A 107,733-nucleotide genomic window follows, 5' to 3' on the forward strand; every position below is an offset into this window, starting at 1 on the left:
GCGCCCTCATGAGCAATTTGGCTCAGCGCGGCCTCATCAACACCAGACTGGCAGGTTAATGATGACCAAGAAATATATTGCTGGTGAATAATGTGTCGCAAACCCATACTTGAGACGTAAAGGGTGAGCTGCATGCGCGCGGAGTTTATGCAGCGAGCAGGTGAAATTGCTCGGCGAGTGACGGCTCCGGTTTTTGGGCGTAGTTCGCCTGCTGTTTGCGCATCATGTGCACCATTTCAATTCCGCTTAAGATGGCGCGAGCGCTGTTCATGGAGGTGAACCCGAGCACCGGCCGAATCCGCCGCTTGATGGCTCGATGAGGTTCTGTCGCAAACTCGAAGTATAGGCGATTTCAGCGCGATTTTGGTCTTATGGCAGCGGCGCTAAGCCGTTGATTCCACATAGCCCAGCCACAGCGATTCTGCCAGTATAGGTAAGTGAAAGTCGAGTTTACGACAGAACCGAACCATGCGGACTGGGTCAAATCGGCCTGCCTTGCGCAGCTGGTGAACGCCATCGCGCCGGTCATGACCGAGACCGGCGGGCCTGCCTGGCGTCAAACCATTTTCTATCCATTCAAGGACATGAGCAATCTCGGTCGCGGAACGGTACTGCAAACGAAGGTGAACTCGCCGACCTACGAGGCCAATTATTACGATCCGCGCGGTACCTCTGAGCTGCGGTTCCCGCTTTCGGCCGTGCCCTATCTGAAGCTGTCGGTGGTTCACAACCATGACGAGGATTGCGTCACCATCTTCGCGCTCAACCGCAGTCTTGACGAGAGCCTGTCGATGGATGTGCTCGTGCGCGGCTTCGAGGGGCTCACGGTCGAGGAGGCTCACCAACTGTGCAACGATGATCTTATGGCCATCAACACGAAGGATGCACCAGATACGATCAAGCCCGCTCCTCTGAACGGTGTCGAGATCTGGGGAGAGCAGGTGCGGGTCAAGCTCACACGGGCCTCGTGGAACGTCATCCGGCTTGGGGGTTCAGAAGCAGTAAGCGCCTGAACTAGGCTGCCGCAGAAGGGCTGCCTGCAATCTAGCTGCCAGGAAGGATCTTACCCTTCCTGGCGCTTTGCTTTTTTCGAGTCATGGCATGACCGAAGGGAAAGGTTTGTTGCTGGCACTTCTCAGACATTGCGCCTTGGTCAGCTTGCGAGCGCTAAGCGGACGTTCAAGAAGTGCAGGAAGCTCAGGGTCTAACCCCCTAGGCGACATTGGCGTCCGTTTAGCGGAAGTCTCGCGTTGTGACTATGATCGCTGGTGCCTGGGAGCTCTCAGATGTGCTGAACGCCGGTCGTTCGGGGACATCGTGTGAACCCATACGCAACATCTCTCGCGTTCCTATTTTCGCTTTGTCTCCGCGTCCGCTTCGCAGACGAAGGTCGCCGTCACGATCCGCGACCGAGCGCAAAAGATCCGACAGATCGATGAAATGCTCGGCGATCAGGTGGGTGACGCCGCCTTCGCGCTGGAGCCGGCCCCGGCAGCCGATCATGCCTGAGGACAGGATCAGCCGCCGGTGCTTCTCGAACACCGCGGACCAGATCACGAGATTGGCGACGTCGGTCTCGTCCTCAATGGTCATGAACGTCACGCCCTTGGCCGATCCCGGCTTTTGGCGAACCAGCACGAGGCCTGCCACCGTGATCCGCTGTCCGTCTCGAACATGATGAAGATCCCCACACGAACTGATCCGGCGCTCGGTCAGTTCCTGCCTCAGGAAGGAGACGGGATGCCGGCGCAGCGTCAGTCCTTTCGAGCGGTAATCTTCCACGACCTCGCGGCCCTCGGTCATGGAGACGAGATCGACCTCAGGCTCGACGAGTTCGGGCCTGATGGTGCGGTCGCGTTCGTCGGTGGCCGCGAACAGCGGCATGACCTCGTCGGACAGGCCTTCGATCGTCCAGAGCGCTTTGCGGCGATCAAGGCCGATGGAGCCGTAGGCATCGGCCTCGGCGAGGTGCCTGAGGGCCTTCACCGGTATGCCAGCGCGTCGCCACAGATCCTCGATGGACACGTAAGGCTGCTCGGCGCGGATGATCGGGATCATCGCGCCATCCGTATTGGACAGGCCATGCACCATCCGGAAGCCGAGACGGACGGCGAAGCGCCTTGGGCTCGGGGTCGGCTCCAGGATGCAGTCCCAGCGCGAGTGGTTGATGTCGATGGGACGCACCTCGACACCATGCGCCTGCGCATCCCGCACCAGCTGGGCCGGCGCGTAAAAGCCCATCGGCTGCGCGTTGAGGATGGCACAGCAGAACACGTCGGGATGGTGGCACTTCAGCCAGGACGACGCATAGGCGATCTTGGCGAAGCTCGCCGCATGGCTCTCCGGAAAGCCGTAGGAGCCGAAGCCTTCGAGCTGCCTGAAGGTGCGCTCGGCAAAGGCCGCGTCGTAGCTGCGAGCGACCATGCCGGTGATCAGCTTGTCGCGGAACTTCGACACGCCGGCGGTGAACTTGAAGGTGGCCATGGCGCGCCGGAGCTGATCGGCTTCCGATGGCGTGAAGCCCGCGCATTCGATGGCCACCCGCATCGCCTGCTCCTGGAAGAGCGGCACGCCGAGGGTCTTCTCCAGCACGCGCCTGAGTTCCGGGCGCGGGTATTCGACCGCTTCACGCTTCTCGCGCCGACGCAGATACGGATGCACCATGTCGCCCTGGATCGGGCCGGGGCGGACGATCGCGACCTGGATGACGATGTCGTAGAACGTGCGTGGCTGCAGGCGCGGCAGCATCGCCATCTGGGCCCGGCTCTCGATCTGGAAGGTGCCCACCGTGTCGGCCTTGCGGATCATGGCGTAGGTCGCCTCGTCCTCGCCCGGAATCGTGGCGATGTCGTAGTTTTTGCCCTTGTGCTCGCGCAGGAGATCGAAGGCGCGGCGCATGCAGCCCAGCATGCCAAGGCCCAGCACGTCGACCTTCATGAACTTGAGGGAGTCGATGTCGTTCTTGTCCCACTCGATGACCTGACGGTTCTCCATGGCGGCGGGCTCGATCGGCACGAGATCATCAAGCCGGTCTTGGGTCAGCACGAAGCCGCCCGGATGCTGCGAGAGATGGCGCGGAGCGCCGATGAGCTCGCCAGCGAGCTCCAAGGTCATGCGCAGGCGCGGATCGTCGAGGTTGAGATTGAGCTCCTTCGCCTCCTTGTCCGACACGCCATCGTTGCCCCAGCCCCAGACGAGACCGGCCAATCCCGCCGTCACGTCCTCGGGCACGCCGAGGGCCTTGCCGACCTCGCGCACGGCGCCCTTGGCGCGGTAACAGCTCACGACGGCAGTCAGCGCCGCGCGATGGCGTCCGTAGGTGTCGTAGATCCACTGGATCACCTCCTCACGGCGTTCGTGCTCGAAATCCACATCGATGTCCGGCGGTTCGCGCCGTTCCTGGGAGACGAAGCGCTCGAACAGCAGATCGTGCTCGGTCGGATTGATGGAGGTGATGCCGAGCACGAAGCAGATGGCGGAGTTCGCCGCCGAACCGCGGCCCTGGCACAGGATGCCACGTGATTTGGCGAAGGACACGATGGCGTGCACGGTGAGGAAATAGGGCGCATAGCCGAGTTCCTCGATCAGCTGCAGCTCACGACGGCAGGTTGCGGCGACCACGTCGGGAATGCCGTCCGGATAGCGCTGCCTTGCACCTTCCCACGTGAGCCGTTCCAGCTTCTCCTGGGCCGTCTCGCCGGGATCGGTCTCGGACGGATATTGGTAGCGCAACTCGTCGAGCGAGAAGGTGCAGCGCTCGAAGACTTCACGCACACGCCGGAAGGCCTCCGGGTGGCGCTCGAAGAGGCGCTCCATCTCGACCGGATCCTTGAGATAGCGGTCGGCATGGCGTTCGAGACGGTAGCCGGCCTCGTCGATGGTGCAACCTTCCCGGATGCAGGAGACCACATCCTGCAGGCGGCGACGGTCCGGGTGGTGATAGAGCACGTCGCCCATGGCAATGGTCGGCACGCCGGCTGCCTGGGCCGCCTGCTCGATGGTGTAGAGGCGCAGGTGCTCGTTGGGCGCGAAGCGCCGGATCAGCGCCATGTAGGCGCGGTTGCCGAACGTCTGTTTGAGACGGGCGAGGTCGGCCTTGAGCCTGTCGTCAGCATGGTTGCCCAGCAGAACGGCGAGCAGCCCCTCGTTCCAGGCGACCACATCATCCCAGGCAAGATGGCACTGCCCCTTGCCGCCGCGGCTCTTGCCGAGGCTGAGCAGCCGGCACAGGCGGGAATAGGCGGCCCGGTCCGTGGGATAGACGAGGAGCGACGTGCCGTCGGTGAGATCGAGCCGGCAACCGACGACGAGCCGCACGCCCGTATCCCGCGCGGCCTCGTAGGCGCGCACGATTCCGGCAAGCGAGTTGCGGTCGGTGATCCCGAGCGCCGAGATGCCGAGGAGCTTCGCCTGCTCGAACAGCTCCTGCGGGCTCGACGCGCCGCGCAGAAACGAGAAGTGGGTCGTGACCTGAAGCTCGGCGTAGACGGGGTCTGCAGGGCGCTCGCTCATGCGAAAAGGCTTTCGGTCACGCGAAGAACCCGTGCATCCACCAGCGCCCGCCCTCGGCGGTGGGCGCATCGCGGAAGATCCAGAAGCGGCCGCCTTGCTCGGTCTCAACGCGGTAATAGTCCCGGGCGGCCAAGCCCTTGTCGCCGTTCCACCATTCCGACGTGATGCGCTCGGGACCGTCGGCCTTGGCGACCATGTGACGGACCTTGCGCCAGACGAAAAAACGCGGCGGGTAATCCGGGAGCAGGGCCGTTGCGACCACAGGCTCCGGTGGATCAAGCAAGCGCGCAGGCCGCGGCAGGTTCTCGGGCCAGACCGATCCTGTCGGCGGTGCGAGCGCCGGAATCCGGCGTGCCATGCGTTCGGGAACGAGGCTCTGGACGGGCGCGAGACGATAAACGTGTCTCATGCCGATGCGCGCGCCGAGACGATCGACGAGCTGCCCCATGTCCGCCTCGCTCGCCTCATCGCCAAGGCCCTGCGCCTGGATCTGCTTCTCCGTCAATGGCTCGACCTTGCTCGCGACCAGCACGATCTCCTCGATGCCGAACCCGGGATCGATGGTTTGCAGCCGCTCGTCAAAGAGCTTCGCGAGATGCACCGCATCTCTGTTGGCTTTTGCGGTTCCGACGCGCAGGCAGGCGCTCTTCTGATCGACACGCTGGCAGAGGAGATCGAGCCGGCGGGCGCCCTCTCCACGCTGCTCCAACTGTCGGCATAGGTCCTTGGCGAGGCGCAGTACGACGGACTTGAGATCCTCAAGCCGACCGATCGGCTCCGCGAACGCGATAGCGGCAGTCGGGGTCTCCTTGGGAATGAGGGGAGTGATGGGCTCGAACGAATGGCCCATGGCCTGATCGAGCCGCAGCGCGACATCGCGGCCGAAGCGACGGACCAGCGGCGCACGCGGCATGGCGGCCAACTGGCCAATCCGCTCGATGCCGAGACGATGCAGGGTGCCGAGCTTGTCGACAGGGATCCTTAAGGCGCGGATCGACAGGGGCGCGACAGCATCCACGGCCCGGCCCGTTGGCACGACACCGCCGGCTCCATAGCGGGCCACCGCCCAGGCCGCACCCGGGGCATCGGCGACCGCCGCTTTCGCCGCGATACCCTGCCGAGTCAGACGGCTGGTGAGATCCGTGAGCAGTTCCTCCTCACTGCCGAACAGATGCGCCACGCCGGCAATGTCGATCCAGAGACCGTCGGGAGGATCGGATGCGACGACAGGTGAATAGTTGATTGCCCAGCGTGCGAGTTCCCGTAAGGAGGCGTCGTCCTCCTCGGGAGTGGCCTCCGCCACATGCAGATTGGGAACAAGCGCCTGGGCCTGAGCCAGCGCCATGCCGGAATGGAGACCAAGCTCTTGCGCAGCGGTGCAGGCTGCACGCACCACGCGGCGCGATCCAACCGTATGCATGGTCACAAGCGGCTCATGGCGCGGCGGCGCGCCGGTCCGCCGCCTGATCCGATCGGTCGGCCAGGTCGGTAGGTAGAGCGAGACGACCCTTCGCATCGCAGGCCTCCAAAATCCAGGTACGGGGTTCGGCGCCACGGCAGCGCAGGAGTTCGACCTGCCAGCGCTCCCGCCCGAGGCCGGGAGCCGGCATGAGTTCGGACGGCGCAGGGGCAATGCGCCAGCGGGTGACGGCGGCAGTCGGAAGATGGACCAGGTCCTTCTCGGCCACCGTCCACCAGCGCCGGATGACGAGCGCCGTCACGCCTGTCGCTTCCGCTGCCAATTGCAGGCGGCGCGAGGCGGTTAGCCCCAGACGCGTGATCTCGCCGACAACAGCGGCCAGTCCCTTCTCGCGCAGACCTTCCTCAATGAGCGGCAGGATCTCCCGCTCGCGCTCGGCTTCGGCATAGATCACGCGATCAGGATGGAGCCCCGCGCGCAAAAGACCGGGGGCGAACAGGTCGCGACGCGTGAGGCACCAGAGCACAGGCCCCTTGAGACGAGCGGCAATCCCAGCCGTGAAGAGCGTGGTGCAGCCCGCAAACTCGGAGGCAAGCCCCGCCTCAATCATCTCGTGCAGGGCACCTCGGGCCAGACCGCCGCCGGGCAGATGACCGTCGATCTCGCGGAGACCGAAGGGCAGGGGCTTGGTCCTGCGGGAGCCGCCTTCGAGCCGGGCAATCCGGAGCCGTAAATCGGCAAGCCTGTCCTGTTGCCCGGCATGCATGATCCCGTGCCCGTTCAAGTTCGTGTTGAGGATGTTCCTATTATGTTCTCGTTACGTCATGAGTCAAATACACGCAGGAGTAGCTGTGAATTTTGGGGAGAAGGGTGTTGCGCAGACGGTCTGCCCCGAATTGCAAATAGCTATGTACCAGAAGCCTTAAGTTATGGCTCTCTCTTCTGACGCCGTGCCCTTCTCGACACCTGCTCTGCATTCGCTCGATTGTTCTCTGACAGCTCGAGGAGAGTAGCTGGTTCTCGTTGTGAGCCTACTCTCATTCACCGTCTCATTGAGCGGCTTCATCTGGAACATCTGGTCGAAGTTCATCTACCCAAAGCCGCGGGTTCAGGTGAACTTTGGCATATTCGAAGCTTGGGGTGACGCCGGCGTAACAGACACTGCGCTTCCTCTCTCAGCTGTGAACCATGGGACGATCGAAGTGACGCTTATTCGCCGATCGTGTACTTGCGAGGATTGCGGCGGTCGCCGGCAGGCCGGTACTGTACGAGGAAGACCTTGCGCCCTGCTGGAGTAATCTTCAGGCCAAAACCCTTCAGGTCTTCATCCCACCAGATCTCATCGCGATTGGCAGGGGCGGGCAGGGTATCGATGATGCGCTTGGTGAGCTTGCAAGTGGGCATGACGGGTGGGCTCGTGCGTGGCTACCTGGATGACAAATAGGTAGCCAGAAATTTGCAAGCGGAGCCATTGCCGGGAATAATCAACCCACAGAAATTCAGAGATATCAGTTATTTATGTTCAATGGTCTATCATCATCAACTGTCAGGAACGTGCTGCTACCTGACTTTTAATCAGAGGGTCCTGGGTTCGAGTCCCAGCGCGCTCACCACCTAAACCCTGATACCGGCACAGGGTTTTGTGATTTCAATGAAGTGAGAGTCCGTCCCGAAACCGATCTCGGGGTAACGCTGAGGGTAACAACGGATGCTCGCTAGGCGTCCTTGAGCGATCGTTGCGACGTGACACGGGTCCGGAGAAATTGACTTTTGTGTCTCATCAAAACAGGTCCGAGTAGTCCGAAGCAGACTTGAGCATACAGCACGAGACCATGCTCGTGCTTCACAGCCCATGCTTTGGCACCCCTCGTCCCAGGCCATAACCGCGTCCACAATCGATCACAGCCCGAGAGCGCCGTCCCAGCTTAACGATCGCTAGAGTGATCTGCGGTAAAAGGCGACGCAGGTCTGGAGAGATCTCTAGTCTGCCGATCATCGTTCTGGGGGTGTTCATGGCCAATCCATCAAAACTGCTGACCGCTTATGAACTGATGGTGGCTGCGGAGGAAGAGAAGCACCGCCTGATGCCGGAGCGGCTCGTGACGCTCGTTGCGGACAAGCCTTGGATCAAGGCCGTGAGCCAACACTCCCAAGCCCGCCAAGCCTTCCTGGAAGCAGCGATCGACTTCTGTCGATCCGAGAAAGCCGGAGCCCCGAAGAGCTCCCGCAAGGCGAATGCAAAGCCGGCGATAAAGAAAAGCGGCCGGGAAGTGCACGTACCGTGAGAACGGGATCCAACTTCCCTCACCATCTGCAAAGGTACTGCAGTAAGGCCCAGTTCAAGGCGGATATGGGCCAATTTCTGCCGTGGCAGCAAGAGCGAAACCTCAGCGGCTCTCGCCCTATGTCGCTGTTTGACCCGTTGCGGACCTTGGATGTCGTGCCTCCACTCCCGTTGAAGGAAAAGAGGTAGGTAGAGCACGCCGACCGTTCCGGTCAGTACGAGCACGGTAGCAATGGCGGCTCCGAGTGAGCCTTGGTCATTGTTGCGGTCCATAGCCTTCGTCGCAGTATTCCAGCCGTTGCGGCAGGATCCCGAGCCTTTCGCCGAGAGGATCGGGAGAAGGGCGGATGGTTTGGGAATCTCTCTCCGAACCCTTCTCCCAGGTTAGGCAATGGCCTGCGTGCCCGTCCATTACGCCGCGGCAGCGAGAGCCGTCCCAGTTAGGCGTCCGATCTCCGCCTTCGCGCCGCCGATGGCCTGGTCGCGGATCTCCGGCCCGAAGGCCAGGCGTTCGGCGCGGACGAAGGAGACGTCCGTGATGCCGATGAAGCCGAGCATCGTACGGAGGTGGGGTTCCTGCGAGTCCATCGCCTGGGCCGGACCCTCGCTGTAGAGGCCGCCACGGCTCTCCACCACGATAGCGCGCTTGCCCGTCACGAGCCCCTCAGGGCCGGCTTCGGTGTAACGGAAAGTCAGGCCAGCACGGAGCACATAGTCGAACCAAGCCTTAAGGGTCGACGGGATGCCGAAGTTGTACATCGGCGCGCCGATCACGATGACGTCGGCGGCCTTAAGCTCGCTGATGAGTTCATTCGACAGTGCCTGTGCGGCGGCCTGCTCCAGGTTAACCGGGTCAGCACCGCGCAGGGCAGCCGCGGACTCCAAAGTCAGGTGCGGGATCGGATCGGTGCCAAGATCGCGTGTTACCACGCGCAGGTTGGAATCCTGGGCCCGCAGGTCAGCCACAGCCTGCTCGACCAGCTGGCGAGACACGGACGCGGCGCCGCTGGCGCTGCTGTTGAGGACGAGAACGGTGGACATGAAATCCCTCCAGGGGTGGTTCGCATTGCTGATGGAGGGAAAGTAATGGTTCGGAAGTCGAGCATAATCACTTGGATTTGGAACACACTGTTCAAAAATAGGAAACATTGACGGTCGGCTCCGTGTCCTAAGTCGGCCTCTGGAATAGGCTGAATCGGGGCGCCAAACAGCGGCTCATGGATGAGGACCGCCCTGTATCGGCAGACATTCGTTACTGACAGTGTTTAGGAGCAAGCGACTTGGGCGTCTCAGGTGCCCCCGCCTCAAGTGTGAACCCGGCCTTGAGAATAACCTGATAATGGTGGACTTCGCCGTTCTCAATATGGCCACGGGTCTGGACCACCTCAAACCAGCGTAGCTTCCTAAGCGTCTGGTCCGCGCGCTTGATGGCGTCTGGATGGCATCCTCAATGTGGGCCATAGCGTTCATGCCCGAGGTCACGGCAAGCGCCGGGGCTGACTAAGCGTAAGGTCGGCGTCGTAGATGACGACCTCCGGCAGCACCTTCAGTATCGGTTGCGTCGTCTTCACCGTCCTTTGTCTCGCCGAGGATCGGCGTCATCTCCGAGCCGGCATAGGTGGTCGGCAGTACGATCTGGGGCAGATCGGTGCGCAGCGCAATGGCTTTGCCGAGCCCGGTCGTCGAGCCGCCGCCAACCGCTAGGACCGCATCGGCCCCAAGTTCCTTGACCACCTGCAGCGCCTTCTGAGTGGCCTCGACGGACGTGTGCATGATCGCCCCGTCATGGGTGCCGACAGACAAATCGCCCAGCAATGTGGCAATCTCGCGGGCCTGCGCCTCACCCCGACCCGGCGTGGAGAGAACGAGAACCCGGCGCACGCCCAGGCGCTCGGGCTCGAACTTCACCTGAGAAATGGTGCCTGAGCCGAATACCACACGTATCGGAAGGGCTTCATAGACGAAGGGCTTCATGGCTCACACCTCATAAGGTTGATCACCCGGCCTCAGGCTGCGGTGGGGCTGGCCCGGAACCGCTCCAGCGGCAGATCCCGGTCCCAGTAGGGATCCCGACCGAGCGACTTCGACAGATGGTCGAGGAACGCCCGCACCTTGAGTACGTTGTTGCGCCCCGGCGGCATCACGGCGAAGAAGGCCGGCTCGACCACCGACCAGTCGCAGAGCACGGGTTTCAGCGTGCCGGCCCGCAGCGCCTCGTGGGCAATGAACGTAGGCGACAAGGTGATGCCATGCCCGTCGACGGCAGCCTGCATCAGCACCTCGCCGTTGTTGCCCCACAACCGGCCGTCGACACGGACATCCTCGCGCACTCCGTCTCGTTCGAAGCTCCAGGTGCCATGCCGGGCGAGATAATCGTAGACGAGGCAGTCATGGTGCTCGAGGTCATGCGGGTGCTTCGGCTCACCCCGGCGCTCCAGGTAGGCCGGTGACGCGCAGACCACCATGCGAGCGGGCGCCAGGTGCTTCGCGATCAGCGACGAGTCGTCGAGGCGGCGGATGCGGATCGCGATATCGTAGCCTTCCTCGACCACGTTCACGACGCGGTCGTCGAGTGTCAGCTCGACCTCCACGTCCGGGCACTGCTTAAGGAAGTCGCTGACAATGCATCCGAGGTGGAGGACGCCAAACGACATCGGCGCGTTCACCCGCAGTGTGCCGCGAGGGGTGGCGGTCGAGGCCCGGATGTCCTGCTCCGCCGTTTCGAGTAGGCCGAACAGGGTAGTTGCGGTCGCATTCAACGTATGGCCCGCTTCGGTCAGGCTGAGCTGGCGGGTGGTGCGGTTGAGCAGCTTGACCCCGAGTTCCGCCTCCAGGTCAGCAATGTGCTTGCTCGCCATGCCACGCGAGATCCCGATCTTGTCGGCGGCCCGCGCGAAGCTCCCGAGGGTGGCGATGGTGGCGAACGTCTTTAGGGCAATGAGGTCACGGATCACGAAACCCTCCGGTCGATAGGGACACACCCCTATATGGCATGCCAATTATTCAACGGGAGTGTATAGACAATTTAAAAAAAGCTCAATTGTTTGCGAATGAGAAATCGCGGATCTCTGACGACGAAGAGGCGCACACCAGCGACCAGCCTCTGAAGGAGACAAAAACATGCGTTTCTCAAGCGTTCTCAAGGCCCTTGCCGTTCTGCTGCCGATGGGTCTCGGCATCGCCGCCCCGGCCGAGGCCGCCCCGCCGGCCAAGAGCCTGCTCACCCCCGACAACCACGTCCTCGTGCTCATCGACCACCAGCCGCAGATGGCCTTCGCCACCCGCTCCATCGACATCGCCGAGCTGCGGAACAACGTGACCGGTCTCGCCAAGTCGGCGAAGGCCTTCAACGTGCCGACGATCCTGACTACCGTCGCCGAGAAGTCGTTCAGCGGCCCGATCTTCCCCGAGATCCAAGCTGTCTTCCCGGACCAGAAGCCCATCGACCGCACCACGATGAACACCTGGGAAGACCAGCGTGTGGTCGACGTCGTGCAGAAGACCGGCAAGAAGAAGATCGTGCTGGCCGCCCTGTGGACTGAGGTCTGCGGCGTCCTTCCGGTGCTCTCGGCGCTGGAGCAAGGCTATGAGGTCTATTTCGTGACCGACGCCTCCGGCGGCGTGTCCAAGGAAGCCCACGACATGGCCGTGCAGCGCATGGTCCAGGCGGGCGCTAAGCCGATCACCTGGGTGCAGTACCTGCTCGAGCTGCAGCGCGATTGGGCCCGCGGCGCGACCTATGCGGCTGTGACGAATATCGCAAAGGAGCACGCCGGCGGCTATGGCCTCGGTATCTTCTATGCCGGCTCGATGTTCAACGGCAAGGAAGGACACTAACCGGCAAACGTGGCGGCCACGTCCCGAGTGGCCGCCACTCCCTTATCCGCCCGTCACACGTGCCGTTTGGCGTCTTGTCGTTTCCATCAGGCGAAGACCAATGCCTCATCTCATTCTCACGCTTGCGGCCCTGGCCGCGACCTCCCTACCGGCCATGGCCGAACCGCGCTCCGGCAGCCAGCTTTATCAGGACTATTGTGCCGCCTGTCATCACCCGTCGAACGTGATGGTAAGCTCGCCGAAGGCTGGATCGGAGCGCGACTGGGCACCTCGGCTTCAAAAGGGCCTGCCTGCACTGACGCAGTCGGCGGTCCAGGGTGTCGAGGCGATGCCGCCGAAGGGCAACTGCGGGGATTGCACCCCGGCCGAGATCGAGGCCGCCATCCGCTTCATGGCGAACATCAGGAATCCCTGACCCATGACGCCGCGCTTCCAGACGGGTATCGCCTCTCCGAACTACACGAAGGCTTTCCCATCATTTCGTCCCATCTAATCCGCCTCATCCTGTTAATTGCCTTGTGCTCCGCGGCTGCCGGATGCCACAGGACATCGTTCGGCAACGCGATTGGCTATCCGGCACCGTCCCCGAAGAGTGATCTCTGGTCCGACCAGATATCCGGCACAGCATTCGCGACAGGGAACTAAGAGCCGTCAGGCTCTCCGGCCGTCGCTCCTGATGCCGGATGCAGCGCATAGGCGATCGTCACGATGAGCACTATGGCACCGGTGACGACAAGCGGTACGACCAGCCCGCTCGTGCGCACGAGTACCGCACCAATCACGGCGCCCACGAAGATCGCCACCACCGCCGCGATGCGTCGGCGCCAATTCTTGTTTTCGCCGCCGGACAGGGAGGAGTCTGCCGCAAGGCCGGTCAGTGTCAGCGTCAGGACAGTCGTCGTCAGGTCCGGCATCTTCAGCCGGCGAACGGTCGCATTGCGCAGTCCCATTGCGAGGGCGGACAGGCCGATCAGCGTGAAGAGCCGTGACGCGGGCGATAGATTTTCGACGTCATATTCGAGCGCCACGACGGCCGCCGCCCAGAACAGGATCGCTTCGACGGCCGCGACGGTGAGCAGCCACCGTCGACGGGTCGAGTGGACAAAAGCGTTGGCGATCCAGCCGCCGGCCAGCGCACCGACGAGGAATGTCAGCAGCGCCATGACATAACGCGGGACTTCAAACCCCGGCGTCCCGCCGACGGCGAAGCCGAGAAATACCGTGTTGCCGGTCATGTTCGCCACGAAGACCTGTCCCAGCCCCAGCACGCTGACCGCGTCGACCAAGCCCGTGACCGCAGAGAGGACGATGAGAACCAGCGGAAGGGGATCCTCCGGACCGGCGACGGGTGACGCTGCCATTTTGCGACTCCTCGCTTACTCAAGATGAACAGGTTCAATCGGGTGGGTCGGCACAATTGCCTCACGTCTCCTTGACACGCGACGGTTCGTTGCTGCGGCGGTAGACAGGCGTTCTCGGCGGCAGGAGATAGAGGAGCGTCAGGCCCGTGCACATCGCCAAGCCCCACCTGTGATCGAGCACGGAGACCGCGACGGCGAGGGCATAGACGGCGACCGTTCCGAGAAATTGGAGGGTTAGCTTGTGCACGAAGCCGTGATCCAGTTGAGGCATGACCAATCTGCGGTTGTGGCTCGCGTAGAGCCAAACGAGAAGCCATGCGACGGCCGGAAGCAGCAGGCCGAGCGCATAGAACGTGACTGCCGCCGGGCGGCTTGCCTCCTCCGGCCAGTGAGTTCCGAGAACATGGGTCGGGAATGGCAGGAACGCGATGAACATGAGGAGCAGGAGATTGAGCAGGTTCAGGCCGTGATCGGTTTTGGCGAAGAGCTTGAACAGGTAGTGATGATTGGCCCAGTAGATGCCGATCATCGTGAAGCTGAGCCCGTAGGCAAAGTAGGACGGCCAAAGCCCGAGAATGGCATTCAGCAGGGTGCCGGAGTCCGATCCTTCCCCGGCGGGGATCCTGAGATCCAGGACCAGCAGCGTGATCGCGATGGCGAACACGCCGTCGCTGAAGGCTTCGATCCGCTGTGTGCTCCGCTCCGTGCCGTCTACGTTTGGGCCCGCCATATCACTCTCTTGCCTGAGAAACCGTGACCTGCCTGGCGACTTCGGCACGGGCTCTGCTCTCATCAATCCGAACCCCTGCATGGAATTTTGCTATTCTTCCCTGGGCTTGCCGTCCGCCTCTTCCTCGAACGAGACGGCGACATCGGCGTTGGCCGACAATCTCACCTTGTCCCCCTCGACCTCGGCGACGAGGGCTATCGAAACGTAGTGGTGATGACCTGCGTGGGAGCCCTGGCCACTGTCCTGCTTGGTCAGCTTGATCCGGTCTCCTTCCAGGCGATCAACGGTGCCGACGTGAATGCCGTCGGCTCCGATCACTTCCATGTGCTCTCTGATCGCGCTTGCATCTGACATGTGTCTTCTCCTCCTGTTAAAGGGCTAGGGCGGGAGCTGCCGGCGGGCTTGACTGCCAAGCCCGTCCCGACGCCCCCATCTGTTCGCCGACGCGAAAGAGTTCTCCCATGTATTCGCGGTCGAATTCCGACCGGGGCTCTTTCATGAATCCCGCAGGAATCGAGGTGAACAAGACGCGCATTGTTTTCACGGGCGATCCGATCCAGTCTCCGCAGGTCCGACAAGCCTTGGTACTTTGTCAGCGTCGTGATGGATCGGACCGCAAGCGGAAAGGCCGCTTGATCGGTGGGCTTGTAATCAGGCGTGAGCTTGCCGTTGCGGATCACATAGAGGGTTCTCTGCCTTGCTGCGCCAAAGGCAGTTTGCTCGAAACGGGAGAAGCGGGTCCGCGGCGGTGCGAAGAAGATCTGGGCCGAGACACCACCATCAACGTGGAGCTCGTCGTAGGCGCGTCCATTGACGTTCACGCGTATTCGTTGAGGAGGGAAGATGGCGGGGATCGCGCTCGATGCGAGCAGAACTTGAACGATGAGGTCGCGACGATCTGATTGCTGGCTCGCGGCGATGGCCGAGAGATCCCAAATGACTGGACGCTGAGCATCGATGTTGGTGGTCTGGACGAGCAAACGACGTCCCTTGGAATACTCCCGCGCAATCGCATCCAACACGTCGTCCGTCATGTATTGCTCGATCAGTCGCTTGAGCGGAGCCGTGTCGTACCGCGAGGACCCCAGAAACCCGAGAATACCGCGATCGACGAGAAGGTCGCTGTCGCCGTACTTCGTGTACATATCCTTCAGCACGCCGTCATATGAGGGGCCAAGGAAGGCGAACGGGGCCGCAAGGGCTCCCGTCGAGACGCCTGTCACCACCTCGAAGCGCGGGCGCTGGCCGCTCCGGGCCCATCCGGTGAGAAAGCCAGCCGCATAGGCGCCATCGCCGCCGCCTCCCGAGATGGCCAGAAAATCGGCCTTCCTGGTGCTGGCTCCTGGTTCGCCGGCAAGAGCTGCATCCTTCACTTGGCGGTATTGCCGGCTGATGACCGCCTCAATCGTCGGCGTCACCTCGTCGCCCCAGAAGCGGATATCGCCGTAGCCGCCGACACGAGCAGCTTCGAGCTCCGGTCCTGGCACGGCCACGCGATCATTCGTTGCGAGGCACCCGCTCATGGCGGCCGCAAGGACCATGACGAGAGCTGCGCGGGTTGAAAGGCTCCATGGCACGGCTCGAACTCTCCACCAAACTGCATTCAGAATTTCAGGACCGTCTCGAACCCCGCGAAGTGGGCCGTCTTGGACGGGCCCGTGTCCTTGATGAACTGCCCCGGCACGAATACCGAGTAAGCCAGTTCCGCGCTGAACCAGCGGGTGGGCTCCCATCCGAGAACCACGTCCGCCTGGGTTCCGATGTAGCGGGCCCGGCTGTCATCGGACGGGCGCACGAGGCCACCACCGTTGTCGTAGATGCCGTCGCCGAGGCTCTCCCGCCAGTAGAACACCGCGGCTCCCGAAAGCGTCCACTGATCGTTGAGATGCAGCGTCAGGTTCGGATGGACATTGATCAGGTTGGACGGTCCGACCAGACCGATCTCGCCAAAGTATTTTCCTTTCGGGAACAGAGCGTTGAAAGTCTGCAGATCCGGATTGTTCGGGTTGCGGTCACCGCTGATGATGTTCGCCCGCAGGCCGACGCGCGGGCTGAAGGTGACGTCCTCGAAGGTGTAGCCAGTGTCGGAGGCAACCGACCAGGCGCGGATATTGCCGCCGTCGAAGCTGCCGAACTGGACCATGCCCTCGAAATTCCAGTCCCAGCCCTGCGCCTTGCCGAAGAAGCGGCTGCCGAGCGTGTGCCGGACCTCGTCTCCGGAGCCCTGGTTGAATTCCGCGTGGGTGTTGCGATAACCGATGTAATAGAGGTCCAGACCGGATTCTGGGCCAATCGCATCCAGTTTGCGGGTGGCATAGACCGACCACACCGACCTATCGTCGTCAAAGTGGTCGTTGAAGCTGTCGACCCTATTGCGCACTGGCCGGGCATAGAAGGCATCAACGCGCCATGGATCCGCTTCGACAGATACCAAACCTGCGTCGAACGACCGGAGCACGTTGGGACCGTACCGCAGGCTGATCAGGCGCTCCGTTCCATACGACAGCAGCTGCCGTCCCCCACGCAAAGTCAGGTCGGCCCCTTCGCTCAGGGGCAGCTTGAATTCGGCGAAGCCCTGCAGGAGTTCGAACCCGGTCTGGTCGACGCCGGTCACCGGCGTCTCCTTGCCGGTGACCCAGGCCCCGATCATCTGGCCGAACAGGCGCACGTTGGGCCCGAGATGCAAGTCGGCATAGGGCAACACGCGGTACCATTGGTAATTGTCGACCGGGATCTCGCCCCAGTTGAAGTTCCAGTAGGCCTCCTCCCTGAACCGCAGCTCAGCTCCGAGGGTCAGATAACTGGTCCCGGAAGCATCGAGTGGGATGAACTTGAAAGGCTCCCACCAGGCTCCTGTGCGCTTGGACGGATCCCGCAGGTACGAATAATCCTCAGTGTAGCGGAGATTGGTCAGCTCGGGCGGCGATGGTGGACTCTCGGCTGCGCTCTGTTCCCCGGACGGATCACCTTGACCGGACGATTGGGCAACTGCTTCCGGGATGGCTGCCAGAGCGAGCGCCAGGAACGCGGCCTTGCTGGCGTATGACAGAATGGATCGGAGCCAGGGGCAAGTCCTTGGATCTTCCGAACTCCCTGGGTTGGAGCTGTCGTCCATCCTACGAAACATGCCTCGCTCCCTTGCCGTCTTGTCGTTGAATCTGGGACGATCGCTTCCGAAGAGTACCGGTGCAATGGGTCTATCCCTGCCGGCGTTGGAAGCCGGTGATCGTGACGCGCTCCCAGATGCCGGCATCGTGGAAGGGATCCGCCCGATTGAACCGCTCAACGGCCGCACGGTCGGCCGCTTCGACCACGAACAGGCTCCCAATCATCGTTGCCCCGTCATCCGTGGTCAGGGGACCCGACATGACAATGCGGACACCATACGGACTCGGATCGGCCAGGAACGCCTTGTGCGCTTCATAGCGAGCGAGACGGACGTCCAAGGCTCCCGACTTGTCCAGTGCGTGGATGACGAACAGCATCGCGACGACTTCACTTCGGGGATCCGACCGGGCTTGGAGGTTTGATCATGTCGCGGGCGTAGCTCAGACCAATCCCATATCCTCCTCCATAGGTCTCCACGATGGAGCGTGCGCCGTCATAGGTCTCGTGGCGGGTCCAATCGCGCTGCAGTTCGAGCAGGACCTGGATCCAGGACGTCATGCGTGCTCCGGCGGCTTCCATCCGGCGGAGAGCAAGATCATGGCTTGTGGGAGTCAGACCTCCGCACGCGTCTGCGACGACATAGACGTCATACCCCTCCGCCAATGCCGAGAGCACAGCGAATGAGACGCAGGCCTCCGTCAGGAGGCCTGAGACCAGCAGGCGCTTCCGGCCCGACGACGTGACAGCCGCGCGAGCCGGCTCGTCCTCCCAGACGTTCATGCTCTTCCGGTCGATCGCCTGCACATCCGGAATGATCTTCTGGATCGCAGGCATCAGAGGCCCGCTGTAGACCTTCGTCGCCGATGTCGAGGCGATGATGGGAAGGCCGAAGACGACGGCTGTTCGAGTCAGGGCCGCGGTGTTGTTGAGCAGCGTCTGACGATCGATCGACTCCACCGCGAAAGCCAGTCCCGCCTGATGATCGATAAGCAGCAGGGCACAATCGGACGGAGTGAGAAGGGATGGGATGTCTGCCATGGATCGGATCTTCCTCGTGGACGTTAACGGCCGACGATACGACCGTCCGTCATGTTCCAGCCAAGCCTCAATTGCCCCACGTCTCATCACTCACAAACGTCGCGGCTGTCGGCCTCACTGCATTCCAAGAATGCGTCCTGTGAGGAGGAAGCCTGCGGTCATGGAGACGACCAAGAGTGCGCCAACAATCTTTGGCGGGGCCGGCGACGGAATATCGACCCAGCGGCAGAAGGCGCCGATCCCAAATGCTATTATGAGGCCTAACGCGATCTGAAGCATGGCTCACCCCACCTTCTGGCGGGAAACATCGCGGGCCATCCCAATATGCCCGTCCGGTCCGCCGCAGTTCTCACGCTGCGTGGCTGGCCGGTGGGACGCGAGGCGGTCGACGATCTCGTAGCCAGCGGACATCGCCAACACGAGAAGCGCCCCGGTGAGCGCCAGCGGCGCGGGCAAGGGCAATTCGACGAGGCGACACACTACGCCGACGCCAAGCGCCAACAGCAGTCCGAGAACAATCTTCATGACGAGATCTCCTCCGTGGTGGGCGCTCTTTCCCGATTCGGTTCGAGCGCGAGGAAATGCTGAACGACCGGGTCTTCTGGTCCCTGATGGAAGCGGCGTGCCTCTGCCTGAATGTCGGCATCCGCTTTCGAGACCCGACGGTGCTGACGCAGGTGCTCGGCCCAGGATTCGACGAAGAACCACTCGACAATATGTTCCGGATCGGCCGCATCCTCGGAAACGCCCCAGGCGTAGGCTCCGTCGCGCCGGCGTTCCTCGGAAAGGCGCTCAAGGGACGTGAGGAAGGCAGCCCGATCCGCCTGCGGGATGCGGTAGGTGACCATGACCATGACAGGCCCTCGGTCGTGCGCGACCGGCTCGGCCATCGCCGGCTCGGGCCAATGCATCGAGGGAGTGAGATCGCCTTCGCCGCTGGGCAGGGGGGCTCTATAGGCGAGTGTCGCGGTCGCAGCCAGAGCGATGCCGGCGACGATCAGGGTGGCATCCGTGCCGATCTCCTGCGCCAGGAAGCCCCAGCCGAGGCTGCCGGCCGCCATGGCGCCATTGAAGGCCGTCAGATAGATTGCTAGACCACGGCCCCTGATCCAGTTCGGCAGGATGGCCTGCATGGTGCTGTTGAGCGTAGTCAGCATCGCAATCCAGGCGATCCCGAGTACGAAGGTCGCGATGATTGCCACAATCTCCGAGTTCGTCACCGCCAGCAACGCGGTCGAGCCTGCCGTGACGAGGGACATTGCGAGCACCAAGCGATCCTGGCCAAGCCCGGCGCGGACCCGCGGAAGCAGAATGGCGCCCACAATTGCGCCTGCCCCAACGCTGCCGAGCAACAGGCCGTAGAAGCTCGGTCCTCCGCCGATCTCCTGGCGTGCCACTATCGGCAACAGCGCCCAGACGGCGCTGGCGAAGGCGAAGAACAGCACGGCCCGCCACAGGATCCGATGGAGGTCATGGCTGGCACGGGCATAACGCAGTCCCGCCCGCAGCGCCCCGCCGAACTGCTCCCGCAGGCCATCATCCGCGTCGGGGGGCCGCTGCCACCACAACAGGGCGGATGCGACCACCACATAGGTGAGGACATCGAGCCCGTAGACCGCTGCGGCACCCAGGGCGGCGAGGAGGAATCCTCCCAGGGCCGGGCCAATGGATCGGGCGATGTTGATCCCGAGCGAGTTGAGTGCCACCGCACCCTTGATATCCGACCGGGGAACGAGTTCAGGCACAATGGACTGCCAGGCCGGTGTCGCCAATGCCGCGCCAACACCGCCGAGGAACGTGAGGGCAACGAGGCTCACGACCGAGACCGCGCCAGACCAGGCCAGGAAGGCGAGGGCGGTGCTCACGAGCCCCAGGCCGATCTGAATGCCGATCAGGAAGCGACGGCGGTCAAGGATATCAGATAGAACACCGGCCGGAATCGCGAGCAGGAAGATCGGCAGGGTGCCGGCGGCCTGAATCATCGCGACGGCAGCCGGCGACGCAGAGATGTCGGTGACGAGCCAGGCGGAGGCGACATCGCGCATGAAGGTGCCGATGTTGCCGAGCACGGTGGCGGTCCAGATCACCGCGAAGAGGCGGTGGTGGAGAGGCGCAAAGGTGCCGGGCGGCGGAGGTGGCGCCGTGTGTTCAGCGACCGCGTCGCGGGATCCGGTCATGGCTGTTTGCTCCGTCCATTGACGGACAAGACCGCCATGGCGAAGCCGCCGACGATGACAACATGCTCGAAGAAGGTGGCGGTCTGGCGCCCGCGATCCGGCCCTTCGAAGGCCCAGAACGGGTGCGCCAGCAGGGTGGCCACAATCGTGAAGCCCGCCAAGATGCCCGCGCCGAGCCAGCAGTAACGGCGGGTGAGGAACAGGAGCGATCCGCCGATCTGGGTGATGATGACGGCTAATGCGAACGGCCCCGCCGGCCCCAGCCCCATCCCTGCAACCTCGGTCATGGCACCCTCGAAATCGAGGAGCTTCATGACGCCGCTGATCAGGAAGGGCGACGCAAGGGCGAGCCGAGCCAGGAGATCGAAGCCGGGGAGGGCCAGGATCTGGCTGATCGGGCGAGGGGCGACAGCGTCAGCCATGGCGTCCACCGTCAGAAAGCCCAGCACGAGCAGCCGAGTGCGCCCCAGAACGAGCGGGCGTCGGAGGTCGGCAGATTGGCGCCCCACGCGCTGGCATGGGCATGGCTATGCACGCCGCAGCTGTTGGCGCAGGCGCAGGCGGCAGCCGCGAAGGCGTACTTGCGCTCGTTTTGAGCATCGGCGCGCTTCTGGTAACCGCCATATGTTTTCACCGGCGACCAATCCGGCATCGCGGGCGGCAGCGGCGGGGCGAGATCCTTGAAGTCGGCGTCGCCATAAACCGGGTTCCCGCCGAGAACCGTCAGGACGGAAGTGATGTCCTGAATCCCGTCCTCGGGAACGGAGAAGTAGTCGTCCGACAGCACCGCCAGATCCGCGAACTGGCCCTCCTTGATCTGCCCCTTCTTGCCGGCCTCGTTCGAGAACCAGGTATTGGCCTCGGTCCACAGCCGCAGGGCGCTCTCGCGGTCAAGCCGGTTGGCCGAGGGATAAAGCGTCAGGCCCGCCAGCGTCTTGCCCGTCACCAGCCAGGACAGTGAGACCCAGGGATTGTAGGAGGCGACGCGGGTCGCGTCCGTCCCCGCACCGACCGGCACGCCGGCGTCCATCATGCGCCGAATTGGCGGCGTGTGTTCGGCCGCCTTGGCGCCATAGCGCTCGACGAAGTACTCGCCCTGGTAGGCCATCCGGTGCTGGACTGCGATGCCGCCGCCCAGCGCGGCGATACGGTCGATGTTGCGGTCGTCGATAGTCTCGGCGTGATCGAAGAACCAGTGCAGGCCGTTGAACGGAATGTCCTTGTTGACCTTCTCGAACACGTCGAGGGCCCGGCCGATCGTCTCGTTGTAGGTGGCGTGCAGCCGCCACGGCCAGCGGTTCTCGGCCAGCAGACGGATGACCGGCTCGAGATCGCTCTCCATGTTCGGCGGCATGTCGGGCCGCTCCACGCGAAAGTCCTCGAAATCGGCGGCGGAATAGACCAGCATCTCGCCGGCGCCGTTGTGGCGGTAGAGGTCGTCGCCTTGGCCCATCTTCACCTGGTTGGCCCAGCTTCGGAAGTCGTTGAGTTCCTCCTTCGGCTTCTGGGTAAACAGGTTGTAGGCGAGACGCACCGTCAAGTGGCCCTCGCGGTGCAACTCCTCGATGATGGAATAATCTTCCGGGTAGTTCTGATAGCCGCCGCCGGCGTCGATCACGCCGGTCACACCGAGCCGGTTGACCTCGCGCATGAAGTGGCGCGAGGAGTTCTTCTGGTATTCGGGCGGGAGCTTCGGCCCCTTGGCGAGGGTCGCATAGAGAATGGTCGCGTTCGGTTTGGCGAGGAGGAGGCCGGTGGGATTGCCCTGTGCATCCTTCTGGATCTCGCCGCCGGGGGGATTGGGAGTGTCCTTCGTGTATCCCACTGCCCGCAGGGCGGCCCCGTTCAGCAGCGCACGGTCGTAGAGGTGCAGGAGCATCACCGGCGTATCCGGCGCGAGGGCGTTGATCTCGTCGAGCGTCGGCAGACGTTTCTCTGCGAATTGGTGCTCGGTGAAGCCGCCGATGACCCGCACCCATTGTGGCGCGGGCGTGCGGTCCACCTGCTCCTTCAACATTTGCATGGCTTGAGCCAGGGAACGGACGCCGTCCCAGCGCAGCTCCATGTTGTAATTGAGCCCGCCACGGATGATATGCATATGGCTGTCGATCAGCCCGGGAATGACGCGTCTCCCTTTCAGGTCGATGCGCCTAGTGTTCGGCCCGGCGAGCGCCATGACCTCCCGCTCGTCCCCGACGGCGACGAAGCGACCGTCGCGCATCGCAACAGCGTCAGCTTGCGGGTTCTGCCGGTCGAGAGTGGTGATCTTACCGTTGAACAGAATAAGGTCGGCGGTGGTGTTCATGGGCTGTGCCTCCGCGCGTTCCGGGCGAAGCCCGAACCCGGCCGCCAATGTGCCGAGCCCTGCGACGACCGTGCGCCGATTGGGATTGGGGATCATGGTTGAACTCCCTTGACGTGAAGGCCCTGTCGGGAGGACACCCGGACCTCTCCTGGCCTGTTTGAGGGAGGATAATGACTCGCGGTCGGGCCATCATTGCCCTTGCCGCGAACACACTGTTTGACATCGATGAACATCGCCAATGGCTGTGGTGGAGCGGGCTCGGGTCCGATCATCAGGCGCCTCGCGCGTCCGGCGGGCTTTGCATGATCTGAAGATTGCAGCCCGCCGGGTGATCGGACGCCGGGCCTCACCTGGCCGCGGCTTCCGTGGCCATTCCGACGCCGGTCGCATGAGCATCTTCGCGGCCACCGAACATGGTCTTGGCGTAGATGATGCCGAGGCCATAGGCACCGCCATACTTCTTGGCAATTCCAGTGGTCGTGTCATAGGTTTCGGTGCGCGCCCAATCGCGCTGCAGCTCAAGCAGGTACTGCAGGGACGTCATGGGCCGTGAGCCAGCCTGTATCATGCGCTCGATGGCGCGCTCATGAGCTTCCGTCGAGACGTCACCACATGCATCGGTTACGATATAGACCTCATATCCTTGGTCCAACGCTGACAAGGCTGGCCCGACGATGCAGACGGATGTCCAAAGGCCGGCCAACACGACCCGTTTTTTACCGATCTCATTGACGCGCTGAATGACGGCCGCATCCTCCCAGGTATTCATGGAGGTACGGTCAAGCAGCTTCTCCCCTGGGAAGGCGTCCGTGATCTCGTTGAACATCGGGCCGGAGAAACTTTTCTCCGCTACCGTTGTCAGAATGGTCGGCACCTTGAACTCTGCTGCAGCATGGGAAATCAGAGCTGCGTTATTCCGTAGAGACACAGCGTCGATGGACTTGGTCGCAAAGGACATCTGTGACTGGAAATCGATCATGATCAAAATGTGGTCATTGGGCGAAAGCAGGAGCTTGCCAGGAGTGGGTGTAGCATTGGCCATGGATGCTTTCCTTTCTGTGCAGGTGTGCTGAGTTAATCGAAACCCCTTGTCCACCTCGCCCGGGTGGAGCTTTCCATTGTTCCTCTTGCCGTATCGATCAGGTTCTTACGAAGGCGAAGCGATCGTGGGTAAACCTTTTCCATTCAGAATGTCGAATGCCTGAATACACGCACGAGGCGCTGTTGAAACTTTTCGGACAGGAACGCTTCGATAAAACTAGCACTAGTACCGTAGGCGAGGATGGCAGAAGTCATGCTTCAGGGCGTGCTCAGGATTGCTGACAGGTTCATGATCCTGCGCAAAAAAACACATTGAGTAAATCTGTTGTAAGTCCGAGTGCCTTTGCGCGCGACAAATGCCTCTCGCCGAGGCGGCGCAAATCAAAACCTTCGGTGCTGGTCTGGTGGTGAAACCATGGCTCCCATCCATTGGGACCCGCACCGATTGCCTCAATGCAGGGACATGTCCTAGTCGCGAGAATTGCCACATGAAAATTTTATCGCAGGTATAAGGCAGTCACAAGCTCAAATGTCGCGACCACGCATTGCTGTCCTGCCTCCAAAACCTGCTCTCCTCAGCATGTGGCACCACACGATGCACCAGCAGAACGAGACGCGAGCTGGTCTAACCTGGTTCATCCCTATCGGCAGTAAGGTTCTGTTCTCGGCGGCGATTGTTCGTGCCGGAGGGGTGTCGGCCGCTTGCTCACGAGAGCATCGCAGTCGGGTTCGTTGCCATCCGGTAAGAATCTTCGCCGGAAGGGCCCGTTAGTCTTCTCCATCCGCGACCCTTTCGCTCTTTCCGATGTCGCTGGTGACGAAGTGGGGCTGGCTGGTTAAACAATTTGACGCGTCGTCGACCATCTCCGTTCAAAGCCGTGACTGTCGCCTGTACTCTGTGGGGGTCGTGCTGACCGAATATCGGAACACGGTCGCCATGTGTTGGGATGAAGCGAACCCACAGGTATGCGCGATTTCAGTGATGGAGAAATCGGTGCTCGCCAGAAGCTCTTTTGCACGTTCGATGCGAAGCATCATTTGGTACCGGTGTGGCGGAACTCCCATGCTGGCCTTGAAAGCGCGCGCAAAGTGGTAGGGCGACAGATCAACGAGGCCAGCAAGATTGGCGAGCGACAGGTCATCCGCGATGTGGCTGTGAATGTAATCGATGAGCAGCCTCAACTCTCTCGGCTTAAGGCCGCCTCTACGCGAGCCGTCCTCGAAGCGAGGCTTGTGCGCTCGCACGAGCAGTGTAGCAAATGCTATGCCGAGACTGTCAGTCTCCAGCCGTGCCAATGGCTGTGTGCTCAGCTCCCACAACCGCTCGGCGAAGTGGATCGGCAGCATGTCAGAATGCGCACCAAAGTGGAGCGGTCCAAGATCACGGGAACACGATGCGCAATCCTGAAACATCTCGCTGGGGAACTCCACGACGAGCAGGTCGATATCCGCCGAAAGTTCGTAGGTGCAAGAATGGTTCGGAGGAGCGATCACGTAGTTGGGTGTAGAGAGCTTGGCCTCGAAGCGGCCTGCCCCGAGATCAATTCGGGACGTACCTAACCTAGGTCTGCGGCTGATTTGGAGCGAGATGCCATAGGAGGATTCCATGTAATTGCCAGCTGCATGACGTGGCGAGCGAAATAGATTTAATCTGCCAGCGGACCGGTGTTCCTGTTCAAAGGCATAGGTCGAGCGATAGTAATCTGCATAACTCCTCCTTAAATCGGCACTGAATTGAGCGCTGTTCATATGGGCTGTTCCTTGCCTTCAGGTTATGGTTTGCGCCAGTTCTTGGAGGTTTATCTGCATGAGCTTCGGAGAAACTGCAGCGATAGAGTTATCGTTGTTGCAGAAAGCTAATCACTGCTTGTGACCAGTCCTTCGATGAACTTGCGTTTTTTCGCAATTTCCTCGGCGAGGAAGTCGAGAAACACCCGGACGCGTGGGGAATGGCGCAGATCAGGATGTGTCAGGAGCCAGAGGTCGGCGGAAAACTCGGGATCGGGTGGACTAAGGCGGACAAGCCCCGGTCGAGCATCGCCGATGAAGCAGGGGAGGTGACCAATGCCAAGGCCTTGCTCGACCGCCTCGGCCAAGCCAAGAACCGTGTTGACCTTGTAGCCGATCCGCTCCGGCGGTACGTGCTCGTGGACGAACTTCACCGCCTTAAGCGTCGCGAGATTGTCGCCAAGTGACACCCAATCGCGTTCGAACAGGCTCTCTTGGTCAATAGCTTCGGGCACGGGGAAATCGCTGGTGCGGCCATACAACGCCCACGCGATGGTTGCGGCTCGACGGCCGACGAGGTTCTCGGGTGGATTGTCGGTGGCGCGGATCGCCACGTCGGCATCGCGCTTCGATAGGTTCAGCTCCTGGTTGGCCAGAACCACGTCGAGGCGCACGTCGTGGCACTTCTTCCGGAACTTGACGAACAGGGGTGTCAGCAAGTGGACCAGGAGCGAGTCATTGGTGGTCACCCGCAGCTCGCCTGCCGGTGCCAGTTCGCGTCCAGCCATCTTGCGGGTGAAGGCAGTGATGTCCTCGTCCACCCTCTGCGCCAGTGCGACCATTTCCTCGCCGACGGTGGTGAGGGTGTAACCGCTGCGGTGGCGCTCGAAGAGCTTGGCCCCGAGCGCGTCCTCGATCTGACCGAGGCGGCGGAACACGGTGGAGTGGTTTATCCCGAGAAGCGCTGCGGCCGCCGGCAGGCTTCGCACGTCAGCGATAGCCTTGATCAGCCGGAAGTCGTCCCAAGACAAGTTCTTGTACGGTTCAACCATGGTAAGCCACCGTGCAGATGAGCGGCGGCGCAGGGGCGCGCCGGCCGCCAATGTCGAGTTGTTGTCCCTTAGCTGATGCGAGGGCGCAGCGTAGCTGTAGAGCCACCCGTAAAGGTAACGGGCTTCACGGCAAAGACACCATCGCCAATCAGGATATGTGCGACAGCAGCAAGAGCAAGGAACGCAGGGTACTCCCAGCCGCCGTTCGGGGCATTGAACACCCAGCCGTTCGGAGCATGGACGAGAAGTGCGCCGAGCAGGACCGGGAGCAGCACGACCGAGACCGCGCGGGCATAGAAGCCGGTGAGGATGGCAAGGCCGCCGATCAGTTCAGCCAGGATGATCGGCCAGGCGAGAAAGCTCGGGAAGCCGACCTGTCCGAGGAAGCCGGCGAAGCCCGGCACCGTGAATACGGCGATCTTCAAGTAGGCGTGGGCGATGAACATGATACCGAGGCCGGCACGCAGGGCGAAGGCGCCGTAAGGGGCGAAGCGATTATCGATCATGGGGCTGTCTCCTGGACCGGAAGTGGTCCCTTGGGGGCGAAAGTGATCATTTCATGAATGCAATGCAATTGACCAGAAGGCAATTTTTATATTGCGTGTATGCAATAAAAACCGCGTGGTGATCGGACCGAACCTGCTTATCTCTGGAGCAGCACCGGGGCGTTGATTGCCCCATGAAAGGACACGACAATGCTCCAGAACGGCATTCACCACGTGACAGCCATCGCAGGTCCGGCCCAGCGGAATCTCGATTTCTACACCCGGGTCCTGGGGCTTCGCCTCGTGAAGAAGACGGTCAATTTCGATGATCCTGGCACCTACCATTTCTACTACGGCGACGAGTCCGGCCAGCCCGGCACCATTCTGACGTTCTTTCCCTGGGAGCATGCCGCTCCGGGCCGGCTCGGCGCTGGCGAGACTCAGGAGACCGTGTTCCGGGTGCCCGAAGGTTCCATCGGCTACTGGACCCACCGCCTCGTCGAGAAGGGCGTGGTGCTTGAGGCGCCGCAGCAGCGCTTCGGCGAGACCGTGCTGGCGTTCAAGGACCCGGACGGCATGCGCCTGGCGCTCGGTGCCGTGCCCGGCACCGAGCACGAGCCCGCCTGGACAGCAGACGAGATTCCGGCCGAGCATGCGATCCGCGGCTTTCATAGCGCCAGCCTGCTGGTGACGAGGGCGGCTCCGACCGGGGCGATCCTGACCGACATCTTCGGCTTCACGGAGATCGCCCGCGAAGGCTCGCTGGTGCGCTACAAGGCGGGCGATACGGTGCTCGGCGGCATCATCGATCTGCGGGAGGCCGGAGAGTTTCCGCGGGGCCGTTCCGGGGCCGGCACGGTCCACCACATTGCCTTCCGGGCGACCACCGACGCGGTGCAAGCGGAGATGGTCAAGAAGCTCGCCGAGAACCACGGCATCCGCACGACCGAGCAGAAGGACCGCGACTACTTCCGCGCCGTCTACTTCCGTGAGCCGAACGGAATCCTGTTCGAGATCGCCACGGACGATCCGGGATTTGCGGTCGATGAGCCAGCCGAAACCCTCGGCCAGGCCCTGAAGCTGCCGCGCTTCCTGGAGCCGAAGCGCGCCAGAATCGAGGCTGTGCTGCCGAAGGTCGTCTGACTGACTTCACTCCCCTGCCGCCTGAGCGAGTCAGGAGGCAGGGATCCGTTCCTCAACCAAATTGCCGGGGCCTATCAGCCCTGATCGAGGTTGCCATGACCACCACGCTTGAACTCTCGTTCATCCACCGCTTCAAGCCGGCCTCCGAGCCGGGCCGCCCACCGCTCCTGCTGCTGCACGGCACCGGCGGCAACGAGGACGATCTGCTGTCGCTTGGGCAGATGCTCTCGCCGGGCTCCGCTCAGCTTTCCCCGCGCGGCAAGGTGCTGGAGGGCGGGATGCCCCGCTTCTTCCGCCGCCTGCGTGAGGGCATCTTCGACGAGGAGGACGTGCGCCGCCGCGCCAACGAACTGGCCGATTTCATCGCTGAGGCGCGGGAATCCTACGGTCTGGCCGCTCCGATTGCGGTTGGCTTCTCGAACGGCGCCAACATCGCCGCGGCCGTGCTTCAGCTCCGGCCCGAAGCCCTCGCCGGGGCCGCCCTGCTGCGGGCCATGGTGCCCTTGGTCGATCCGCCGGCCGCTGATCTCGCCGGAAAGCCCGTGCTGATCATCTCGGGGGCATCGGATCCCATCGTGCCGGCGGACAACGCCAAGCGGCTGGCTACGCTGCTGACGGGCGCCGGCGCCAATGTCGAGCACCGCGTGCTCCCGACGGGCCACGGGCTGTCCCAGACCGACGTGGCCCTCACCAAGGCTTGGATCGATCAACTTTAACCATTGCGGCAGGTGGGCCAGCCGGCCCGCCTTGCCCGACAAGGACACCAACCATGCAACTGACCGGCATTCATCACCTCACCGCCGTGACCGCCGACGCGTCCGGCAATCACGCTTTCTACACTCAAGCACTCGGCATGCGGCTCGTGAAGAAGACCGTGAACCAGGACGACGTGAGCGCCTACCACCTGTTCTACGCCGACGGGCGCGGCTCGCCCGGCACGGACATCACCTTCTTCGACTGGCCCGTGGAGCGCGAGCAGCGCGGCACGCACAGCATCTCGCGGACCGGCCTGCGTGTGAATGGCGAGAAGGCGCTGCACTGGTGGAAGGACCGCCTCAGTTCCCTCAACATCGCGCATCAGCCGATCACCGAGCGCGACGGGCGGCTCATGCTCGACTTCGAGGATTTCGAGGGCCAGCGCCTGAGCCTCGTCGACGATGGCGGGAAGGGCGAAGCGCATCCGTGGGAGCGCAGCCCCGTGCCGGCGGAATATCAGATCCGTGGCCTCGGGCCGATCACCATCAGCGTGCCTGATCTTCACTATACTGAACTCGTGCTCACGAAGATCATGGGCATGGCGCGCGTTCGCGACTACGCCACGCCGGGCAACGAGGAAACCCGCACCTACGTTTACCAGATGGGAGCGGGTGGGCCGGCGGCGGAGCTCCATGTGTCCGTCGAGCCCAACCTTCCGATCGCCCAGCCCGGGGCAGGGGGCGTCCACCATGTGGCGTTCCGCATCCCCGATGCCGATTACAAGGCCTGGGCGGAGCGGCTCAACCACGTACGCATGCCGTCGAGCGGTCCGGTGGATCGGTTCTGGTTCCGCAGCCTCTACTTCCGCGAGCCGAACGGGATCCTGTTCGAGATTGCCACCGATGGGCCGGGCTTCGCCACAGACGAGTCGATGGAGCATCTCGGCGAGACGCTCTCGCTGCCGCCGTTCCTGGAAGGCCGGCGCCAGCAGATCGAGGCAGATCTGCGGCCGTTGGCGTGACGCGATCCCGATCGACCTGTCGCACGTCTGAAGGGCGCCTCAGGGCCTAACATCTGATAAGGTGTCGTCTGGCGCTGTCAGAATGCGACCGAACTGAGGAGATGACCATGGAGTTCATCCTGCGGCTTCAGTGCGACGACATCCTTGGGGCCAGAATCGAGCGGGAGACACCGACGGGCTTGGTCACGATAGCGACTGCCGCGCCGCAGGGTGGGAGCCTGGAGGTGCATCTCCTCGATCCACCTGCAAACGCGGGTTTGGAGTTTCTCGATGGGCTCCGGGCACAGGATTGCAGCGATCTGAGACGGCAGCTGGCACGGCCGAACGTCATGGTCGTCATGCCGGACGTTTGATGCGCCGGCATCCATGGGATGTGCTGATCGAATACACATCCGGTGTGAAGGGCGCTTGCCGAGCTTAAATTGGAGGCATCATGACACCCGATGAACTATGGTTCGCTGACAACCCATCGCGGCGCTACCGGCTCCGGGACGCGACCCGGCCCGAAGCGGATGCAGCACGCGCCGAGATGGGTCACAAGGAGCGGAGTGCTGCGCTGCATTTCTGGCGAATTGTCGGGCGGGACGGAACGGGCACCACATTCGGGTCGACAGCCTGGAGTGGGCCCTCTGTTCCGGCCGATACGGATGACGCGCTTGAGGAACATCTGAGGGCCTGGGAGTCGAGCGAACGACGGGAGGGGGCATGATCTCCGCCTGTTGTTTTCTCGAAAGGCCGGCTGAAGACAGCGGCGAAACAACCGCACTCTGTGCAGGGAAGGAGACGATCTGATGAGCTGGAATCCCGCTGAAGACCCGCAGCCCGGCGACAAGCTCGCCTGTGACGCCATCGAGACCGTGATCGTGCCACGCGCCCGCGATCTCGGCAGCTTCGAGGTGCGTCGCGCGCTTCCTTCCGCGCAGCGGCAGATGGTCGGCCCCTTCATCTTCTTCGACCAGATGGGGCCGTCCGAGTTCCTGCTCGGATCCGGCATGGACGTGCGGCCCCATCCCCATATCGGCCTCTCCACCGTCACCTATCTCTTCGACGGCGAGATCATGCACCGCGACTCGCTCGGGAGCGAATTGCCAATCCGCCCCGGCGAACTCAACTGGATGACGGCCGGGCGCGGCATCGTCCATTCCGAGCGGACCTCGCAGGAGCTGCGCACGACGGGCTCGAAGCTCTTCGGCATCCAGAGCTGGGTGGCGCTGTCGGCCAAGGACGAGGAGGCCACGCCTGACTTCGTGCATTACGACGCGGGCGACATGCCGGTGCTCGATGGCGACGGCAAGACGGTGAGGATCATCGCCGGTTCGATCCTCGGAGCGACCTCGCCGGTGAAGACCTCCAGTCCGATGTTCTATGCCGATGTGGCGCTGCGGTCGGGAGCCGCCGTTCCGCTCGATCCGGACTACGACGAGCGGGCGATCTACACCGTCTCGGGCGAGGTCGAAATCGCTGGCGACGTATTCCCGCCAGGACAGCTCCTGGTGTTTCGTCCGGGCGACCGCATTACGATCCGGGCGCGCAGCGATGCCCGCTTCATGATGCTGGGTGGCGAGCCGATGGATGGCCCACGCTTCATCTGGTGGAACTTCGTCTCGTCGCGGCAGGACCGCATTGAGCAGGCGAAGGCCGACTGGAAGGCGGCCAGGTTCGACACGGTGCCGGGGGACGAGGCCGAGTTCATCCCGCTGCCGGAGCCTCCGCCCCCGCCGGTGCGCTATCCTTAGCACAATCTGAGCGCCAGGGGCTCGGTGCGCTGGGATGAACAGCGACGTTTAAAGCAGCCGGAATGCTTTTGCCTTCATGAAGGGGCTATAGCTGCGCGCGCAGGTCACGCAATTCCATGAGCGACTGACGCCGTGGAATCGCGTTCGATGAGGCGGCAAGCGAGCTCTGTCCGACGCACGACGCGTTGACCCTGTGTCGAGAGTTCGATCAGCATCTCGACGGCCGTCTCGCCCAGTTCGCGGGCCGGGATGTGCATGGTGGTCAGGCGCGGGGTGAGAAGATCCGAAATCGGCAGATTGTCGATTCCCATCACCGATATCTCTTCCGGGCATGCGATCTGACGTGCTTTCAACGCAGAGAGGGCTCCCAGCGCGAGACTGTCGGCGGCGCAGAGCAATGCGGTCACATCGAGCTGGCCTTTGTCGAGGCGCTCACCGATGGCACGCTCAGCGCATTCCGGCGTCCAATCCTCTACGCTGATCACGTTTTCATCCGAGCAGGGCAGGCCGTGTTCCAACAGGGCGTCGCGCCAGCCTTCAAGACGGCGTCGGATGGTCGGGCGACCGGGCCGCATGACAAAGCCAATGCGCTCATGACCCAAGCCGATGAGGTAATCGCAAGCCATGCGCGTTGCGGACCGATTGCATGGGCTGACACTCGAGATCCGCATGAGCGGATCGTCGCTGTTGATGAGAACCGCAGCTTTGCCGCTCTCTTGAATCCGAGACATCACCTGCATGTCGTCGACCGTGAGCAGGAGAACGCCGAGAATATCTTCGCTGATGAGGGCATCCGTCAGCGGGGCCTGACCCTCCTCCGGATCGGGTAGCGGTATCAGGGATATTTCGATCTCTCGTGCCGCAGCGGCCGATTTCAATCCTTCCAGGACGTGCCAGGTGAACTGCGTGCGGCTGTAATCCGTCATGGCGGCCTTGCTGGCAAAGACCGCAATCCGTGCCCCCTGCACCATGTTGGGAAGGGGATATTGCGCGTTCCTTGCCGCCTCGAAGATCCGTTGGCGGACATCCTCCCGGACCCCTTTCTGCCCCGCCAAAGCACGCGACACGCTGCTGATGGAGACATCACAGGCAAGAGCAATGTCGCGCAGCCGGCTGCGCGCAAGGTTTTTCGAGGAGAGAGCGGGCTTCTTGGACATGGTGGAGATATTGCAAAAAATTTTCATGTTGCGCAATCTTTTCATCTGATGAAAAATCATCTCAACAACAACAGATGCCCGGGAGGCAGCGCAAATGAGGGAGAGTGGGCGTCTTACGCGCCAGCTCGATCGTCTCGTCGCAGGCATGGTGGCTTTGCGCCATGACGGGACATTCGATGAGCCAAATCTTGACGGGACTCCCGGCGATTACATCAGCTTCGACGGCTGGGAATGGCCCCAGGGCGTAGGCCTATATGGTCTGGTCCGGTACTGGGAGTTCACCGGCAACGACGAGCATCGCTGCTTGATCGAGGCTTGGTACGAGCGTCAACTCGGGAAAGGCCTGCCGGCGCTCAACGTGAATACCACCGCGCCCATGCTCGGCCTGTCCATGCTCTGGGACAAGACGCGGGAGGAGCGCTGGCGCGCACCTCTCGACCACTGGGCGGATCTCGCGATGAACAGCCTTCCCCGCACGGAGGAAGGCGGCTTCCAGCATATCGTGTCCGATGGCGTCAATCCCGCGGAACTGTGGGACGATACGCTCTTCATGGTATGCCTCTTCCTGGCGAATTACGGCCGGGCCTCAGGCCGCGACGATCTCGTTCAGGAATCGGTGAGACAGTTCCTGCTGCACGCGCATTACCTGACCGATACGAAAACCGGCCTGTGGTTTCATGGCTGGACCTTCGAAGGGCGGCACAATTTTGCGCGTGCGCGCTGGGCGCGGGGCAATGCCTGGATTACGGCGGGGCTTCTCGATTTCATCGAACTCGGCGGCATCGAGGGCGGCGTAAAGGAATATCTCCTCAGCTGCCTGCGGACGCAGGCCAAGTCTCTCCTGCACCATCAGGACCGCAGCGGCGCTTGGCATACGCTGATCGACGATTCGTCTTCCTATCTTGAGGCCTCTGCGACGGCCGGTTTCGGCTACGGCCTTCTGAAAGCTGCGCGTCTTGGAGTCCTGGGGGAGGATGCGCGGCAGGCAGGACTTCGCGCCTTGGACTACGTGCTCGACAACATCGACGAGAACGGCACGCTGCAGAATGTTTCCTACGGCACCCGCATGGGACGTGATCTGCAATTCTACCACGATATCCCCATCCAGCCGACGGCTTACGGTCAGGCTCTCGCCATTCTGCTTCTGGCGGAGGCCGTCCGCCATATGAACGATGCTCAACAGGAGACCGCTGCATGATCGAGGTTCGCTATGGAGCGGGGCCTGAAACGATTGGTTCCTTGTCGACGGAAGACCTGCGCTCGACCTTTCTCATCGATCAGCTGTTCCCGAAGGACGATGTTCGTCTCGTCTACACCCATATCGACCGCATGATCCTCGGCGGCTCCGTGCCCGTGGGAAAAAGCGTCACCTTCGGCGAGGGCGCTCCCATCGGCACGCCGCACCTGCTGTCTTATCGTGAGATGGGCATTGCCAATCTCGGCGGACGAGGCCGCATCGCGGTGGACGGGAAGAGTTTCGACCTCGACAACCGGGACATCCTCTATGTGGGGCGCGGCGCGCAGCGCCTGACCTTATCGAGCGCGGATGCCGGCAATCCTGCTCGCTTCTACATGACCTCCGTTCCCTCGCAGGTGGATTATCCGCATCGGCTGATCACGAGAGCCGAGGCGAAGCCGCTGGAGCTGGGCGAGGAGAAGCGCTCGAACAGGCGCTCGCTGCGCATGTACATCCATCCGGAAGTCGCGCCCTCCGGGCTTCTCCTCATGGGCATCACCGATCTCGCCCATGGCAGCGTGTGGAACACCATGCCGCCGCATCTGCATGAGCGGCGCATGGAGGCGTATGTCTATTTCGACATGGCGCCCGAGGACCGCGTCATTCACCTGATGGGACGCCCGGAAGAGACGCGCCACCTCGTTGTGGCGAATGGCGATGCGATCCTGTCGCCGGCATGGTCGATCCATATGGGAGCCGGCACAGGGCCCTATGCCTTCGTCTGGAGCATGACTGGCGAGAACCAGGAATACACTGATGTCGATCCGGTGCCGGTGAGCAGGCTGCGGTGAGAATGGCGATGGCGAACACGATGTATCTGACACATTCCCTGAAACCCGGCCAGGCGGTCGGCCATTGGCAGCTCGGCGACGTGCACGAGGAGCGCTACGACGTTCCGGACCGCACCATGGAAGGGAAGATGGATGCCTTCTTCTTCCTGACGAAGGACCGCAACTTCATCCCGCACCAATATGCCTGCCGCACGGATTTCATCGAAGAGTACCGCGGCAAAACTCCTCAGCCCGTGACGAGCTTCGAGCCGACACGCGTCTGGTTGCCCTTCGGCTCTCCGCGCGTCGATCTGTCGGGCTTCTGGTTCCGGGCCACGCGCGTTGAGTGCTGGGCGCAAACGACCATCGACAGCCCGCGCGATCAGGTGGCACGTTTCAGCTTCGCCACGTGTGGCGGCGCCTTCCTTGAGGTTAATGGTAGCCGCGTCGCGGAACTCACCCGTTATCAGCGCAATTTCGAAGAGCGCGCTGAGATCGAGATGCCGTTGAAGGCGGGCAGGAACGAGCTGCGGGTCTGGTTCGCCGATCTTTGCGAGCGCGATGCACGCTATTACTTCAGTCTTGAGTTGATCGCGGGCGAAGGACTGTCGGTTGGCATGCCGAGCGCCATCGACGGAACGCGCGCGGTCGCAGTGGAGAATATGCTCGAGGGCATGCGCTTCGAGAAGCCGTCCTATGGGCGCGGCGAAGTCGCCATCGTCTTCGATAATCCGGCGACGAGCCCGCTCTACGTCCACGTGGAGGTTCGCGGCGATTTCATGTCCACGGAAGAGACGCTGGAATTCTCCAAGACGCTCCCTGCGGGAGCCACGCGTGTCGCCATCGCCGACACGAGCGAGCTCCCCGCCGATTTCCGGCATTTCGACATCACCTTGAGAGACGATGACTTCGTGGCGACGCGCGTGCTGGGCGTCGAGATCTGCCACCTCGACAGGCAGCCTCCTGCTTCCGCCGATATCCAGGCACGGGCGCAGGCCGTGCTCGATCATGTGGCCGAGCGCGGCGAGCGCGACATGGTCGCCGTGCTGGCGCGCCTTGCATTTAATCGCGGCGGACCGGAGACGGATCGAATCATCGAATCCTGCCTGCCGATCATCGGCGATTGTCACGATTGCGCGGATTTCCTGCTCGTGCCGCTCCTCTGGTCGCGCATTTCCTGGCCGGAGCGGATCGCGCCCGAGACGCTGGCGCGCATGGACGATGTCATCCTGCGCTTCCGCTACTGGATGGACGAGCCCGGCAACGATGTGATGTGGTACTTCAGCGAGAACCACGCGCTGCTGTTCCACACGGCCTGCCATCTCGCCGGCACGCTCTTTCCTGACGCGACCTTCAAACGTTCCGGCCGCAAGGGTCGCGAGCAGGCCGAGATTGGTCGGCAGCGTCTCCTCGAATGGCTGACCCATTTCGAGGCCTGCGAGATGGCCGAATGGAACTCGGCGCCATATTTCCCGATCGACTTGAAAGGTCTCTGCGCGCTCTACGCGCTCTCGCCCGATGCCGGCATTCGCGAACGCTCCGGTGCCGCCATCCGACGTCTTCTCGAAATCATGGCCCTGTCGAGCCATCACGGCATGATGACGGCCTCGCAGGGGCGCAGCTACGAACATACGCTCCGTCCGGGGCGCACGCTCGAACTGTCGGGCATGTCCTATCTCGCCTTCGGCAAGGGATCTCTCGGCCGCCGCTTCCATGCGCTGCCGCAGCTCGCCCTGTGCTTTGCCGAGCACGGCCTGACCATCGATCCGAGTCTCGCCGCCATTGCCGATCATAAGGGCACCGGAGCCTATGAATGGCGCTACAAGCAGGGCGAGAACGGCATCGCCTCGCTCTATCACTTCAAGTCGAAGGATTATGCCCTGGGCAGTATCGCGGCCTATCGCTGGGGTGAATGGGGTTATCAGGAAACCGTTCTGCATCTGCGCCTTGGCGACAAGCCGGAATCGCAGATCTGGATCAATCATCCGGGCGAGGTGATCCACAGCGGCTATGGCCGTCCGTCCTATTGGGGCGGCTGCGGAACGGTGCCGCGCGTTCACCAGTACCGTTCCCTGGCGGTGGTGGATTTCAAAGCCCATCCGACGCAGCCGGACTTCACCCATGCCTGGCTGCCGGAGGCCGAGATGGATGAAGTGGTCCATGAGGGCAACCGGATCCTCCTGCGGTCTGGCGAGGGGCTATGCCTGCTCGTCGCGAGCGGCCCACTTGAAAAGGTGACGAAAGGCCCGACCGCCGGGTGCGAGGTTCGTCTGCCCGGGCATGCCGGCCGTTGGCTCGTGCGCCTCTCCGATGTCGCCACTGAAGGCAGTCTGGCCGCCTTCGGCCGGCGCTTCGCAGGCCTCTCGGCAGAGGAACGTAACGATGGCGTTATCGTGGTTCAGGATCCTGATTTCGGAGCCGTCGCCTGTAGTTCCGATGCAGTGGTGCGCACAGAGAAGGAAACCATCGATCCGAAGAATTGGACTTTGTCAGGAGAACTGACAGCCTTCCCGGAGGGAGCGCGTGTGACGCTGCCTTCCCAACACAAAAGACAAGAGCAACTCAAGATTGCCTGATTCAAAAATTCATCATGGGAGGAAAGTGATGAAGGGACTGAAAAAACTGATTGGCGGGGCGCTGGCCCTGGCATTGAGCGCATCCGTCGCCCAGGCGGCCACCGAAGTGCGCATCATGTGGTACTCCGACGGCAACGAGGGCGAGGTTCTGCAGGATCTCGTCAAGCGTTTCGAGGCCCAGAACCCCGACATCAAGGTCGTGGTCGACAATGTCGCCTTCGGCGTCATCAAGGATCAGCTGCCTGTGCAGTTGGAGGCTGGTCGCGGCCCCGACATCGTGCGTGTGGTTGAGCTGAAGTCGCAGGCCAAGCATTGGCTCGATCTGCGTCCGCACCTGAAGGATGCGGCGACATTCGAAAAGAACTTCAGCAACACTCTCGACTGGATGCGAGAGGACGGCAGCAATGCATTGCCGGGCTTCATGACGCAGCTCACCATCACCGGCCCGCTCGTGAATACCACGTTGTTCGAGCAGGCAGGCGTGCCGGTCCCCGGCGCGAAGGCGACCTGGGATGAATGGGCTGCGGCGGCCAAGAAGGTGGCCGACAGCCAGAAGATTCCGATTGCGCTCGCCTTCGACCGCTCCGGCCACCGCTTCATGGGGCCTGCGATCTCGATGGGCGCGAAGGTGATTGGCCCTGACGGCAAGCCTGCCGTCGTGGACGAAGGCTTCAAGGCCATGGCCCAGCGCATCGCCGACTGGCACAAGAACGGCATCATGCCCCGCGAGATTTGGGGCGGCGTTGCCGGGACGACCTATAAAGGTGCGAACGAAGAATTCGTGAACGGCCAGGTCGCCGTCTATTTCTCGGGATCCTGGCAGGTCGCTCAATTCTCACAGAAGATCAAGGACAACTTCGATTGGTCGGCGGGTACCGAGCCATGTGGACCAGCCGCTTGCACCGGAATGCCGGGCGGCGCCGGTCTCGTTGCGGTGAAATACACCAAGAACCCGAAGGAAGTGGCCCGCGTGGTGGAATATCTCGCAAGCGAGCCTGTCGTGCGTGAGTTCTCCGAGCGCACCCTGTTCCTGCCGGCTCATCAGGGCGTTGCGGCGAAGGGTGTCGACTTCAAGTCGAGCGATCCGAACGTGAAGAAGTCACTCGAGATCTTTCTGAAGGCCACGCAGACGGCCGATCCGCTCGCTCTGAAGATGCAGAGCTACAAGTGGTCGGGCACGATCTACGCCGCCGTCATCAGCCGCCTGGGTCAGGTGGTGGCCGGCGAGGCGCAGCTTTCGGATGCCTATGCCCGCATCGAGGACGACATCAAGCAGAAGGTCACCGAGGCCTCCCGCTGAGCCAAGGGCACGCGCGATGAGCATCATCACCGAAGTGCGGGGAGGGCAGGCATCCAACCTGTCCTCCATGCTGGCCCTGCCTTTCCGCTTTCTCATGGGCGTGCTCAACGCTCCCATGAGCTTCGTTCAGCGCCGGTTCGGCATCGGCGGCATGGGCGCCGTCTTCCTGGCTCCTAACATGCTGATCTTCAGCGTGTTCGTGCTCATTCCTGTTGCCATCAACTTTGCCTATTCCCTGACAGGCGGAACGGCGATCTTCTTCGACGATCGCCACTTCGTCGGTCTGGACCAGTATCAGACGCTGCTCACCTGCGGCGATTACACCACGCCGTCCACCTGCCTCCAGGACGCCTTCTGGCAGAGCGTGCACAACACCGCCTTCTTCGTCATTGCGCAGGTGACGGTGCTCGTGCTCGTGTCCCTGGGAACCGCGCTCGTTTTGAACCGCGAGATGCGCGCCCGGGGCTTCTGGCGCGGGGTCTTCTTCTTTCCCGTTCTGCTTTCGCCGGTCGTGGTCGGGCTGATCTGGAAATGGATTCTGCAGCGTGATGGGCTGCTTAACGCGATCCTCATGGATTTCGGCTTCGAGCGGACCTTGTGGTTGGCCGAGCGCAACTGGGCCATGTTCTGGGCCATCTTCGTCTCGGTCTGGGCCCATCTCGGTTTCTACGCCCTTATCCTGCTTGCGGGCCTCCAGGCCATTCCGCGGGATCTCTACGAGGCCGCCGAGATGGACGGCACGGGGCGAATGCGAACCTTCTGGCGCATCACTCTGCCGCTTCTATGGCCCAATCTGCTCGTCGTCATCATCCTCGCACTCATCAAGGCCGTGCAGATCTTTGACGAGGCCTTCGTGCTGACGGGTGGTGGCCCGGGCACCAGCACCATGTTCATCACGCAGTACATCTATGAGACGGGCTTTGCCCATGTCCTGCGCAATCTGGGACTCGCGTCCGCAGCCTCGATCCTGATGGGGATCGTCTTGGTTGGTCTGACAGCCTTGCAGCTCGTCGTGTCGAACAGGCGGGCTCGAAAGGAGGCGGCATGAGCGCACTCTCCACCTTCCTTCTGCGCCGCCGCGGCGGCGCGGGCTGGCACTGGACGGATGTGCTGTCCTATATCTGGCTGGCTTTTGGCCTCTTCCTGATGTTCGGGCCGGTCCTGTGGCTTGTCGTGTCATCCTTCAAGACGCCTGCCAATCTCGCCGAATTCCCGCCGACCCTCATGCCGCTTGATGCGCAAGTCGCGCGAGTTCAAGGCTATGAGCAGCCGCTGCCGCTCTTCCGCGTGACGCTTGAGGACGGCAGCGAGAAGATCCTGGCTCAGGTGCGCCGTGTCGGGATCATGGCGCAGATGGTCGATCCGCAGAATCCGGGCGCCGCCATCCGCGTGCCGATCGACAAGCGCACGCCTGTGCGTGAGGTCAACCTCGCGACCGAGAACTACGCTGAGCCGCTGCAGCAATTCGACTTCCTGCGCTATTTTCAGAACTCGATCTTCGTCACGGTCATGGCCACCCTCATCACGCTCGTGGTGAACTCCATGGCGGCTTTCGCTCTGTCGAAATACGAGTTCAAGGGCCGCACGGCGGTGCTCGGCATCATTCTGGCAACGTTGATGGTGCCTCTGTCCGTCATCGTCGTTCCGCTCTATCTGGTGGTGAATTCGCTGAACCTCTTCGATACGCTCTGGGGTGTGATCCTGCCCACCGTCGCCACACCGACCGGCGTCTTCCTTCTGCGGCAATATATGCTCACCATTCCCGACGAGCTGATCGATGCCGCCCGCATGGACAAGGCGTCCGAATGGCAGATCTATTGGCGCATCGTGCTGCCGCTTGCGGCACCGGCGCTGGCGGTTCTGGCGATCTTCTCCGTCATGTGGCGCTGGAACGACTTCTTGTGGCCGCTGGTCGTTCTGTCGCGGAAGGAGCACTACACCCTGCAGGTCGGGCTCAACGCCTTCTCGGGTGAGTTGAACGTGCAATGGCATTTCGTGCTCGCCATGACCGTGCTGTCCATCGTGCCGGTCGCCCTCATCTTCCTTTTCCTCCAGCGCTACATCACTGCAGGCATCGCGAATACCGGCCTGAAATGATGCGGATCCCATTTGGAAAGAGCACGCCGTGAGTCATCTTGTTCTTCGTCAAGTTGCCAAGGAATATGGGGCCGTACGGGTGCTGCACGGCATCGATCTTGAAGTCAGGGACGGTGAGTTCGTGGTCTTCGTCGGTCCGTCCGGCTGCGGAAAGTCGACGTTGCTCCGCACCATCGCGGGTCTTGAGCGCGCAAGCTCGGGCGAGATCCAGCTCGATGACCGTCTCGTCAACGATGTGTCGGCTGCCGACAGAGGGCTGGCGATGGTGTTCCAGTCCTATGCGCTCTATCCGCATATGAGCGTGCGCCAGAACCTCGCTTTCGGGCTTGAAAACAGCCGCATGCCACGGGACGAGATCGACAGGCGGGTGATGGAGGCGGCCAAGATGCTGTTGATCGAGCCGCTTCTGAACCGCAAGCCGCGCCAGCTCTCCGGCGGACAGCGGCAGCGCGTTGCCATCGGCCGCGCCATCGTACGCCGGCCCGGCATTTTCCTCCTTGATGAGCCGTTGTCCAACCTCGATGCGGAACTGCGCGTGGTGATGCGCGCGGAGCTCGCTGCTCTCCACAAGCGGCTTAATGCCACGATGATCTACGTGACGCACGACCAGACGGAGGCCATGACGCTCGCCGACCGCATCGTTGTGCTGCGTGACGGGCGGATCGAACAGGTCGGCACGCCGCTCGAACTCTACAACCATCCCGCCAATCGTTTCGTGGCCGGGTTCATCGGTTCTCCGCGCATGAATTTCATCGAGGCCGAGACTATTCCGGTCGCGAATGGCATCGGAGTGCAGGTCAATGGAAAGCAGCAGAGGCTTCCGCATCTCGACCTTGCCCCCGGTTCCAAGATCGTGCTCGGTATCCGTCCGCATTCAGCAGCTGTTACGGACGTAGACCAGGGAACGATCCCGCTTGAACTCACCCTTGTCGAGCAGCTCGGCGCAGAAACGATCCTGCATGGCAGGACCGATCGTGGCGAGATCTTCACGGTATCCGCGCCCGGTCAGCGTCGCTTCTCAATGGGCGAGCGGATCGGCGTCGCCCTGCCTCCCGAAGACCTTCATGTCTTCAATGCGGAGGGACAAGCTCTGCCGCGAGGCTAGTCTCCCTTGGGAAGTCCCGTAACATATCGGCTGTTCTAAAGTTGGAAACATCATGTCGGCTTCCTTTGATCTGCAAGGCAAGACAGCAATCGTAACCGGAGCCAATACGGGTATCGGTCAGGCCATTGCCACGGCCATGGCCAAGGCCGGTGCCACTGTCGTCGGCGTCGGCCGGTCAGCCATGGATGAGACGCAGGCGCAAATCACTCAGGCAGGCGCGAAATTTCATGCTGTTCATGCCGATCTCTCCACCCTTGAGCCCATTGAGATGGTTCTGAGTGCGGCCGAGCGGGTTGGTGAGCGGATCGACATTCTCGTCAACAACGCCGGAATCATCCGGCGCGCGGATGCCATCGATTTTACCGAGGCCGATTGGGACGACGTGATGAACGTCAATCTCAAGACGACGTTCTTTCTTTCTCAGGCAATTGCAAGACGAATGCTGAAGGACGGCAGGGGCGGCAAAATCATCAACATCGCTTCGCTCCTGTCTTTCCAGGGCGGCATTCGCGTTCCCTCTTATACAGCGAGCAAAAGCGGCCTAGCGGGCCTCACGCGTCTTCTGGCGAATGAATGGGCGGCGAAGGGCATCAACGTGAATGCCATCGCGCCGGGATATATCGAAACCAATAATACCGAGGCTTTGCGCCAGGATCAGAAGCGTAGTTCAGAAATCCTCTCCCGCATTCCGGCCGGCCGGTGGGGCCACCCTGAGGATATCGGGGGTGCCGCGGTCTTCCTGGCCTCACAAGCTGCCAATTACGTTCATGGCATCATCCTGCCGGTCGATGGAGGATGGCTCGCGCGCTAGCCGGGTCAAGGGGTTCTATCGCGCGGATGCCGGCTCGAGCCCGTAGCCGTGGGAAGGTTAGACAAACGGTCGCAGGGACCTGCACTCTTCCAATCTATTAACTCGCGGTACCTGGCTCGGGCGTATAACAATCAAGCGATCCTCGGTCGGTTTCTGAGTTACAAGCGCGGAGCGGCGGTCCGACCGCAGCAATCGGAATGGGGCATTGATGCTTTTTTCATGGATGAAATTGGCCACGGAGACGAACAGGCTGGCTGTTGAGTCTCAGATCGTCATCTGGACCCGACTGACTCAGATCGCTCTTGGTCGAGGCACGCCTGCCGAATCCATGTTGATGGTAACGGAGAAGGTTGCAGCCTTTGCTGAGGCTTCTGCAACGATGGCCGCCGGTGGATCGGCTCACAAGGTCGTCAAGGGCTACCGCAAACGTGTGCGGGCGAATGTGAGGCGTCTGAGGCGTTAGCAGTCGTCTCGCCACTTCTTCGGCCCGCTGAGGCTGCGCAGATACTCGCAGGGCAGGGGCTTCGGAGCCTGACGCTCTGTGGGGGGCGGCGAGGGGATGGGTCGTGGCACAGGCCTCAGCAATAGGCATTGCAATGCGCGGATACCGTCACCGGTAATGGCACGGCAGGCACAGAAATCCGCCGTGGAACCGGAAAGGGGACAATTGCAATCTGCTCGCCGAGATGATTGTGGACGCATACGAGCCACCGAGACCAGTCGGCGGAGATAAGGACTTCCGCCATGAGGCGTCGGGCGACGGCTTCGGCCTGCTTGCCGATATCGCCATCGGCTCTCATCGAACGTCCGCGGAGGTCCAGGATTAGCTCCCAGCCATCCGTGCAGTGAAAATGATGGCGCATCGTTTTTCTCCTGCGCCCCCGGATCTGCCTAGGTTTTTTATCATCAGATCGAGAACGTGTTCTGGCCTTTGGGGATCAAGGACTTATGACAATGGCTCGCCTTATCCCCGTTCTCCACGGGATTCACAGGGATCAGATCCGTTCAGCGTGCGAAAACACGTGAGGGAGCAGGCGAGCCTATCGCGAACGGTGCCTGTGATGGGGGGCTGCGGTTCGGGCAGCACTTGGTCGAGGTTGCCGAGATCGGCCTCGGGATGGGGCTTCACGTGCACAAGGCGGGTCGGCATGCTGTACCTATTCGGGATGAGGTGTAGACGGCGGGCGAATATGGCTTCATGCTTCCACTCGCCAACATGATGGCAGGAGGCAAAGCATGGCCGGTAAAGCTCGCATGAGACCGTCGTTCAAAAAGCACACCCGTCGCTATCGGGAGGTCATTGCGCCTGCCAAGACACACGAGGGGCAGAAGAACCTCACCAAGAAGCGCCGCTACGCGAACCGCCACGGTTAAGTAGAGTTAGGAGGCATCTCCATACCGGATGTCTTCGTTCCCAATATGTCGAACAGGCCCTGGAACCACCGCGTTGACGGGGCAGCTCCGGGAGCCTGTAGTGATCTTGCGCGGGGGCTGTCTTAGATGACGTAGAACTCGCCGGAGGTGAAGTGGTGCATGGCACCTCAAGAATTCGGCTCTTTCCAGATGTCAAAGGCTGGCAGTGATGCCGCCATCGACATAAAGGACATGGCCGTTGACGAAGCTCGACGCATCGGAAGCCAGGAACACGGCGGCGCCGATCAGTTCATCCACATTCCCCCAGCGACCTGCGGGCGTACGCTTCTCAAGCCAAGCGCTGAAGTTGGCATCTGCGACGAGAGCGGCGTTGAGTTCAGTCTTAAAGTAGCCAGGGCCAAGCGCATTGACCTGCAAGCCATGCCGCGCCCAGTCGGTCGCCATTCCCTTGGTCAGCATCTTCACAGCACCCTTTGTGGCCGTATAGGGTGCAATTCCGGGGCGCGCGAGTTCGGATTGTACCGAGGCGACATTGATGATCTTTCCGTGGCCACGGGGAATCATGCGTTTGGCCACCGCCTGCCCGACGAAGAAAACGCTGTCGATGTTGGTGGCCTTCAATCGTTCCCAGGCTTCAACGGGAAACTCCTCCAACGGAGCCCGGTGCTGAAGTCCCGCATTGTTGACGAGAATCTCGATCGGTCCGATCTCTGCTTCGATTTCGGCGACAGCCGCCTCGACTGCCCTGAAATCAGTGACATCGAAGGAGCGTGCATGAATCTCGTGCCCCTCTGCAGACAGCATTGCACGGGCTTTCTCCAACTGCTCACGATCGCGGCCGTTCAGGACGACGGTTGCGCCGGCTTCCGAGAGACCACGAGCGATGGCGTAACCAATCCCCTTGGAGGAGCCGGTGATGAGGGCGAGGCGACCGGTAAGGTCGAAGATCTTCATGACTGGATTCCTGAGAAGAGACGGGCAGGAGGAGGCGTCGATACTCTACACGAATTCGGCTCGATACTTGAAACAAGCAGGAACGCCGAGTGAGTTTTGAGTGGTCTTCGCAGCTGCTGACAGGACTTGATCTGTTACTTCATATCTGATGGTTTCAAGCCTTACAGCCAAGCTGACGCCTTATTGCCACGTTTGCCCGGAGAATGGTTTCCTCAGATAAGGGGATGCCATGATCGCTCGTTTCGTTATGGGCTGTGCTGTGATCGCTTGTGTCCAGCCAGCTCTCGCCTCCGACCGTGCCGCCATCGATGCTCTTGTGGCGCAACACGCCAAGGCCCATGGAGTGCCGGAAACACTGGTGCATAGGATCATCAAACGAGAGAGCGGCTACAACGCTCAGGCAAAGAACCGGATCTATTGGGGCCTCATGCAGATCCGCTACGATACGGCGCGCGGCATGGGCTACACAGGCCCTGCATCAGGACTGCTCGATGCCAATACCAATCTGACCTATGCAGTCCCGTATCTGGCGAATGCCTATAGGGTTGCTGGCGGTAATCAGGATAGAGCTGTCGCCCTCTATGCTGGCGGATACTACTACGAAGCCAAGCGGAAAGGTCTTTTGCGACAGCTCCGGACTGCGATGAGCAATCCTGTGCCGCCTAGTGTCGCCGATCCCGTATCGACAGGATCGATCTCGGCTTACGCTTCGCAGCACTCCTCTCTGAAAGCTGCATCCTACGCGACAGCAGCGGATCGATAATTTCTCATCCTAAAGAGAACGGGCAATCAGAAGCTTCATGATCTCGTTCGTGCCGCCGTAGATGCGCTGAATGCGCGCGTCCACATAGCGCCGGGCAATCTCGAACTCGTTCATGTAGCCATAGCCGCCATGAAGCTGCAGGCATTCGTCGGCGGTTTCACACTGCTTGTCCGTCGTCCAGTATTTGGCGATCGAGGCGGATACCTGATCAAGCTCGCCTTTGATGGCCCGTTCGATGCACCAGTCCAGGAAAACGCGAGCGATCAGAGCCTCGCTCTTTCGCTCAGCCAGAACGAAGGCCGTATTCTGAAACTCCATAATAGGTTTGCCGAACGCCTCGCGCTCTTTCGTGTAATCCGCTGTCAGCTGGATCATGCGCTCGATGGATGCAACCGCTGAGACCGCAATGGCGAGGCGCTCCTTGGGCAGCATCTCCATCATCTGATAGAATCCGCGGCCTTCCTCGCTGCCGAGGAGGTTTTCGGCCGGCACAAAGGCGTTGTCGAAGAAGAGCTCCGACGTGTCCGAGGCATGCATGCCAATCTTGTCGAGGTTTCGGCCCCGCCTGAAGCCATCGCTGCCCTCGGATTCCAGCATGAGGAGCGAGATGCCCTTCGTGCCCTGCTCCGGATCGGTCTTCGCCGCGACGATGATGAGATCCGCGATCTGACCATTCGTGATGAATGTCTTCGATCCATTCAGCACATAGGCATTGCCGTCGCGGTTGGCGCGGGTGCGAAGCGCCCGAAGATCGGAGCCGCCGCCCGGCTCCGTCATGGCTATCGCACCGACGAGCTTGCCCGTCACCAATCCGGGCAGCCAGCGCTGCTTCTGTTCGTGCGAACCAAAATGCATGACGTATTGCGCTACGATGGCATTGTGCACGGCTACGGGCAGAGCCATCTCGGGCAATCCATACTCGAGATCTTCGATCACGGCCGCCGCATGGGCGAAGGTACCGCCGAGGCCGCCATATTCTTCCGGAACGTCCGGACAAAGCGCACCCATTTCTCCAAGAGCCAGCCATGCGTCCCTGTCGATCATCTTGGAGGCGCGCCATCGCTCCGCTTGCGGAGAGAGCGTGGTGGAGAGATAGCGCCGGAACGTCTCCCGAAAGATATCGAGTTCGCCGGTCATCCAGGATGAGCGGTAGGTCATGAGCGTTCCTTCCATCGCGCGAGGAGACAGGCAGTTGCTGGCGGGCCGAAGAGGGGCGATCGTTCGATGTGATTTCGCGCACCCAGGCCAATCCGGCCGATGTGCTCGGCGTGGCCGGCCATCCGACAGGGCTGCGGCGTCCATCCTCCCGAAATTATTTTGTTATCTACCCGGCGGTAGTTTCATGACTAAAAGGTAAGCACCGAGCTTCTTTTCCGTCAAGCATCCCTCTCTTAGCTAAAACAAGGAAGTCGCTTTCGGAGTCAAAGGATCCTGAGTCCTGCCCGGTATGCTTCATCTCTCGGAGGAGGGGAGGCATGTTGACTTCTACTCGCGGGTAAGAATACGATTTGAGAGTAGATCAATTCACTGTTGGTCCATCAACGAGAAGCCGAGAATGCCGCCTAAGAGCATATCCGGCCATCAGATGGAGCGTCGGCGAATGCCGGTGCGTCCTAGGGAGGAAATGCTGGTGGTGCAGAGTTCTGACTCGATCACCTTGTCCGTTGCCGACGCTGTCGCAACGATCAGGCTCAACCGCCCGTCGGTGCTCAATGCCCTCGACGCAGGCGCGGCGAGAGCTTTTCTGAATGTTCTTCAAGTCATCGCGAGCCGCTCGGACGTGCGCGCCATCGTACTACGTGGGGAGGGGCGGGCGTTCTGCGCCGGTGGGGACGTCGGACGGTTTGGGGGCGGCGATCCCGAGGCGGCGATCGACGAGATCATCACCCCGTTCCATGAGGCGTTGCGGCTGCTCGACCATCTTCCGCAACCGTCTGTTGCCGCCGTTCATGGTGCGGCGGCGGGGGCGGGCTTTAGCCTCGCGCTGGCATGTGATTTCGCCATTGCGACTGAGACCGCGAAATTCACGCTGGCTTATGCGCGTATCGGCGTAAGCCCTGATGGATCCTCCACCTATCACCTGCCGCGCATCGTGGGCCTGAGGAAAGCGAAGGAACTTGCGCTCTTGGCCGACACCATCGATGCGTCGGAAGCGCTTCGGCTCGGTCTCGTCAACCGGGTGGTTCCGGAGGCGGAGCTCGACAGCGAATGTGCCCGGCTTGCCGCACGTCTCGCGTCAGGACCCTCGGTTGCCTATCACCGCATCCGCGATCTGCTGACCTCGGCCTTCCACAGGGATTTGGACGCCCAGCTCGACGCCGAACGCCAGGCCTTCAAGGCGCTTTCGCGAACACACGACTTCCGGGAAGGCGTCTCCGCCTTTCTCAACAAGACTCCGGCGCAATTCAAGGGACACTAGAGCATGTCAGGCGGCCTCAACCGATCGTCGCGTGAGACCGATGCTCCGATCCTGAAAGTCGACGCGCTCTCATTGTCCTTCGGCGGACTGCGCGCGCTCTCCGGCGTTTCGTTCGAGGTGCAGGAAGGCTCTATCACCGCCCTCATCGGGCCGAACGGTGCGGGCAAGACATCCATGTTCAATTCCATCTCGGGCTTCTACAGACCGACCGAGGGCCGGATCATCTTCGAAGGTGAGGACATCAGCCGCGAGCGGCCGCCCGCGAGGGCCAAAAGGGGATTGGCGCGGACGTTCCAGAATATCGCCCTGTTTCGGGGCATGACAGTGCTCGACAACATCAAGTTGGGTCGCCATGCGCATCTCAAGACCAATGTTCTCGACGCGCTGTTCTACCGGGGGCGGGCGCATCGGGAAGAGATGGAGCTCCGGGCCGAGGTCGAGGAGCGTATCATCGACTTCCTTGAGATCCAGCATATCCGCCACGCACCCGTCGCGGCGCTTCCCTATGGCTTGCAGAAGCGCGTGGAGCTTGCTCGCGCTCTCGCCATGCGCCCCCGCATTCTCATGCTCGACGAGCCTGTCGCGGGGATGAACCGGGAGGAGACGGAGGACATGGCCCGCTTCATCCTGGACGTAAAGGAAGAGTGGGGCATCACCATCCTCATGGTCGAGCACGACATGGGCATGGTGATGGATATCTCCGATCACGTGGTCGTCCTCAATTTCGGTCAAGTGATCGCGCAGGGGCGCCCGGCTGACGTGCAGAACGATCCCGCTGTCATCAGCGCCTATCTCGGCTCGGGCGATCTCGCGCAGCGCATCCGCAAGACGGAGGCTGCGTAATGGATTGGCTTTATCTGACCGAAGTTGCTCTGGCCGGTCTGGGGGCAGGCGCTCTCTACGCGCTCACTGGTGTCGCCTTCGTGTTGATCTACAAGGCGACCCGCGTGGTCAATCTCGCCATCGGCGAGATCCTCATGCTCGGCGGCTATGTATTCTTCGGACTGGTCGCGGGAGCCGGTCTGTCAATCTGGGCCGCCATTCCGCTGACGATTCTCGCCGGTGCCGGCTTGGGCGTAGTGGTGGAGCGCACCCTCATCCGCCCGATGCTCGGCGAAAGTTCCATCTCGGTCTTCATGGTGACGATCGGGTTGGGCTCCATCCTGGCCGGCATCGTCGAACTCGCCTGGGGAGCCGATCCGCTGCGTTTGCCCGAGTTCATTCCCAACACGCCGATCTTCCTGGGCGAGGCCTATCTCGCGCCGAAGGTCGCCTATGGTGCGCTCGTCGCCGCTCTTCTCATTGCCGGAGCGGTTGTGGCGCTCAGATTTTCCCGAGGAGGCGTCGCTCTGCGCGCAACGGCGCGTGACCAGGGCGCTGCCTATTCCATGGGAATCGATGTGGGGCGTGTCTTCTCGCTGTCCTGGATGGCGGCCTGCGCCACGGCAGCTGGAGCGGGAGTGATCGTCGGGGCCATCGGCGGCATTTCGCCCACCATGGGCATCTTCGGATTATCCGTGCTCGTGGTCGTCATTGTCGGGGGCCTCGACTCCGTCGCAGGCGCGCTGGTCGGTGGACTTATCATCGGATTGGTCGAAGCGCTCGCCGGCAGCTTCCTCGGTGGCGAATACAAGCTTCTCGCCACATTTAGCCTGTTGATCCTGATCCTGATGATCCGGCCTTACGGCATTTTCGGCAGCCATGAGATCGAGAGGCTCTGATGCGTATTGGAACCTTAAAACTCTCCTACGCTGCCGACGAGGCCTTGTTCGACACGAAGGTGCAGTGGATCTGGCTCGGCCTCCTCACGCTAGGGCTCGTGATCTTCCCCTTCGTAGCAGGCCCGTACTGGGTCTATCTAGCCTGCCTCGTGGCCATCAACGTGGCAAGCGCGACGGGGCTCAATATCCTCACGGGCTATACGGGCCTCGTGAGCCTCGGGCAGGCGGCCTTCATGGGCGTTGGAGCCTACACGGTCGCGGTGCTCGAAACCCGCGTCGGCACACCGTTTTTCATCAACCTGCTGCTGGCGGGTGGAACAACTGCAGCGGTCGGCGTGGTGTTCGGCATTCCGAGCCTTCGCGTGAAGGGCCTCTATCTCGCGATTGCCACTATCGCGGCATCGATGATCCTGCACTTCGTGTTCGCGCATTGGCCGCTTACCGGCGGAACGCGTGGCCTCTCGATGCCGCCTGCAAGCTTCTTCGGCTTATCGCTCGACCAGCCGCAGAGGCTCTATTGGCTCATCATTCCGGTGACTGCACTCATGGTGCTGGGGGCCGCGAACCTCTTCCGAACCCGCGTGGGGCGTGCCTTCATTGCCGTGCGCGACCGGGACATCTCGGCGGAAGTGCTTGGCATTCCGCTGCTCCGGACCAAGCTGACGAGTTTTGCTCTCTCGTCGTTCTATGCTGGCATCGCGGGTGGGATGTGGGCTTACTTCTTCCGCGTCGTGACGCCTGAGAGCTTCCCGCTGATCAACTCGATCTTCTATCTCGCGGCCATCATCGTCGGCGGCATGGGGACTATCCTGGGCGGCATCCTCGGGGCTGCCTTCATGACCCTGGTGCCGGAGGTTCTCAAACTCTTGGTCGGCTGGATCGCGCCCTGGGTGCCGGATGCGCTCAGCCTGCTCGCTCCAATCCGAACCATCGTGTTCGGTGCTCTGATCGTCGGGTTCCTCATCTTCGAACCACAGGGCCTTGCCGAAATCTGGCAACGGATCCGACGTTTCTTCCACCTATGGCCCTTCAGAACATAAAGACTATCGGGAGGAAATCACATGAAACTCACGTTCTCGCGGAGAAGTCTTATAGGAGCGGCGATGGCCGGACTTGCGCTCGGCGCGGTCGAAGCCAGGGCTCAAGGACAGAACGGGGAGATCGTCCTCGGCGGATCGATCCCGCTCACCGGCGTCTTCGCCTTCGCAGGCATCGGCATTCATGCGGGCATTCAGGACTACCTGAAGATCGTCAATGATGCTGGCGGCATCAAAGGCCGCAAGATCAAGTACGTGGCCGAAGATACCGGCTACAAGGTCGATGCTTCGGTAGCGGCCTTCAACAAGATCACCGGCCAGGAGAAGGTCTCGCTCTATTACGGCGACTCCACGGGCTTCGCGAAGACGATCAATCCTGAGCTCGAACGCAAGGGCACGATGATCATGGCCGGCGCTTCCTTCGCGTCGGAGCTGAACGACCCGAAGAAGTTCCCGCTGCAGTTCCTGCCGGGCCCGGACTACACGGAGATGTTCGGCATCCTCATGCGCCACATCGCCAAGGAAAAGCCGGGAGCGAGCATCGCCTTCGTCTATTCCGACACCGAATTCGGGCGCGATCCCATCGCACCGGGCGAAAAGCTCGCCACGGAACTCGGGCTGAAGGTGGTCGAAAAGATCGTGACGCCGCCGGGCAGCGTTGACGTGTCCACGGAAGTGCTGAAGCTGCGCCGCGCGCGGCCCGACTACACGATTTTCCATGGCTACGTACTCGCGCCGATCCCGGAATTCATCCAGCAGGCGAAGCAGATGGGCATGCAGAGCCGCTTCATGGGCACCTTCTGGTCCATGGATAATTCCATGGTGGAGAAGATGGGCGAGGCGGCCGACGGCTTCATGGGGGTGATGCCCTACCGCTACTACTATGACAAGGAGGGCACCGCGCCGATGCTGGACAAGATTCGGCAGATGCGGCCCGAGTATCAGTCCACGGCCTATATGCAGGGCTTCGTGACGGCGATGCTGATGACGGAAGCGGTGAAGCGCACCCTCGATGCTGGCAAGGAGCTGACGGGTGCAAACATGAAGGCCTCGCTCAACTCCATCAAGGACTTCGACACGGGCGGCATCTTCGGTGTTCCGATCTCCATCCCCGGCAATTCCGTGCCGGTCGGCCGCATCTATCGCTTCGATGCCAAACAGAAGCAGATGCTCCCGGCCTCCGATTGGATCCAGCTCGGAAAGTAGAGCCCATGGACGCGGAGATCCTCTTGAGCGTCAACAATGTCGAGGTCGTCTATAACCGGACGATCCAGGTTCTCCGCGGCCTGTCCCTGCAGGTCCCGAAGGGCGAGATCGTCGCTCTTCTGGGCTCGAACGGAGCGGGCAAGTCGACCACGCTCAAGGCGGTTTCGAATTTGCTTGAACTGGAGGACGGAGCCGTCACCGCAGGCCGGATCGAGTTCGACGGAGCGGATATCGCGACACTCACGCCGCACGGTCTCGTGCGGCGTGGCCTGTTTCATGTAATGGAGGGGCGCCGCATCTTCGAGGATCTGACGGTAGAGGAAAACCTCACCGCCGCCACCTTCTCGCTCTCCGGACGCGGCCTGCCGATCACGCCATTCGATCTCGTCTATTCCTATTTTCCGCGTCTCTACGAACGCCGGAAGGGGCTTGCCGGCTATCTCTCCGGCGGCGAACAGCAGATGCTCGCGATCGGCCGGGCGCTGATCTCGAAGCCGAAGCTCATTCTTCTCGACGAGCCCTCGCTCGGCCTGTCGCCGAAGCTCGTGGAGGAAATCTTCACCATCATCGCGCGCATCAACGCGGAGCAGAGCGTCTCCATGCTGCTCGTTGAACAGAATGCCGCCGTCGCCTTCTCTGTCGCGAGCTACGGCTACATCATGGAAATGGGCAAGGTCGTCATCGACGGGCCGGTGGAACGGCTCGTCAAGGATCAGGACGTGCAGGAGTTTTATCTCGGCCTAGGCGGAGGCGGGACCCACAAGAGCTATCGGGATGTGAAGCATTACAAGCGCCGCAAGCGCTGGCTGTCATGAGGACCACGATGCCGCAAGTTCTCGACCGCGACAGCATGACCCTTCCGCAGCTCCTGCGGGATAATGCCCAACGCATGCCCGACCGCATTGCCCTGAGGCAGAAGGATTTCGGCATTTGGCAGCCGATCACGTGGGCCGATTACTATAATCGGGCGCGGCATTTCGGACTGGGGCTCGCGTCATTGGGTCTGGAGCTGCGCGGGCATGTGGCCATTCTGTCGGAGAACCGGGCCGAATGGGTGATTGCCCAGCTTGGCACTGGTCTCGTGGGCGGCGTGACCATCGGTGTCTATGCCACAAGTCCGGCCAACGAGGTCTCATATGTTCTGGGCCATTCGGACGCGGAGGTGGTGGTCTGCGAAGATCAGGAACAGACCGACAAGGTGCTCGAGTGCCTGGAGGAGCTGCCGAGGCTCAGGCGCATCGTGGTGATCGACCCGAAAGGCCTGCGTCACTATGAGAACGACAAGCTCTCGACATTCAAAGGGGTTCTCGAAAAGGGCGCTTCTTACGAAAAGGACCGTCCGGACCTAATCGACGCATGCCTCGCTGGGCAAAGCCTCACCGATATCGGGCTCATCGTCTACACGTCCGGCTCAACCGGAAAGCCGAAGGGCGCGATGCTCAGCTATCGCAACATGCGTGCGCAGGCTGCTGGCGTGATCGAGCGGCTCGGTTATACGGAGGATACCACTAACCTGTCGTATCTGCCGCTGTGCCATGTGGCCGAGCAGATGCTGACGGTGATGGCGCCCCTCCAGGCCGGTTCTTGCGTGAGTTTCGGCGAATCCATCCGCACTGTCCAAGAGGATCTGCGCGAGATCGCGCCAACCTTGTTCCTCGGCGTGCCTCGGATCTGGGAGAAGCTGCATTCGGCCATCCATATCAAGATGATCGAGGCCAAGGGCTTTCGCCGCAGGCTCTATGAAAAAGCAGTCTCCCTATGCGAACCCTTCGCCGAGAAGGCAGCCGCCGACCGCAGCTTACGTGAGAAGCTAGTGTTCGGGATTTGCTATCTCCTGGTCTTCCGGGCGCTGCAGAATTTCATCGGCCTGCGGCGAGCCAGAGTGGCGCTCACCGGTGCGGCGCCGATTTCCTCCCTAATCGTCCGTTTCTTCCGCACGCTCGGGATCCCGCTCATCGAAGTCTATGGCCTGACCGAGACTTCCGGCATGGTCACGGGGCAGCGGCTCGACGCTCTCCTGCCGGGTGCCGTCGGTCCGGCGGTTCATGGAGCAGAGGTCGATATTGGCCTAGATGGAGAACTGCTCGTGCGCGGCGATATGGTCTTCGAGGGCTATTACCGCAATGAGGAAGCGACCCGCGCATCGATCCGTGACGGATGGCTGCACACGGGCGACGTGGCCAGGATCGAGGCCGGTCAGGTCAAGATCGTGGATCGGCTCAAGGACATCATGATCACTGCCGGCGGAAAGAACCTCAGCCCGTCCGAGATCGAGAATACGGTCAAGAGCAGCGCCTTCATCAAGGAGTGCATCGTCATAGCCGAGGGGCGCCGTTACCCGGCTGCATTGATCCAGATCGATGCGGAAACCGTCGGCAAGTGGGCAGAGGAAAACCGGGTGCCCTTCACGAACTACAAGAGCCTCGCGGAGAACGGGCGCGTGCGCGAGCTGATCGATGCGGAGGTCGAGCGGGCCAATAGGCAGCTCGCACCCGTGGCACAGATCAAGAAATTCCATCTCCTCACGAAGGAGCTGGATCACGACGACGATGAAGTCACCGCCACCATGAAGGTCCGGCGCGCGAACATCTACCGGAAATATGCCGCCGAGATCGAAGGGCTCTACAGAGAGGCGCCCGCTGTGGCGGCTGAATAAGACAAGCAGGTTCGAGGAGTTTTCAGGATGGCACGCAGCGTCGTCATCGCATCGGGAGTCAGGACCGCCATCGGCACGTTCGGCGGCATGTTGTCCAACCATTCGCCCACCCAGCTCGGTGCGCTCTGCGTGGCAGAGGCGCTGAAGCGAGCCAGGCTCGAAGGCGTCGATGTGGATCACGTGGTGTTCGGCAACGTGATCATCACCGAGCCGAAGGATGCCTATCTCGGCCGTGTCGCGGCCATCGAGGGCGGCATTCCTATCGAGGTGCCGGCGATGACCGTGAACCGCCTGTGCGGCAGCGGTGTCCAATCCATCGTGTCGGCTGCACAATCCATCATGCTTGGCGACTCGGAGGTAGCTGTGGCGGGTGGCGCGGAGGCGATGAGCCGCTCGCCGCACCTGTTGCATACCGCGCGCTTCGGTCAGCGGATGGGGGACGCCTTGGTCGTGGATCACCTGACCGGTATCCTCACCGATCCGTTCGGCAACGGCATCATGGGCATCACGGCGGAGAACGTTGCATCCAAGTGGCAGATTTCCCGCGACAGCCAGGATTCATTTGCAGCGGAAAGCCAGCGTCGTGCTGCAGTCGCGATCAAGGAAGGACGCTTCAAGGATCAGATCCTTCCGGTCGAAGTGCGAAAGGGGCGGGAGATCGTTTCCTTCGATACCGACGAGCATCCCAAAGGCGAAACGACCCGCGAGAGCCTGTCGTCCCTGCGTCCCGTCTTCCGAAAGGACGGAACGGTGACGGCCGGCAATGCTTCCGGCATCAACGATGGCGCGGCCGCTGTCGTTTTGATGGAGGAGGGCCGGGCGGGGCGCGAAGGACGGAATGTGCTCGCCCGGATCGTCGGCTACGCGCATGCTGGCGTGGAGCCTGGTGAGATGGGCATCGGACCGGTTCCGGCCGTCCGCAACCTCCTTGAGAGGACAGGAATGAAGATCAGCGACTTCGATGTCATCGAGTCTAATGAGGCCTTCGCGGCCCAAGCCTGCGCCGTGGCGAACGAACTCGGCTTCGACCCCGAGCGCGTCAATCCGAACGGGGGAGCTATTGCCCTCGGTCATCCGGTAGGAGCTACTGGTACTATCCTCACCGTCAAGACGGCTTACGAGCTCGCCCGAACGGGTGGGCGCTACGGCCTGATCACCATGTGCATCGGTGGCGGCCAAGGCATCGCATTGGCAATCGAGAGAGCCTAAAGGACATGAAATGAGCGGCACGCCTGCCCTGGACGTCCTGCCGAGCGGCCTTTACATGGGCGGGCGGTGACGCCCCCTTATCACTTAGGAACCCAATGACGGCATCCCCTTGGAAAAAGCCCGCCGACCGGCAGAAGGAGCGCGAAGTCAAGCGCGATGCCGTGCTGCGTGCTGCCGCTCAGGCTTTCAATGAAAACGGCTTCCACAAGACTTCCCTGGACGATGTGGCCGAGCGCCTGAACGTCACGAAGCCGACGATCTACTACTACGTCAAGAACAAGGATCAGATCCTGTTCGAATGCGTCCGCATCGGCCTGGAAATGCTGGAGGATGCCTCGGCCCAGATCGAGGGAACCAATGCCACCGGCCTCAGCAAGCTGATCGCGCTCTGGCGGGTCTATGTACAGATCGTCACCGAAGACTTCGGCCGCTGCCTGATCCTCGTGGGCGAGGATCCGCTTCCGCCGGGCACGCGCAAGGAGCTGCGTGCGTTGAAAGGGCGGATCGACAAGCGGTTCCGCTCCGTCATCGCGGAGGGTATCGAGGACGGCTCCATCCGCCCTTGCGATCCGAAGATCGCGGCCTTCGCCGCCGCGGGTGCGTTGAGCTGGATCGCGCGCTGGTACGACCCGCGTGGGCCGCTCAATCCGCAGGAACTCGCGGACCAGATGATCGACCTGCTCGTCAACGGTGTTGTTGGTGGTGCTGGTCAGACGAGAAGAAGGACAGCCGGTAAGGCTGGGATGAGGCTCGCTACTGCGAATGCACCTGCCTCACCCAAACAACCTCGGAAATCCGCCAGCCGGGCTTCCTGACGGCTCTTGTCTCGGGAGGAGAGGAACCGCGCGATGAACGCAACCGAACAGCGTCTTTATCTCAGCCCGGCCGAATATGTGGATAGTGATCACGCTGCGATCCGGGAACACGCCGAGAGGCTGACCGTTGGGCTTGTCTTGGACGCCGAGCGTGCGAAGGTGCTGTATGAAGCGGTGCGCGACGAAATCCGCTACGATCCCTATGTGGACTACACCGACCACGGGAGCTTCCGGGCGAGCAGCGTTCTGGCGGTGGGGCGCGGCTATTGTGTCGGCAAGGCCGCTCTTTACGCCGCGCTTTGCCGCGCTGCCGGAATTCCGGCGCGTATTGGCTTATCCGATGTGCGCAACCATCTCTCGACGCCGCGTCTGCTGGAGGCCGTCGGCACCGACGTGTTTTCGTATCACGGCTATGTCGAGGTTCATCTCGGCGGACGCTGGCTGAAGGCGACGCCGACCTTCAATGCGAGCCTCTGCGCCAAGCTCGGCGTCGAGCCGCTCGCCTTCGATGGCACACGCGATGCCTTATTCCAACCTTTCGATGGAGAAGGGCGGGTGTTCATGGATTACGTCGTCAATCACGGCACGTTCTTTGACGTGCCTGCGAAGTTTCTCATGGGTGAGATGGCGCGGCTCTATCCGGCTCTTTGCAGGCCCGGAGGCTATCGAGGGCAGAATATGGACGATGAGGCCGGAGCATCGACAGCTCCGGTCTCCTGAAATAACACGCAGGTCAATTGCGCAGCGGCTTGCCGGTTGCCAGCATGTGCTCGATGCGCTCCCGCGTGGCCTGCATCTTCGCGAGAGCGATCACCGCCTCACGCTCCAATGTCAGCACGTCCGCCTCGGACGCGGCGCCGCTTCTGCTGTTCGAGCCTGTGAGAACAGAGGCGAGAGACTCGGCAACTGCCATATCGGTTTCAGTGAAGCGAAGGGCTTCTCGGCGCTGCTCGATAGGATTCATGAGCATGCGCTTGCCGGACGGACCGGCCAGCACAATCGTCGAGCGGTTGGGCGCATGGTATCCGGCATTCGCCATCGACGCTGCGCGCCGGATCGCCGCGCCGAGCAGGTGATCGCGGTTCATGACGATGCCATCTTTTGAGCACAGCAATCTTCTGTCCCAGGCATCGAGAGCCGAGGACGAGGGGTTTCCGGTGAGGATAGTCTCGAATGCCGTTGTCGCGACAGAAACAGGATCGCCTGCATTCTTGGCTCGCTCCTGCCCGCGCAACAGGAGCTGCGTGCATCCTCCCCAGCCTGGCACGATGCCCACTTTCGTCTCCGGAAGTCCTGCGGCCAACTCCGCGTGAGCGACAACAGCATCGCAATGAAGCATCAGCTCGCACCCGCCGCCGAGCGCGAGTCCGGCTGAGGCAGCCACGACGGGGAAGGGCGCATATTTCATCCGCAGGAAGAGGTCTTGCCCCCTTGAGAGAAAGGCCTCCAGCACAGCCCAATCTTCCTTGCGCACGAGATCGACGAAATACGACAGATCAGCGCCCGCCGAGAAGGCGCGCGGGTTGTCGTTGCCGATAACGAGACCATGAAACTCGGCGGCTACCTTGTCGAGGCTTGCCTCCAGCGCATCGAACACGGCAGGGGTCAGGCTGTTCATTTTCGTATGGACTTCAAGGCAGACTATGCCGTCGCCGGCATCCCAGAGCGAGGCTCCTTCGTTCCCGAGAATTTTCAGCCGGCGTGACTTGAGGCCCGCCAATGTGAGAAGGCCGGTCTTGTTCGTCGGCAGCGCGCATGTGCCATCGGTGCGCAGCGCCAATCCTGTGTTCTTGTCGTAGAAGCCCTCGTTATGGATAGCAGAAGCAAGAAGGGAGGGTACGGCTTGCCCGTCCTGAAGTAAGCGTTCCACGAGCATTGCCAGACCGCAACGTTCGGCAAGCTTGAACGGACCTTCGCGCCAAGCATAGCCGAGTTCCATGGCTGCGTCGATGGCTGCAACGTCTTTCGCAATCTCCGGGCCGACATGAGCTGTATAGGCGACGAGGCGGGACAACACCCGCCAAGCGTAGAGACCGCGAGGATCACTTGCTTGCAGAAGGGCCGCAGGATCGCGGCCCTTACCAGGTAGCGAAGCGGCGTCGACCGGCGCCTCGGGGCGATACAGACCTGACGAGAGATCCAGCACTTCACGCGATCTGTCGGCATTGACCCTGTAGAAGCCGCCCTTGGCTTTTCGACCCAGCTGTCCTGCCGCGATCATGCCCTGGACGATCTGATCCGCAGGAAGATCATAGGCGTGGATGCCGTCGGAAGCGGGCAGGGCGCTCATGAGGCTGCCCCACACATGCGGGATAAGATCGATACCGATGAGGTCGAGCAGTCCGAAAGCGCCGGTGCGCGGCATGCCTAAAGCCGCCATCACCGTATCCGCCTCCTCAACGGTCAGACCCAGGCTCTTCGCTTCGAGGGCAGCCACGGCCAGCCAGTAGCAGCCGATGCGATTGGCGATGAAGCCCGGCGTGTCGTGGCAATCGACGACGGTTTTTCCGAGAATGACTTCCGACGCCGCCTTCGCGCGCGACACCAGATCGGTTGAGTTCTCTGGGGAGCTGACGATCTCGACGAGCCGCATGATGCGCGGCGGATTGAAGAAATGCGTAATCAGGAAGTCGGCCGCGAACGAGTCCTTGAGTTCTGCAATCAGGTCTGAACGGGGAATCGTGGAGGTGTTGGAGGAAACGATCGACCCCTTTTTCCTGACGCTGTCGATCTTGCGGTAAAGATCGCGTTTCACATCGAGCTTCTCGACAACGGCCTCGATGATCCAGTCGGCTTCTGACAGGCGTTGAAGATCATCATCGATATTGCCGGCATGGACGAGTTTGGCAGCATCAGGATGCATGAAGCCGTTCGCCTTCAGCTGACGTGCGATTCCTGCCTCAGCTGGGCTGTTGGGAGACGAGTCCGGTCCTCGAATGTCGAGCAGATCCACGGGAATGCCGGCATTCGCAAATTGTGCGGCGATACCGGATCCCATGGATCCCGCGCCGATGACGGCGGCACGCACAATGCCGGTTCCTTGGACGCCGATGATGGAAGGAGAGGAAGAGGAGAGGGCGTTCATTATGTCTCCCAGATATGGACGGCCCCATCGGAGCTCTGATCTTCAGGGCAGCGCACCAATCCCTGTGCCGCCGGTCACCCGGGAGCTACAAAGGACTTGGGTGCCCCTTTTCGGTTGTGAACCGGGAACGAGGTCGCCCCTGTCCTTTGCAGATCACGTTATATGCGCAGTATTATTCCTACTGCTAAGTAGAGTCTGTCAACACATCCTCTAGCGCGGACGCCAGATGCGGCTTGCCTCGGCGGCATCATAGCCTCGCTCCGAAAAGTACTCTTCAAGGCAGACGAATGGCGCAATGCTGCCCGAGCCGGAATTTCGACCATTATCAGCGAATGTGCATGAGACCACAAAACAGAAGACCCGGGTTGTTGCCCGGGCCTATAAGAACCATTCCTGACCTGCTGATATACAACCTCAGACGATGCCGCCACTGCCTCCAGCGACTGCAGGGCGCTCCTTGCCCACCTTCTCGCGATAGCCGCTCGCCCGATAGGCCGCGATGGGATCGATGGCGCCGCCGGCCTTCAGGCGAGCCATGGCGAGGATCGGCTCCACATCGGTGCGGAAGGCAAGTTTTAGCGTCTCGGATGCCATGAGCGCATCGTTGGCTTCCTGATAGCTCTCCAGCGCTCTCCGGTCCACGATCAGCGCCTGCGCATAGGCGCGGCGAATTTCGTTGGCGCTGCGGATCAGGCTTTCGATCGGGTCCGTCACATTGTGCGACTGGTCGATCATGTGAGTGGGGTGAAAATCCTCCGCCCTTCGGTGCGCGGCATCCACCAGCTCGTTGAAGACGAGGAACAGACGATAGGGATCGATGGAGCCCGCATCGAGATCGTCGTCACCGTACTTCGAGTCGTTGAAGTGGAACCCGCCGAGCTTCTTGAACTGAATCAGGCGGGCGACGATCATCTCGATATTGACGTTCGGCGCATGGTGGCCGAGGTCCACAAGGCAATAGGCTTTCTCGCCGAGCTCTGTGGCTATCAGGTAGTTGGTGCCCCAATCCTGCACGACGGTCGAGTAGAAGGCCGGCTCGTACATCTTGTGCTCGGAGAAGATGCGCCAGTCGTTTGGAAGCCGTTTGTAGATCGCCTTCATGGAGGCGAGGTAACGCTCGAAGCTCCGGGTGAAGTTCGTCTGGCCCGGGAAGTTCGAGCCGTCGCCGATCCAGACTGTCAGCGCCTTGGATCCGATGGCCTCGCCGATCTCGATGCATTCGATATTGTGCTCGATAGCCTGCTGGCGTGTCGCCGCATCCGTGTGGCTGAGAGAGCCATACTTGTAGCTGTGCTCCTGTCCGGGCGCATCGGAGAAGGTGTTGGAATTCATGGCGTCGAAGCCGAGACCCAGCGCATCCGCACGGGTCTTCAGCTGACGCGGATCATCCACCTTGTCCCATGGGATATGCAAGGATACGGTCGGCGTGGCCTGCGTCAGCTGGTGGATGACCGCGCAATCATCGAGCTTGTCGAAGATGTTGCGAGGCTCGCCGATGCCTGGAAAACGGGCGAAACGGGTTCCGCCCGTGCCGACACCCCAGGAGGGGACGGCCACGAAGAACGTCCCGACCTTTTCCGTGATCGCATCGATATCGATGCCGTCGCGGGAGAGTTTTGCCCCGAGAGCATCGTAATCGGCCTTCAGAGCGCTTGAGCGCTTCTCGTTATCGGTAGCAATGATGTCGGCCCGGATTTTCTGTTCTGACATGGTTTCCTCCCCGGCCTGATCTTAACGCGTGAACGACATGGCGTTGCCGGCATCCACATTGATGATGTTGCCAGTGGACTTTGCCGAAGCGTCGGAGGCGAGGAAGTAGATGGCTTCCGCGATGTCTTCCGGAAAGACGTTCAGCTTCAGCAGGGAGCGCTTACGGTAATGCTCCTCAAGCTCGTCGACGGCGAGCTTCGACGAGGCTGCACGCTGCTCACGCCATTCGCCCGACCAGATCTTGGACCCGCGCAGCACCGCATCCGGGTTGACCGTGTTGACGCGAATACCGGCCTCCGCGCCTTCGAGCGCCAAGCAGCGGGCGAGGTGGATCTCGGCGGCCTTCGCCGTGCAATAGGCCGACGCGTTCGGCGAGGAGGCGAGGCCGTTCTTGGACGCCACGAAGACGATGTTGCCCCCGAGCTTCTGGCGGCGGAACAGGCGGAAGGCCTCGCGGGAGACGAGGAAATAGCCGGTCGCCAGGATGTCGATGTTCCTGTTCCACATGGCGAGATCGGTGTCCTCGACGGGAGCCGAGGAGGCGATGCCAGCATTGGACACCAGAATATCGATGCCGCCGAACTCGACCGACGCCTCGATGAAGGAGGAAAGAACCTCGCTCTCGCTCGTGACGTTGAGCTTCATGCCGCGCACCACGTCCTGGCCGAAGCGCTTGCTGAAATCGTCGACCGTGCCGTCGAGAGATTCCTGATCAATATCGGCCAGAACCACGCAGGCGCCCTCGGCCATCAGCCGCTCGGCCGTGGCGCGTCCGATGCCGCCCGCGCCGCCGGTGATGAAGGCCACGCGGCCCGCAAGGCTCTTCGGCTTGGGCATGCGCTGGAGCTTCGCCTCTTCGAGCAGCCAGTATTCGATGTCGAATGCCTCCTGCTCGGGCAGGCCTTGGTATTGGGAGACCGAGGAGGCGCCGCGCATCACGTTGATGGCATTCACATAAAACTCGCTGGCGATGCGGGCCGTGGCCTTGTCGCGGGCGAAGGAGAGCATGCCGACGCCGGGGATCAGGAAGATCACCGGATTCGGATCGCGCATCTTCGGACTGTTCGGATGCTTGCTCTGCTCGTAGTAGCGCGTGTAGTCGGCGCGATAGGCCTCCAACGCCGCGTCGAGGTTGGCGACCACGGCGTCAATGTTCGGCGATCCGGGGTCGAAGTCCAGCACGAGCGGCCGAATCTTGGTGCGTAGGAAGTGATCCGGGCAGCTGGTGCCGAGATGAGCCAGCGGCTTGAGGTCGGCGGAATTGACGAATTCGAGCACCGCGTCCTGATCGTCGAAGTGTCCGAGCTTGCGCTCAGCCTGGCCGATCTTGCCGCGGATTTCGGGCATCAGGCGAGCCGCGATCTTGCGGCGCTCCTCGCGGGAAAGGCTCGTGGTCACTGCGCCGCCGAAGGCCGGCTTGCCGGACGTTTCTTTCGCGAACCATGCGATGGCCTGATTGATGATGCGAAGCGTCAGCTCGTAGCAATCCTTCGCGTTGTCGGCCCAGGTGAACAGGCCGTGGCTTTCGAGCACGACGCCCTTGGCGTGGGGATTGGCCTTGGCGAAAGCCTCCAGATCGAGACCGAGCTGGAAGCCGGGGCGACGCCAGGGGAGCCAGCCGATCTCGTCGCCGAAGATTTCCTGCGTGAGTTCGCGCGAGTTCTTGGAGGCTGCAATCGCGATGATCGCATCCGGATGCATGTGGTCGACATGCTTGTAGGGCAGGAAGCCGTGCAGAGGCGTATCGATGGAGGCTGCGCGCGTGTTCAGGTTGAAGGTCGCGTGGGGCAGGAAGCCGACCATGCGGTCCTCGTCCTCGACGCCCTTGTAGAGGGACTTCAGCGAGAGCAGCTTGTCCATGTACAGGGTCGCGAAACCGTCGAGCTTGATGGTGCCGACATCGCCGCCGGAGCCTTTCACCCAGAGAACCTCGACCTTCTCCCCCGTAAGGGGATCGGTTTCCATCACCTTGGCCGAGGTGTTGCCGCCGCCATAGTTCGTAATGCGCTTGTCGGCGCCGAGCAGATTGGAGCGGTAGAGAAGCAGGCCGGGCTCGTCGAGGCTGGCCGCCTTCGCGTCATCCCACTTGTTGTCGAGCAGCTCCACGGTTTGCGTCGCAGTATCCACGTTGTTCTCCTGCCAAGCTGAAAGTGGGCTCACGGTGCCTCACGTTGAGGCAAAGAGCATTGGCGAGGCCTCCTATCTTGTCAACCAAAACCGTTCAAAATCGATCATAACTGATCATAATACGAAGGGATAAGATTGGAAATGATTGACGATGCTCCAAATCTCCGGGACGTTAGGATTGATTTTTAAGCGGATTTGATGGCCTCTTAGTGATCTTGCTTGGTTCTAGGGCGCTCTGTGAGGAATAATGCACGAACGTGAAAGGCATCGGATCATTCTCAGCCTCGTTCAGGAGAGGCCGGTCGCGACCATCCAGGATCTGATGGAGCTGACGGAAGCCTCCGAGGCAACGATCCGCCGAGACATCGCGGCCCTTCATGTCCAGGGACGCCTCCGCCGCGTGCGCGGCGGGGCGGAAGCTCTTCACCCGCAGCAGATCAGTCCGCTGGCCGCAAAGCCCTTCCGGATTTCCGAAGGCGAAAACGCCGCCAAGAAACGCGCCGTCGCCCGCGAGGCAGTGGCCCTCTGTCATGATGGTGACGCCATCATCATCAATGGCGGAACGACCACCTTCCAGATGGTGCATTATCTGACTGCCCGCCGGATGCAGGTCTTCACCAATTCCTTCGCGATTGCCGAGCACCTCATCAAGCATTCCAAAAACCAGGTGATGCTGCCGGGTGGCTCTGTCTATCGCGATCAGAGCATCATTCTCTCGCCCTTTGACAACGACGTGACGCGCAACTTCTATGCGCGGCGCATGTTCATGGGCGCTCAAGGCGTCGGCCCCCTTGGCGTGATGGAGCAGGATGCCCTGATCATTCAAGCCGAGCAGAAGCTCATCAACCAAGCCGATGAGCTGGTACTGATGGTGGATTCCACCAAGTTCCAGCGCCGCTCCAGTCTCATTCTCTGCCCGCTCAATCGTGTCTCTACGCTGATCACCGACGATGGCATTCCGGACACGGCCAGGGGGATGATCGAGGAGGCGGGCATCAAGCTGATCGTTGCCAATGTCTCGGCAGCTGAGCAGCCAACGGAATCCTCATCGGCAGCGTGAAGTCTGCCGGAGGTGTTTACAAGGGAGGAAGAAAACATGAAATTATTCGCGAAACTCGCTGTCGGGACCGCGCTGGGCCTCGCCCTTCTCACGGGCGCCGCAAGCGCCGAAAACATCAAGATCGGTCTCGTCGTGAAGTCCCTCGGCAACGGCTTCTTCGAGGCGGCCAACAAGGGCGCTCAGGAAGCGGCGAAAGAGCTCGGCGGCGTCGACATCATCTATACAGGCCCCACCACCACGACCGCCGAAGGCCAGATCGAAGTCATCAATGCCCTGATTGCCCAGAAGGTCGATGCGATCGCGGTTTCCGCCAACGATCCGGATGCGCTCGTTCCGGCGCTGAAGAAGGCGGCACAGCGCGGCATCAAGGTGATCTCCTGGGATTCCGGCGTCAACAAGGACGGTCGCATTCTTCACCTCAATCCGTCGTCGAACGAGCTCATCGGCAATATGTGCCTGAAGCTCGCAGCCGATCACCTGCCGGGCGGCAAGGGCGACTTCGCCATCCTGTCGGCCACCTCGACCTCGACGAACCAGAACACCTGGATTGCCGAGATGAAGAAGCAGCTTCCGAAATATCCGGGGCTGAACCTCGTCACGACCGTCTATGGCGATGACCTGGCCGACAAGAGCTATCGCGAAGCCCAGGGCCTTCTCACCTCCCACCCGAACGTGAAGGTGATCGTTGCTCCGACGACCGTTGGTGTGCTCGCGGCCTCGCAGGCTGTGAAGGATGCCGGCAAGATCGGCCAAGTCTACGTGACCGGCCTCGGCCTGCCGTCCGAGATGGCGGGTGCGGTCCACTCGGGCGCAACCAAGCAGTTCGCGATCTGGAACCCGATTGATCTCGGTTACTCCGCGACGCAGATCGCCTATCGCCTCGTCAAGAAGGAGACCGACGGCAAGCCGGGTTCGGAGATCAATGTCGGCCGCATGGGCAAGATCAAGGTCGGCGACAATGGTGAAGCCGCCATGGCCGATCCCTTCGTCTATGACGCGAAGAACGTCGACGAATTCGCCAAGATCTTCTGATCTCGACATTCTCAGAGCAAGGCGCGGGTCGCTCGCGCCTTCCTCGCTCACGTTGGCTCGCGGCGGGAGTTCCCATGTCTGTCGTACAAGCGGTTGCTCAAGATCCAACTCCGCTTCTGGAGATGCGCGGCATCTCCAAGTCGTTTCCTGGCGTCAAGGCGCTCGATCACGTCGATGTCGCGCTCTACCCGGGAACCGTGACGGCGCTGATCGGCGAGAACGGCGCGGGCAAATCTACCCTCGTCAAGATTCTGACGGGCATCTACCAGCCTGATAACGGTGAGATTATCGTTGATGGTACGCCCGTGCGCTTCGCGGACGCAGAAGCCGCCATTCGCAGCGGCATCACGGCGATCCATCAGGAAACCGTGCTGTTCGACGAACTCTCCGTCGCGGAAAATATCTTTCTTGGGCATGCGCCTCGCAACCGGTGGGGGCTCGTCAACTGGTCTGCCATGAACGCGCGGGCAGCGGCCCTGCTGACCTCCATCGATGCGCCGATCAGCCCCTATACGCGGCTGAAGGATCTTTCCATCGCGCAGCGCCACCTCGTCGCCATTGCGCGCGCCCTGTCCGTCGAGGCCCGTGTCGTCATCATGGACGAGCCGACGGCGGCGCTGTCCTATAAGGAGGTGGAGGATCTCTTCCGAATCATCGACAGGCTGAAGCGGCAGGGGAAGGCGATCCTCTTCATCAGCCACAAGTTCGAGGAAGTCTATGAGATCGCCGAGCGTTTCGTGGTCTTCCGGGATGGGCGCTCGATCGGTGCCGGATTGCTGGCGCAAACCAGCCAGGACGAGATCGTGCGCATGATGGTCGGCCGCTCGGTCGATCACGTGTTTCCCAAAACAGAAGTCGCCATCGGCAGCACCGTTCTGAAGGTTTCCGGATATTCTCACCCGACGGAATTCGACAGCATTTCGTTCGAGCTTCGCCTCGGTGAAATCCTCGGTCTTTATGGTCTCGTCGGGGCTGGGCGCTCGGAATTCTGTCAGTCACTCTTCGGCATCACCCGTCCGAGTGCGGGATCCCTCGAGCTGGAAGGGCGCCCTATCGAGATCCGCTCTCCATCGGATGCCATTGCGGTCGGTATCGTCTATGTGCCGGAAGAGCGCGGTCGTCATGGCGCCGTGCTTCAGATGCCGATCTTCCAGAACTTCTCCATGGCCACCTTGGCCAAGACCACGCGGGCGGGTTTCCTCCGGCAGGCCGAGGAATTCGCCCTGGCGCGCAAGTATGCGGAGCGGCTCGACCTTCGCGCAGCCGCCTTGTCGGTCCCGGTCGGCACCCTGTCCGGCGGCAATCAGCAGAAGGTCGTCATCGGCAAGTGGCTCGCCACCAAGCCGAAGGTGATCATTCTGGACGAGCCGACGAAGGGGATCGATATCGGCTCCAAGGCGGCGGTTCATGCCTTCATGAGCGAACTCGCGAGCGAGGGTCTGAGCGTGATCATGGTGTCGTCCGAGTTGCCCGAAATCCTCGGCATGTCGGACCGGGTGATGGTGATGCGCGAGGGGCGCATGGCTGGGATCTGGAACCGCGAGGGACTCGGCGCCGAGACGCTGGTGCGCGCCGCCACCGGCAACGAGTGATGGGAAGAGAGACGCGATGAGCCGTATTCTGAAGTACCGCGAACTCTTGCTGGTGGCGATCATCATCGTGCTGGTCGCTGCCTTCTCCTATCGTGCACCGGGCTTCGCTTCGCCCAAGAGCCTCGCGAACATCTTCAACGACACCTCGATCCTGATCATTCTGGCGCTTGGTCAGATGGCTGTGATCCTCACCAAATCCATCGACCTTTCCGTCGCCGCCAATCTGTCCTTCACCGGCATGGCGGTTGCGATGCTCAATGCCGCTTATCCCGGCATTCCGCTGCCGCTCCTGATCCTGGCGGCGCTCGCCATTGGAGCCATTCTCGGCGCCATCAACGGCCTCATGGTGTGGAAGATCGGCATTCCCGCCATCGTGGCGACCCTCGGCACGCTCACGATCTATCGCGGCATGGCCTTCGTGCTCTCGGGCGGTGCCTGGGTCAACCAGACCCAGATGACGCCGGTCTTCCTCAACACGCCGCGCATGCCCGTGCTCGGACTTCCCTTGCTCGGCTGGACGGCCATCCTCGTGATCGCCGTCATCGCCATCGTTTTCACGCGCACGGTCTTCGGGCGGTCCCTTTATGCTTCCGGCGGAAACCCCACCGCAGCGCTTTATGCCGGCGTCGACGTCGGTCGCACGAAATTCTTCGCCTTCGTGCTGTCCGGCGCGTTGGCGGGGCTCTGCGGCTATCTCTGGGTGTCACGCTATGCGGTCGCCTATGTGGATATCGCCGCCGGCTTCGAACTCGACACGGTTGCAGCCTGCGTGATCGGCGGAATTTCCACCCTTGGCGGTATCGGCTCCGTTGGCGGTGCTGTTTTGGGCGCGCTCTTCCTCGGGGTCATCAAGAATGCGCTTCCGGTGATCAACATCTCGCCGTTCTGGCAGATGGCGATTTCGGGTTTCGTGATCATCATCGCCGTTCTCTTCAATGCCCGTCAGGAGCGCCGCAAGGGCCGTCTCATCCTGCGCGATGCCGCCAAGCGCCGCCCATCCCGGATCGAGGCCCCTGTTGAAGGAGCAGCCGCATGAGCATCATGACCGCCGACAAACAGCCCGTGCGCCATATCCCCGACAAGCTCTCAACCCCTCTCGGGCGGATTCTGGGAAGTTGGGAGACGCTGCTCGCCGCAGTCGCCATCGCGATCTTCATCGCCAACTCGCTGGCGTCGCCGCACTTCCTCGATCCGTGGAACCTGTCGGACGCCACCTACAACTTCACCGAGAAGGCCATGATCGCCTTCGCGATGACGCTGCTGATTATCTCAGGGGAAATCGACCTGTCGGTTGCGGCGATCATCGCGCTTGCCTCCACCGCCATGGGAGCCGCCGCCCAGGCCGGGTTCCAGACACCGGCGCTGGTCGGCATCGGGCTCTGCGTCGGTCTTCTGTGCGGTGCGTTCAACGGATTGCTGGTGGCGCGCATCGGTTTGCCTTCCATCGTGGTGACCATCGGCACCATGAGCCTGTTCCGCGGCATCGCGCAGATCGTTCTCGGCGATCAGGCCTATGGCGGCTATCCGGCGAGCTTCGCCTGGTTCGGCCAGGGCTATATGTCGGATTTCTCCTGGTGGCCCACGCTTCCAGGATTCGAGGTCGTGACCTTCGAAATGGTGGCCTTCGTGCTCTTCGCCGTTGCCTTCGGCATCCTGCTGCACCGGACGACTTTCGGGCGCTGGATCTATGCCATCGGCAACAACGCCTTTGCGGCGCAGTTTTCCGGCATTCCCGTCCAGCGCACGAAATTCATCCTGTTTCTTCTGACAGGTGTGATGAGCGGCTTTGCCGCCGTTTGCCTCACCTCGCGCCTTGGCTCGACCCGGCACACCATCGCCGCAGGCTGGGAACTCGAGGCCATCACCATGGCGGTGCTTGGCGGGGTGAGCATTCTGGGCGGCTCCGGCACCATTCTGGGCGTGGTGCTTGCAGCCATCGTCATGGGCCTCGTCACCTTCGGATTGGGCCTGCTCAATGTGCCCGGAATCGTCATGTCCATCTTCATCGGCCTGCTGCTGATTCTCGTGATCGCGCTGCCGATCGTCTTCCGCCGCATCCGTTCGAAAGCCGCCGCATGAGCACGAAAGAAAAATACGCGTTCAAGATGCAGCTCAATCCCGGAATGGAGGAGGAATATCGCCGCCGCCATGACGAGATCTGGCCCGAGTTGGTGGAGCTTCTAAAGAATGCGGGCGTCGAGGATTATTCGATCCATCTCGACCGGGAGACCAACATCCTCTTCGCCGTGCTTTGGCGGCCCGTGAGCCACAACATGGCCGATCTGCCTAGCCATCCCGTGATGAAGCGCTGGTGGGCCTACATGGCCGATATCATGGCAACGAACCCGGACAATTCGCCGGTGGAGAAGCCGCTCGCCACCGTCTTCCATATGGTCTGACCCATGAATGTCGCAGTGCTCGATGTCGGCAAGACGAACGTCAAGGCCGTTGTCGTCGATGTGACGGCCGGGCGGGAGCTTGCGGCCCGCACGATGCCGAACAGGGTGCTGACGGACGGCCTCTATCCCCATTTCGACGTGGATGGGATCTTCGCGTTCTTTCTAGAATCCCTGAGAGAGCTCAATGCCGAGTTCGGCTTCGAGGCCATTTCTATCACAGCCCATGGTGCGAGCAGTGCGCTTCTCGGCGAGGACGGCTTGGCATTGCCGGTTCTGGACTACGAGTTCCGTTATCCGGCAGAGATCGATAAGGCTTATGATGCGATCAGGCCGTCGTTCCGGGAGACCTTCTCACCCCGCTTGCCCGGCGGGCTCAATCTCGGCGCGCAGCTTCATTATCAGAAAACCACCTTTCCGGATGCGTTCAGAAAGGTACGGAGGATCGTTACTTATCCGCAATATTGGGGCTGGCGGCTCACGGGTGTTGCGGCGACCGAGGTCACGTCGCTCGGCTGCCACACGGATCTCTGGCTGCCGCGCGTCGGCATGTTCTCCAGCCTCGTCGACAGCCTTGGGATCGCCGGTAAGTTGGCGCCCGTCAGGAAACCGGCCGACCTGCTGGGATATGTCACCGACGAGATTGCAGGCAGGATCGGGCTGACGCGTGCCGTGCCGGTCTATTGCGGCATTCACGATTCCAATGCGTCTCTTCTGCCGCATCTCCTTCAACGGGAGGCGCCTTTCGCGGTGGTGTCGACAGGCACCTGGGTCGTGCTTTTCGCCGTGGGCGGGGATCTCGATCATCTCGATTCCGAGCGCGACACGCTGGCGAACGTCGATGCTCTCGGCCGTGCCGTGCCCTCAGCCCGGTTCATGGGAGGGCGCGAGTTCGAGATCCTGACGGGAGGGCAGGGGACGGCGACCCCGGAGGCTGTGGCACGTGTCGTGGAAGAAGGCATTTTCCTGACGCCGAGCGTCGTCCCGGGATGCGGGCCTTATCCTCATGCGGAGCACCGCATCGTGAATGCGCCCGAGGGGCTCGACGCGGACGAGACCTATGTGGCCGCCTCCCTGTATGCCGCCCTGATGACGAGAACCTGCCTGGATCTTACCGGCGCGGCTGGCCCCATTGTCGTGGAAGGACCTTTCGCCCGAAACGAGTTCTATATCGAGGCCCTGGCCAAGGCGAGCGGACGTCAGGTGATCGCCGTCTCCGGATCGACAGGAACGAGCGTCGGTGCGGCTCTTCTGGCTTCCGACCTCTCTGCGGCGATAGCCGCTCAGGCGGAAGAACACGCTGTTACTTTCTGGCTCCCTGAGAGCTATCAGCGATATTGCCGGGATTGGGATCGGCTTGTGCAGGCTGGCTGAACCGATCTGAACGGCTCAGCTACGGGTTACGAGCCCAGCAATGTCCTGTCCTCTGAAGGTGGGTCCATCAACTCCCAATTCCCGAACAGATCGATGGTCGCGTGGCCGGGCATGTCCTTGCCGAGGTAAAGCAGGATCTCGACCCAGGGGCGGCCATAGGCGCGCGGGGTAACCTTTGTCACCTGGCCGAAGAAGCCTGTCAGCGGACAGCGGACGAACTCGCCGATCTCAGGCACGCGGTTCTGTTCCCGCACCAGTTCCTCTTCAGCCTCCTGCAGCTGGGCCCGCAGGCGCTCCACATGAGCCCTCAGCTCCGCAACACGCTTCGTGCAATGGCCTTCCTGAAGCTCATGCAGCTTCGGGCCGAGAGCCACGCCCTCGCTGTAATTGGCCGGTGGGAGAGTCAGCATGCTCATCAGATATCCCTCTGGCAAAGAATTTGGCGCTTCCGACGGTGAGGACAAGCCACCCGAAAGGGTGAGTGGAACGCCAACCTGCCAGGTTCGGTTGACTAGCATGGCAAAGGTCAAGGGTAAGGATTGGCGGTTGGGCGGCTCTTCCCGGAACGGCTTTGCACGTTGGATCAGAAGTCTGGCCCTCGTGGCGCCGGTGGCTCTCGCCGGGGCAGGGGCCGCTCAGGAGCAGAACCCACCCTTGCCGCCACCTCGACCGGACAGGCCTGCGCCCCCGGAAAAGCCGGATGAGAAACCGCCTGTTGGAGAGAGTGCCGAGCCGAAAGCAACGGATGCCGGTGATGCGGCCGCCGCCTGCATCGAACGTCTGACAAAGCTGGGGCTTCGCTTCGAGAGGCGCCCGCCTGTGCAGGAGAATGGCTGCAGCATCGGCAACCCTGTTTCCGTCTCAGGGCTTCCGAATGGAGTCGAACTCTCACCGGCCTCGCTGATGGAGTGCTCCTTTGCTGAGGGCTTGGTGCGCTGGGTGAATGAGGTCGTCATTCCCCGCACGGGGGAGCACTTCCAAAGTGCGCCGACGAAGCTGCTGATCGGAACATCCTATCAATGCCGCGATCAGCGGTCCGGAGCCAAGTTGAGTGAGCATGCCTTCGGGAACAGTGTGGATGTGATGGGCTTCGAGTTCGACAAGCGCCCGCCGCTGACGGTTCGTGTCCAGCCCGAAGGCTCCCCTGAGGCCGCTTTCCAAGCGGCTGTCCGGCACGAAGCCTGCGCGGTTTTCTCGACCGTGCTCGGGCCGGGTTCCGATGATGACCATGCCGATCACCTTCATCTCGATATGCGGGTGCGCAAGGGCGATTACCGCATTTGCCAGTGATGCTGGGAACGAGCCGCAGGCTTTCGTCTTTGACATGTTCCCCGTCTCACGCCGAGACGAATTGAGTGGAGTGGGTGATGAAGGTTCTGGTGCGTGCCGCGTTGGGTTTGTTGTGCATGACTGGAGGGGCGGCCGCGGCTCCGCAGGTCTTGGATATGGAGGCCGTGAACGCCTCCAATTTCTCCGCGAAGGTTGAAAAGGGCGTCAGTCCAGTCCTCGTCAAAGCGCAGGTTCTGCTCGACCGGGCGCGGTTTTCTCCCGGCGCGATCGACGGGCGCAATGGCGAGAACATGCAGAACGCGATCAGGGCCTTCGAGAAGGCGCGGGGGCTTAAAGTCGATGGAGCGCTCGACGAGGAGCTGTGGGCAAAGCTGAACGAAGCCTCCCCCGATCCGGTCCTCATCACCTACACGATCAGCGATGAGGATGTGAAAGGACCTTTCACCGTGATCCCTGAAAGGATGGAGGAGCAGGCAAAGCTGGAGCGGTTGTCCTATTCCAGCCCTGAAGAGCTTCTGGCGGAAAAATTCCACATGGATGAGGACCTGCTCAAGGAGCTCAATCCCGATAAGCGCTTCGACCAGGCGGGCACTTCCATCGTCGTCGCCAATGTCGCGCCACCATCGGCTGCGAACGAACAAGCCAAGGAAATCGAGAAGATCGAAGTGGTTAAAAGCGAACACATCCTGCGAGTGATTGGAAAGGATGGAGCGGTGATCGCCACCTATCCAGCTTCCATCGGCAGTGAGGAGAAGCCCGCACCCACAGGATCACATACGGTGCGCGCCGTCGCGCCCAATCCTACCTATACCTACAATCCCGATTATGCCTTCAAGGGCGTGAAGGCGAAGGAGAAATTCGAGATCAAGCCGGGGCCGAATAACCCTGTCGGCTCAAAATGGATCGACCTTTCCGTCGAGTCCTTCGGCATCCACGGCACGCCCGAGCCGGAGAAGGTCGGCAAGGCCTATTCCCATGGCTGCGTTCGGCTGACGAACTGGGATGTCGAGGAGCTTGCGGGCATGGTCAAGAAAGGGATGCCAGTCGTCTTTCTCGACTAATCGGGCAAAGGGCAGCCTTCAGTCGTCATTGGCGGAGTTCAGCTGATCAGGCTTCAGGCCCTCATCGATCTCGGTATCGTGCATCCTGACGAGCCATTCCAACTGCTCCTGCACGAAGTTGGGGTCGCTGTGGAAGCGCATGGCGCAGGCTACCAGGAAAATCGCGATCTCGGGAAGGTCCTCATCGCCCATATCCGGCAGGACGAGTTCCAGCTCCGTCATGTTGCTGGCCGTCACGATGGCTGCCTCGTTGGGAGGAATGACGGTGCCACTGCTGTCGGGAGGAAGGGCCATGACGGTGTCTTTCTCTTTGCAAGTTTCAGGCTCTTTGCCAGTTCTAGAGCATCGGTCCCGAAAGTGGACCCCGCTATTGGGACCCTTCCGATGCTCATTCTTTCGAGGAGCACATCGTTGGTGCGCAGAACCGGGTCCAATTTGCGCTGGCGCGGCCCTTCGGGTCACTGGCGTGAACCTCCGGTTCCACACGAGGCGCTAAGCCATCGGCGCCGGATGTAAACCCTCGCCAGGATGCTGCGTTCGATTGCATAGAGACAAGAAGTCCACCGCCACAAGACGGTGGATTTCTGCTCGATGGCGGCAAGGTTAAGGATAGGTGCAGACGTAGCGCATGCCGTTATGGGCCAGGAACGTGCCCGTCACGGGGTCGTAGGAGCGATATTTGCGGGCGCAATAGGCCGCCACTGTGGGATCGACCGTGCCGGGAGGCGGAGGAGGGGCGGCCTGAGCTTGGCTGGCAATGGCGCTCCCGATCAAAGCTCCTGCTGCCAAGCCCACGGCGCCCGCGGCAAGAGCCGAGCCTCCGTCATGATGATGGTGGCGATAATAGTGGCGGCGACTGTAATAGTATTGCGTATAGCTCTCGTTCGGGTAAGGCCGCTCCAGCTTCGTGAGGGCTTGGTCCAAGAGAGGTTCGGCATCGGCAGGAAGGGGCGAGCCGAATAGGATTGCCGAGAGGATTACCGTTGGACCAAGGGCTGCAGTGAGTTTGCGCATTGAGGACTCCTGTATTGCAATATTATTGCATTTAGGCCGCCATATCAGGTCGCGAAGCTACAATGCAATCTGCCAAGCTTGCAAATATCTTGCTGCGGTTCACCGGTCTGCGGCCTTCCCATGGCCGGGACCCGCACACCGGCCACAGTGAAATGTCTCGGCCTGATCAAGCCGAAGCCTAGAGAGACAGATCAAAAAGTTATAATATATCTAAAGGTTGCGGGTTCACCCGACGGTCTACCTTCGAGGTGGAGGTCGCAGTCGACGAAGTATCTGGAAGGGACAATACAACAATCCCTGAAAAGCCCTGGATTTTTGCCATGAAATCATTCAAAAAGGAGTATGTTCTAACATAAGCATTCGAGAGGGGGCTTTCGTGCGTTACGTCACGTTGCTGGTAACGCTGGTTGGGTTGCTGGGGGGTATGAGGAGCGCCTCCGCAGCTGAGCCTTTGCCTCATCCCCAAGGGGCCGTCATTCTAGCGGTCACGGGTAATGTCACCCAGACGAACGCCCCGGGGCAGGCTCAGTTTGATAAGGCCATGCTGGAGGCTTTGGGAAAGGCCTCGTACACGACATCGTCCGAAGTGTCGGCAACACCCATGACGTTCGAGGGGGTTCCTCTGCGTGCTGTGCTCGAGCGTGTGGGGGCTCTGGGCAAGACGATCAAGGCAACGGCCCTGAACGCTTATCAGATCTCCATCCCCATGGAAGATCTTCAGTTCGAGCCCATTCTCGCCATGAAGGTGGACGGCAGGGTGATTACCGCCCGCGATAAGGGACCGCTCTGGATCGCTTATCCGCGTGATGCCCATCCTGTCCTCCAGGATGCGAAGTATGACTCGCGCTGGGTCTGGCAGCTGAGCAGGCTTCATATCGAGTAGCCATGAAATTCGCTCTGCCCAGCAAGAAAGCCGCCATCGTCACGCTCTTTGCAATCGCGAGCCTTGCCGCCTATCTCGGCTTCACGGTTGCGCGGCTGCTCGATCTCGAGCGCGATCTGCGGTCGGACGCCATGCAGATGAATCTCTGGGTGACCACTCAGACCCAGTTCGAAGCCGCCGCTTTTGCGGAAAGCCTAGCACGCAAAGCTGCCCAGGAGACCTTCGCCACACCTGAGGAGGAGCCGGCTTTTCGTGCCACAATCCTGATCAGCCGCCTCGCCGTTCTTATTGAAGGGCCTCAGGGTGAGGTGTTTGGTGCCCTGGGTCTCATCGGCGACCTGAAGCAATCTTATCTTCAGCTCACGCTGGTCGAGGCGGTGCTCCAGCAAGGTATCGATACCGAGGGTGTGTCGCTGCTGCAGGCTCAGGCGCGCGATCTCGCCTTCAAGCTGCGGGATGCCGCCAACCAAGTCCTCCTGTACGGGCGGGAGCAAGCCTCTCTGAAGCACGCGAATTACATGCGCGTCGTCTTCCAGAGTTTCGGGTTATTCATCGTCACCGTGCTCAGCGCGACATTCCTCCTTCTACGCTTTTTCCGAGGTGCTCAGGAAGCAAGTCAGGCCAAGCAACTCCTGCGTCAGGAGCAGGAATTGTCGGATCTCGTGATCAACAACGTCAGCAACCAGGGCATCGTCATGTTCGACGAGAAGCTGGAATGCCTGCTCTGGAATCCCGGGATGGAGGGCCTGCTCAACGTCAAGCCGGATCAGGCGATCAGGCGGCTCATGCAAGACATTGACCCACTTTTCGCGAAAGCGGATGTGATCCGTTCCCTCAATCTGGCGATTGAGGGAACAAGTTCCATTTTTGAAGACATGACGCCGGACGATGCCAGCCAGGAGCGTTGCCTCGAGATCAATTGTTTTCCGGTTTCCATGGCTCAGCGCAAGCTGGGCATCGCCTTCATGCGCGATGTGACCGAGCAATGGCTCGCCCGCAAGCAGGCCGAGCGCCAGAACTTCGACCTGGAGATCAAGGTTCTCCAGCGCACCGCCGCTCTGCGACAGGCCGAGCGCCGTCTTATTGCCGCTATCGAATCCGCCGCGGAAGGGTTTGCGGCCTTCGACTGGACCGGCAAACTGCTCTTTGCCAACGAGCAGATCTGGGCGGCCGCTCCGGTCGCTCTTTGGTGCCGGGAGGAGATGAGCCTTCCCGTCTTCCTGCGCTGCTTTGCCATGTGCGAAGGTGCGGATGAGCGGCTTCTGGTGGCTCAGCCTCCCTTCGAGGAAATCGAGGTCGACGTTCTGATCAAGAAGGACATTTGGGCTCGCCTGTCCGTCGCGAAGGCCGATGGCGCGACGATCTTCGTGCGTCTCACCGACATCTCCGCCTACAAGCAGGTGGCAAATGCCCTTCAATCTGCTCTCGATCGTGAGCGTGAGACGACGAATGCCTACCGCAACTTCGTCTCCATGGTCTCCCACCAGTTCCGCACGCCGCTGGCGATTCTCGATTCCAGCGCGCAGCGCATTCTGAGACGTGGCCCCCATTTGACGCCCGAGGAGCTTTCCACGCGCATTCAGAAGATCAGAAACGCCGGTAATCGCCTGACCCGCCTCGTAGAGAGCGTTCTGAATGCCGCGAAACTCGATGCGGGCCGGATCGAGCTGAATCCTGAAACCTGTGACCTCATCAACCTTGTCATGGATATCTGCGAGCGTCAGAGCGAGCTCAACTCGCATGCGGACATTCGCTTCCAGGTGCCTGATCTTCCTGTGCAGGTCTATTGCGACAGCATGCTGATCGAGCAGGTTGTCATCAATCTTGTATCAAATGCAGTGAAGTATTCGGGCGAGAAACCGGTGGTTGAGATCACTGTTTGGACAGAGGGCGCGCGTGCTTTTTGCTCCGTCCGGGACTGGGGTATCGGTATTCCGGCCGACGAGTTGCCTAAGATCTTTGATCGGTTCTATCGTGCCAGGACGGCGTCAGGAATCGCAGGGACCGGCATCGGTTTGAATTTCGCGCAAAGAATCATGCACTTGCACGGGGGGGAGATCCAAGTGGAAAGCTACGAGGCTGGAGGATCTTTGTTCACGTTCGACTTGCCACTATCGAATGCCGAAGAGGCGCAACAGGCTGCATAAGTGACCAAGCCAATGAATATCCAAAAAACAATTCTTTGCGTTGAAGACGAAGAAGACTTGAGGACCGACCTTGCCGAGGAACTGGAGTCCGCGAACTACCGCGTGCTTCAGGCAGCGAATGGCAGCGAAGCCCTTGGTTTCCTTGAAAATGAGCGTCCTGACCTCGTGCTCTGCGATATCACTATGCCGGGTCTTGGTGGCTACGATGTGCTCAAGGCCCTTCGCGAGCAAGCCGACAAGGCCGACGTCCCCTTCATCTTCCTGACGGCCCTGGCGGAGAGGAACGACGTTCTGGTTGGCAAGCAAGCCGGCGCGGACGATTACCTTGTCAAGCCCATCGACTACGAGATCCTGCTCGCCACGATCGAGGCGCGTCTCAATCAGGTGGCGCGCGTGCAGTCGAGTGCCGTCAGCCGTGCGGAGGAGGCCTGGCAGGAAATCCTCAAATCCTCACGCGGACGCACAGTCGAAGCCCTGTACAATGCGACTTTCGCCTTCGACCGTTTTTTGGTCGGCGTCGCGATCGTCGATGAGAAGGGGACTGTGAGGCTGATGAACAAGGAAGCCGAGCGGATCATGGGTGAGAATGATGGTCTTACCGTTTCCGGCGGCGTGCTTAAAGGTGCTGTGGCGAAGCAGAATTCCAAGCTGCATCAGGCCATCGAGAAGGCGTTCGAAGAGGAAGCTCTCGATGAGATCGTGTCCTTCCCGCGAAACTCCGGCGGGCGCCCCTATCTCGTGCTGGTTCCCGGTCAAAGGTTCTCGGCGGAAGAGAGACCTGATGCCGTGGTGCTGCTTGTCATTGATACCGAGCAGCGCACCAAAGTCTCAGGCGATACGCTCGTGCGGCTTTACAATCTGACGCCCTCTGAGACCCGAGTTGCGCTGATGCTGATCGATGGCAAGCGTCTCGACCAGATTGCCGAAGAACTCGAGGTCGCACAGACAACGGTTGTCTTCCACTTGAAGAATCTTTTCAGGAAGACCGAGACGAACCGGCAGGCCGATCTGGTGCGCGTGCTGCTGTCGGTCCCATTGCGGACAACTGGAGATTAACGCCGGCCGGTCGGCGAAAGGGCTCGTTAAGAATCTCCTTACCATCTGGCATGAAACAAAGTTCGGTCCGAGCTTTGCCACAATCTGTTCAGCTTCCAGTGAGGTTTGCGGCGATATAGTCTTTGCCAAGAAAGGGAGAGCGGAAATCTCCCTCTTGCTTGTAGGTGACGATTCATGAAGGTCTTCAGTTTCTTCTCCGGTACGGCTGCTGCTCTGGCGCTGGTGGCCGGTCTGGCCGCCGCCCAACCGGCTGCTGCCCGTGATCGCATGTCTCCCGGCGCGGCCGCTGCCGTCGGTGTCCTGGGTGGCCTTGCGGTCGGTACTATTGTCGGCGCGACGGTTGCCCAGCAGCCGGCTTATGCCGCTCCGGCGCCGGTTTATGTGGCACCGCCTCCACCGCCCCCGCCGACCCGCGTTTACGTGGAGGAACCTGCCGCGGTTGTTTATGAGCATCATCGTCCCCGCCGCGTCTATGTCGAGCGTTGCGCGACCGAGCGCTATCGTGAGTGGGTTCCAGGCTGGGGCTGGGAATATCGCAGCCGTCAGGTCTGCAACTAATCCTCTGTCACGAATCAAAGGCCCGCTTCTGGCGGGCCTTTTCTTTGCGCGGTTTAGAAACCGCGATTCCATTGCCGCGTTGACGGGGAAAGCCACAACGCGAGTTCTGTCATGAGCAACACACCGCGCGACCAAGCTGCCTCTGACAAGACGAAGCTCAACCCTGGCGATCAGGCCGAGCCCGGCACTCCTGGTACAGGTGAGAATGTCTGTCCCGAATGCAAGGGCAGCGGCCGCATCGGTGCGGCGGCCTGTCCCATGTGTGGCGGAACGGGCAAGATTATCGAGGGGATCGGCGGCGCTTGAGCATCGGGCTCAAAGAAAAGGCCGTTTTGGGATCAACCTGAAGCCTTTTATGAGTGCTTGTCGGGCTTGGCCATCCATCTGACAAGCGGCATCATGGGAATGATCCAGATCAGGCCGAGCACGATGTAGGCGAGGGTCTGGACGAGCTTCGGAGCCTCGGTAATCCGGCCCTCGGCCACAGCCATGGCAAACAGCGCATAGGTGATGATGAAGACCAGCATCATCACCGTCCCGATCAGCTTGCGCACACGCATGTTCATGCTCAAACCCTTCTAGAACCCACCTTTTTGCGGTGCGTCACTGGCATTGATTGCCTCAAGGAGGCTCAACCTCTATGTGACAGGCATTATCCTGGGTTCAAGTCTTAAATTGTCGATGAGAACGAGCATGGCTGTCGCAGCCTCAACCGAGGGCGTGCCGTTGGCGCGCCTGCCTGAAGTCCAATCGCCTCAAACCCGGTCTCAGACCCTTGTCCGTCTATGGATCTACACGCTCGCAGCCTTGGTCGTGCTGATGGTCGCCGTTGGCGGAGCGACCCGCCTGACAGGCTCCGGCCTGTCGATCACGGAATGGAAGCCGGTCACCGGCGCGATTCCGCCGCTCACGGAACAGGCTTGGCAGGTAGAGTTCGAGAAGTACCGACAGATCTCGCAATACGAACTCGTGAACAAGGGCATGACCCTTTCCGAGTTCAAGTTCATTTATGCCTGGGAATGGGGGCACCGTCAGCTCGGCCGTCTCATCGGTTTGGTCTTCTTCCTGCCGCTGGTTTGGTTCTGGGCACGCGGCATCATCAACGGCAGGCTGGCCCTGAAGCTGCTCGGAATCGGTGGGCTCGGCGGGCTGCAGGGGGCCATCGGCTGGATCATGGTGGCCTCAGGGCTGGAGCCCGGCATGACGGCTGTCGCGCCCATCAAGCTCGCGCTGCACCTGACAGTGGCCAGCATCATTCTCGCGTGTTTGGTCTGGGTGGCGGCCGGGCTGAAGGATCGAAGCGCTTCTCAGCCTGAGAAAAGCGCAGGCTTTGCACCCCGGATTCTCGTCGGTCTGATCCTGGTGCAGATAGCTTTGGGGGGGCTCGTCGCCGGCTCGAAGGCCGGGCTGACCTACAACACCTGGCCCCTCATGGACGGAGCGCTTTTTCCATCCTCGCCGGCTCTGTTCGTGGTGAAGCCCTGGATCGAGAACTTCGTCGACAATGTGCTGCTGGTTCAGTTCAATCACCGCATGCTGGCTTACGCCCTTGTCGCCTTTGCCCTTTGGCATGCATGGGACATGCGCCGCAAAGCGCCGGGGTCGGGCGTGGCGCGCCGCGCGAATGGAATGGCTTTTCTCACTTTCGCGCAGATGGGACTTGGCATCGTGACGCTGCTTCTGGCGGTGCCGCTCTGGGCTGGTCTGGCCCATCAGGTCTTCGCCATGGCCGTGCTCGCGATGGCGGTGGCGCACGCTCGCGTGAGCACAATCTGAAAAGGAAAGGGCGGCCTTTAAGGCCGCCCAAACTCGATCATTCCACTAGCGATTAGCGGACGACCTGAACGATGCGGCGGGTGCCGGGATCGACCAGAACCGGGGTGTCGTTGACCACCGTGTAGCGATACTGGGTCACGCCATATTCGGCCGGAACCTCATAGTACTGCACGCCGGACGAGGGGAGCACGGCGCCCACACGAACCTCTTCCGCGTAGCGGTAGGATGGGACGCCCTGCGTTACGACATACTGACGGAAGCGGGGCTGAGCCTCGCCAGCAAGGCCGCCCACGATCGCGCCGGTCACGCCGCCGACGGCTGCACCGATCGGACCGCCGACGATTGCGCCGCCAACGGCACCCGTCGCTGCGCCTGCAGCAGCGCCGCCAGCAGCCGGGTCCTGAGCGAAGGCGCCAACCGGGGCAAGAGCCACGAGAACGGCGCCAGTAAACAGAATCTTCTTCGACATTGTCAGCTCCATTTCACTGGTAAGGTCGGGAGCTTAACGACTAGGCTTAAGGGTGGTTCCGATATTGTTAGGGAATTACGAGGAGGCCATGTTTCAAGCAAATAATCCTCTTTTCTTGCTTGCAATCGGATCGAAATCACTCTCCTTCTATTGAATCCTGGGATCTTCGTCTTACGGCTTCCGGCTCACGCTTCCCCCGGACCAGTACGCTGCGAAGGATGGGCACTTCAGGCTGAGTTGTGAAGGCTTATCGCTGCGGCACGGCCTTTTGCCTAAAAACCCGCGTTCTGCTTGGGGATATGCACAGAGTGATCGAAGGTGGAATTAGGAAATCAGGTCTTGTTCTGCTACAGATGAACAATATTAAGCTCGCATTAACTAAGGGCGGCGGGCTTTGATAGGCTTATGAGGAGTCTCAGGCATGAATGTGCTGGTCTTTGCTTCGCGGAAAGGCGGCTCGGGTAAGAGCACGCTCGCTGCACATCTCGCGAGCTACATTGCCAATCCAAACCGCAAGACGCTGCTGATCGACAATGATCCGCAGGGATCTCTGTCGCTGTGGCACAAGATCCGCCATCAGGAGCATCTCGGCATCAGGCACAATGTACGCAACCTTGGCGAAGCTCTGAAGGAGGCCAAGCGCGAAGGCTATGAATGGGTTCTGGTCGACACGCCGCCCAATAAGTCCAACATCGTCGCCGAATCCATCAGGCATGCGACTCTTGTGATCATCCCCACTCGGGCAAGCCTGTTCGACATTGCGGCTCTGCAGGATACGGTTCAGATCGCGCGGGAACTGCGCAAGCCCTACGCGGCCGTCATCAATGCCGCCCCGCCCAAGCATGGTGATGCGGAGGCTCACGTGGTGGCCGATGCTCGCGGTGCACTGAATGCGCTGCAGGTTCCGGTCTGGGCGGGCCAGATCACCCACCGCCCCGAATTGACCCTTGCCCTTGCGACGGGAGAAGGCGCGAAGGAATACGAGCCGAGCTCCCAGGGTGCTGAGGAAATGGGGCGTTTGTGGACGGCTCTGGAGCGTTCGCTCAACGCCATTCACAACACCTACAAGAAGACCGGCGGCTCCTCGCGCGCGGCGTGACGGGAGTCCTGGGCTTCAGCATGAAAGAAGGGCGGCTTCGAGCCGCCCTTTTTGTATTTTCGCTCTATCCCCTTCGTCATGCCCGGACTTGTCCCGGGCATCCACGCCTTTTGGCGCATGAGAGGCAAAAGATGCGGATGGCCGTAAACCAAGTACGGCCATGACGCGGAGCGAATAAACGGTCCTTATGGAAGGGCTTTAATCCGCGTCCAGAGCCTGGTTGAGATCCTCGATCAGGTCTTCCGTGTCCTCAAGGCCGATGGAGAGGCGCACTACCTCGGGGCCGGCGCCGGCCTGGGTCTTCTGCTCGTCGGTGAGCTGACGGTGCGTGGTCGATGCCGGGTGAATCACCAGCGAGCGCGTGTCGCCGATATTGGCGAGATGCGAGAAGAGCTTCAGGTTCGACACGAGCTTCACGCCCGCCTCGTAGCCACCCTTCAGGCCGAAGGTGAACACCGCGCCAGCACCCTTGGGGCAGTACTGCTTGGCAAGGTCGTGATAGCGATCCGTGCGCAGCCCCGGATAGCTGACCCAAGACACCTTTCTGTGGCTCGCCAGGTGCTCGGCGACCGCCAGGGTATTGTCAGAATGGCGCTGCATGCGCAGCGGCAGGGTCTCGATCCCGTTGAGGATCAGAAAGGCATTGAAGGGCGAGAGCGCGGGGCCGAGATCGCGCAGGCCAAGCACGCGGGCAGCAATGGCGAAGCCGAAATTGCCGAAGGTCTCGCCCAGCACCATGCCGCCGTATTCGGGACGCGGCTTGGAAAGCATCGGATAGCGGTCGTCGCCCGCGAAGTTGAACGAGCCGCCATCTACGATCAGGCCACCGACCGAGTTGCCGTGCCCGCCGAGGAACTTGGTGGCCGAATGCACGATGATGTCAGCCCCATGCTCGAAGGGCTTGATGAGATAAGGGGTTGCCATCGTGTTGTCGACGATGAACGGAATGCGATGCCTCTTGGCGATAGCCGCGATCGCCTGCAGATCGACGATCACGCCGCCCGGATTGGCGATGGATTCGACGAAGATCGCCTTGGTCTTCGGCGTGATGGCCGCCTCGAAGGACGAAGGATCGTCGGAATCGGCCCAGACCACGTTCCAGCCGAAGTTTTTGTAGGCATGATTGAACTGGTTGATCGAGCCGCCATAGAGCTTCCTGGCTGCGATGAACTCATCTCCGGGCTGGAGCAGCGTATGGAAGGTCAGGAATTCCGCCGCATGGCCCGAAGCAACGGCGAGGGCTGCGGTGCCACCTTCAAGCGCCGCAACGCGTTCTTCGAGAACCGAGCAGGTCGGGTTGCCGATACGTGAGTAGATATTGCCGAAAGCCTGCAGGCCGAAGAGTGAGGCCGCATGATCGACATCATCGAACACGAAGGACGTGGTCTGATAGATCGGCGTGGCACGGGCGCCGGTCGCAGCATCGGGGGCAGCCCCCGCGTGAATGGCGAGCGTATTGAAGCCTGGCAGACGATCAGACATGGCGGGAGCCCTTTCCTTCTTGGAGATGATGTTCTGTTCTCTTTAAAGAACGAAACGTTCGTCCGGTCAAGGAGGCTGCTCAGGGCTCCTGTTTAAGACTTATGGGCGATTGAGGCTGAGCTTCTGAAAGCCCTTGCCGGAGAGAACGGGCTTCTTGGAGCTCAACATCCGCGAGTTCACGCCCTGCCAGGAAATCTCGCCGGAGAGACGTCCGAACTCGATCTTGGGGCAGCGGTCCATCACGACCTTGAGACCCTTGGCCTCCGCCTTGGCGGCAGCCTCGTCGTTGCGGACGGAGAGCTGCATCCAGAGCACCTTCGGCAGGGGATCGAGGGCAAGCGCCTCGTCCGTGATCGGGCCGGCAGCCTCCGAATTGCGGAAGATCTCGACCATGTCGATAGGGCCGGGCACTTCGGCGAGCGAGCCGTACACCTTCTTGCCGAGCAGCTCGGTGCCGGCGATCCCCGGATTGACGGGGATCACATCATAGCCCCGCTCCAGCAGGTACTTGGTGACAATCCAACTCGGGCGGGCGGGATTCGCCGAGGCGCCCACGAGCGCAATGGTCTTCACGCTGTTGAGAATGCCGCGGATGTAATCGTTCGGGTAATTGCTGTGATCCATGGCGAGAACGTATGGGATAGGGCAGGGCAGTTCAATGAGCTTTTGACGCATGGCAACCCATCATCCGATCATGACGAAGGAAGATCTGATCGCCTTCCTCGACCGGGAGTTTCCTCAGATCCATGTGGGCGGACAGACCTATTTCCTCGACGAGATCGGGCCGCTCTCCGCGCGGATGCGCATGGATTATCACGAGCGCCACCTAAGGCCCGGCGGCACCATTTCAGGTCCTTCCATGATGGCGCTGGCCGATCTCGCGCTTTATGCCGCGATTCTCGCCCATATCGGTCCCGTAGCGCTCGCCGTCACCACGAGCCTCAATTTCAATTTCTTGAGAAAGCCCGAGGCTCGGGCCCTGATCGCCAATTGCCGGCTCCTTAAGCTCGGCAAGCGGCTTGCCGTAGGAGAGGTCTCGATATTCTCGGAAGGCAGCCCCGATGTGGTCTGCCATGCGACCGGGACCTACTCCATCCCAAGTGCCTAAGATGAAATCTCATCATTTCTTTTCCTGGATCTCACTATTTCTTCTCACGGCTCCGCCTCTAAGGGCTGAGCCGTCTTTCTCGTCTGAGGATTATGTAAGGTGCAAAAGAGCCATCAATAGAAAGCAGCCGTGGCCGAGTGAGCGAAGCAAGGCATGTGCTGCCATGCGCATGTGCGCCAAAGAGGCTGCCTTCAATGAACAGGAGGAAATCCTTCTGCTGAGGCCTATCCGACGCCTGCCTCATTGTGAGAATCCGGATCGATAGGCTCCGAGGATTTATCTACCCGCCGGATCGGAAGGTGATAGCGCGTCGTCGATCTCTCGCGCCCTCATGGCTGCCGGGCGTGAGCTGATCCGCTGCCAATAGGCCTCGAAGGCGGCACGCCTCTCGAGCGTTCCGAACATCATGCCCCAGCCGATCTGCGAGCCGACATAGACATCGGCGGCACTGAAGTGGTCGCCGGCAATATATTCGGATTGGGTGACGGCATATTCCAGGGCATTCACCACGTCCTCGACGCTGCCGTAGCCGACCACACCGCGCCGCTCGGCGGGGACCTCGAAGCCGAAAGCCTTGTTGCTCAGAGCGGCTTCAACAGGTCCGGCGGCAAAGAACATCCAGCGGTAATAGGGACCCCGGCGACGGTCGCCATGGGGCGGAGCCAAGCCAGCCTCAGGGAAGACGTCGGCCAGATAGGCACAGATGGCTGCCGCTTCGGTGACGACCGTGGCGTTATGAATGATCGTCGGCACTTTCCCCATGGGATTGAAGGCGAGATAGTCCGGACTCTTCATCGAGGTTCCAAACTGCAGAATCTCTGTCTTGTAAGGGCGACCGACCTCCTCGAGCATCCAGCGGGCGATCCGCCCGCGCGACTGCGGATGGGTGTAGAAGATGAGTTCGTCGGTCATCCTGATTCCTCTTTGAGGGGTGGCAGAAGGCAGGACGATAGCGTAGCTATGCGAAATGGCAAAATTGATGTGGTATTATGAAACCACGTTGTTGGTATTTTAATACCACACTATCTTAACTGCTTGTTTTGTATAGATTTTATTGCTCCTTTGTCCTGCGTGAATGCCGTTGACTTATAGCCCTAAAACCACTAAACACCCTCTCACTCGCCGCCGCATCTCGCGGCGGTTTGTCGTTTTCAGAACCTGAGCCCAGACGGGCTCCAACGGGATACAGCGCAATGAAGACTACGACTTCGCTGAAGCCCGCCGAGGTCGAGAAGAAGTGGGTTGTGATCGACGCGAAGGGCCTTGTTGTGGGCCGTCTCGCGACGATCGTTGCCATGCGCCTGCGTGGCAAGCACAAGGCGAACTACACGCCCCACGTCGACTGCGGCGACAATGTTATCGTTATCAACGCCGACAAGGTGGTGTTCACCGGCCGCAAGCGCGAGCAGAAGGTGTACTACCATCACACCGGTTATCCGGGCGGCATCAAGGAGCGCACCGCCAAGTTCATCCTGGACGGTCGCTTCCCTGAGCGCGTGGTCGAGAAGGCTGTGGAGCGCATGCTCCCCCGCGGCCCGCTTTTCCGCCAGATCATGGGCAACCTGCGCGTCTACGGCGGCGCTGAGCATCCGCATACGGCTCAGCAGCCGGAGGTGCTCGACGTGGCTGCCCTCAATGCCAAGAACGTGAGGGCCTAATCCATGGCGACCCTTCAGTCTCTCGCCGATCTGGGTCAGAACGCCCAGGCTGCCGCTCCGGAAGCTCCGAAGCACGTCCAGAAGCTCGACTCCCTCGGTCGCGCTTACGCCACCGGCAAGCGTAAGGACGCTGTCGCCCGCGTGTGGATCAAGCCCGGCTCCGGCAAGATCATCATCAACGACCGCGCCGTCGAAGTTTACTTCGCTCGTCCGGTTCTCCGCCTGATCCTGTCGCAGCCGCTGCAGATCGCCCAGCGCGAAGGCCAGTACGACATCGTCGTGAACGTCAACGGCGGTGGCCTCTCCGGTCAGGCCGGTGCGGTCCGTCACGGCCTCGCCAAGGCGCTGACTTACTACGAGCCGGAGCTTCGCGGCCCGCTCAAGAAGGAAGGCTTCCTGACTCGCGATCCGCGCGTCGTCGAGCGCAAGAAGTACGGCAAGAAGAAAGCTCGCCGCAGCTTCCAGTTCTCGAAGCGCTAACGCCTCAGGGCGACACATTGCGAAAAGGGCGGCTCTCGGGCCGCCCTTTTTGTTTGGGATCGTGTCATCCCCGGTGGTCCGCAAGGACCAGGAAGGGATCCATGGTGTGGAATATGAGAATAGATTCCCTTCCTCTCCGCTACCCTCTGCCGGGAATGGTGGGATGAGGCTGTGAACCGCCGCGCTTGTTGACAGGGCGGAAATGCAGCCTCATACAAACTGCATGAACCAGAGCCTTTTCATCATCCGACGCCGAATGATTGCCGCCTCGGCGCGCGTGCGATGACGGCTGTCTTGAAGGCCTGACCGCAAGCCGCGCCATTGCGCGGCTTTTTTGTTTCTCCAGAACCCTATCGGCGTTATTGGCTTAAAGCCTCATCGGCGGCCACAGGTGGATCGGATCGACTATGACAACCATGACCCAGAGCTCAGTGAATCTTTCCCAGGGCACGAAGACGGTCTTCATCGATGGCGAGGCGGGCACCACGGGGCTCGGCATTCGCGAACGCCTGCAAGGCATATCGGGCGTATCTCTCCGCAGTATCGATCCCGCGCGCCGCAAGGACCCCGAGGCCAAGCGTGAAATTCTCGCCGACGTGGATCTCGTGGTTCTCTGTCTTCACGACGATGCAGCGCGCGAGACGGTGGCCCTCGTGGACGGCTTGAGCGGCAGGAAGCCGAAGATCCTCGACGCCAGCACCGCACACCGGGTGAGTCCTGGCTGGGCTTATGGCTTCGCGGAGCTGACCTCCGAGCAGAGGCGGGCGGTCGCGACGGCCGAGCGCGTCGCCAATCCTGGCTGCTACCCCACCGGTGCCATTGCACTCCTGCGCCCGCTGATCGATGCGGGCTTGATCCCGCCCGATTATCCGATCAGCGTGAATGCGGTGAGCGGCTATAGCGGCGGCGGGCGCACCATGATCGAGGCCTACGAGGCCGGCACGGCTCCTGCATTCGAGCTCTACGGCCTCGGCTTCGAGCACAAGCATGTGCCCGAATTGCAGAAATATACCGGCCTGACCCGCCGCCCGATCTTCATTCCCTCGGTGGGCAATTTCCGTCAGGGCATGCTGGTGAGCGTTCCGCTTCACCTCGACCTGCTGCCGGGCAAGCCGAAGACGGTCGAATTGGAGAAGGCGCTCATGGAACGCTACCAGGGCGGTGGTCTCGTGAGCGTCGTCCCGACGATCTCAGAGGGCAAGAAGATCGAGCGGCTCGAGCCCGAGGCGCTCAACGACACGGACCGTCTGGAGCTCTTCGTCTTCAAGCACGACAGCTATAATCACGCGGTGCTGGTGGCGCGCCTCGACAATCTCGGGAAGGGCGCCTCGGGTGCCGCCGTGCAGAACATCCAGCTTATGCTGGGGTTGGTTTAGAGTGATATCCGTCGTCATGGCCGGGCTTGTCCCGGCCATCTCGATTGGGAAAGCAACCCACCTCTCATAAATGAGATCACCGGCACAAGGCCGGTGATGACGTGAGAAGGAAAAGCTTAACGCCCCTTGCTCGTAACCGGCTGGGCTTCCTCGAAAGCGACGAAGCGCTGACGCTGCTCGCCGAGACCTTCGATGCCGAGGCTGACGACGTCTCCTGCCTTCAGGTAGCGCGGCGGCTTCATGCCCATGCCGACGCCGGGCGGCGTGCCGGTGGTGATCACATCGCCCGGCTCCAGGATCATAAAGTGTGAGACGTAGGAGACGATCTTTGCCACGTTGAAGATCATGGTCGTAGTGGAGCCGGTCTGCATGCGCTCGCCGTTCACATCGAGCCACATGGAGAGGTTCTGCGGATCGGGGATCTCGTCCTTCGTCACGAGCCAGGGACCGAGGGGGCCGAAGGTCGGGCAGCCCTTGCCCTTGGTCCAGGTGCCACCGCGCTCCAGCTGGAATTCTCGCTCGGACACGTCGTTGCAGACGCAATAGCCGGCCACGTAGTCCAAGGCCTCGTTGGCGCCGACATAGGAAGCGTGCTCGCCGATCACGATGGCGAGTTCAACCTCCCAGTCGGTCTTTTGGGATCCGCGCGGAATAATGACTTCGTCATTGGGCCCCACGATGCAGGAGGGGGCCTTGTTGAAGACGATGGGCTCTGCCGGAATGGGAGCACCTGTCTCGGCGGCATGATCTGCATAGTTCAGCCCGATGGCAATGAAATTTCGGACCTGACCGACGCAGGCGCCGAGGCGCTGTCCAGACGGGGCGAGGGGAAGCGTGCCGGTATCCACGTTGCGGATGCGGGACAGGCTCTCCGAGGACAGAGTTGCGCCTGTAATATCCGGAACCACGCCCGACAGATCGCGGATCTGTCCCTGGGCATCGACGATTCCCGGCTTCTCGCGTCCGTATTCCCCAAATCTCACCAGCTTCATCAAGCACTCCTCTCGTAACGGCATGTTGCTATTTGGCGCTTCCGCGCCTGCGTACAATGCATTTTCTAGACACAAATATGTTGCCGTTTTGCCACGAAGGCAGACAAAGCGCGAAATTTCCCCTGCCTAAGAAAATGCTGCAAAATTGCAGTCCTATCTTTCAAATACATTGGTTTACATATGAACCAACCGTTGTTGGTTATATATCTGATGATTAAGCTTAGACTGGTCTAAGTATGAAACGGTAAATGTGGACAGTATTTAGGTTTGTTTAAGACATGTTGGGCGGCTCACAACGAGATTGCGGTAGAAATAGAGCATTGGCACAGTGTGGCTAATGCGGGATTCCCCGTAACAAAACAGAAAAGGGCAGGAAGCTCCCATGAGCCGCTTCAATCGTTCTTTGTCCCTCGCCGCAATCTCCTTCGCCGCTCTCATCGCCGCCCAGGGTGGCGCCCAGGCTGGCGGTTTCGCAGTCCGTGAGCAGAGCGCCACTGCGCAGGGCTACTCCTTCGCCGGTGCCGCTTCCGGTTCGGGCTATCTCTCCTCTATGTTCTGGAACCCTGCCGTCATCACGATGGCCCCCGGCTGGCACAGCGAGTGGCATCTTTCGCTGATCGTTCCGCGCGTCGATATCAATCCGGATCCTCTGCGGACGCCGACTGCCGTTTTCGGCGCTTCCGGTGATATCGGGCAGGATGCCATCGTGCCGACCGGCTTCTCCTCCTATCAGATCAACGACAGGTTCTGGATCGGCCTTTCCAGTACCGCTCCTTACGGTCTCGTGACCGATCCCCGCGAGAACTGGGCCGGCCAGGTCTATTCCCGCTCGTCGCGGATCTTCTCTGCGAACATCAACCCGGTTATCGGCTTTAAGGTGACCGATTGGCTGTCGGTTGCCGCAGGCCCGACGCTCCAGTATTTCGACATCCGCCTGAAGAGTGCAGTGCCAACCCCGATTACTGCGCCTATTACCGCTGTTTTTCCTGGTCAGCCGAGCGGTATTCTCGATGGTGACGATATCGGCTTCGGCTTCACGGCTGGCCTGACCATCACTCCATTCGTGGGAACGACGATCGGTGTCGGCTACCGTTCGGCCATCGAGCATAATGTCGAAGGAACCTTTACGCTTCCCGCCGGTGTGGTTGCCCCTGTCGCAGTTCGGACGCCAATTGAGGCGACCCTCAAGACCCCCGATCAGGTTACCATTGGCCTCTCGCAGGTGATTACACCTGCTGTGACGGTTCACCTCGGCTTCGAGTGGACGAACTGGAGCGTTCTCAAGACGCCGCTCGTCACGAATGCGAATACCGGTGCTGTCGTCCAGCAGCTTCCGCTCAACTACGATGACGGCTTCTTCTATTCGCTGGGTATGGACTACCGGCTGAACAACCAGTGGATCGTGCGCGCCGGTGTGGCTTACGAAGAATCCCCGATCGACACGGAGATCCGCTCCACCCGTCTGCCGGACAACGATCGCATCTGGGCCTCGATTGGTCTCGGCTACCAGTGGAACGACAAGTTCTCGTTCGATGTCGCCTATACCCATATCTTCGCGAAGGAGACCGATATCCGCATCGTCGAGGGCCATCAGGACTTCCGCCCGGGTCTGCCCTTCGTGGCTGATGTGGAATCGGATGTCGATATCATCTCGGTGGGTCTGCGCTACCGCTGGGACGACGCGAAGGTGGCGATCCCGGCCGCCCCGATCGTTCGCAAGTACTGAAGGCCGAAAGATTCACAAATCAAAGGCCGGCAGTGACGCCGGCCTTTTCTTTTAGGATTTAGGGAAACGGCGCTGGTGCGGTTCGCGTCAGGCCCTCGCCAGAACGTAGGTCCCAGGCGCGTCGCAGAGCGGCTCGAGCTTGCCGCCGCCCGGCTCCCGCGCGGGCACTTTCTTGGGAGCCTGCTTCTCGATCCACGAGAACCAATAGGACCACCATGAGCCCGGATGTTCCGTGGTCTTGGCCATCCAGTCTTCCAATTCGCCTTCGACCGGACCGCCGGTCCAGAACTGATATTTCGGCTTGCTGGGTGAATTCACCACGCCCGCGATATGGCCCGATCCGGCAAGGACGAAATCGACCGGACCACCGAAAGCCTTCGAGCCCAGGAACACGGAGCGGGCAGGGGCGATGTGGTCCTCCTTTGTGGCGAGGTTGAAGATCGGCGCCTTGATCTTCTTCAGATCGAGCTTCACGCCTGCCAGCTCCATCTCGCCCCTGGCGAGCTTGTTCTCCAGGTAGCAGTTGCGCAGATAGAAGGCGTGGTTCGCTGCCGGCATGCGCGTGGAATCCGAGTTCCAGTAGAGCAGATCGAAGGCGGTGGGGGGCTGGCCCTTCATGTAAACGTTCACGACGTTCGACCAGATCAGGTCGGTGGGGCGCAGCATGTTGAAGGCATTGGCCATGCGCGATCCATCGAGATAGCCGCGCTTTTTCATGTCGGTTTCGATGGCGCGGATCTGCTCCTCGTCCGCAAACACCTTTAGGTCGCCCGCATGAGTGAAGTCCACCTGCGCGGTGAAGAAGGTCGCGCTATCGATGCGCTTGTCTCGCTTGGCTGCCATGTAAGCCATCGTGACGGCGAGCAGAGTGCCGCCGACGCAATAGCCGATGGCCGTCACTTTCTTTTCGCCGGTAGCCTGTTCGATTGCATCGAGCGCCGCAAAGATGCCCTCGCGCATGTAGTGCTCGAAGCCCTTCTCCGCATGCTGCTCCGCCGGGTTGACCCACGAGATGCAGAACACGGTAAGGCCCTGCGCCACGGCCCAGCGGATGAAGCTCTTCTCCGGGTTGAGATCGAGAATGTAGTACTTGTTGATCCAGGGCGGCACGATCAGCAACGGGCGCTTCAGCACCTGCTCGGTGGTCGGTGCATATTGGATCAGCTCGATCAGGTCATTGCGGAAGACGACCTTCCCCGGGGTGGTCGCGATGTTCACGCCGATCTTGAAATTGGTGGGATCGGTCTGGCGGATCTTGAGCTCGCCGCGGCCCGCCTGAATGTCCTCCGCCAGCATCGCCATGCCGCGAGCAAGGTTCGCACCGTTTTCCTTGAATGTTTCGCGGATGAGTTCGGGATTGGTGAGGAGGAAGTTCGACGGCGAGAGGGCACTCGAAATTTGCTTGAGATAGAATTGCGCCTTGTGGCGCGTCCGCTCGTCCAGACCCTCCGCCTCCTCAACCATGTCCTCCGCCCAGCGTGAGGAGATCAGATAGGCCTGCTTCAGAAAATCGAAGACGGGATTTTCGGACCATTCCGGATCCTTGAAGCGGCTGTCCTTGGGCTCCGGCTCTGCAACGGGATCTGCAGGCTCGCCCTGCGCCTTTTTGAATGTCGAGGCCCACAGATCGAGGAACTGGGCTCCGAGGCGCGTCTGTGCTTCCAGGGACTTCTGCGGATCGCTCATCCATGCTTCTGCAACGCGGCCCAGCGTCCTGATTGCTTCCGAGGCATCGCCTGCGATCTCCGAGGAGCCCCGCTCCTCCAGAGGCTTGAGGTAGGCGGCCGTGGCCTTGGTCGCTCCCTCGAGGAAGCGGGCCATGTTGCGGGAGAGCTCCTCGAAGTCCGGGGATGAGGACCGTGCCTTCTCTTCACCGTATGGCTTGTCCATAAGGCGATCTCCCTCTATCTCGCGCCATTGCTCCGGGTGCGCATTTCGAGCATCTTAGCGTTTGATCCCCGATCTGTGCAGTTATCTCTTAGGTTAGCGACAATGCGTATCCAGTTTCCTACGGTTTCCCGCGCTCCGGCCCTGCTGCTGACGGTGCTGGTTGCTGCTAACGTTGCGGCCTGCACCGGCGGTTCCAATCCTGTCCGTGATATCGCGACCGCCGTGGGGGCGGGCCCCCAAGTTGCGCCAACCCCGGATTTCGTGGCCCGCTCGCGACCGCAAAATCTCGACTACATGCCGATCGGGACTGCTGAGGAGGGGCGTCCGACTCCGGCCCGGAGTGCTGGCGAGGTCAAGGCTGCCGAGTCGGAGCTCGATGCCCTGCGCGCCCGGAACGAGGCTGCCGGAGCCGCTGCGGCTCGTCTAGGCGGAACGCCTCCGCCTGAGCCGATCATATTGCCGGTCAAGAAGCCGCAGAGCCCTGCCCAGAAGACGAATTCCAATACCAATCGCTAGAATCTATACCGGATTCACCCGATTCCGCTCGAGGACAGAACCATGTCTAACTTCTATCGCATCAAGCGCCTTCCGCCTTATGTCTTCGAGCAGGTCAACCGCATTAAGGCCGCCGCTCGCGCCAATGGAGCGGACATTATCGATCTCGGCATGGGTAACCCGGATTTGGCCGCCCCACAGCACGTGATCGACAAGCTGGTCGAGACCGTGGGCAAGCCGCGCACGGACCGCTACTCGGCTTCCAAGGGCATCTCGGGCCTTCGCCGTGCGCAGGCCGGTTATTACGAGCGCCGCTTCGGTGTGAAGCTCAATCCCGATACGCAGGTGGTTGCGACCCTGGGTTCCAAGGAAGGCTTCGCCAACATGGCGCAGGCCATCACCGAACCGGGTGACGTGATCCTCGTGCCGAACCCGAGCTACCCGATCCATGCCTTCGGCTTCCTGATGGCGGGCGGCGTGATCCGCTCCGTTCCGGCAGAACCCACCCCGGACTTCTTCGTGGCCGCCGAGAAGGCCGTGATGCACTCGATCCCCAAGCCCGTGGCGATGGTGGTCTGCTATCCGTCGAATCCCACGGCCTATGTGGCTTCTCTCGATTTCTACCGGGACCTCGTGGCCTTCGCGAAGAAGCACGACCTGATCCTGCTGTCGGACCTCGCCTATGCCGAGGTTTATTTCGACGAGAGAAACCCGCCGCCCTCGATCCTCCAGATCCCGGGCGCGATCGACGTAGCGGTGGAATTCACCTCCATGTCGAAAACCTTCTCCATGGCCGGCTGGCGCATCGGCTTTGCCGTCGGCAACGAGCGCCTGCTCGCGGCCCTGACCCGCGTGAAGTCCTATCTCGATTACGGCGCCTTCACGCCGGTGCAGGTTGCAGCGACCGCCGCTCTCAACGGCCCCGACGATTGCATCCGCGAGATGCGCGCGACCTATAAGAAGCGCCGGGACGTGATGATCGATGCCTTCGAGAAGGCGGGCTGGTCCATTCCGGCCCCCAGCGCCTCCATGTTCGCCTGGGTCCAGATTCCGGAGAGGTTCCGGGCTATGGGCAGCCTGGAATTCTCCAAGCTCCTGGTCGAAAAGGCCGACGTCGCGGTGGCGCCGGGTATCGGCTTCGGCGAGCATGGCGATGATTATGTCCGTATCGCCCTTGTGGAAAACGAGCAGCGCATTCGCCAGGCTGCCCGCAATATTCGCAAGTTCTTCGACAGCGCAGATCAGACCCTCCACAACGTAGTGCCGATGGCGCGTAGGGGGTGAACCCTCAGGGACCAAGCTGCCCCGTATGACTGGCTGGTTTTCGTGCCCGCATGGACATGGGAGCTCGGCAGGCGTAAAGAGCAACGCGGTTTTACAGGGAGCTTTTGTCTGTGACACGTCCTCTCAAGGTGGGCATTGCCGGCCTCGGCACGGTTGGCGCTTCGGTCATTCGGATCCTCGAACGCCGGAACGAGACCGTCACTCAGAGGGGCGGGCGGCCTGTTGAGGTTGTGGCCGTATCGGCCCGTGACCGCACGAAGGATCGCGGCGTCGATCTCTCCCGGTTCACATGGTTCGACAATCCCGTGGACCTTGCCCGCTCGGCGGATGTGGATTGCGTGGTCGAGCTAGTGGGCGGTGCCGATGGGGCAGCCCTTGAGGTGGTGCAGACGGCCCTGTCCCAGGCTAAGCATGTCGTGACGGCCAATAAGGCTCTGCTCGCTAGGCATGGTTTGGCACTCGCAAAGATTGCCGAAGGCAAGGACGTGTCGATTGCCTTTGAGGCGTCGGTTGCGGGCGGCATCCCGATCATCAAGACCCTGCGTGAGGCCTTGCCGGGCAACCGGATTTCCCGGCTCTACGGCATTCTCAACGGGACCTGCAATTACATCCTCTCCCGCATGGAGATGGAGGGGCTGACCTTCCAGGAATGCCTGAAGGACGCGCAGCGCCTCGGCTATGCGGAGGCCGATCCAACCTTCGACGTGGAAGGTTTCGACACGGCCCATAAGCTCGCCATCCTCACGAGCCTTGCCTTCGGCACCGAGATCGATGCCGATGCAATCTACGTGGAGGGGATTTCCTCCATCACGCCGCTCGATCTTGCCATGGCGAAGGAGCTGGGTTTCCGGATCAAGCTGCTCGGCGTCGCCGAGCGGACGGAAACCGGCATCGAGCAGCGCGTGCATCCGACCATGGTGCCGCGGACCTCGTCCATCGCGCAGGTCATGGGCGTCACGAACGCCGTCACCATCGACGCCGATGCGGTTCGCGAACTGACGCTGATCGGACCCGGAGCAGGAGGCGATGCCACTGCTTCAGCCGTGGTGGCCGACATCGCCGACGTGGCCGCAGGTTTGGCCCAGCCTCTCTTCGGCAAGCCAGTTGGCCAGCTTGAGAAGGCGCCTCGCGCGCCCATGCAGCGCCACGAGGGTGGCTACTATGTCCGCCTCACGGTCCATGACCGGCCGGGTGTTGCCGCCGGTGTCGCCACGCGCATGGCCGAGGCCGACATTTCGCTCGAAAGCATCCTGCAGAAGCGCTCCGAGATCGCCGCGACGCAGGATCCTCACGGCCGCTCCGGCGCGCCGGTCTCCCTCGTGCTCATCACCTACGCGGCGACGGAAGCTTCCATCCGCTCGGCGCTGGAGAAGATTTCGAGGGATGGTCTTATCGCCGAGCCGCCCCAAGTCATTCGCATCGAGCGAGATTAATCATCGAGTAGGCGAAGAGCCCAAAGACCACCTTCAAGAGGGAGACGACACATCCATGTCGCAAGCCATTACCGTCCAACCGGGGCAAATCATCGAGCGCATCCTGACCATGGAGCTCGTTCGCGTCACTGAGCGCGCGGCGGTGGCTTCAGCCCGTCTGCGCGGGCGCGGCAACGAGAAGGCGGCTGACCAGGCCGCCGTGGACGCCATGCGCCGTGAGCTGAACAAGCTGCCCATCGACGGCACTGTGGTGATCGGCGAGGGCGAGCGCGACGAGGCGCCGATGCTCTTCATTGGCGAGAAGGTCGGCAACAAGCAGGGCCCGAAGGTCGATATCGCGGTCGACCCGCTCGAGGGCACGACCCTCTGCGCCAAGGACATGCCGGGCTCCATTGCCGTCATGGCCATGGCCGAGGCCGGAACTCTGCTGGCCGCTCCCGACGTCTACATGCATAAGATCGCCGTCGGTCCTGGTTATCCCACGGGCGTCGTCGATCTCGATGCGTCACCGGAGGACAACATTCACGCTCTCGCCAAGGCGAAAGGCGTAAAGCCGAACGAAATCAACTGCCTCGTGCTCGACCGTCCGCGCCACGCGGAGCTGATCGCAGCCATCCGCAAGACGGGCGCCGGCGTTCGCCTGATCACGGACGGCGACGTGGCGGGCGTGATCTTCACGACGAAGCCTGCCGACACGGGCATCGACATGTATCTCGGCATCGGCGCGGCCCCCGAAGGCGTGCTCGCGGCCGGGGCGTTGCGCTGCATCGGCGGCCAAATGCAGGGACGCCTGATCCTCGATACCGAGGAGAAGCGTTCGCGCGCCTTGCAAATGGGCGTGACCGATCCCAACAAGAAATACGACGTGACGGACCTCGCCCGCGGCGACGTGATCGTGGCCGCTACAGGCGTGACCGATGGCGGGCTGCTCAAGGGCGTCCATTTCGGCAAGGACGTGATCACCACCGAGACGGTGGTCTATCGCTCCGCCACCGGTACCGTCCGCCGCATCCACGGCGAGCACCGCGAGCTGGCGAAGTTCCACCTCGACTAGAGCATCGGACCCAAAAGTGGACTTGCGCTTTTGGGATCCATCCGATGCGCATTCTCTGAGGAGCGCATCGTCTGCGCGGAAAACCGGGTCCACTTTTCACTAACGTGGCCCTTCGGGTCCGCACGATGCGCTAAAGCGTTCGCGGCCACGCATCACCTTGCTTCTTCGTCATGGCCGGGCTTGTCCCGGCCATCCACGTTTCAAACGAAAAGATCTTACGACATGGATGGCTGCAACAAGTGCGGCCATGGCAAGAGAGCCATTAAGGAAATCGTATGATTCAAATCCGTCCCTTCAATCCTGAAGACCGGCAGGCGTGGGAGCCCCTCTGGCAGGGCTACCTGACCTTCTACAAATCCACGCTCCCCGCCGAAGCCACGGAAACCACATGGCGGCGTCTCATGGATCCGGCCGAGCCCATGCATGGCCTCGTCGCCATCCTCGACGGCAAGGTTGTTGGCATTGTGCACTACCTCTATCACCGCTCGACCTGGACGACGGGCGATTACTGCTATCTGCAGGATCTCTTCACGTCCGAGGAGGCGCGGGGGCGCGGTGTCGGACGGGCTCTGATCGAGGCAGTTTATGCCCGCGCGAAAGCAGATGGGGCGAGCCGCGTCTATTGGCTGACCCATGAGACGAATACGGCCGCTCAGGTGCTTTACGACAAGGTGGCCTCCCGCAGCGGGTTCATCCAATACCGCCATCTCCTAAGCTGACCCAGTGTCATCCCCGGCGGCCCAGAGGGCCGGGAAGGGGACCTTGATCGAGTATCGAGCTATGGATTCCCTTCTCCTTCGCTTTGCTCCGGTCGGGAATGACACCGAGTGCTGCGAGAAAACTGCACAGTGTTCTGACCACAATTCGCGGTTAATATTGTTTCCGTGACCGAATCATCGCCGCTTTCTCTGCCGAAACCCTTTTTGGGGGTGACCCAATCAGCCCTCGGACGCCTCTGGGTCGAGCGTTGCAGCGCTTCCCAGAGCGCGATTGCGCTCGCCATCGCCCAGACCCATGGCGTGCCCGACATCCTCGCGCGCGTGATCGCCGGACGCGGGGTCGGCATCCATGAAACGGAAGGTTTTCTCAATCCGCGTTTGAGGGATCTGCTGCCGGATCCTCATGTGCTCACCGACATGGAAGCCGCAGCCTCTAGGCTCGCGGATTCCGTGATGCGCTCGGAGAAGGTTGCGATTTTCGGCGATTACGACGTGGATGGTGCCTGCAGCTCGGCGCTGCTGGGCGAGTATCTGCGCGGATGCGGAATCAGTTTCGCCATTCACATCCCGGACAGGATCACTGAGGGCTATGGTCCGAATGTCGATGCCATCCGCGCGCTGAAGGAACAGGGTGCGGATATCCTCGTCACGGTCGATTGCGGTACGGCCAGCATCGAGCCGCTCGCCGAGGCGAAGCGCCTTGGCCTGGACCCGATCGTTCTCGATCATCATCAGGCTCCAGTGCAGCTGCCCGAGGCGCTCGCCATCGTGAACCCGAACCGGCAGGACGATCTCTCCGGTCTCGGGCATCTCTGCGCCGCTGGCGTGGTTTTTCTCTTCCTCGTCGCTCTCAACCGGGTTCTGCGCCAGCGCGGCTTTTTCCAGAACCGGCATGAGCCGGACCTGATGGGCAGCCTCGACCTTGTGGCTCTCGCCACAGTGGCGGACGTGGTGCCGCTGATCGGGCTCAATCGCGCTTTCGTGCGCCAGGGCCTTGCCATCATGCGCGCCCGCCACCGCATTGGCTTGGCGGCGCTGCTCGACACGGCAGGTCTCGCCGGGGCTCCGGAAGCCTGGCACCTTGGCTATCTGGTGGGTCCGCGTATCAATGCCGGTGGGCGAATCGGCGATGCCGCGCTGGGGGCTCGGCTCCTGTTGACGGAGGATCCGGTTCAGGCTGGTCAGATCGCGGGCGAGCTCGATCGGCTGAACCGCGAGCGCCAAGCCATTGAGGTGGTCGCCGTTCAGGAGGCCGAAGCCCAGGCCATGCTGGCTCTGGAGAGGGCGCCCGACCAACCGGTGCTCGTCACAGCCTCGGCCGAATGGCATCCGGGTGTCGTCGGGCTGATTTCCGCCCGCACCAAGGAGCGGTTCCGCCGTCCGGCATTCGCCTTCACCCTCAACCCGGACGGCACGGCGACTGGCTCCGGTCGCTCCGTGCCCGGCGTCGATCTCGGGGCGGCCGTTCGAGCGGCCGTGGAGGCTGGAATCGCCATCAAGGGCGGGGGCCACACCATGGCGGCGGGCGTCACGATCAAGGCAACGGACCTCGATCACTTCGTGGCCTTCGTGAAGGACAAACTGAACGAGCCGGTCAGCATCACGCGCCTGAACGATCAGTTCGCCATCGACGCCACACTGACGGCGGCAGGCGCGCAGCCAACGCTCGTAACCGCATTGGAGCGGGCAGGGCCGTTCGGGTCGGGGCAGCCGGAGCCCGTCTTCGTGTTTCCACAACATCGCGTCGTCGAGGCGCGTGAGGTCGGCAGCGGCGGGCATATGCGCGTGAAGCTTCGCGGTGGCGATGGCAGCTTCATCGGGGGAATCGCATTCCGCGCCGCGGGCCAACCGCTGGGGAATGCGCTCTCAGGGGCTATTGGAAGTCCGTTGCACGTGGCCGGAACGCTGTCCATCGATCGCTGGGGTGGCCAGGAAAAAGCCGAGCTTCGCATCATGGATGTGGCAAGGCCTGAATAATTCAAAACTGACGCTTGCGGTGCGTCACGAACCCGTCTATACGTCCGCCCACTTCGGCGGCAATGCCCCCGAAACAGACAGTGCGCCCTTCGTCTATCGGTTAGGACATCTGCCTTTCACGCAGGAAAGAGGGGTTCGACTCCCCTAGGGCGCGCCACTTTATTCTTCAGACAATTGGCTTCTAAAAAGTTCTGAGGGCAATCGCTTCAGGTCGGACTGCCTTTGATCCTGGCCACCATTTCCCAATTGTCGCCGGCTGCGATCAGACAGGCTTTGCCGTCCGGCATCGTCATCACCATCGACCACGATCCGGCTTGGGAGGCGAAGACTTCGAGAACCTGGCCCGGCTGGGCGAGGCCGATCCCGACCGGATCTTCCTTGTATTGTTCGGCAAGCAATTTCACGAGCTGATCGCGCGGTCCGCATGAGATCTGCGCGAAGGCCGCGGACGGTTCGATCAGCAGAGGCAGGCTGAGGAGCGACAGCATAGCAAGGGAGCGATGAATCATGGCACGTCCTAAGCGGGTTGCCCGCATGATCCCTTGGCGTGTCCATCAACGCGCAAAGTGTCTCAAAAGCTCCATGCCGAGAAGCACAGCAAGTTGTGCTGCATAACTGGGCATCCTCACCAAGATTCCGATGTCCAAACGAGGGCGGCTGCCGCTACAGTGAACTTGCCGATGTGAAAGGCGTTTTCTCGCCATCTTTCTATTGCCGAGCGTAAAGCCATGCCTCGCTTTTTCTTCAATATTCGAGACGGTTACGACGTTGACGAAGACGATGAGGGCATCGAGCTTCCCGATCTTGAGGCGGCCAAGGCCGAAGCCATCGCCACCGTCGAAGAGCTGCGGGACGAGCTTGCGGATGCGGGCAATATCGAGCTCGAAATCGTCGATGAGACAGGACGGCGACTTCTGACGGTTCCGTTCTTCCGTGGAGGACGTAGCGGCAAGCGCCGCTAGGATCTCTCGCGAAAAGACCCGGCGTAAGCCGGGCCTCTTACTGGTGAGTGATCGACACTCAGCACTCGGTCTTCTTCTGGGTGGTCGTGTCGCCGAACTCGTCCGTCTTCTGCTTCGTTTCGGTCGTGCGGCCGACGCTCGAGCCGGTCGTAACGGTCGTCGAGGATGTGGTGCTCGGCTCGCGCTTCTGCTCGATGGTCGTCTTGCTGCCGAGGATGCCTTCCTCTTTCTTGATGGTCGTCGTGGTATCCTGAGCGAAGGCCGCCGTACTCAGCACCGTAGCGGCAAAAACGAACGCCAACGTCTTCATATCTGAAACTCCATGGTTCAAGCCTTGCCGTGTGAACGTCTTCCGCCCGTGGCGGTTCCTGCAAAGGCTTAGGAGAGTTTCAGCCCGCACGCAGATCTTTCCATGCGGATGAGAAGGCACGCGCATTGCGGCCAATCTCTTCGACCGTCAAGGACGGTGTGAAGAGAGCAGAACCCAAACCGAACCCGTTGGCGCCTGCATCAATGTAGGGCTTCATATTGTCAGGCTTGATGCCGCCGACCGGCAGCACGATCGTCTCTTTGGGCAGAACCGCACGCCAAGCTTTTACGACGGCCGGCGGAATGGCTTCCGCCGGGAAGACCTTGATGGCGTCGGCCCCGGCCTTGAGCGCTGCAAAGGCTTCCGTTGGCGTTGCGACGCCAGGGGTGCAAATCATCCTATGGTCTTTGGCGCGCTGGATGACATCGAGATCGGCATGAGGCATGACGATGAGTTTGCCACCCACGTCGCGGACGCCGTCGACCTGCTGAGGATCAAGAACAGTGCCAGCACCGACGAGAACGTCGCCCGGCATGGTCTTGGCCAAGATTTCGATGCTGCGGAAAGGCTCGGGCGAGTTCAGGGGGACCTCGATGATGCGGAAGCCTGCCTCGACGAGAGCAAGGCCAACGGTTTCAGCTGCATCAGGTCGCAATCCGCGAAGGATTGCGACCAGGGGAACATCGGTCATATAGCCCTGCAACAAGACAGCACCTCTTAGAAAGCCTGTGTCGATGACGAGAACTTAACGCGAAAGTCGCGGGAGTTTTCCAGCGACTTTTACGCAGCGCCAGAGGTTTTCCATGATCGGGAGCTAAAGCATTGAGGAGCGGTTGCGCCTCGCGTAATGAATTGCCGCAAGATCGGTTGGAAGCACGAGGGTTCCGACAGTCGTACGATGGAAGCCATAACAATGCATTGGGCAAATCCATAGACGGCCAAAGTCTCGTGCCTCAGCCGTATCAAAACGTGCTTGGTGACGGCCGAGGACGGATTAAAGAAGGTCGGGAGAGCGATCACGCTTCGAAGAGGCATTGGGCCGCTCTGCTGCAACGAGGGTCAACGCAGCGGCGATGTATTGCACAACGCTCCCGATGGTATCGCGCCCACCGGCGCTGTGTTCGATGAACCAATCTTCAAGAGCAATGCCTGAATACAGCTCCTCGGTGCCCGTGAAGAACTGCATAAGCTTCATGGAATCAAAGGCCAGATCCCGAGTGAGCGACATACTCATTTCAACATGAGTAACGCTGCCTTCGCTTATCCATTTGCACAGGTCAGCGATCTGGCGAGCGACATTCGCCTCTGAGTGAAAAGTCATTTTCGCCCCTCGAGCGACTACGTTGAGTCGTTCAGGGGAATATACTGTGTATCGTTTCGGTAAGATATCATTCCTCATTTGTAATATTGCAATCTTCCCCTCCGTAATTTGCAAAGTAAATGCACGAAGATGTAACGTAAGTTCAAACAGCAGCCTGAATTGATCTGACCTCACTCCCACGGTTGCTAATGTTTGCGTGCCGCCACGGATTTAGCGGTCATTTCTAAGTCGATTTGCAAGCGACCCCCATCGTGAGCTACAGACGCGCTCACCTCCCGGTGGGAGGAGATCCTCGTTCGAGCTACATCATGAAGCCGTCTGCGAAGCTGCCGATCCGTCCAGCTAAGTCTGCTTTGGACCGGATCGACCTTTTGATCCTCGACGCACTGCGCCAGAACGGCCGTATTACCTATCAGGCGCTGTCAGACCGTGTCGGACTCTCGCCGCGTCCCTGCCTTGAGCGGGTCAAGCGTCTGGAGCAGAAGGGAGTTATTCGCGGCTATACGGCGCTCGTCGACCCTTCGGCGATCGGCCATGATATCATTGCGCTTGCAGGAATCAGCATGCGCGATCCCTCAGCAGTTACGCGGCAGCGGCTTGAGAAGGCCTTGCTCGGACATCCGGCGGTCGTTGAATTGCAGGTCGTGAACGGCGAGTACGATTACATCGCCCGTATCGTCGCGCCCACACTTGCCGCTTATGAGGCGCTCACCGAAGCCATCCTTGCGGATACGGGATGCGGCATCGGCCGCATTCACACGACCTTCGTTCTGAAAACCCTCAAGAGCTTCGAAGGCTATCCGATCACCATCGAAACCTAGAGCTGTTTCCACTTGCGTGAAACCAACTCTGTTCCCTGGAGCGACGCATTTATCCGAAAGGCGAACCGGATCCACCTCGCCGAAAGTGCTTTAGGACGGCGCGCGGTGCAGGCATTGCTGTGCGGCTCGGGAGATTTGCGTCCGCTCCTCTGCGCTCGTCGTGCCGCTGAGGACTTTTCGCCACAATTCGCTTTGACGCAGCGTATCGACCGTACAGGAGCACAGGGCGTTGCAGGTCTGTGGTTGGGCGTTCTGCATCAGGCAGGTCGCAACGCATTCATTCATGAACGGCTGGGCCTCGGCTCTTGGGTTCGGTCCGGTGATCTGCAGCACTCCATAGAGGAGCCCAAGCAGTACGAGCTGATGGATGAGGTAAATCGGAAGGCTCTTCCGTCCGGCCCAGACGAAAGTTCGAGACAGCGCATCCGTCGCCCGCCATCGCGCAAGGCGCATGGTCTCGGATTGTCTCAGGAACAGCTTGCCGAGAGCAACACCGATCAGAACCATTCCGAACCAGGGAAAGACAGGCACATAATCATTCGTCAGTGGATCCGTGGCGCCAAGCCCCAGCCAGTCGAGATAGGGCACATCGAGCGTGGGGCTCTTGAAGATTGCGGGCGCGGCCAGACACAAAACTGCGACCAGCAAAGTGAGGGCAGGGTGCAGTCGCAGGAACGGGAGCGCCAGCACGCTCGACACAGCGATGCAGTGGAGAATGCCAAAGAAGATATAGCTCTCAGGAAATGCGAAATACGTGACGAGGGTCACGGCCAGCGCTGCTCCGCCCACCTTCATGAGCCGTCTCAGGAAGGGAAGGCGGCGGAAGCCTTGCGCATGGGCGAGGGCAAGTCCCACGCCGGCGAGGAGCAGGAATGAGCCTGCAATCCCGCGCGCGAACCAGCGCCATGCCGGCACCTGGAGAATGTTGGTTTCAATCAGCTTCAGAAAGCTCAGGTCCCAGCTGAAGTGATAGACGATCATGGCTGCAATCGCGAGCCCGCGAGCCACGTCAATCGCATCCCAGCGCTGGGATGCGATGACCTGAGCGTGTCCGGCTGCCGGAGGAGCGTAAGCCCTCTTCTGGGAGGCTGAGGCGCGAGAAAGGTCGTGACTCACGTGATGCTGATCCTGTGGTTCATAGGATGCGTTTCTTCCCGGCCTGCACGTTCTATATCAGTGACATGACCGAGAACCTCGCCGCGTCAATCGCCACATTGCAGGAAATGATTCAAGATGCCCGGATCGTCGCCGGTTTCACGGGGGCGGGCATCTCGACGGAAAGCGGTGTTCCGGATTTTCGCTCTCCCGACAGCCCTTGGATACGTAACAGGCCGATTCCCTTTGAGCAATTCGTTCAAAGCGCCCAAGCGCGGCGGGAGGCATGGCGACGCAAGTTCGTTATGGACGATCTCTATCGCGATGCCCAGCCGAGCCAAGGGCATTTCGGCATCGCATCGCTCATCGCGTCAGGCCGGATGCCTGCGGTGATCACCCAGAATATCGATGGGCTTCATCAGGCCTCGGGCCTCTCCGAGGAGCAGGTGATCGAACTCCACGGCAACGGCACATATGCGAAGTGCCTGTCGTGCGGACGCCGCCACGAGCTCGATTGGGTGCGACGGCATTTCGAGAGCAGTGGCGAACCGCCCACGTGCATTCATTGCAGCGGCATTCTCAAGTCCGCGACCATTTCCTTCGGCCAGGCCATGCCGGAGGAACCCATGCGCCGGGCACAGAAGCTCATCGCGAGCTGCGATCTTTGCCTCGTGGTGGGATCGTCCCTTGTCGTCTATCCCGCGGCTGCCTTTCCGGCTTTCGCGAAGGACAACGGAGCGCAGCTTGTGATCGTCAATCGCGAGCCGACCCCGCTCGACGAGATGGCGGACTTGGTGATCCATGCAGAAATCGGAGCCGTGCTATCGGCATTTGTCTCGTAATTTCAATGCTCTCGCCGGGTGCTGAAAATTTCATCGCATTTTAAGAGCTGTTTCCGGCTTCCCCTGATTCAGGACGATGTTATCCTCATTTTAAGAATCGGGTTTTTTGATTCGAGTTTGGGTTTATTCATGACTGGCGATTTCGGCTCTAACTCCTTCAATCTTCGAGAGGAAAATGCCTCTTTCGATCAGGGACGGCGCGAGGCCTCTCAGCCGATTGCGGAAGAGAACCCTGCTGAACTCATCCAGGTGAGCGGCCGGATTAAGTGGTTCGACGTCGCCAAGGGCTTCGGATTTATCGTGCCTGATAACGGCATGCCCGATGTCCTGTTGCATGTGACCTGCCTGCGGCGCGAGGGATACCAGGCTGCGAATGAGGGCGCCCGCATCGTGGTTGAGGCGGTCCAACGCCCCCGCGGCCTCCAGGCTTTCCGTATTCTCTCGCTCGACGAGTCGACGGCCCTGCATCCTTCTGAGCTCCCACTGCCGCGCACCCATGTTCAGGTGGTGCCGACGAGTGGTTTGGAGCCTGCGGTTGTGAAGTGGTTCAACCGCCTGCGCGGCTTCGGCTTTCTGACGCAAGGTGAGGGCAAGCCGGACATATTCGTCCATATGGAAACCCTCCGCCGCTATGGTATTGCCGAGTTGAAGCCCGGCGAGCGCGTTTTCGTGCGCTTCGGCGATGGTTCGAAGGGCCTCATGGCCGCCGAGGTTCGCCTCGCCGACATGGCCCTGCCGCACTCCCACTGACAGGCCTCTTTCGTGTTCCAGCGCCTCCGCCCGGTCTTCCCGGCTCTCGGCCTTGTGGTTGTTCTGGCCGGGGCAGCCTATGCTCAGGCTCTCGAAGCCTTGTCCATCGTGACACAGGGCGGCCAGCGGCAGAACTTTCAGGTCGAGGTCGCGCGCAACGATGCGGATCGGGCACAGGGGCTGATGTTCCGCCGCTCGATGGCGCCGGATCGGGGCATGTTGTTCGATTTCGGCCGTGTCGAGCCGGTCTCCATGTGGATGCAGAACACCTATCTGCCCCTGGACATGCTGTTCATCCGGCCAGACGGAACCATCGCCCGCATTGCCGCCAATACGGAACCCTTGTCCACCCGCACCATCCCCTCTGGTGAGCCTGTTCTCGCTGTTCTGGAGCTGAATGCCGGCACGTCGGCTAAGCTCGGGATCAGGCCCGGAGATCGGATCGAGCATCCGCTCTTCAAGCGCTAGACAACGTCCAGGGACCGCTGACTCGAGTGATCGGCCAATTCCGACCTCCGCTCATTCATATGCCGAGAGCCCGGTGAGACCGAGGCTGTCATGGTAGCCCAGCACTGGTCATGCCCTCGTGGGAAGCCGCTTCTAGCTAAGGTATTGCTTGTAATAAGTGCATCAAACTTATAGCATTCCAAGCTCTCGCAACGTCAAAGGCGAGTGGGAATGAGATTTTTGGATGCTACTGTAAGTTGTTTTCCGGTCTTTCTCTCAATCGAGCGAACGAAATCTTGCGCCATTGTAGAGAAACAGCATTGCAACAATTGCCGCTGCAATTACAGGCTAAGTGTTTCAAGAGAATATCTCCATTACCGAACCCTTCAGCAGAGACGTCTCGCAGCTTCAGCCAGGCTTCTCGCCGCTTCTGCTGCCTAGGGTAAGTCCATGAGCCGACACAGGCCTGCCACCATGCCACGGGACCCGCAGCGCAACGATCAGGCGGTGCAATCCCAGGCCTCGCAGAGTAGCCAGATCATCGACCAGGTCTGGCATTCCAAAAGGCTCGATGAACTCGAGAATGCGCTAAATGTGCTGGTCGCCCCGCAGAGGATCGTGAACGCTTCGGCAGGCGACCGGGCTGATGGCCTGCTCGCGTATCAGGGCCAAGCCGACCTGGGGGTTTTTCAACTGCGGATCGGACGTGACGTCGATATCAGCGTGGAACTTGAGGAAACTGACAATCGGATAGCGTTTGTAAGGACTGTATCGGGAGCAGGGGAGCTCCTTTTAGAAGGCAAGGCGGTTCCATGCTCGCGAGAACGAGCGGCCATTTTCACAGCTGGCGCGCAGCGGATATCGCGAATTGTGCAAGACATGGAAAGTAGAGTTTTTCTGG

The 107,733-nt window shown here is 61.2% G+C and carries 107 protein-coding genes, 2 tRNA genes and 3 pseudogenes; 65 read left to right on the forward strand and 47 right to left on the reverse strand.

The genetic code is table 11. The annotated features are described in order from the left end of the window. Window positions 1–145 precede the first annotated feature (145 nt). Window positions 146–325: pseudogene (locus tag ACUXUR_RS19735) on the reverse strand (IS6 family transposase); the annotation flags it as partial. A 112-nt stretch (window positions 326–437) separates the two neighbouring features. Between ACUXUR_RS19735 and ACUXUR_RS19740 the strand changes: the two are divergent. Next, window positions 438–1,013 (forward strand): alpha-L-arabinofuranosidase C-terminal domain-containing protein, encoded by a 576-nt coding sequence (locus ACUXUR_RS19740; RefSeq protein ID WP_445504066.1) that lies wholly within the window; start codon window positions 438–440, stop codon window positions 1,011–1,013. 220 nt (window positions 1,014–1,233) lie between these two features. On the opposite strand, the gene ACUXUR_RS19745 is transcribed toward ACUXUR_RS19740, so the two are convergent. From ACUXUR_RS19745 to ACUXUR_RS19760, 4 genes are all read right to left on the reverse strand, one after another. Next, window positions 1,234–4,512 (reverse strand): error-prone DNA polymerase, encoded by a 3,279-nt coding sequence (locus ACUXUR_RS19745; protein WP_445504067.1) that lies wholly within the window; start codon window positions 4,510–4,512, stop codon window positions 1,234–1,236. Between the two features lie 16 nt (window positions 4,513–4,528). Further along, a complete protein-coding gene (locus ACUXUR_RS19750) occupies window positions 4,529–6,028 on the reverse strand; it encodes a DUF6504 family protein (RefSeq protein ID WP_445504068.1) in 1,500 nt (499 codons plus the stop codon). Beyond that, window positions 5,946–6,698: an ImuA family protein gene (locus tag ACUXUR_RS19755; protein WP_445504069.1), complete on the reverse strand. Its 753-nt coding sequence runs from the start codon at window positions 6,696–6,698 to the stop codon at window positions 5,946–5,948. The genes ACUXUR_RS19750 and ACUXUR_RS19755 overlap by 83 nt, the downstream gene beginning before the upstream one ends. A gap of 443 nt (window positions 6,699–7,141) precedes the next feature. Next, a complete protein-coding gene (locus tag ACUXUR_RS19760; protein ID WP_445504070.1) occupies window positions 7,142–7,336 on the reverse strand; it encodes a hypothetical protein in 195 nt (64 codons plus the stop codon). Window positions 7,337–7,434: 98 nt separating this feature from the next. Here ACUXUR_RS19760 and ACUXUR_RS19765 point away from each other — a divergent pair. Both ACUXUR_RS19765 and ACUXUR_RS19770 read left to right on the forward strand, forming a co-directional pair. Then, window positions 7,435–7,545 (forward strand) — tRNA-Ser (locus ACUXUR_RS19765). Window positions 7,546–7,944: 399 nt separating this feature from the next. Continuing rightward, window positions 7,945–8,217, forward strand: a complete 273-nt coding sequence (locus ACUXUR_RS19770) for a hypothetical protein (protein WP_445504071.1) — start codon at window positions 7,945–7,947, stop codon at window positions 8,215–8,217. A 410-nt stretch (window positions 8,218–8,627) separates the two neighbouring features. Here ACUXUR_RS19770 and ACUXUR_RS19775 read toward each other — a convergent pair whose 3' ends face one another. The 4 genes and pseudogenes from ACUXUR_RS19775 to ACUXUR_RS19790 form a co-directional block, all read right to left on the reverse strand. Further along, entirely contained in the window at window positions 8,628–9,257 is a 630-nt protein-coding gene (locus ACUXUR_RS19775; RefSeq protein ID WP_445504072.1) for an FMN-dependent NADH-azoreductase, read from the reverse strand. Between the two features lie 211 nt (window positions 9,258–9,468). Continuing rightward, window positions 9,469–9,651, reverse strand: a pseudogene (locus ACUXUR_RS19780) (dodecin family protein); the annotation flags it as partial. Between the two features lie 65 nt (window positions 9,652–9,716). After that, a complete protein-coding gene (locus tag ACUXUR_RS19785; protein ID WP_445504073.1) occupies window positions 9,717–10,190 on the reverse strand; it encodes an iron-containing alcohol dehydrogenase in 474 nt (157 codons plus the stop codon). A 32-nt stretch (window positions 10,191–10,222) separates the two neighbouring features. Continuing rightward, complete coding sequence (locus tag ACUXUR_RS19790) at window positions 10,223–11,170, reverse strand: LysR family transcriptional regulator (protein WP_445504074.1); 948 nt, start codon at window positions 11,168–11,170, stop codon at window positions 10,223–10,225. Window positions 11,171–11,381: 211 nt separating this feature from the next. Here ACUXUR_RS19790 and ACUXUR_RS19795 point away from each other — a divergent pair, with 211 nt between their 5' ends. Together ACUXUR_RS19795 and ACUXUR_RS19800 are read left to right on the forward strand one after the other, a co-directional pair. Next, on the forward strand, window positions 11,382–12,053 hold the full coding sequence (locus ACUXUR_RS19795) for a hydrolase (RefSeq protein ID WP_445504170.1): 672 nt from the start codon (window positions 11,382–11,384) through the stop codon (window positions 12,051–12,053). A 100-nt stretch (window positions 12,054–12,153) separates the two neighbouring features. Next, window positions 12,154–12,468, forward strand: a complete 315-nt coding sequence (locus ACUXUR_RS19800; RefSeq protein WP_445504075.1) for a c-type cytochrome — start codon at window positions 12,154–12,156, stop codon at window positions 12,466–12,468. Window positions 12,469–12,694: 226 nt separating this feature from the next. On the opposite strand, the gene ACUXUR_RS19805 is transcribed toward ACUXUR_RS19800, so the two are convergent. The 16 genes from ACUXUR_RS19805 to ACUXUR_RS19880 form a co-directional block, all read right to left on the reverse strand. After that, window positions 12,695–13,414, reverse strand: coding sequence for a YoaK family protein (locus tag ACUXUR_RS19805; protein ID WP_445504076.1), 720 nt, complete (start codon window positions 13,412–13,414; stop codon window positions 12,695–12,697). Window positions 13,415–13,475: 61 nt separating this feature from the next. Further along, window positions 13,476–14,144, reverse strand: coding sequence for a TMEM175 family protein (locus ACUXUR_RS19810; protein ID WP_445504077.1), 669 nt, complete (start codon window positions 14,142–14,144; stop codon window positions 13,476–13,478). A 90-nt stretch (window positions 14,145–14,234) separates the two neighbouring features. Next, window positions 14,235–14,498 carry a DUF2171 domain-containing protein gene (locus tag ACUXUR_RS19815; protein ID WP_445504078.1) on the reverse strand — a complete coding sequence of 88 codons (264 nt, stop codon included), beginning with the start codon at window positions 14,496–14,498 and terminating at the stop codon, window positions 14,235–14,237. Further along, window positions 14,459–15,721, reverse strand: coding sequence for a patatin-like phospholipase family protein (locus ACUXUR_RS19820; RefSeq protein ID WP_445504079.1), 1,263 nt, complete (start codon window positions 15,719–15,721; stop codon window positions 14,459–14,461). Before ACUXUR_RS19820 ends, ACUXUR_RS19815 begins: the two co-directional genes overlap by 40 nt. A gap of 26 nt (window positions 15,722–15,747) precedes the next feature. Next, window positions 15,748–17,271 (reverse strand): alginate export family protein, encoded by a 1,524-nt coding sequence (locus tag ACUXUR_RS19825; RefSeq protein ID WP_445504080.1) that lies wholly within the window; start codon window positions 17,269–17,271, stop codon window positions 15,748–15,750. 70 nt (window positions 17,272–17,341) lie between these two features. Continuing rightward, window positions 17,342–17,629 carry a YciI family protein gene (locus tag ACUXUR_RS19830; protein WP_445504081.1) on the reverse strand — a complete coding sequence of 96 codons (288 nt, stop codon included), beginning with the start codon at window positions 17,627–17,629 and terminating at the stop codon, window positions 17,342–17,344. Window positions 17,630–17,639: 10 nt separating this feature from the next. Beyond that, window positions 17,640–18,290 (reverse strand): hydrolase, encoded by a 651-nt coding sequence (locus ACUXUR_RS19835; protein WP_445504082.1) that lies wholly within the window; start codon window positions 18,288–18,290, stop codon window positions 17,640–17,642. 114 nt (window positions 18,291–18,404) lie between these two features. Next, complete coding sequence (locus tag ACUXUR_RS19840) at window positions 18,405–18,569, reverse strand: DUF1427 family protein (RefSeq protein ID WP_445504083.1); 165 nt, start codon at window positions 18,567–18,569, stop codon at window positions 18,405–18,407. Window positions 18,570–18,572: 3 nt separating this feature from the next. Continuing rightward, window positions 18,573–18,815 (reverse strand): DUF1427 family protein, encoded by a 243-nt coding sequence (locus tag ACUXUR_RS19845; protein ID WP_445504084.1) that lies wholly within the window; start codon window positions 18,813–18,815, stop codon window positions 18,573–18,575. Further along, window positions 18,812–20,467 (reverse strand): MFS transporter, encoded by a 1,656-nt coding sequence (locus ACUXUR_RS19850; RefSeq protein ID WP_445504085.1) that lies wholly within the window; start codon window positions 20,465–20,467, stop codon window positions 18,812–18,814. The genes ACUXUR_RS19845 and ACUXUR_RS19850 overlap by 4 nt, the downstream gene beginning before the upstream one ends. Further along, complete coding sequence (locus ACUXUR_RS19855) at window positions 20,464–20,889, reverse strand: DoxX family protein (protein WP_445504086.1); 426 nt, start codon at window positions 20,887–20,889, stop codon at window positions 20,464–20,466. Before ACUXUR_RS19855 ends, ACUXUR_RS19850 begins: the two co-directional genes overlap by 4 nt. An 11-nt stretch (window positions 20,890–20,900) precedes the next feature. After that, window positions 20,901–22,868, reverse strand: a complete 1,968-nt coding sequence (locus ACUXUR_RS19860) for an amidohydrolase (RefSeq protein WP_445504087.1) — start codon at window positions 22,866–22,868, stop codon at window positions 20,901–20,903. A gap of 250 nt (window positions 22,869–23,118) precedes the next feature. Beyond that, complete coding sequence (locus ACUXUR_RS19865) at window positions 23,119–23,814, reverse strand: hydrolase (protein WP_445504088.1); 696 nt, start codon at window positions 23,812–23,814, stop codon at window positions 23,119–23,121. Between the two features lie 869 nt (window positions 23,815–24,683). Further along, window positions 24,684–25,562 carry a helix-turn-helix domain-containing protein gene (locus ACUXUR_RS19870; protein ID WP_445504089.1) on the reverse strand — a complete coding sequence of 293 codons (879 nt, stop codon included), beginning with the start codon at window positions 25,560–25,562 and terminating at the stop codon, window positions 24,684–24,686. A 107-nt stretch (window positions 25,563–25,669) separates the two neighbouring features. Then, window positions 25,670–26,593 (reverse strand): LysR family transcriptional regulator, encoded by a 924-nt coding sequence (locus tag ACUXUR_RS19875; RefSeq protein ID WP_445504090.1) that lies wholly within the window; start codon window positions 26,591–26,593, stop codon window positions 25,670–25,672. Window positions 26,594–26,661: 68 nt separating this feature from the next. Further along, complete coding sequence (locus ACUXUR_RS19880) at window positions 26,662–27,099, reverse strand: DoxX family protein (protein ID WP_445504091.1); 438 nt, start codon at window positions 27,097–27,099, stop codon at window positions 26,662–26,664. 189 nt (window positions 27,100–27,288) lie between these two features. On the opposite strand from ACUXUR_RS19880, the gene ACUXUR_RS19885 reads away from it, so the two are divergent. The 6 genes from ACUXUR_RS19885 to ACUXUR_RS19910 all read left to right on the forward strand — a co-directional run bounded on the left by ACUXUR_RS19885 (window position 27,289) and on the right by ACUXUR_RS19910 (window position 31,674). Continuing rightward, a complete protein-coding gene (locus tag ACUXUR_RS19885) occupies window positions 27,289–28,221 on the forward strand; it encodes a ring-cleaving dioxygenase (protein WP_445504092.1) in 933 nt (310 codons plus the stop codon). A gap of 95 nt (window positions 28,222–28,316) precedes the next feature. Then, window positions 28,317–28,937 (forward strand): alpha/beta hydrolase, encoded by a 621-nt coding sequence (locus ACUXUR_RS19890; protein WP_445504093.1) that lies wholly within the window; start codon window positions 28,317–28,319, stop codon window positions 28,935–28,937. Window positions 28,938–28,990: 53 nt separating this feature from the next. After that, the gene (locus ACUXUR_RS19895; protein ID WP_445504094.1) at window positions 28,991–29,938 is read left to right on the forward strand and encodes a ring-cleaving dioxygenase; all 948 of its coding nucleotides are present in this window, start codon (window positions 28,991–28,993) and stop codon (window positions 29,936–29,938) included. 107 nt (window positions 29,939–30,045) lie between these two features. Continuing rightward, window positions 30,046–30,291 (forward strand): hypothetical protein, encoded by a 246-nt coding sequence (locus ACUXUR_RS19900; protein ID WP_445504095.1) that lies wholly within the window; start codon window positions 30,046–30,048, stop codon window positions 30,289–30,291. An 80-nt stretch (window positions 30,292–30,371) separates the two neighbouring features. Then, on the forward strand, window positions 30,372–30,647 hold the full coding sequence (locus tag ACUXUR_RS19905) for a hypothetical protein (protein ID WP_445504096.1): 276 nt from the start codon (window positions 30,372–30,374) through the stop codon (window positions 30,645–30,647). 82 nt (window positions 30,648–30,729) lie between these two features. After that, on the forward strand, window positions 30,730–31,674 hold the full coding sequence (locus ACUXUR_RS19910; protein ID WP_445504097.1) for a pirin family protein: 945 nt from the start codon (window positions 30,730–30,732) through the stop codon (window positions 31,672–31,674). A gap of 104 nt (window positions 31,675–31,778) precedes the next feature. Here the strand turns inward: ACUXUR_RS19910 and ACUXUR_RS19915 are convergent, their stop codons facing one another. Then, window positions 31,779–32,858: a LacI family DNA-binding transcriptional regulator gene (locus ACUXUR_RS19915; RefSeq protein WP_445504098.1), complete on the reverse strand. Its 1,080-nt coding sequence runs from the start codon at window positions 32,856–32,858 to the stop codon at window positions 31,779–31,781. A gap of 67 nt (window positions 32,859–32,925) precedes the next feature. Between ACUXUR_RS19915 and bglB the strand changes: the two genes are divergently transcribed. The 8 genes from bglB to kduD are packed head-to-tail and all read left to right on the forward strand — an operon-like array spanning window position 32,926 to window position 42,727. Next, entirely contained in the window at window positions 32,926–34,029 is a 1,104-nt protein-coding gene (bglB, locus tag ACUXUR_RS19920; protein WP_445504099.1) for a beta-galactosidase BglB, read from the forward strand. Then, complete coding sequence (gene kduI / locus ACUXUR_RS19925) at window positions 34,026–34,859, forward strand: 5-dehydro-4-deoxy-D-glucuronate isomerase (RefSeq protein ID WP_445504100.1); 834 nt, start codon at window positions 34,026–34,028, stop codon at window positions 34,857–34,859. The genes bglB and kduI overlap by 4 nt, the downstream gene beginning before the upstream one ends. A gap of 2 nt (window positions 34,860–34,861) precedes the next feature. Beyond that, the gene (locus ACUXUR_RS19930) at window positions 34,862–37,414 is read left to right on the forward strand and encodes a hypothetical protein (RefSeq protein WP_445504101.1); all 2,553 of its coding nucleotides are present in this window, start codon (window positions 34,862–34,864) and stop codon (window positions 37,412–37,414) included. 28 nt (window positions 37,415–37,442) lie between these two features. Further along, window positions 37,443–38,714, forward strand: coding sequence for an ABC transporter substrate-binding protein (locus ACUXUR_RS19935; protein WP_445504102.1), 1,272 nt, complete (start codon window positions 37,443–37,445; stop codon window positions 38,712–38,714). A gap of 16 nt (window positions 38,715–38,730) precedes the next feature. Next, window positions 38,731–39,762 carry a carbohydrate ABC transporter permease gene (locus ACUXUR_RS19940; protein ID WP_445504103.1) on the forward strand — a complete coding sequence of 344 codons (1,032 nt, stop codon included), beginning with the start codon at window positions 38,731–38,733 and terminating at the stop codon, window positions 39,760–39,762. Continuing rightward, window positions 39,759–40,811 (forward strand): carbohydrate ABC transporter permease, encoded by a 1,053-nt coding sequence (locus tag ACUXUR_RS19945; protein WP_445504104.1) that lies wholly within the window; start codon window positions 39,759–39,761, stop codon window positions 40,809–40,811. The genes ACUXUR_RS19940 and ACUXUR_RS19945 overlap by 4 nt, the downstream gene beginning before the upstream one ends. Window positions 40,812–40,839: 28 nt before the next feature. Further along, window positions 40,840–41,916 carry an ABC transporter ATP-binding protein gene (locus ACUXUR_RS19950; protein ID WP_445504105.1) on the forward strand — a complete coding sequence of 359 codons (1,077 nt, stop codon included), beginning with the start codon at window positions 40,840–40,842 and terminating at the stop codon, window positions 41,914–41,916. 52 nt (window positions 41,917–41,968) lie between these two features. Continuing rightward, window positions 41,969–42,727 carry a 2-dehydro-3-deoxy-D-gluconate 5-dehydrogenase KduD gene (gene kduD, locus ACUXUR_RS19955; RefSeq protein ID WP_445504106.1) on the forward strand — a complete coding sequence of 253 codons (759 nt, stop codon included), beginning with the start codon at window positions 41,969–41,971 and terminating at the stop codon, window positions 42,725–42,727. Between the two features lie 578 nt (window positions 42,728–43,305). Here kduD and ACUXUR_RS19960 read toward each other — a convergent pair. Continuing rightward, on the reverse strand, window positions 43,306–43,590 hold the full coding sequence (locus ACUXUR_RS19960) for a DUF6894 family protein (RefSeq protein WP_445504107.1): 285 nt from the start codon (window positions 43,588–43,590) through the stop codon (window positions 43,306–43,308). Window positions 43,591–43,963: 373 nt separating this feature from the next. Here ACUXUR_RS19960 and ACUXUR_RS19965 point away from each other — a divergent pair, with 373 nt between their 5' ends. Further along, entirely contained in the window at window positions 43,964–44,101 is a 138-nt protein-coding gene (locus ACUXUR_RS19965) for a hypothetical protein (protein ID WP_445504108.1), read from the forward strand. Window positions 44,102–44,293: 192 nt separating this feature from the next. Here the strand turns inward: ACUXUR_RS19965 and ACUXUR_RS19970 are convergent, their stop codons facing one another. Continuing rightward, window positions 44,294–45,055 carry an SDR family oxidoreductase gene (locus tag ACUXUR_RS19970; protein WP_445504109.1) on the reverse strand — a complete coding sequence of 254 codons (762 nt, stop codon included), beginning with the start codon at window positions 45,053–45,055 and terminating at the stop codon, window positions 44,294–44,296. Window positions 45,056–45,284: 229 nt separating this feature from the next. On the opposite strand from ACUXUR_RS19970, the gene ACUXUR_RS19975 reads away from it, so the two are divergent. Further along, entirely contained in the window at window positions 45,285–45,818 is a 534-nt protein-coding gene (locus ACUXUR_RS19975) for a transglycosylase SLT domain-containing protein (protein WP_445504110.1), read from the forward strand. A 9-nt stretch (window positions 45,819–45,827) separates the two neighbouring features. Here ACUXUR_RS19975 and ACUXUR_RS19980 read toward each other — a convergent pair whose 3' ends face one another. After that, window positions 45,828–46,976, reverse strand: coding sequence for an acyl-CoA dehydrogenase family protein (locus ACUXUR_RS19980; RefSeq protein WP_445504111.1), 1,149 nt, complete (start codon window positions 46,974–46,976; stop codon window positions 45,828–45,830). Window positions 46,977–47,418: 442 nt separating this feature from the next. Between ACUXUR_RS19980 and ACUXUR_RS19985 the strand changes: the two genes are divergently transcribed. The 10 genes from ACUXUR_RS19985 to ACUXUR_RS20030 all read left to right on the forward strand — a co-directional run bounded on the left by ACUXUR_RS19985 (window position 47,419) and on the right by ACUXUR_RS20030 (window position 57,601). Beyond that, window positions 47,419–48,237, forward strand: a complete 819-nt coding sequence (locus ACUXUR_RS19985; RefSeq protein ID WP_445504112.1) for an enoyl-CoA hydratase/isomerase family protein — start codon at window positions 47,419–47,421, stop codon at window positions 48,235–48,237. 3 nt (window positions 48,238–48,240) lie between these two features. Continuing rightward, entirely contained in the window at window positions 48,241–49,080 is an 840-nt protein-coding gene (locus ACUXUR_RS19990) for an ABC transporter ATP-binding protein (RefSeq protein ID WP_445504113.1), read from the forward strand. Next, entirely contained in the window at window positions 49,080–49,958 is an 879-nt protein-coding gene (locus ACUXUR_RS19995; protein ID WP_445504114.1) for a branched-chain amino acid ABC transporter permease, read from the forward strand. The genes ACUXUR_RS19990 and ACUXUR_RS19995 overlap by 1 nt, the downstream gene beginning before the upstream one ends. Further along, entirely contained in the window at window positions 49,958–50,998 is a 1,041-nt protein-coding gene (locus tag ACUXUR_RS20000) for a branched-chain amino acid ABC transporter permease (RefSeq protein WP_445504115.1), read from the forward strand. The genes ACUXUR_RS19995 and ACUXUR_RS20000 overlap by 1 nt, the downstream gene beginning before the upstream one ends. 21 nt (window positions 50,999–51,019) lie before the next feature. Beyond that, window positions 51,020–52,201 carry an ABC transporter substrate-binding protein gene (locus tag ACUXUR_RS20005; RefSeq protein ID WP_445504116.1) on the forward strand — a complete coding sequence of 394 codons (1,182 nt, stop codon included), beginning with the start codon at window positions 51,020–51,022 and terminating at the stop codon, window positions 52,199–52,201. 5 nt (window positions 52,202–52,206) lie between these two features. Then, window positions 52,207–53,016 carry an ABC transporter ATP-binding protein gene (locus ACUXUR_RS20010; RefSeq protein WP_445504117.1) on the forward strand — a complete coding sequence of 270 codons (810 nt, stop codon included), beginning with the start codon at window positions 52,207–52,209 and terminating at the stop codon, window positions 53,014–53,016. Window positions 53,017–53,024: 8 nt separating this feature from the next. Next, window positions 53,025–54,857: an AMP-dependent synthetase/ligase gene (locus ACUXUR_RS20015; protein ID WP_445504118.1), complete on the forward strand. Its 1,833-nt coding sequence runs from the start codon at window positions 53,025–53,027 to the stop codon at window positions 54,855–54,857. Between the two features lie 27 nt (window positions 54,858–54,884). Then, window positions 54,885–56,066, forward strand: coding sequence for a beta-ketothiolase BktB (gene bktB / locus ACUXUR_RS20020; protein ID WP_445504119.1), 1,182 nt, complete (start codon window positions 54,885–54,887; stop codon window positions 56,064–56,066). 95 nt (window positions 56,067–56,161) lie between these two features. Then, a complete protein-coding gene (locus tag ACUXUR_RS20025; RefSeq protein WP_445504120.1) occupies window positions 56,162–56,881 on the forward strand; it encodes a TetR/AcrR family transcriptional regulator in 720 nt (239 codons plus the stop codon). A 33-nt stretch (window positions 56,882–56,914) separates the two neighbouring features. After that, window positions 56,915–57,601 (forward strand): transglutaminase-like domain-containing protein, encoded by a 687-nt coding sequence (locus ACUXUR_RS20030; protein WP_445504121.1) that lies wholly within the window; start codon window positions 56,915–56,917, stop codon window positions 57,599–57,601. A gap of 13 nt (window positions 57,602–57,614) precedes the next feature. Here ACUXUR_RS20030 and ACUXUR_RS20035 read toward each other — a convergent pair whose 3' ends face one another. From ACUXUR_RS20035 to ACUXUR_RS20045, 3 genes are all read right to left on the reverse strand, one after another. After that, window positions 57,615–59,966: a 3-hydroxyacyl-CoA dehydrogenase/enoyl-CoA hydratase family protein gene (locus tag ACUXUR_RS20035; RefSeq protein ID WP_445504122.1), complete on the reverse strand. Its 2,352-nt coding sequence runs from the start codon at window positions 59,964–59,966 to the stop codon at window positions 57,615–57,617. A gap of 414 nt (window positions 59,967–60,380) precedes the next feature. Next, window positions 60,381–61,676, reverse strand: coding sequence for an L-rhamnose catabolism isomerase (gene rhaI, locus ACUXUR_RS20040; RefSeq protein WP_445504123.1), 1,296 nt, complete (start codon window positions 61,674–61,676; stop codon window positions 60,381–60,383). A 21-nt stretch (window positions 61,677–61,697) separates the two neighbouring features. Further along, window positions 61,698–63,803 carry a bifunctional rhamnulose-1-phosphate aldolase/short-chain dehydrogenase gene (locus ACUXUR_RS20045; RefSeq protein WP_445504124.1) on the reverse strand — a complete coding sequence of 702 codons (2,106 nt, stop codon included), beginning with the start codon at window positions 63,801–63,803 and terminating at the stop codon, window positions 61,698–61,700. A 247-nt stretch (window positions 63,804–64,050) separates the two neighbouring features. On the opposite strand from ACUXUR_RS20045, the gene ACUXUR_RS20050 reads away from it, so the two are divergent. From ACUXUR_RS20050 to ACUXUR_RS20080, 7 genes are all read left to right on the forward strand, one after another. Further along, a complete protein-coding gene (locus ACUXUR_RS20050) occupies window positions 64,051–64,863 on the forward strand; it encodes a DeoR/GlpR family DNA-binding transcription regulator (RefSeq protein WP_445504125.1) in 813 nt (270 codons plus the stop codon). A gap of 36 nt (window positions 64,864–64,899) precedes the next feature. Continuing rightward, entirely contained in the window at window positions 64,900–65,895 is a 996-nt protein-coding gene (gene rhaS / locus ACUXUR_RS20055) for a rhamnose ABC transporter substrate-binding protein (protein WP_445504126.1), read from the forward strand. A gap of 74 nt (window positions 65,896–65,969) precedes the next feature. Continuing rightward, window positions 65,970–67,487 (forward strand): sugar ABC transporter ATP-binding protein, encoded by a 1,518-nt coding sequence (locus ACUXUR_RS20060; protein ID WP_445504127.1) that lies wholly within the window; start codon window positions 65,970–65,972, stop codon window positions 67,485–67,487. Between the two features lie 16 nt (window positions 67,488–67,503). Next, a complete protein-coding gene (locus ACUXUR_RS20065) occupies window positions 67,504–68,523 on the forward strand; it encodes an ABC transporter permease (RefSeq protein WP_445504128.1) in 1,020 nt (339 codons plus the stop codon). Beyond that, a complete protein-coding gene (locus tag ACUXUR_RS20070; protein ID WP_445504129.1) occupies window positions 68,520–69,566 on the forward strand; it encodes an ABC transporter permease in 1,047 nt (348 codons plus the stop codon). Before ACUXUR_RS20065 ends, ACUXUR_RS20070 begins: the two co-directional genes overlap by 4 nt. Beyond that, window positions 69,563–69,886, forward strand: coding sequence for an L-rhamnose mutarotase (gene rhaM / locus ACUXUR_RS20075; protein WP_445504130.1), 324 nt, complete (start codon window positions 69,563–69,565; stop codon window positions 69,884–69,886). The genes ACUXUR_RS20070 and rhaM overlap by 4 nt, the downstream gene beginning before the upstream one ends. Before the next feature lie 3 nt (window positions 69,887–69,889). Further along, window positions 69,890–71,257, forward strand: a complete 1,368-nt coding sequence (locus tag ACUXUR_RS20080; protein ID WP_445504131.1) for an FGGY-family carbohydrate kinase — start codon at window positions 69,890–69,892, stop codon at window positions 71,255–71,257. Between the two features lie 26 nt (window positions 71,258–71,283). Here the strand turns inward: ACUXUR_RS20080 and ACUXUR_RS20085 are convergent, their stop codons facing one another. Then, window positions 71,284–71,673, reverse strand: a complete 390-nt coding sequence (locus tag ACUXUR_RS20085; protein ID WP_445504132.1) for a hypothetical protein — start codon at window positions 71,671–71,673, stop codon at window positions 71,284–71,286. Window positions 71,674–71,773: 100 nt separating this feature from the next. Here ACUXUR_RS20085 and ACUXUR_RS20090 point away from each other — a divergent pair, with 100 nt between their 5' ends. Both ACUXUR_RS20090 and ACUXUR_RS20095 read left to right on the forward strand, forming a co-directional pair. Then, entirely contained in the window at window positions 71,774–72,547 is a 774-nt protein-coding gene (locus ACUXUR_RS20090; protein WP_445504133.1) for an extensin-like domain-containing protein, read from the forward strand. Between the two features lie 77 nt (window positions 72,548–72,624). After that, complete coding sequence (locus ACUXUR_RS20095; RefSeq protein ID WP_445504134.1) at window positions 72,625–73,608, forward strand: L,D-transpeptidase family protein; 984 nt, start codon at window positions 72,625–72,627, stop codon at window positions 73,606–73,608. Window positions 73,609–73,626: 18 nt separating this feature from the next. Here the strand turns inward: ACUXUR_RS20095 and ACUXUR_RS20100 are convergent, their stop codons facing one another. Together ACUXUR_RS20100 and ACUXUR_RS20105 are read right to left on the reverse strand one after the other, a co-directional pair. Next, window positions 73,627–73,902 (reverse strand): hypothetical protein, encoded by a 276-nt coding sequence (locus ACUXUR_RS20100; protein ID WP_445504135.1) that lies wholly within the window; start codon window positions 73,900–73,902, stop codon window positions 73,627–73,629. Window positions 73,903–74,211: 309 nt separating this feature from the next. After that, entirely contained in the window at window positions 74,212–74,622 is a 411-nt protein-coding gene (locus ACUXUR_RS20105; RefSeq protein WP_445504136.1) for a BA14K family protein, read from the reverse strand. A gap of 376 nt (window positions 74,623–74,998) precedes the next feature. On the opposite strand from ACUXUR_RS20105, the gene ACUXUR_RS20110 reads away from it, so the two are divergent. From ACUXUR_RS20110 to ACUXUR_RS20130, 5 genes are all read left to right on the forward strand, one after another. Continuing rightward, window positions 74,999–75,505 (forward strand): putative pterin-binding protein, encoded by a 507-nt coding sequence (locus ACUXUR_RS20110; protein ID WP_445504137.1) that lies wholly within the window; start codon window positions 74,999–75,001, stop codon window positions 75,503–75,505. A gap of 2 nt (window positions 75,506–75,507) precedes the next feature. Then, a complete protein-coding gene (locus ACUXUR_RS20115; protein WP_445504138.1) occupies window positions 75,508–77,652 on the forward strand; it encodes a sensor histidine kinase in 2,145 nt (714 codons plus the stop codon). Between the two features lie 12 nt (window positions 77,653–77,664). Next, window positions 77,665–78,708: a response regulator gene (locus tag ACUXUR_RS20120; RefSeq protein ID WP_445504139.1), complete on the forward strand. Its 1,044-nt coding sequence runs from the start codon at window positions 77,665–77,667 to the stop codon at window positions 78,706–78,708. 174 nt (window positions 78,709–78,882) lie between these two features. Continuing rightward, entirely contained in the window at window positions 78,883–79,266 is a 384-nt protein-coding gene (locus ACUXUR_RS20125) for a hypothetical protein (protein WP_445504140.1), read from the forward strand. A gap of 111 nt (window positions 79,267–79,377) precedes the next feature. Next, a complete protein-coding gene (locus ACUXUR_RS20130) occupies window positions 79,378–79,572 on the forward strand; it encodes a hypothetical protein (protein WP_445504141.1) in 195 nt (64 codons plus the stop codon). A gap of 47 nt (window positions 79,573–79,619) precedes the next feature. On the opposite strand, the gene ACUXUR_RS20135 is transcribed toward ACUXUR_RS20130, so the two are convergent. Continuing rightward, window positions 79,620–79,832, reverse strand: a complete 213-nt coding sequence (locus tag ACUXUR_RS20135) for a DUF2842 domain-containing protein (RefSeq protein WP_445504142.1) — start codon at window positions 79,830–79,832, stop codon at window positions 79,620–79,622. A gap of 127 nt (window positions 79,833–79,959) precedes the next feature. On the opposite strand from ACUXUR_RS20135, the gene ACUXUR_RS20140 reads away from it, so the two are divergent. Continuing rightward, window positions 79,960–81,042 carry a COX15/CtaA family protein gene (locus tag ACUXUR_RS20140; protein ID WP_445504143.1) on the forward strand — a complete coding sequence of 361 codons (1,083 nt, stop codon included), beginning with the start codon at window positions 79,960–79,962 and terminating at the stop codon, window positions 81,040–81,042. A gap of 52 nt (window positions 81,043–81,094) precedes the next feature. Here the strand turns inward: ACUXUR_RS20140 and ACUXUR_RS20145 are convergent, their stop codons facing one another. Beyond that, the gene (locus tag ACUXUR_RS20145) at window positions 81,095–81,511 is read right to left on the reverse strand and encodes a DUF1236 domain-containing protein (protein ID WP_445504144.1); all 417 of its coding nucleotides are present in this window, start codon (window positions 81,509–81,511) and stop codon (window positions 81,095–81,097) included. Window positions 81,512–81,932: 421 nt separating this feature from the next. Here ACUXUR_RS20145 and ACUXUR_RS20150 point away from each other — a divergent pair, with 421 nt between their 5' ends. Continuing rightward, the gene (locus ACUXUR_RS20150) at window positions 81,933–82,610 is read left to right on the forward strand and encodes an AAA family ATPase (protein WP_445504145.1); all 678 of its coding nucleotides are present in this window, start codon (window positions 81,933–81,935) and stop codon (window positions 82,608–82,610) included. A gap of 198 nt (window positions 82,611–82,808) precedes the next feature. On the opposite strand, the gene ACUXUR_RS20155 is transcribed toward ACUXUR_RS20150, so the two are convergent. Further along, window positions 82,809–84,092 carry an O-acetylhomoserine aminocarboxypropyltransferase gene (locus ACUXUR_RS20155; protein ID WP_445504146.1) on the reverse strand — a complete coding sequence of 428 codons (1,284 nt, stop codon included), beginning with the start codon at window positions 84,090–84,092 and terminating at the stop codon, window positions 82,809–82,811. A 99-nt stretch (window positions 84,093–84,191) separates the two neighbouring features. Further along, the gene (locus ACUXUR_RS20160) at window positions 84,192–84,767 is read right to left on the reverse strand and encodes a CoA-binding protein (protein WP_445504147.1); all 576 of its coding nucleotides are present in this window, start codon (window positions 84,765–84,767) and stop codon (window positions 84,192–84,194) included. Here ACUXUR_RS20160 and ACUXUR_RS20165 point away from each other — a divergent pair. Next, window positions 84,766–85,200 carry a PaaI family thioesterase gene (locus ACUXUR_RS20165; protein WP_445504148.1) on the forward strand — a complete coding sequence of 145 codons (435 nt, stop codon included), beginning with the start codon at window positions 84,766–84,768 and terminating at the stop codon, window positions 85,198–85,200. The two genes, ACUXUR_RS20160 and ACUXUR_RS20165, sit on opposite strands and share 2 nt — an antisense overlap. A 276-nt stretch (window positions 85,201–85,476) precedes the next feature. Here ACUXUR_RS20165 and ACUXUR_RS20170 read toward each other — a convergent pair whose 3' ends face one another. After that, complete coding sequence (locus tag ACUXUR_RS20170; protein WP_445504149.1) at window positions 85,477–86,112, reverse strand: glutathione S-transferase family protein; 636 nt, start codon at window positions 86,110–86,112, stop codon at window positions 85,477–85,479. A 281-nt stretch (window positions 86,113–86,393) separates the two neighbouring features. Here ACUXUR_RS20170 and rplM point away from each other — a divergent pair, with 281 nt between their 5' ends. From rplM to argC, 3 genes are all read left to right on the forward strand, one after another. Continuing rightward, window positions 86,394–86,858, forward strand: coding sequence for a 50S ribosomal protein L13 (gene rplM, locus ACUXUR_RS20175; protein ID WP_047189853.1), 465 nt, complete (start codon window positions 86,394–86,396; stop codon window positions 86,856–86,858). Window positions 86,859–86,861: 3 nt separating this feature from the next. Then, window positions 86,862–87,338 (forward strand): 30S ribosomal protein S9, encoded by a 477-nt coding sequence (gene rpsI, locus ACUXUR_RS20180; RefSeq protein ID WP_445504150.1) that lies wholly within the window; start codon window positions 86,862–86,864, stop codon window positions 87,336–87,338. 407 nt (window positions 87,339–87,745) lie between these two features. Continuing rightward, entirely contained in the window at window positions 87,746–88,714 is a 969-nt protein-coding gene (gene argC, locus ACUXUR_RS20185; RefSeq protein WP_445504151.1) for an N-acetyl-gamma-glutamyl-phosphate reductase, read from the forward strand. Window positions 88,715–88,830: 116 nt separating this feature from the next. Here argC and ACUXUR_RS20190 read toward each other — a convergent pair whose 3' ends face one another. Continuing rightward, a complete protein-coding gene (locus ACUXUR_RS20190; RefSeq protein WP_445504152.1) occupies window positions 88,831–89,706 on the reverse strand; it encodes a fumarylacetoacetate hydrolase family protein in 876 nt (291 codons plus the stop codon). A gap of 382 nt (window positions 89,707–90,088) precedes the next feature. Here ACUXUR_RS20190 and ACUXUR_RS20195 point away from each other — a divergent pair, with 382 nt between their 5' ends. Continuing rightward, complete coding sequence (locus ACUXUR_RS20195; RefSeq protein ID WP_445504153.1) at window positions 90,089–91,432, forward strand: OmpP1/FadL family transporter; 1,344 nt, start codon at window positions 90,089–90,091, stop codon at window positions 91,430–91,432. Window positions 91,433–91,519: 87 nt separating this feature from the next. Here the strand turns inward: ACUXUR_RS20195 and ACUXUR_RS20200 are convergent, their stop codons facing one another. Beyond that, entirely contained in the window at window positions 91,520–93,322 is a 1,803-nt protein-coding gene (locus tag ACUXUR_RS20200; RefSeq protein ID WP_445504154.1) for a PHA/PHB synthase family protein, read from the reverse strand. Window positions 93,323–93,424: 102 nt separating this feature from the next. Here ACUXUR_RS20200 and ACUXUR_RS20205 point away from each other — a divergent pair, with 102 nt between their 5' ends. The 7 genes from ACUXUR_RS20205 (at window position 93,425) to ACUXUR_RS20235 (ending at window position 100,441) form a co-directional block, all read left to right on the forward strand. Further along, window positions 93,425–93,838, forward strand: coding sequence for a hypothetical protein (locus tag ACUXUR_RS20205; RefSeq protein WP_445504155.1), 414 nt, complete (start codon window positions 93,425–93,427; stop codon window positions 93,836–93,838). 42 nt (window positions 93,839–93,880) lie between these two features. After that, the gene (locus ACUXUR_RS20210) at window positions 93,881–95,101 is read left to right on the forward strand and encodes an LL-diaminopimelate aminotransferase (protein ID WP_445504156.1); all 1,221 of its coding nucleotides are present in this window, start codon (window positions 93,881–93,883) and stop codon (window positions 95,099–95,101) included. Between the two features lie 110 nt (window positions 95,102–95,211). Next, entirely contained in the window at window positions 95,212–96,534 is a 1,323-nt protein-coding gene (locus tag ACUXUR_RS20215; protein ID WP_445504157.1) for a homoserine dehydrogenase, read from the forward strand. A gap of 55 nt (window positions 96,535–96,589) precedes the next feature. Continuing rightward, entirely contained in the window at window positions 96,590–97,588 is a 999-nt protein-coding gene (glpX, locus tag ACUXUR_RS20220; RefSeq protein ID WP_445504158.1) for a class II fructose-bisphosphatase, read from the forward strand. Between the two features lie 275 nt (window positions 97,589–97,863). Continuing rightward, a complete protein-coding gene (locus tag ACUXUR_RS20225) occupies window positions 97,864–98,307 on the forward strand; it encodes a GNAT family N-acetyltransferase (RefSeq protein ID WP_445504159.1) in 444 nt (147 codons plus the stop codon). A 165-nt stretch (window positions 98,308–98,472) separates the two neighbouring features. Continuing rightward, complete coding sequence (recJ, locus tag ACUXUR_RS20230; RefSeq protein ID WP_445504160.1) at window positions 98,473–100,284, forward strand: single-stranded-DNA-specific exonuclease RecJ; 1,812 nt, start codon at window positions 98,473–98,475, stop codon at window positions 100,282–100,284. An 82-nt stretch (window positions 100,285–100,366) separates the two neighbouring features. Further along, window positions 100,367–100,441: transfer RNA gene (locus ACUXUR_RS20235), tRNA-Glu, on the forward strand. 49 nt (window positions 100,442–100,490) lie between these two features. On the opposite strand, the gene ACUXUR_RS20240 is transcribed toward ACUXUR_RS20235, so the two are convergent. Continuing rightward, a complete protein-coding gene (locus ACUXUR_RS20240; RefSeq protein WP_445504161.1) occupies window positions 100,491–100,793 on the reverse strand; it encodes a hypothetical protein in 303 nt (100 codons plus the stop codon). Between the two features lie 219 nt (window positions 100,794–101,012). Here ACUXUR_RS20240 and ACUXUR_RS20245 point away from each other — a divergent pair, with 219 nt between their 5' ends. Beyond that, window positions 101,013–101,246, forward strand: coding sequence for a DUF6894 family protein (locus tag ACUXUR_RS20245; RefSeq protein ID WP_116529030.1), 234 nt, complete (start codon window positions 101,013–101,015; stop codon window positions 101,244–101,246). Window positions 101,247–101,304: 58 nt separating this feature from the next. On the opposite strand, the gene ACUXUR_RS20250 is transcribed toward ACUXUR_RS20245, so the two are convergent. The 3 genes from ACUXUR_RS20250 to ACUXUR_RS20260 form a co-directional block, all read right to left on the reverse strand. After that, window positions 101,305–101,556 carry a hypothetical protein gene (locus ACUXUR_RS20250; RefSeq protein WP_445504162.1) on the reverse strand — a complete coding sequence of 84 codons (252 nt, stop codon included), beginning with the start codon at window positions 101,554–101,556 and terminating at the stop codon, window positions 101,305–101,307. A gap of 79 nt (window positions 101,557–101,635) precedes the next feature. Beyond that, on the reverse strand, window positions 101,636–102,247 hold the full coding sequence (locus ACUXUR_RS20255; protein ID WP_445504163.1) for a 2-dehydro-3-deoxy-6-phosphogalactonate aldolase: 612 nt from the start codon (window positions 102,245–102,247) through the stop codon (window positions 101,636–101,638). Between the two features lie 303 nt (window positions 102,248–102,550). Beyond that, a complete protein-coding gene (locus tag ACUXUR_RS20260) occupies window positions 102,551–102,877 on the reverse strand; it encodes a hypothetical protein (RefSeq protein WP_445504164.1) in 327 nt (108 codons plus the stop codon). A gap of 308 nt (window positions 102,878–103,185) precedes the next feature. Between ACUXUR_RS20260 and ACUXUR_RS20265 the strand changes: the two genes are divergently transcribed. Beyond that, window positions 103,186–103,698: an Lrp/AsnC family transcriptional regulator gene (locus ACUXUR_RS20265; protein WP_445504165.1), complete on the forward strand. Its 513-nt coding sequence runs from the start codon at window positions 103,186–103,188 to the stop codon at window positions 103,696–103,698. Between the two features lie 90 nt (window positions 103,699–103,788). On the opposite strand, the gene ACUXUR_RS20270 is transcribed toward ACUXUR_RS20265, so the two are convergent. After that, window positions 103,789–104,814, reverse strand: a complete 1,026-nt coding sequence (locus ACUXUR_RS20270; protein ID WP_445504166.1) for a heparan-alpha-glucosaminide N-acetyltransferase — start codon at window positions 104,812–104,814, stop codon at window positions 103,789–103,791. A gap of 26 nt (window positions 104,815–104,840) precedes the next feature. Here ACUXUR_RS20270 and ACUXUR_RS20275 point away from each other — a divergent pair, with 26 nt between their 5' ends. The 4 genes and pseudogenes from ACUXUR_RS20275 to ACUXUR_RS20290 all read left to right on the forward strand — a co-directional run. Next, on the forward strand, window positions 104,841–105,635 hold the full coding sequence (locus ACUXUR_RS20275) for an SIR2 family NAD-dependent protein deacylase (protein WP_445504167.1): 795 nt from the start codon (window positions 104,841–104,843) through the stop codon (window positions 105,633–105,635). Between the two features lie 129 nt (window positions 105,636–105,764). Continuing rightward, window positions 105,765–106,385, forward strand: a complete 621-nt coding sequence (locus ACUXUR_RS20280; RefSeq protein ID WP_445504168.1) for a cold-shock protein — start codon at window positions 105,765–105,767, stop codon at window positions 106,383–106,385. A 12-nt stretch (window positions 106,386–106,397) separates the two neighbouring features. After that, window positions 106,398–106,853 (forward strand): DUF192 domain-containing protein, encoded by a 456-nt coding sequence (locus ACUXUR_RS20285; protein ID WP_445504169.1) that lies wholly within the window; start codon window positions 106,398–106,400, stop codon window positions 106,851–106,853. Window positions 106,854–107,282: 429 nt separating this feature from the next. Beyond that, window positions 107,283–107,733, forward strand: a pseudogene (locus ACUXUR_RS20290) (AraC family transcriptional regulator); the annotation flags it as partial.

Source organism: Microvirga medicaginis (assembly GCF_052658925.1).

Coding starts and splice junctions, on each gene's coding strand:
- ACUXUR_RS20135 (WP_445504142.1), bottom strand. CDS start 79,832: ATGAACATGCGTGTGCGCAAGCTGATCGGGACGGTGATGATGCTGGTC.
- ACUXUR_RS20010 (WP_445504117.1), top strand. CDS start 52,207: ATGGACGCGGAGATCCTCTTGAGCGTCAACAATGTCGAGGTCGTCTAT.
- ACUXUR_RS20190 (WP_445504152.1), bottom strand. CDS start 89,706: ATGAAGCTGGTGAGATTTGGGGAATACGGACGCGAGAAGCCGGGAATC.
- ACUXUR_RS20225 (WP_445504159.1), top strand. CDS start 97,864: ATGATTCAAATCCGTCCCTTCAATCCTGAAGACCGGCAGGCGTGGGAG.
- ACUXUR_RS19830 (WP_445504081.1), bottom strand. CDS start 17,629: ATGCTGTTCGTCATCCACGCACTGGACAAGTCGGGAGCCTTGGACGTC.
- ACUXUR_RS20200 (WP_445504154.1), bottom strand. CDS start 93,322: ATGGACAAGCCATACGGTGAAGAGAAGGCACGGTCCTCATCCCCGGAC.
- ACUXUR_RS20025 (WP_445504120.1), top strand. CDS start 56,162: ATGACGGCATCCCCTTGGAAAAAGCCCGCCGACCGGCAGAAGGAGCGC.
- ACUXUR_RS20130 (WP_445504141.1), top strand. CDS start 79,378: ATGAGCAACACACCGCGCGACCAAGCTGCCTCTGACAAGACGAAGCTC.
- ACUXUR_RS20120 (WP_445504139.1), top strand. CDS start 77,665: ATGAATATCCAAAAAACAATTCTTTGCGTTGAAGACGAAGAAGACTTG.
- ACUXUR_RS20155 (WP_445504146.1), bottom strand. CDS start 84,092: ATGTCTGATCGTCTGCCAGGCTTCAATACGCTCGCCATTCACGCGGGG.
- ACUXUR_RS19795 (WP_445504170.1), top strand. CDS start 11,382: ATGGGTCTCGGCATCGCCGCCCCGGCCGAGGCCGCCCCGCCGGCCAAG.
- ACUXUR_RS19785 (WP_445504073.1), bottom strand. CDS start 10,190: ATGAAGCCCTTCGTCTATGAAGCCCTTCCGATACGTGTGGTATTCGGC.
- rpsI (WP_445504150.1), top strand. CDS start 86,862: ATGGCGACCCTTCAGTCTCTCGCCGATCTGGGTCAGAACGCCCAGGCT.
- ACUXUR_RS19810 (WP_445504077.1), bottom strand. CDS start 14,144: ATGGCGGGCCCAAACGTAGACGGCACGGAGCGGAGCACACAGCGGATC.
- ACUXUR_RS20000 (WP_445504115.1), top strand. CDS start 49,958: ATGCGTATTGGAACCTTAAAACTCTCCTACGCTGCCGACGAGGCCTTG.
- ACUXUR_RS19865 (WP_445504088.1), bottom strand. CDS start 23,814: ATGGCCAATGCTACACCCACTCCTGGCAAGCTCCTGCTTTCGCCCAAT.
- ACUXUR_RS20165 (WP_445504148.1), top strand. CDS start 84,766: ATGGCAACCCATCATCCGATCATGACGAAGGAAGATCTGATCGCCTTC.
- kduD (WP_445504106.1), top strand. CDS start 41,969: ATGTCGGCTTCCTTTGATCTGCAAGGCAAGACAGCAATCGTAACCGGA.
- ACUXUR_RS20160 (WP_445504147.1), bottom strand. CDS start 84,767: ATGCGTCAAAAGCTCATTGAACTGCCCTGCCCTATCCCATACGTTCTC.
- ACUXUR_RS20090 (WP_445504133.1), top strand. CDS start 71,774: ATGGCAAAGGTCAAGGGTAAGGATTGGCGGTTGGGCGGCTCTTCCCGG.
- ACUXUR_RS19900 (WP_445504095.1), top strand. CDS start 30,046: ATGGAGTTCATCCTGCGGCTTCAGTGCGACGACATCCTTGGGGCCAGA.
- ACUXUR_RS20250 (WP_445504162.1), bottom strand. CDS start 101,556: ATGAAGACGTTGGCGTTCGTTTTTGCCGCTACGGTGCTGAGTACGGCG.
- ACUXUR_RS19960 (WP_445504107.1), bottom strand. CDS start 43,590: ATGCGCCATCATTTTCACTGCACGGATGGCTGGGAGCTAATCCTGGAC.
- ACUXUR_RS20170 (WP_445504149.1), bottom strand. CDS start 86,112: ATGACCGACGAACTCATCTTCTACACCCATCCGCAGTCGCGCGGGCGG.
- ACUXUR_RS20140 (WP_445504143.1), top strand. CDS start 79,960: ATGGCTGTCGCAGCCTCAACCGAGGGCGTGCCGTTGGCGCGCCTGCCT.
- bglB (WP_445504099.1), top strand. CDS start 32,926: ATGAGGGAGAGTGGGCGTCTTACGCGCCAGCTCGATCGTCTCGTCGCA.
- ACUXUR_RS19840 (WP_445504083.1), bottom strand. CDS start 18,569: ATGCTTCAGATCGCGTTAGGCCTCATAATAGCATTTGGGATCGGCGCC.
- ACUXUR_RS19935 (WP_445504102.1), top strand. CDS start 37,443: ATGAAGGGACTGAAAAAACTGATTGGCGGGGCGCTGGCCCTGGCATTG.
- ACUXUR_RS20070 (WP_445504129.1), top strand. CDS start 68,520: ATGAGCATCATGACCGCCGACAAACAGCCCGTGCGCCATATCCCCGAC.
- ACUXUR_RS19750 (WP_445504068.1), bottom strand. CDS start 6,028: ATGCGAAGGGTCGTCTCGCTCTACCTACCGACCTGGCCGACCGATCGG.
- ACUXUR_RS20210 (WP_445504156.1), top strand. CDS start 93,881: ATGTCTAACTTCTATCGCATCAAGCGCCTTCCGCCTTATGTCTTCGAG.
- ACUXUR_RS19940 (WP_445504103.1), top strand. CDS start 38,731: ATGAGCATCATCACCGAAGTGCGGGGAGGGCAGGCATCCAACCTGTCC.
- ACUXUR_RS20105 (WP_445504136.1), bottom strand. CDS start 74,622: ATGCGCAAACTCACTGCAGCCCTTGGTCCAACGGTAATCCTCTCGGCA.
- ACUXUR_RS19850 (WP_445504085.1), bottom strand. CDS start 20,467: ATGACCGGATCCCGCGACGCGGTCGCTGAACACACGGCGCCACCTCCG.
- ACUXUR_RS20085 (WP_445504132.1), bottom strand. CDS start 71,673: ATGAGCATGCTGACTCTCCCACCGGCCAATTACAGCGAGGGCGTGGCT.
- ACUXUR_RS20265 (WP_445504165.1), top strand. CDS start 103,186: ATGAAGCCGTCTGCGAAGCTGCCGATCCGTCCAGCTAAGTCTGCTTTG.
- ACUXUR_RS19835 (WP_445504082.1), bottom strand. CDS start 18,290: ATGGCAGACATCCCATCCCTTCTCACTCCGTCCGATTGTGCCCTGCTG.
- ACUXUR_RS19945 (WP_445504104.1), top strand. CDS start 39,759: ATGAGCGCACTCTCCACCTTCCTTCTGCGCCGCCGCGGCGGCGCGGGC.
- rplM (WP_047189853.1), top strand. CDS start 86,394: ATGAAGACTACGACTTCGCTGAAGCCCGCCGAGGTCGAGAAGAAGTGG.
- rhaS (WP_445504126.1), top strand. CDS start 64,900: ATGAAATTATTCGCGAAACTCGCTGTCGGGACCGCGCTGGGCCTCGCC.
- ACUXUR_RS20275 (WP_445504167.1), top strand. CDS start 104,841: ATGCGTTTCTTCCCGGCCTGCACGTTCTATATCAGTGACATGACCGAG.
- ACUXUR_RS20195 (WP_445504153.1), top strand. CDS start 90,089: ATGAGCCGCTTCAATCGTTCTTTGTCCCTCGCCGCAATCTCCTTCGCC.
- ACUXUR_RS19885 (WP_445504092.1), top strand. CDS start 27,289: ATGCTCCAGAACGGCATTCACCACGTGACAGCCATCGCAGGTCCGGCC.
- ACUXUR_RS20030 (WP_445504121.1), top strand. CDS start 56,915: ATGAACGCAACCGAACAGCGTCTTTATCTCAGCCCGGCCGAATATGTG.
- ACUXUR_RS19895 (WP_445504094.1), top strand. CDS start 28,991: ATGCAACTGACCGGCATTCATCACCTCACCGCCGTGACCGCCGACGCG.
- glpX (WP_445504158.1), top strand. CDS start 96,590: ATGTCGCAAGCCATTACCGTCCAACCGGGGCAAATCATCGAGCGCATC.
- ACUXUR_RS20035 (WP_445504122.1), bottom strand. CDS start 59,966: ATGAACGCCCTCTCCTCTTCCTCTCCTTCCATCATCGGCGTCCAAGGA.
- ACUXUR_RS19855 (WP_445504086.1), bottom strand. CDS start 20,889: ATGGCTGACGCTGTCGCCCCTCGCCCGATCAGCCAGATCCTGGCCCTC.
- ACUXUR_RS19980 (WP_445504111.1), bottom strand. CDS start 46,976: ATGACCTACCGCTCATCCTGGATGACCGGCGAACTCGATATCTTTCGG.
- ACUXUR_RS20065 (WP_445504128.1), top strand. CDS start 67,504: ATGAGCCGTATTCTGAAGTACCGCGAACTCTTGCTGGTGGCGATCATC.
- ACUXUR_RS19890 (WP_445504093.1), top strand. CDS start 28,317: ATGACCACCACGCTTGAACTCTCGTTCATCCACCGCTTCAAGCCGGCC.
- ACUXUR_RS20260 (WP_445504164.1), bottom strand. CDS start 102,877: ATGACTTTTCACTCAGAGGCGAATGTCGCTCGCCAGATCGCTGACCTG.
- ACUXUR_RS20005 (WP_445504116.1), top strand. CDS start 51,020: ATGAAACTCACGTTCTCGCGGAGAAGTCTTATAGGAGCGGCGATGGCC.
- ACUXUR_RS19860 (WP_445504087.1), bottom strand. CDS start 22,868: ATGATCCCCAATCCCAATCGGCGCACGGTCGTCGCAGGGCTCGGCACA.
- ACUXUR_RS20145 (WP_445504144.1), bottom strand. CDS start 81,511: ATGTCGAAGAAGATTCTGTTTACTGGCGCCGTTCTCGTGGCTCTTGCC.
- ACUXUR_RS19805 (WP_445504076.1), bottom strand. CDS start 13,414: ATGGCAGCGTCACCCGTCGCCGGTCCGGAGGATCCCCTTCCGCTGGTT.
- ACUXUR_RS20125 (WP_445504140.1), top strand. CDS start 78,883: ATGAAGGTCTTCAGTTTCTTCTCCGGTACGGCTGCTGCTCTGGCGCTG.
- ACUXUR_RS19845 (WP_445504084.1), bottom strand. CDS start 18,815: ATGAAGATTGTTCTCGGACTGCTGTTGGCGCTTGGCGTCGGCGTAGTG.
- ACUXUR_RS20080 (WP_445504131.1), top strand. CDS start 69,890: ATGAATGTCGCAGTGCTCGATGTCGGCAAGACGAACGTCAAGGCCGTT.
- bktB (WP_445504119.1), top strand. CDS start 54,885: ATGGCACGCAGCGTCGTCATCGCATCGGGAGTCAGGACCGCCATCGGC.
- ACUXUR_RS19775 (WP_445504072.1), bottom strand. CDS start 9,257: ATGTCCACCGTTCTCGTCCTCAACAGCAGCGCCAGCGGCGCCGCGTCC.
- ACUXUR_RS19915 (WP_445504098.1), bottom strand. CDS start 32,858: ATGAAAATTTTTTGCAATATCTCCACCATGTCCAAGAAGCCCGCTCTC.
- ACUXUR_RS19825 (WP_445504080.1), bottom strand. CDS start 17,271: ATGTTTCGTAGGATGGACGACAGCTCCAACCCAGGGAGTTCGGAAGAT.
- ACUXUR_RS20280 (WP_445504168.1), top strand. CDS start 105,765: ATGACTGGCGATTTCGGCTCTAACTCCTTCAATCTTCGAGAGGAAAAT.
- rhaI (WP_445504123.1), bottom strand. CDS start 61,676: ATGTCAGAACAGAAAATCCGGGCCGACATCATTGCTACCGATAACGAG.
- ACUXUR_RS19870 (WP_445504089.1), bottom strand. CDS start 25,562: ATGAACAGCGCTCAATTCAGTGCCGATTTAAGGAGGAGTTATGCAGAT.
- ACUXUR_RS19770 (WP_445504071.1), top strand. CDS start 7,945: ATGGCCAATCCATCAAAACTGCTGACCGCTTATGAACTGATGGTGGCT.
- ACUXUR_RS19875 (WP_445504090.1), bottom strand. CDS start 26,593: ATGGTTGAACCGTACAAGAACTTGTCTTGGGACGACTTCCGGCTGATC.
- ACUXUR_RS20150 (WP_445504145.1), top strand. CDS start 81,933: ATGAATGTGCTGGTCTTTGCTTCGCGGAAAGGCGGCTCGGGTAAGAGC.
- ACUXUR_RS20245 (WP_116529030.1), top strand. CDS start 101,013: ATGCCTCGCTTTTTCTTCAATATTCGAGACGGTTACGACGTTGACGAA.
- ACUXUR_RS19910 (WP_445504097.1), top strand. CDS start 30,730: ATGAGCTGGAATCCCGCTGAAGACCCGCAGCCCGGCGACAAGCTCGCC.
- ACUXUR_RS19905 (WP_445504096.1), top strand. CDS start 30,372: ATGACACCCGATGAACTATGGTTCGCTGACAACCCATCGCGGCGCTAC.
- ACUXUR_RS19760 (WP_445504070.1), bottom strand. CDS start 7,336: ATGCCCACTTGCAAGCTCACCAAGCGCATCATCGATACCCTGCCCGCC.
- ACUXUR_RS20015 (WP_445504118.1), top strand. CDS start 53,025: ATGCCGCAAGTTCTCGACCGCGACAGCATGACCCTTCCGCAGCTCCTG.
- ACUXUR_RS19965 (WP_445504108.1), top strand. CDS start 43,964: ATGGCCGGTAAAGCTCGCATGAGACCGTCGTTCAAAAAGCACACCCGT.
- rhaM (WP_445504130.1), top strand. CDS start 69,563: ATGAGCACGAAAGAAAAATACGCGTTCAAGATGCAGCTCAATCCCGGA.
- ACUXUR_RS20060 (WP_445504127.1), top strand. CDS start 65,970: ATGTCTGTCGTACAAGCGGTTGCTCAAGATCCAACTCCGCTTCTGGAG.
- ACUXUR_RS19990 (WP_445504113.1), top strand. CDS start 48,241: ATGTCAGGCGGCCTCAACCGATCGTCGCGTGAGACCGATGCTCCGATC.
- ACUXUR_RS20115 (WP_445504138.1), top strand. CDS start 75,508: ATGAAATTCGCTCTGCCCAGCAAGAAAGCCGCCATCGTCACGCTCTTT.
- kduI (WP_445504100.1), top strand. CDS start 34,026: ATGATCGAGGTTCGCTATGGAGCGGGGCCTGAAACGATTGGTTCCTTG.
- ACUXUR_RS20205 (WP_445504155.1), top strand. CDS start 93,425: ATGCGTATCCAGTTTCCTACGGTTTCCCGCGCTCCGGCCCTGCTGCTG.
- ACUXUR_RS19755 (WP_445504069.1), bottom strand. CDS start 6,698: ATGCATGCCGGGCAACAGGACAGGCTTGCCGATTTACGGCTCCGGATT.
- ACUXUR_RS19800 (WP_445504075.1), top strand. CDS start 12,154: ATGCCTCATCTCATTCTCACGCTTGCGGCCCTGGCCGCGACCTCCCTA.
- ACUXUR_RS20095 (WP_445504134.1), top strand. CDS start 72,625: ATGAAGGTTCTGGTGCGTGCCGCGTTGGGTTTGTTGTGCATGACTGGA.
- ACUXUR_RS19815 (WP_445504078.1), bottom strand. CDS start 14,498: ATGTCAGATGCAAGCGCGATCAGAGAGCACATGGAAGTGATCGGAGCC.
- ACUXUR_RS20255 (WP_445504163.1), bottom strand. CDS start 102,247: ATGACCGATGTTCCCCTGGTCGCAATCCTTCGCGGATTGCGACCTGAT.
- ACUXUR_RS19745 (WP_445504067.1), bottom strand. CDS start 4,512: ATGAGCGAGCGCCCTGCAGACCCCGTCTACGCCGAGCTTCAGGTCACG.
- ACUXUR_RS19970 (WP_445504109.1), bottom strand. CDS start 45,055: ATGAAGATCTTCGACCTTACCGGTCGCCTCGCCCTCATCACCGGCTCC.
- ACUXUR_RS19995 (WP_445504114.1), top strand. CDS start 49,080: ATGGATTGGCTTTATCTGACCGAAGTTGCTCTGGCCGGTCTGGGGGCA.
- argC (WP_445504151.1), top strand. CDS start 87,746: ATGACAACCATGACCCAGAGCTCAGTGAATCTTTCCCAGGGCACGAAG.
- ACUXUR_RS20050 (WP_445504125.1), top strand. CDS start 64,051: ATGCACGAACGTGAAAGGCATCGGATCATTCTCAGCCTCGTTCAGGAG.
- ACUXUR_RS20100 (WP_445504135.1), bottom strand. CDS start 73,902: ATGGCCCTTCCTCCCGACAGCAGTGGCACCGTCATTCCTCCCAACGAG.
- ACUXUR_RS20240 (WP_445504161.1), bottom strand. CDS start 100,793: ATGATTCATCGCTCCCTTGCTATGCTGTCGCTCCTCAGCCTGCCTCTG.
- ACUXUR_RS19880 (WP_445504091.1), bottom strand. CDS start 27,099: ATGATCGATAATCGCTTCGCCCCTTACGGCGCCTTCGCCCTGCGTGCC.
- ACUXUR_RS19930 (WP_445504101.1), top strand. CDS start 34,862: ATGGCGATGGCGAACACGATGTATCTGACACATTCCCTGAAACCCGGC.
- ACUXUR_RS19985 (WP_445504112.1), top strand. CDS start 47,419: ATGCCGGTGCGTCCTAGGGAGGAAATGCTGGTGGTGCAGAGTTCTGAC.
- ACUXUR_RS19975 (WP_445504110.1), top strand. CDS start 45,285: ATGATCGCTCGTTTCGTTATGGGCTGTGCTGTGATCGCTTGTGTCCAG.